The sequence below is a fragment of the Xanthomonas pisi DSM 18956 genome (genome assembly GCF_001010415.1).
Classification (GTDB): domain Bacteria; phylum Pseudomonadota; class Gammaproteobacteria; order Xanthomonadales; family Xanthomonadaceae; genus Xanthomonas; species Xanthomonas pisi.
Genome location: NZ_JPLE01000016.1, coordinates 1 through 115,343, shown reverse-complemented (window position 1 = coordinate 115,343; position 115,343 = coordinate 1). Strand labels below are relative to the sequence as shown.

Sequence of the window (115,343 nt, the reverse complement as noted above, 5' to 3'; positions counted from 1 at the left end):
ACTCCAGCTGGAGCGATATCCCCAATGAGCACCATCGAAGAACGCGTCAAGAAAATCGTCGTCGAACAACTCGGCGTCAAGGAAGAGGAAGTCACCACCAGCGCATCGTTCGTCGATGACCTGGGTGCCGACTCGCTGGACACCGTCGAGCTGGTGATGGCGCTGGAAGAAGAGTTCGAGTGCGAGATCCCGGACGAAGAGGCCGAGAAGATCACCTCGGTTCAGCAGGCGATCGACTACGTCAAGGCTCACGTCAAGAGCTGATGCGTTGTTCCTGACTGCGGTGGCGTGCATTGCGCCGCTGCTGCGTCAGACATTCCATGGGGCCGCTGATGCGGCCCTGTGTTTTTCAAGCGTCACCCGCAAACCGCAAGCACCGTCCGTTCCGTGGTGAGGAGATCTGCAATGAGTCGTCGTGTTGTCGTTACCGGCATGGGCATGGTGTCGCCGCTGGGCAATGATCTGGCCAGCAGCTGGGATGGGATCATCCACGGGCGCTCAGGCATTGGCCCGATCACGCAGATCGATGCCTCGCAGTTCACCACCAAGATCGCCGGCGAAATCAAGAATTTCGATCCCGCGCTTTTTGTGTCCGCCAAGGACGTCAAGAAGATGGATTCGTTCATCCACTACGGTGTCGGCGCCTCGTTCATGGCGCTGGACGATTCCGGGCTGGTGATCGACGAAAGCAATGCCGAACGCATTGGCGCCATTCTTGGCTCCGGCATCGGCGGGCTGCTCGGCATCGAAGAGCAGACCATCAAATTCCACGAGGGCGGCGCGCGCAAGATTTCGCCGTTCTATGTGCCCAGCACCATCATCAACATGCTGCCTGGCCAGGTCAGCCTGATCAAAGGCCTGAAGGGCCCGACGTTCTCCGCAGTCTCCGCGTGCGCCACGTCCAATCACTCGATTGGCACGGCGATGCGCATGATCCAGTACGGCGATGCCGACGTGATGCTGGCCGGTGGCGCAGAGCGCGGTTCCTCGCCGAGCTCGGTCGGCGGCTTCTGCGCAATGAAGGCGATGTCCACCCGTAACGACGACCCCACCGCTGCCTCGCGTCCGTGGGACAAGCAGCGCGACGGCTTCGTGCTGGGCGACGGCGCCGGCGTGCTGGTGCTGGAAGAGTACGAACACGCCAAGGCGCGTGGCGCGCGCATCTATGCCGAGCTGGTCGGCTTCGGCGCCAGCTCCGATGCGTTCCACATGACCGCCCCCAGCGAAGACGGCGAAGGCGCGGCGCGCAGCATGGTCGCGGCCATGCGCGATGCCAAGCTCAACCCCGAACAGATCGGCTACCTCAACGCACACGGCACCTCCACGCCGCTGGGCGATCTGGCCGAGACGATGGCAATGAAGCGCGCGCTGGGCGACCACGCCTACAAGACCATGGTCAGCTCGACCAAGTCGATGACCGGCCATCTGCTCGGTGCTGCCGGCGGTGTGGAAGCGATCTTCTCGGTGATGGCGCTGCACACCGGCATCATCCCGCCGACGATCAACCTGGAAGAAGCCAGTGAAGGTTGCGACCTGGATTACGTGCCGAACGTGGCGCGCGAGGTCCAGGTGGATGCGGTGATGTCCAACGGCTTCGGCTTCGGCGGCACCAACGGCACGCTGGTGTTCAAGCGCGTCTGAGTCGGCGCGTCTGCGCTGTCGCACGGCGCGTCATGCAACAGTCCCTGTCCGCCCGCATGCACTGCGTGCGTGCGGCCAGCCGATGGTGTCGGCTCGACCGATTCCTGATCAAGTCATTGCGCGCGCTGCCTTTCTCAAGGGCGGCGCGCTTTCGTATCCCACGCTACCCCGGACCGATGACGCTCACCCGATCACTGCACGCGGACATCGACTTGCTGGCGCTGCACCGGCTGGCGCCGCAGCGCTATCCGGCGCTGCTGGAATCCACCGCCTCCGGCACCGAGCACGGGCGCTGGGACGTACTGTTGCTTGCAGACGGCGCCAGCCTGCGGCTGGATCCGGACGGGCGCACGCGCGATGGCGATGGGCGGGTGATCGACGGCAATTTCTTGGATGCGCTGGATGCCGCCTGGCACGCCGAACGGGTGCCGCGCGATCCGAGCGGCGCATGGCCGTTTCGTGGCGGGTGGGCGGTGTTGCTGGATTACGAACTGGCCACGCAGGTCGAACCCATCCTGCAACTGCCTGTGCGCGCCGACCGCCTGCCGAGCGCGCTGGCCCTGCGTGCGCCGGCAGCGGTATTGCGTGACCGCGTGGAAGGACGCTGCATCGCGCTGGCCGAACCGGGTCGCGACGATCTGCTGGCCCGTATCGTCGAGGACATCGCCGCTTGCGCCGCGCTGCCGCCGTTGCCGGCCTGGGTCGGGCCGGTGGCGGTGGAGGAGGACGCACCCGAGCGCTTTACCGATGCGGTGCGGCGGGTGCTCGATTACCTGCATGCCGGCGATGTCTTTCAGGCCAATATCTCGCGCGCCTGGAATGCGCGGTTTGCCGCTGCGGTGGATCCGGCGGCGCTGCACGCCCGGTTGCGTTCGGCCAACCCGGCGCCGTTCGCCGGCGTGTTCGAGGCGGCCGGTCGCGCGGTGGTGAGTTCCTCGCCCGAGCGGCTGGTGTCGGTGCATGGCGATGTGGTGCAGACCCGCCCGATCGCCGGCACGCGGGCGCGCTTTGCCGGCGACGACGACGCGGCGCGCATCCGCGAGCTGGTCGGCCACCCGAAAGAACGCGCCGAGCACGTCATGCTGATCGACCTGGAACGCAACGACCTGGGCCGGATCTGCGCGCCGGGCACGGTCGAGGTGGACGAGCTGATGGCGGTGGAAAGCTATGCGCATGTGCACCACATCGTCAGCAACGTACGCGGTCGCCTGCGTGCCGGCGTCACCCCGGGCGAGGCGATTGCGGCGGTGTTCCCGGGCGGCACCATCACCGGTTGCCCGAAGGTGCGCTGCATGCAGATCATCGCCGAGCTGGAGCAGACCGCGCGGGGCGCCTACACCGGCGCGTTCGGCTGGCTCAATCGCGATGGCGACATGGACCTGAACATCCTGATCCGCACCGCCGAGGTGGCCGGCAACCAGGTCTGCTTCCGCACCGGGGCCGGCATCGTCGTGGACTCGGACCCGCAACGCGAGCTGGACGAAACCCGCGCCAAGGCGCGTGGCGTGCTGCGCGCGATCGAGCAGACATGAGCGCTTCAACGGGACATCACTGGTGCGCGGTATCCTGCGCGGCGATGGAGCAATGACGAGGTGGGTGTGGCGGTGACTGGCAAACGCGGATGTCTGGCCGTGCTGGGCACGGCATTGCTGCTCGCAGCGTTACTGGCGATTGCCGCGCTGGTGGCATGGCGGCATTACCTGCACTTCGCGCAGACGCCGCTGAGCGCCACCGCGCCCAGCGTGGTGATTGCGCCCGGCGATTCGCTCAAGGCCACCTTGCGCAAATTGCGCGAGGCCGGCATCGCGCAGGGCACCGATCTGGAATGGCAGCTGCTGGCGCGTCAGGTCGATGCGGCCGGCAAACTCAAGGTGGGCGAATACGCACTGGCGCCGGCCCTGTCGCCGCGCGAATTGCTCGGCCGCATGCGCCAGGGGCGGGTGATCCAGTACCGCTTCACCATCGTGGAAGGCTGGAATTTCCGTCAGCTGCGTGCCGCACTGGCCACCGCCACGCCGTTGCAGCAGACCCTGGGCACGCTGGATGACGCCGCGTTGATGGCGCGGCTGGGGGTTGCCAACCAGCATCCGGAAGGCCGCTTCCTGCCGGAGACTTATCTGTATCAACGCGGCGACAGCGATCTGGATGTGCTCAAGCGCGCGCACGCGGCAATGGACAAGGCGCTGGCGCAGGCCTGGGAGCAGCGTGCGCCCAACCTGCCGCTGACCTCGCCGGAGCAGGCGCTGATCCTGGCCTCCATCATCGAAAAGGAAACCGCGCTGGGCAGCGAGCGGCCGTTGATCGCCGGGGTGTTCCTGCGTCGTCTGCAGATGGGCATGAAGCTGCAAACCGACCCCACCGTGATCTACGGCATCGGCAGCAGTTACGACGGCAATATCCGCCGTCGCGACCTGACCACCGATACGCCCTACAACACCTATACCCGCACCGGCCTGACACCGACGCCGATCGCCATGCCTGGCCGCGAGGCATTGCTGGCGGCGGTGCGCCCGGCCGCGGGCGATGCGCTGTACTTCGTGGCGGTGGGCGACGGTACCGGCGCTCACGCCTTCTCGGCCACATTGGCCGAACATAACGCCGCGGTGGCGCGGTATCTGCAGCGTCGCCGCCAGCCGAACATGCCGCAACCGGAGCCCACGCCATGACCGCCGCATTTTCGCCCTGGCAGCAGCGCGCCTTCGACCAGACCGTGGCGGCGCTGGATGCCGGCCGGCTTGGACACGGGTTGCTGATCTGCGGCCCAGAAGGGCTGGGCAAGCGCGAAGTCGCGCTTGCCCTGGCCGAGCACGTGCTGGCCAGCTCGCCGGACCCGGCGCTGGCGCAGCGCACCCGGCAATTGATCGTCGCCGGCACCCATCCGGACCTGCAACTGATTTCGTTCATTCCCAACCGCACCGGCGACAAGCTGCGTACGGAAATCGTCATCGAACAGGTACGCGAGATTTCGCAGAAGCTGTCGCTGACGCCGCAGTACGGCATCGCCCAGGTGGTGATCGTCGACCCGGCCGATGCGATCAATCGCGCGGCTTGCAATGCCTTGCTCAAGACCTTGGAAGAACCCTCGCCGGGGCGCTACCTGTGGTTGATCAGTGCGCAGCCGGCGCGGCTGCCTGCCACCATCCGCAGCCGCTGCCAGCGTCTGGAATTCAAGCTGCCGCCTGCGCACGAAGCGCTGGCCTGGCTGTTGGCGCAAGGCGTCAGCGAGCGCGCCGCGCAGGACGCACTGGAGGCTGCGCGCGGCCATCCCGGTCTTGCCGCACAGTGGTTGCGCGAGGGTGGCCTGGCGGTACGTCGCGCAGTGGCGCAGGACCTGGAGCAGATCGCCAGCGGCCGCGCCGGTGCGGTGGAGGTTGCGCAGCGCTGGACCAACGACGGCCAGGCCGATCAGCGTTTGCGGCATGCCGCCGACCTGGCATTGGCGCAGGCCTCGGCCGGCTTGACCGATCCGTCGCGGTTGCACAAGCTGGCGACCTGGTTCGACGCCGCCAATCGCACACGCGATCTGCTGCGCACCACCGTCCGCGCCGACCTGGCAGTGACGGAATTGTTGCTGGCCTGGCGCGAGGGAGAGCGCCAGCCACGTTCTAGGGGAACTCGATGAGTGCAATGAATGCACGCCAAGGCATTTTGTCGCTGGCGTTGAAAGACAAGCCGGCGCTCTACAGCGCGTACATGCCGTTCGTCAAAGGCGGCGGCATCTTCGTGCCCACGCCCAAGCGCTACATGCTGGGCGACGAAGTCTTCCTGCTGCTGACCCTGCCCGATTCCAGCGAGCGCCTGCCGGTGGCCGGCAAGGTGATCTGGACCACGCCTGCGGGCGCGCAGGGCAACCGCGCCGCCGGCATCGGCGTGCAGTTTCCGGACGGCCCGGAAGGCGAGGCGGTGCGCAACAAGATCGAAACCCTGCTGGCTGGCCTGACCACCTCGGACAAGCCCACCCATACGATGTGACCCAGGCTGTTGCCACAGCGGATCCGGCGGGCCGGCGGATGTGTGGTGGTGCGGCCGTACCCGCTGCAGACGCCTGCGCAGCAAGGGGGATGGAGGTGCTGTGCGGGCGTGCGACATGCCTGGGTAAAGACCTGTTGACGATTGTCGCAGCTGCCCTATAATGTGCGGCTCGCGTCACCGGGCGGTTAGCTCAGCGGTAGAGCATTGCCTTCACACGGCAAGGGTCACAGGTTCGAACCCTGTACCGCCCACCATATATTCAGCGTCAGATGAAAAACCGGCGACAGCCGGTTTTTTTGTGGGCGCCAGGTAGGTGTAGCCGTAGGAGGGCGTTGATACGGCAGCGCGCCAGTCCTCTTGGATGTGATGCTCGGCAGTCACTGCCGCGAATTCAGCGGCATGCTGTTCAGTGGAGCACCTTGGCTGAGGGCATGGCGATGTTCGCGTTTTGCGCGTTCGATCAGAGTCTGCGATCTGCAGGGCGTGGTGCTGCGTTTTATCGATTGCACCGATCATGAATTCTTGGAAGGTGTCTGTGGTGAAGCGTGCGCTGCGCTTCGAAAGGCGCTGTAGGTAAGCACTTTTCGCTAGGGTCGATGCCTTGCGAGCTCGACAGGGGCTTGCCATCCTGCAAGCCCCGGGTCGAGATGGAGTGGCGATGAAGACGCTGCTTGGAAGTGCGCTGGTTGCGATGTTGCTGTTGGCCGGGTGCGCGCGCGATGTTGGCGAGCAGTACGTGGGCAAGTGGGTGAATGTGAAGTCGCAGAAGAATGTGCTGAGCATCGAGCACAATGGCGAGAGCTTCATCATTCGCGATACCACGCCGGAGCTGTTCGGCAGCGGGGTCCGGACCCGAAATTACCCGGCGCTGCTGACCAAGGGAGTGCTGCAGGTGTCCAGTGGTAGCGGCACGCTCAACTATGCGATCGACGAGGCGACGGGTCGTCTGAGCACGGGCGATACCGAATACACGCGGATCAAGTAATCACTGCATCGACGCGCGCCGATTCTCGCGCGCGTACACGCTCAGCGGTGTGCAGCAGTGAATCAATCGCTGGATATCAGCGCTCATGGCTTCCCTCGAGCGGAAGCCGAGCTGAGGTGCAGTATTCAGCGCTGTGGCGCCATCGCTTGTGCCTGCATCCAGCGCCACAAGGTGGTGCGCGAAACGCCGAGCGTCTGGGCGGCGAGGGCGCGGTTGCCGTTGGCGCGCTCCAGTGCCGTGCGCACCGCTGTGGCGGTGAGCTGCAGGCGGGATGCTGCGAGCCCGGTGTTGGCCTGCGGTGCAGGGCCGGTATATGCGTCGAACAGCTCAGGCGCCCATCGCTGGAGTTGTTCCAGGCTCAGATGGTCCTGCGCTTGCGCCTTCCAGTGAATGCATAAGCGTTCGACCAGGTTGCGCAATTCGCGCACATTGCCCGGCCATGCATGTTGCTGCATCCGCTGCAGCGCGGCGGGTGACAAGGGCGATGCAATGCTGCCCAGTTGCTGAAAATAATGCGTCAGCAACAGCGCGATGTCGTTGGAGCGATAGCGCAACGGCGGCAGGGCGATGCGTAGTGCGGTCAAGCGGTAGAACAAGTCGCGACGAAAACGCCCTTGCTCGACCAGGGACTGCAGATCCTGGAGGCTGGCGGCGATCACGCGCACATCCACGGCAATTGGCCTCGTTGCACCGACGCGCAGCACTTCACGTTCTTCCAGGACGCGTAACAGCCGTGTCTGTAGCGGCATCGGCAATTCGCCGATTTCGTCGAGGAACAGCGTGCCGCCCTGTGCTGCTTCGATCAGGCCGGTGTGGCCGCCGCGGCGTGCGCCGGTGAAGGCGCCATCGCTGTAGCCGAACAGTTCCGCTTCCAGCAGCGATTCGCTAATGGCGCCGCAATTGATCGCGACAAAGCGGCCACGCCGGCGACTGCCTGCATGCAGTTGTTGCGCGACCAACTCCTTGCCGGTACCGGTCTGGCCGCTGATCAACACGGTGCCCGTGTGCGGCGCGTACAACTGCACCAGCTCGCGGACGTGCACCATTGCCGCGTCGTCGCCGAGCAGCATGTCGCTGCGCCGTATCCGGCGTGCGTTGCTGCGGGCGGCCGGGCGTTCCTGGCTGGAGGCGGTGCCCAGTGCGATGGCGTTTTCCAGCGCGTGACGAACCGAATCTGCCGAATACAGCAGTACGCCCGGCAGGCCGGCCTGCTCGGCGAAATCGATCGCCATGCCGGTGCCGACGATGACCTGGATGCCGCTGGCGCGCAGGTCGGCAATGCAGTCGCGCGCGTCTTCGGCGGTGACGAAGCGGCGGTGCTCGATGTCGAGGTCGAAGCTGTCCTGAAAGGCCCGGAACGAGGGCACGTCGGTGGCATGGGTGACCACGCCGATGCGCGGTGCGATGCGGCGTGCGCGCGCCAGCGCTTCCATCAGGTCGAACCCGGTGGCCTGGATCGGCGCCAGTGGCAGCGCGAGCCGGCTACGCAGATAGGCGGCATTGGAGCCGCCGGCGACCAGGACGTCGCAGCGCTCGCGGCGCAGGCGCTGGCCGATGACCTCCACCGCCTCGGCAAAACCGAGGTTGACCTGCTCGATGCGTGCGCGCTGGTCGAATTCGGGGATGACATCGGCGAGCAGGCCGGTCAGCCGCGACACGCTGACGGTCCAGATCACCGGCGGCGCTGCGTCGGCCAGATCTACAGGGGAGGGGCTACGCATGGACGTTGGCGTGTTGCATGGATGTTTCATGTTGCGCCAGTTGTTGCATATCTGCAACGATTGCCGGACATGCCGTAATGCAATCAAGCACTTACGATTGGCATGGTGTCTGCGCCCGTCCCGACATCCCATCCCAGGAATCGCCATGACGTCCTCGCCCATTTCCTCCGCCGGTACCCGCTTCCGCGCGGCGCTGGCTGCCGAGTCGCCGCTACAGGTCATCGGCGCGATCAATGCCAATCATGCGCTGCTGGCGCAGCGTGCCGGATATCAGGCCATTTATCTGTCGGGCGGCGGCGTGGCGGCGGGTTCGCTGGGACTGCCGGACCTGGGCATCAATACCTTGGAAGACGTGCTGATCGATGTGCGCCGCATCACCGATGTGTGCGCGTTGCCGCTGCTGGTGGACGTGGACACCGGCTTCGGGCCGAGCGCGTTCAACATCGAGCGCACCATCAAGTCGCTGATCAAGGCGGGCGCGGCCGGCTGCCATATCGAAGACCAGGTCGGCGCCAAGCGCTGCGGGCATCGGCCGGGCAAGGAGATCGTCAGTCAGGGCGAGATGGTGGACCGGGTCAAGGCGGCGGCCGATGCCAAGATCGATCCGGCGTTCTTTTTGATCGCGCGGACCGATGCCATCCAGATGGAAGGCGTAGATGCGGCGATCGAGCGCGCCATCGCGTGCGTGGAAGCGGGCGCCGACGGCATCTTTGCCGAGGCTGCCTACGACCTGGAGACCTACAAGCGTTTTGTCGATGCGGTGGACGTGCCGGTGCTGGCCAACATCACCGAGTTCGGCAAGACGCCGCTGTTTACGCGCGACCAACTGGCCGCTGCCGGTGTGGCGATCCAGTTGTTTCCGCTGTCGGCATTTCGCGCGGCAAACAAGGCCGCTGAGGCCGTCTACACCGCCATCCGGCGCGACGGCCATCAACAAGCGGTGCTGGAAACGATGCAGACGCGCGAAGAGCTGTACGAGCGCATCGGCTACCACGACTACGAACAACGCCTGGATGCACTGTTTGCGCGCAAAGGCGCATGATCGCCGCTTGCTGCGTCCACCTGGTCAATCCTCAGTGACACCGCAACACGCCACCGCTTGGGAGCTCATCGCATGAACGACACCACCATCCCCGGTTTCAAGCCGAAAAAATCCGTTGCCCTGTCCGGCACTGCCGCAGGCAACACCGCGCTGTGCACCGTGGGCCGCAGCGGCAACGATCTGCACTATCGCGGTTACGACATCCTGGATCTGGCAACCACCAGCGAGTTCGAAGAGATCGCCTACCTGCTGGTGCACGGCAAGCTGCCCAACAGCGGCGAACTGCGCGGTTACAAGGCCAAGCTGCGTTCGCTGCGCGGTGTGCCGGCGGCAGTGAAAACTGCGCTGGAACAATTGCCGCCGTCGGCACATCCGATGGATGTGATGCGCACCGGTGTCTCGGTGCTGGGCTGCCTGCAGCCGGAAAAGGACGACCACAACCATCCTGGCGCGCGCGACATCGCCGACAAGCTGATGGCCTCGCTGGGCTCGATGCTGCTGTACTGGTACCACTACAGTCACAACGGCAAGCGCATCGAACTGGAGACCGACGACGACTCGATCGGCGGGCATTTCCTGCATCTGCTGCACGGGTTTGCGCCGAAGGAGTCGTGGGTGCGTGCAATGCACACCAGCCTGATCCTGTATGCCGAGCACGAGTTCAACGCCTCCACGTTTGCATGCCGCGTAATCGCCGGCACCGGCAGCGATATGTACAGCGCCATTGCCGGTGGCATCGGCGCATTGCGTGGGCCCAAGCATGGCGGGGCCAACGAAGTGGCCTTCGAGGTGCAGAAGCGCTACGACACCCCGGACGAGGCCGAGGCCGACATCAAGGCGCGTGTGGAACGCAAGGAAGTGGTGATCGGCTTCGGTCACCCGGTGTATACGGTGTCCGACCCGCGCAACAAGGTGATCAAGAACGTGGCGCGTGAGCTGTCCGATGCGCAGGGCAGCCGCAAGATGTACGACATCGCCGAACGTCTGGAGACGGTGATGTGGGACATCAAGAAAATGTTCCCGAACCTGGATTGGTTCAGTGCGGTGAGCTACCACATGATGGGCGTGCCGACGGCGATGTTTACGCCGCTGTTCGTCCTGGCACGCACCGCCGGTTGGAGCGCGCACATCATCGAGCAGCGCGTGGACGGCAAAATCATTCGCCCGTCGGCCAACTACACCGGTCCGGAAGATCAGGTATTCGTGCCGTTGGATCAGCGTCCCTGAGAGAGTGTGGGGGAGTGAGCCCTCATCCGCCCTTCGGGCACCTTCTCCCGCTTGCGGGAGAAGGGCGCTGCAGTCGCAGCGGTGCTACTGCAGCGCCGCAACCGCAAAAAACCTCGCCCGCTTCGATATCGCCAGCCATGAACAGCCAGTACCGCAAGCCCTTGCCGGGCACCTCGTTGGATTATTTCGATGCACGCGCCGCAGTGGATGCGCTGCAGCCCGGCGCTTATGCAACGCTGCCGTACACCGCGCGCGTGCACGCCGAGAACCTGGTGCGGCGCGCCGAGCCGCAACTGCTGGAGGCCTACCTGCGTCAGTTGATCGGGCGCAAGCGCGATCTGGATTTTCCGTGGTTTCCCGCGCGTGTGGTCTGTCACGACATCCTGGGCCAGACCGCGCTGGTGGATCTGGCCGGCCTGCGCGACGCCATTGCCGAGCAGGGTGGGGACCCGGCACAGGTCAACCCGGTGGTGCCGGTGCAGCTGATCGTCGATCACTCGCTGGCGGTGGAGTACGCCGGGTTCGACAAGCAGGCCTTTGAAAAAAATCGCAGCGTGGAAGACCGCCGCAATGCCGATCGCTTTCATTTCATCGAATGGACCAAGCGTGCGTTCGAGAACATGGAAGTGATTCCGCCAGGCAACGGGATCATGCATCAGATCAATCTGGAGAAGATGTCGCCGGTGATCTACACCCTGGACGGCGTGGCGTTTCCGGATACCTGCGTGGGCACCGACAGCCATACCCCGCACGTGGATGCGCTGGGCGTGATCGCCGTGGGTGTGGGCGGGCTGGAAGCGGAGAACGTGATGCTGGGGCGTGCCTCGTGGATGCGGCTGCCGGACATCATTGGCGTGGAATTGACCGGCCGGCCGTTACCGGGTATCACTGCCACCGACATCGTGCTGGCCTTGACCGAATTTCTGCGGCAGCAGCGCGTGGTGGGTGCGTATCTTGAGTTTTACGGTGCCGGCGCCAGCGCGCTGACCATCGGCGACCGCGCCACCATCTCCAATATGACGCCGGAATTCGGTGCGACGGCGGCGATGTTCTATATCGACCAGCAGACCATCGACTACCTGCGGCTGACCGGTCGCGAAGACGCGCAGATTGCGCTGGTGGAAACCTATGCGCGGCACACCGGCTTGTGGGCCGACGATCTGGTCACCGCGCAGTACGAACGCGTGCTGCAGTTCGATCTGTCGAGCGTGGTACGCAACATGGCCGGCCCGTCCAACCCGCACAAGCGGGTGGCCACCAGCGAGCTGGCCGAGCGCGGCATCGCTGGCGTCTGGGACGCCGTGCCGGGCCAGATGCCTGATGGCGCAGTGATCATTGCCGCGATTACCTCGTGCACCAATACCTCCAACCCGCGCAATGTCATTGCCGCGGGCTTGCTGGCGCGCAATGCCAATGCACGCGGATTGACGCGCAAACCCTGGGTGAAAAGTTCGCTGGCGCCCGGTTCCAAGGCGGTGCAGCTGTATCTGGAAGAGGCCGGCCTGCTGGGCGAGCTGGAGCAGCTGGGCTTCGGCATCGTGGCCTTCGCCTGCACTACCTGCAATGGCATGAGCGGCGCGCTGGACCCGGTGATCCAACAGGAGATCATCGATCGCGACTTGTATGCCACGGCGGTGTTGTCGGGTAACCGCAATTTCGACGGGCGCATCCATCCGTACGCCAAGCAGGCGTTTCTCGCTTCGCCGCCGTTGGTGATTGCGTATGCGATTGCCGGCACGGTGCGCTTCGACATCGAAAAAGACGTGCTGGGCATTGATGCCGATGGCGTCGCGGTGACGCTCAAGGACCTGTGGCCGAGCGATGCGGAGATCGATGCGGTGGTGGCGCGCAGCGTCAAGCCGGAGCATTTCCGCAGCGTCTACGACCCGATGTTCAAGCGCAGCGTCGGGCAGGGCGCGCGCGTGAGCCCGCTGTACGACTGGCGCCCGACCAGTACGTATATTCGACGCCCCCCGTATTGGGAGGGCGCGCTGGCCGGTGCACGCACATTGCAGGGCATGCGTGCGCTGGCGGTGCTGGGCGACAACATCACCACCGACCACCTGTCGCCCTCCAATGCCATCCTGGCCAGCAGTGCGGCGGGCGAATATCTGGCGCAGATGGGTGTGCCGGAGGAAGACTTCAATTCCTATGCCACCCATCGCGGCGATCACCTCACCGCGCAACGCGCCACCTTCGCCAACCCGAAGCTGGTCAACGAAATGGCCGTGGTCGATGGGCAGGTCACCGCCGGCTCGCTGGCGCGTCTGGAGCCTGAAGGACAGGTCGTGCGGATGTGGGAGGCGATCGAAACCTACATGACGCGCAAGCAACCCTTGATCATCATTGCCGGCGCCGACTACGGGCAGGGCTCCTCGCGCGACTGGGCGGCCAAGGGCGTGCGGCTGGCAGGCGTGGAAGCGATCGTGGCCGAAGGCTTCGAGCGGATTCACCGCACCAACCTGATCGGCATGGGCGTGCTGCCGCTGGAGTTCAAACCAGGGATCGATCGCAAGACCCTGGGCATCGACGGCAGCGAAACATTCGATGTCATGGGTGAGCGCACGCCGGGCGCGACGCTGACGCTCTCGATCCATCGGCGCAACGGCGAGCAGGTGCAGGTGCCGGTGACCTGCCGTCTGGATACTGCCGAAGAAGTGTCGATCTACGAGGCGGGCGGCGTGCTGCAGCGGTTTGCGCAGGATTTCCTGGAAGCGAGCAAGGTGGCTTGAGGACTTGCGGCTTATCGGATTTGGCGGCCGCTTGAGGGCCGCCTGGCCAGCAGGCACATTTTGGGCAAGCTATGCCATTGCAAAGCGAGAGTGGCCACAATGAAAATTTCACTGCCTGACGAGCTCCAGGCAGTTGTCGATCAGCAGGTCCCTGAACACGCGTCTGGCTCAGGCAGCGAGTGCCTGCAAGCGCTGATCCGCAGGCAGCGCGATGTGCAGCTGTTACGCGGTGTGCTCATGGATGGCGCCAATTCGGGGCCTGCGATTGCGATGGGCGCCGAGGTGTTCCAGACACTGCGGGCACGTGCCCACGCATGGGCTGCGGACGTGTGAGCCCGGCGCGTTGGCGCTTGCGTAACTGGATGAGTTGACTCAAGAGCAACGGGTTTGGATTTTTCTCTATTTCGAGTGATGGTTGCCGGCTCCATGGTCGGCCCCTAGCAATTCATTCAGACCGAACGCTTGGCGGGTCGGCTTGATTCAGGCATTGGATGGATATGACAGCTCTTGCACTAACACGTGGGAAGACGTACTACCGGCTTACATTTGCCGATGGTGATATGACGATGCCGCATGTCGAGCCGCTGGTTTACATTGGCGACGGTGAGGACGCTAGTGGGGAGCGTTTCTGTGCGTTCCAAGATGCGGTCTCTTACGTCACGCACGGATCGCGCCTTGCCCAAGGCAATCGCGATCAAGATGACTCACCCCTGTACTTCATTTCGCCTTTGGAGATTGGAGAGTCGGTCGTTGATTTGGATCAGGTTGCAGCGCAAGTTCAGCACTGTCTATCCAAGGCAGAAGCGCTTGGTTGGCCAGTGCTTCCGGTTCTTGTGCGCGGGTGGCAATCGGTTGAGAGCTGAGGCACTTTTTCGGGCCACACCGTTTATTTTCTCGATGAGTGATGAAGATCAGATCCATATTCGCTTCGAAAAATCGCCTTGAGCAGGCGTTAGGCGCAAATACCACCATGGCGGGAAGCTTGGAGACTTTACAAACGGTGTGTTCACTGGTCAGTCTGATGCCCGGCGTCACCATGCTTGGCAGCGAGATAGTTGATACAGGGGCACGTCTTCGCTTTTTTGCTTCTGAACGCTATGCCATCTCAGCGGTCCAAACATGTGCTGAGGCTGCAAACGCGACGGTTGAGCCATGGCTCTACGACGGTTCGGAAAGTAATCCCCGGGAGCAGGCAATTTCTGTGGCGACTCAGGCCCGAGACGGCCTGGAGCACGGTGAGTTACAAATGCTAGGCATTCATCTCGTATGGCACCTTCATGGCCTCGACCTACTTCCCACTGCAGAGGCTAACTCACTGCTGGAAAAATGGGGCGCTGCCGAGTTGGCGCCTAACAACTCAGTAAAGCCTAACCCGCTTGACGGGTCGGCTTGATTCAGGCGTTGGATGCCAGTGCAATGACAATTGAGATCGTTGAATTTCGACGAATGCTTGAGGCAGGTCAACGCTACCTAAGTGGTACGTGCTCTATCCAGGAGCTCAATGGTCATGTGAGTTGTTGTGCGGACGCTATAAAATTCTGGCGTGGGCACGGTGCAATTGCTCAAGTACTTGTGGACTGGGGCGCGATGATTGACCGACGCTGGAACGAGCGGGGCCACTCGCCTAATCCGCTGTCAGAGCAGGACTTCAGGGCATGGCTTGGGCAACAACTCATGTTGCTCGTGCAGATGCCTGATACTTCAATCAAATAGAACCCTCTTGGCGTTCCTAACAGGCGCCCTACGCTGCGCGTGCAACCAATCTCCTAGTCTGGCGCCTCATGCACATGATCAAAAAAATGACCCATCTTCCCCAACTCCGCATCCCTGCCACCTACATGCGTGGCGGCACCAGCAAGGGCGTGTTCTTCCGCTTGCAGGATCTGCCGCTTGCCGCACAACAGCCGGGGCCGGCGCGCGATGCCTTCTTGTTGCGGGTGATCGGCAGCCCCGATCCGTATGCCAAGCAGATCGATGGCATGGGTGGGGCGACGTCCAGTACCAGCAAGAGCGTGATCGTGTCGGCCAGTCGGCGCGACGGGCACGATGTGGACTATCTGTTCGGGCAGGTGTCCATCGATCGTGCGTTTGTGGATTGGAGCGGCAACTGCGGCAATCTGTCGGCGGCGGTGGGGCCGTTTGCGATCGCCAATGGCCTGGTCGATGCCGCACGCGTGCCCCGCGATGGGATCGCGACGGTGCGGATCTGGCAGGCCAATATCGGCAAGACCATCGTGGCGCACGTACCGATGACCGATGGGCACGTGCAGGAAACCGGCGACTTCGAGCTGGATGGAGTGACCTTTCCCGCCGCCGAAGTGCAGCTGGAATTTCTCGACCCCGCCGATGCGACCGAGGGCGAGGGCGGGGCGATGTTTCCCACCGGCAATCTGGTCGACCAGCTGGAGATTCCCGGTCTGGGTACGATCGCCGCCACGCTGATCAATGCCGGTATCCCGACCATCTTCGTCAATGCGCACGAGCTGGGTTACACCGGCACCGAATTGCAGGAGGCGATCAACGGCGATGCGCGCGCGCTGCGCATGTTCGAAACATTGCGCGCGCATGGCGCCGTGCGGATGGGGTTGATTGCCAGCGTCGAGGACGCCGTTACGCGTCAGCACACGCCCAAGGTCGCCGTTGTCGCGCCGCCGGCCGACTACACCGCGTCCAGCGGCAAGCCGGTGCATGCGGACGAGATCGATCTGCTGGTGCGTGCGATGTCGATGGGCAAGTTGCACCACGCGATGATGGGCACTGCCGCCGTCGCCATCGGAACCGCCGCTGCCGTTCCCGGCACCCTGGTCAATCTGGCCGCCGGTGGCGCGACGCGGACGGCGGTGCGCTTCGGCCATCCGTCCGGCAGCTTGCGCGTCGGTGCGGAGGCGACACTGGTCGATGGGCAGTGGCAGGTGACCAAGGCGCTGATGAGTCGTAGTGCGCGGGTGTTGATGGAAGGCTGGGTGCGGGTTCCGGGCGATGTTGCCGGGCTCGGGTAATCGACGCAGCGAAACAGGCGCGCTTGGCGTCTGCACGCCGATTCGAGGATGAGATTGCCGTGGCGCGTCGCTGAGACCGGCGGGGCTCCAGCGCACAAATTGCATGGCCCTGTTGCATTAATTAGAACGCTCTTGCGAATTCCGAAAACTTTTTCGCACGCGCTCTGCCATATTTGTGTAAATCGTGTTAATTCTGTTGCACCGCGGCATGCAGGCCAGGCAGCCGCCCCGCCACCAGAATTCGGAGTCTTCCCATGTCAGCCAGCCGGTCGCTCAAGATCAGCGCGCTTGCCGTTGCCGTCGTTTCGCTTCTCCCGTTCCACGCTGCTGCACAGCAGGCCTCTGGCGATGACGGTGTCGTGCGTCTGGATGCGGTCAAGGTCACGGTCGAGCGTCGCTCGGAAGATTCCAAGGATGTGCCGGTGTCTGCCAGCGTGTTGCGCCCGGAATTTCTGGACGCCATTTCCACCAGCGGCTCGGACATCCGCGTGCTGGCCGGCAAGGCGCCCAGCCTCAATATCGAATCCTCCAACGGCCGTGTGTTCCCGCGCGTGTATATCCGCGGTTACGGCAACACCGACTTCAATACCTATGCCTCGCAGCCGGTGTCGTTGATCTATGACGACGTGGTGCAGGAAAACGCGTTCCTGAAGGGCTTCCCGATCTTCGATCTGGAAGGCCTGGAAGTGCTGCGCGGCCCGCAGGGCACGCTATTCGGCCGCAATACCCCGGCCGGCGTAGTCAAGTTCAACTCGGTCAAGCCGACCATCGGCGCCAATGACGGCTACGCGAGCCTGTCCTATGGCACCTACGGCACCATGACCCTGGAAAGCGGCCTGAGCATCGCCATGGGCGAGCATTGGGCGGCGCGTCTGTCCACGCTGGGCCAGCGCCGCGACGACTGGGTGGAAAACCGCGACGGCCGCGATCTGGAAGGCTATACCGACTCGGCGGTGCGCCTGCAGTTGCTGTACCAGGCCAGCGACGATTTCAGCGCCTTGTTCAATGCGCACGCGCGCCATCTGGACGGCACCGCGCGCCTGTTCCGCGCCAACATCATCCGGCCCGGTACCAACCAGCTGGTGGATGGCTTCGAGGCCGAAAAATCCTTTATCGACGGCGCCAACACCCAGGAACTGCAGACCTATGGCGGCAGCGCCAATCTGACCTGGGACCTGGGCGACATCGCGCTGCACTCGATCACCGCGTATGAGGGCATCGGCAAGTACTACAGCCGTGGCGACATCGACGGCGGCTTCGGCGCGGTGTTCGCACCGCCGTCCGGTCCGGGCGCGATTCCGTTCCCGGTGGAAACCGCCGGCGGCATCAAGAGCCTGGACCAATACAGCCAGGAAGTGCGGGCCGAATCGCAGTACGAAGGCCCGCTCAACTGGCAAGCCGGCCTGTACTACTTCCACGACGATGTGGAAGGCGAAAACTACACCTACAACACCTTCAGCGGCGGCGACCTGGCCAGCTACCAGCTGACCCGCCAGCGCAATACCTCGTGGGCGGCGTTCGGTTCGTTGAACTACGCGGCGACCGACCGCCTGAACCTGCGCGCCGGCATCCGCTACACCTACGACAAGAAGACCTTCGACGTGCTGGCGCTGGACCGCGTCACCCTGGTCCAGCCGTCCAGTGGCGAGACCGACAACTCCAAGGTCACTGGCGATCTGGCGGCCACGTTCTCCATCAACGACGATGTCAACGTGTATGCGCGTGCCGCACGCGGCTTCCGCGGCGCCAGCTTCGGCGTGCCCTCGGGCACTGCGCCGCTGACCGTGGCCGAGCCGGAGACCGTGGATTCGTTCGAGGTCGGCATCAAGTCGGACCTGTTCGACAACCGCGCGCGCCTGAGCTTCGACATCTACGATTTCCGGGTCAAGAATCAACAGCTCACTGCGGTGGGCGGCACCTCCAACGACGTGCGTCTGCTCAACGCCGACAAGACCAAGGCACGCGGCGCCGAGTTCGATTTCGAAGCGCTGCTGACCCAGAACCTGCGCGTCACCGCCGGCGGCGCCTACAACTGGACCCGCATCGACGACCCGGCCCTGTCGGTAGGCGTGTGCCGCACCTGCACCGTGACCGACCCGCTCAATGCGGCCGGCCGCGCGCTGATCGACGGTAACGACCTGCCGCAGGCATCCAAGTGGATGGCCAACGCCACGCTGCGTTATGGCATCCCGATGGGCAACGATGGCGAGCTGTTCTTCTACACCGACTGGTCCTACCGCAGCGAAGTGAACTTCTTCCTGTACGACTCCAAGGAATTCACCGGCCAGCCGCTGGTCGAAGGTGGTGCCAAGATCGGCTACAACTGGGGCGCCGGTGCATACGAGCTGTCGGTGTTCTGCCGCAACTGCACCAACCAGATTCGCGTCACCGGTGCGATCGACTTCAACAATCTCACCGGCTTCATCAACGACCCGCGCATCGTGGGCGCGCAGTTCCGCGCCAATTTCTGATCGGTGTCGTGATGTAGCGGTATCGAACCGCCGGCTATCATGCCGGCGGTTTTTTTATGGCGGCAGGAGCAGCGACATGCAACGAACATGGCACAGGATCGGGTTGATGGTGGTGTTGTCGTGCATCTCCGCCATGGGCTACGCACAGGCACCCACGCCCATCGCGGGCGGCGCGCAGACAGGTGCACCGACACCTGCATCGACCGAGTTGCTGGTGGTCTCCACCGATATCGGCGACGACATCGACGATGCGTTTGCGCTCGGGTTGCTGCTGCGTAGCCCGCAACTGCGTGTGCTGGGCATCGCATCGGCCTGGGGCGACACCAGTCTGCGTGTGCAACTGTTGCAGCGTCTGTTGCAACAGGCAGGGCGCAGCGACATTGCGTTGGCAGTAGGCAAGCGCACTACCAGCACGATTCCCTTCAGCCAGGCGCGCTGGGCCGCGAAAGGGCAGCTGCCGAGCGGCTTGCCCGATGCGGCGGCGATGATCCTGCAGCAGGCGCATCGCCACCCGGGCGAGGTGACCTTGCTGGTGCTGGGCCCGATGACCGATGCCGCACTGGCGCAGCAGCGCGACCCGGCCGGTTTCGCCAAGCTCAAGCGTATCGTGGCGATGGGTGGGTCGGTGCGGGTGGGCTACGGCAAGTCTGCGTATCGGCCGGCCAGCGCGCCGGCTGCCGAGTACAACATCGTGTCCGATGTGGCTGCCGCGCAGCGCGTGTTTGCGGCCGGTGTGCCGATCGTGCTGCTGCCGCTGGATGCCACCCAGCTCAGCCTGGAAGAGCCCGAGCGCGTCGCACTGTTTGCGCACGGCGACGGCCTGACCGACGCACTCACCCAGCTCTACTACCAGTGGCGCAATACCGACCAGCCCTGGGCCAGTGCAACACCCACCTTGTTCGATGCCGTGCCGGTGGCCTGGCTGCTGCGTCCCGCACTGTGTCCGACCACGCCGTTGCATCTGGACGTCGATGCGCAGGGTTATACGCGCGAGGGGCCGGGCACGCCGAACGTGCAGGCCTGCCTGCGCGTGGACAAGCCGGCATGGACGGCGTTGTACATGCAGCAACTGCTGCGCTGAGCGAGCTTGTAGAAGGCGTTTCCTGGACAGCCTTCTCCCGCAAGCGGGAGAAGGTGGCGCGCAGCGCGGGATGAGGGTGGGTTAGTTTGAAATGCCCCCATCCGCCCTTAGGGCACCTTCCCCCGCAGGCGGGGGAAGGCGGCATTGGCAAGCGGGGGAGAGGGCGGCATTGGCAGGCGGGAAGACAGCGCTGGCAGCGTGGAGGTGGGCGCAGCATCGCTCTTGCCTTCTCCCGCAAGCGGGAGAAGGTGGCGCGCAGCGCCGATGAGGGCGGGGCTGGCGTGCGCGGTCTCCGCAGGATGCGCGCCGCTATACTGGCCGTCTCAGTCATGGGATAGCGCGAATGGACAGGCAGCAATCAGGGACGAACTGGCGTGGTACGCGGCGCATGCTGCTGTGGGTGGTGCTGCTGGTCGTGGCGATCGGCGCGGTGGCCTGCAAACGCAACGAAAGCGGGCAGCTGCCTGTCGCCAGCGGCGAGGCGATCAAGGCCGACAAGCAGGCCATCACCGGATTCGGGTTGGTGCGTGCCTATCCCGACCAGACCGGCGACGGTTTGTCGCTGGCGCTGGAATTTTCGCGTCCGCTGGTGGGGACGCAGGATTTCGATGCGCTGGTGCGTTTCGAAGAAAAGGTCGGCACCGGCGACAGCAGCTGGTCGCTGTCCGATGACGGCAAGACGCTGCGCTACCCGTATGTGGAAGCGGCCAAGGACTACACCGTGCTGGTCGACGCCAACCTGCTGGCCGCCGATGGCAGCCGCCTGGGCAAGCCGTTCAAACAGAAGGTCTACACCGGCGCGCTCAAGCCGGTGGTCGGGTTCGCTTCGCAAGGCAGCGTGCTGCCGGCGCGCGAAAGCCGCGGCCTGCCGGTGGTGTCGGTCAATGTGCCGGAAGTGGACGTGGAGTTCCTGCGCGTGCGCGAGAAGTCGCTGCCGGCGTTCTTCCAGCAGTTCCAGCGCGGCGGCCGTCGCGGCAGTTGGGAGCTCGAGAGCGAATACAGCGGCAAACAACCGCTGTCCAAGCTGGCCGACCCGGTGTACGTCAACCGTTTCATCCTGGGCGGCAAGCAGAACGAGCGCGTGCTGACCTACCTGCCGACGCAGGACATCAAGGAACTGCAGGAGCCTGGCCTGTATTTTGCGGTGATGAAGCGCGCCGGTAGTTTCGAGAGCGAGCAGGAGACCGCGTTCTTCACCGTCAGCGACATCGGCCTGCACACGCGCGCCTACAAGGACAAGCTGTTCGTGCACACCGCCTCGCTGCAGAGCGGCGAGCCGATCAAGAACGTGGAAGTGCGCATCCTCGATGCCAAGGGCGAGCTGTTCCTCAAGGGCGCCACCGACGGCAACGGCAATGCGCTGCTCAACTACACGCTTGATGCCGGCCACGTGCTGGTGGCGCGCAGCAAGACCGATGTCTCGTTGCTGCCGTTCAACCAACCGGCGCTGGACCTGAGCGAGTTCGCGGTGGCCGGTCGCCAGAGTGCGTGGTTCGATGTGTTCGCCTGGGCTGGCCGCGATCTGTATCGCCCCGGCGAGACCATGCGCGTCTCGGCGATCCTGCGCGACAACGATGGCAAGCCCACCAAGCCGCAACCGGTGTTCCTGCGCCTGAAGCAGCCGGACGGCAAGACCTTCCGCGAAACCAAGCTGCAACCCGGCCAACAGGGCTACTTCGAATTCGCCCAGCAGATTCCTGCCGATGCGCCCACCGGCCGCTGGCAGGTGGAGTTCCGTACCGACCCTGCCAGCAAGGATGCCGTGCAGGGCATGACGGTGCGCGTGGAAGAGTTCCTCCCCGAGCGCATGAAGCTGGATCTGGATGCCGCGCAAAAGACCTTGAGCGCCGGCCAGCCGTTCACGCTGGTCGCCAATGCCGCGTATCTGTATGGCGCGCCGGCCGATGGCAACCGCTTCACCGCCAAGCTTGCGGTGAGCGTCGAGCAGCATCCGCTGGAGGCGTTGCCGGGCTGGTTCTTCGGCGACCCCACCTTGGAACTGCCGCGCGAAGCCAAGGACGTGATCGATACCACGTTCGGCAGCGACGGCATCCTGCGCGAAGACATCGCGCTGCCGGCCGAAGCCAAGCCGGTCAGCACGATCGCCGCGGTGGTCTCCGGCAGCGTCTACGAAACCGGCGGGCGCACGGTCACGCGCACGGTCAAGCGCGTGCTGTGGCCGGCCAAGGCGCTGGTCGGCGTGCGTCCGTTGTTCGACGACGCCGATGGCGCCGATGCCAATGGCAACGCACGCTTCGAACTCACCCGCGTGGATGCCGACGGCAAGCCGCAGCCGGCCAAGGGCCTGAAGGCCACCCTGGTGCGCGAGCTGCGTGACTATCACTGGAACTACACCGACGACCATTGGGACTACGACTTCACCCGCCGCTTCGAGAACAAGGACACCCGCACGCTCGATGTGGGCAGCGGCAATGCCAAGCTCGATTTCCCGGTGGAATGGGGCGAGTACCGCCTGGACGTGTTCGACCCGGCCACCGGGCTGACCACGCGCTACCCGTTCCGTGCCGGCTGGAGCTGGAACGACGAAAACCGCGGCCTGGATGCGCGCCCGGACAAGGTCAAGCTGGCGCTGGACAAGACCGGCTACCGCGCCGGCGATACGCTCAAGGTCACGCTGACCCCGCCGCATGCCGGCAAGGGCGTGCTGCTGGTGGAAAGCGACAAGCTGCTGTACGTGCAGGACATCGACGTCAAGCCGGGCAGCAGCTTCGAAATTCCGGTGACCGACGCGTGGGAACGCCACGGTGTCTACGTCACCGCGTTGGTGTTCCGCGGCGGCAGTGCGCCGAGCAAGATCACCCCGGCGCGCGCGGTGGGCGTGGCGTATGTACCGATGGACCGCAAGGCGCGACGCGTGGCGGTGGGCCTGGCCGCGCCCAAGCAGATGCGCCCCGAGCAGGCGTTGCCGGTGACGGTGAGCGTGCCCGAGCTGGCCGGCAAGGCGGCGCACGTGACCATCTCGGCGGTGGACGTGGGCATCCTCAACATCACCCGCTTCCCGGTGCCCGATGCCAACGCGCAGTTCTTCGCGCAGCGTCGTCTGGGCACCGATGCCTACGACATCTATGGCCGCGTGATCGAGAGCTTCGAAGGCGCCAGCGGCAAGCTCAAGTTCGGCGGCGACATGGCGCTGGAAGCCTTGCCGCAGGCCAAGCGCCCGACCGCGCGCGTGCAGACCGTGGATCTGTTCTCCGGGGCGGTGACGCTCGATGCCCGTGGCAATGCGCGCGTGCAACTGCCGGTGCCGGATTTCAACGGCACCTTGCGGGTGTCGGCGCTGGTGTATTCGGACACGCGTTATGGCAACCGCGACATGGAAACCATCGTGCGTGCGCCGATCCTGGCCGAAGCCAGCATGCCGCGCGTGATGGCGCCGGGCGACCGCAGCACGGTGACGCTGGACGTGCAGAATTTCACTGGCAAGCCGGGCGAGTTCAACGTGCGTGTGGACGGCATCGGCCCGCTGTCGATTGCCGAGGCTTCGCGCAGCATCAAGCTGGGCACCGATGCCAAGCAGACGCTGAGCTTCCCGCTGACAGCCACCGAAGGCTATAGCGTGGCCAAGGTGCGCGTGCGTGTGGACGGCAATGGGTTCAAGGCCGACCGCAACTACGAGCTGCCGGTACGTGCCGGCTGGCCGCAGGTACTGCGCACGCAGACGCGCGTGCTCGACCCGCTGGCACCGGTCGCCCTGGACAGCGCCAATGCCGATGGCCTGATGGCCGGTTCGGTCACCGCGCGCATGCTGGTCAGCCCGCTACCGCCGATTCCGTTCGCCAGCGCCATGCAGGGCGCGCTTGACTACCCTTACGGCTGCGCCGAGCAGACCACCAGCAAGGGGTATGCCGCGCTGTTGCTCGACGAGGCCATTGCCAAGGCGCTGGGTACCAAGGGGCTGGATGCAGCCACGCGCCGCGAGCGCATGGAAGGCGCGTTCGGCCGCCTGGCGTCGATGCAGATCGCCAGCGGGCATTTTTCGATGTGGGGCGACGATGGCTACGTCAATCCGGGCCTGACGCCGTACATCGCCGAGTTCCTGCTCGATGCCAAGGACGCCGGCTTTGCGGTGCCCGACAACGTGCTGCAGAAGGCGCTCAATCGCCTGAGCGAAGACCTGCTGTCCGGCGGCAACGAGTTCTATGGGCAGGACCGTCGCGAAAACCTGAAGTTCGCCAATCAGGCGTGGTCCGGTTACGTGCTGGCACGCGTCAACCGCGCTCCGCTGGGCACGCTGCGCGCGCTGTACGACAACCAGCGCAGCAAGGCGCTGACTGGCCTGTCGCTGGTGCATCTGGGTGCGGCATTGTCGTTGCAGGGCGATAGCAAGCGTGGCGAGGCAGCAATCAAGGCCGGGTTTGCCAAGGACAGCGCCGAGCGTCCGCGCTATCTCGGCGATTACGGCAGTGCGGTGCGCGACGATGCCTTGATGATGGCATTGCTGCACGAGCGCGGACTGTCCAGGCCCGAGTACGACACCCGCGTGGTGGCCCTGGGGCAGGCACTGGATGCACGCCGCGCCGGCGGTGTGTTGTGGCTGAGCACGCAGGAGCAGATCGCACTGGCGCGGCTGGGCAAGGCGTTGATGGTGGGGCAGGGCAAGCAGGTCTCTGGCAGTTTGACGGTCGGCGGTGAGGTGCAGCAGATCGCACCAGCCCGCGTGTTCGCACGCAGCTTCGACAGTGCGGCGCTGGCCCGTGGCGTGCAGTTCGCGCCGCAGGGCGAGGCGCCGATGTATGCCAGCATTGAAGTGGCCGGCATCCCGCGTACCGCACCGGAGGCGGACACGCGCCACCTCAGCGTGGAGCGCAGCTGGTACACCACCGACGGCAAGCCGTGGACGCCGCGCGCGTTGAAGGAAGGCGAGGCGCTGATCGTGCGCGTCACCATTACCGCCAACGAATCGATGCCCGATGCCTTGCTCACCGATCTCTTGCCGGCAGGCCTGGAAATCGAGAATTTCAATCTTGGCGATGCCAAGCAATGGGCCGACGTGGTGGTGGACGGCATCGGCATCAGCGAGCGCTCCAGTGCCGCCGACGTCAAGCACGAAGAGTTCCGCGACGACCGTTATGTGGCGGCGCTGGCGCTGTCGTCGGGCAGCAAGGCGCAGGTGTATTACCTGGTACGCGCGGTGACGCCGGGCACCTACACCGTGCCGCCGTCGCTGGTGGAAGACATGTATCGGCCGGAGCTGCGTGGCGTGGGTCGCACTACCCCGGCAACGATCACGGTGGTGCAGCCGTAAGGCGACAAGGTAGGAGCGCGCTCGCGCGCNNGCGCGCGAGCGCGCTCCTACGTTCGGGGTTTTCTCACCGAAGCAAGCGTCCGATTCCGATGCAAGTGCTTGCATAGGCGGGCCAGCATGCGTCGATGATCAACTCTATTTCCGCAGGACATCGTGCGCTTCGTCGTGGCCAGCGCTCGCTGGCAAATTGCTGCTATCTCCTCACCGTTACCACCTGCCAGCGGCGACGTGTTTTCGACGATTTTCAGCTGGCCGCGTCAGCGTGCCGCGCGTTCATCGCCGCGCTGCCAGAAGATGCCACGTTACTTGCCTGGGTGCTGATGCCGGACCATGTCCACTGGCTGGTGCAGTTAGGGGATGTCACTCCGCTCGCGCGGACGGTGTCATGCATGAAGGCAGCAAGCACGCGTGCAGTCAACAAGCAACGTGGGGTGCCCGCCGCAGTTTGGGCGCAGGCTTACCACGATAGCTGCCTGCGCAAGGACGACGATCTGCGCACCGTGGCTCGTTACCTTATCGCCAATCCGCTACGCGCCGGACTGGTCGAGCGGGTCGGCGCTTATCCATTCTGGGATGCAATCTGGCTGTCGTAGGAGCGCGCTTGCGCGCGATTGGGCGTCACCGGGAAAGCCCCATCGCGCGCAAGCGCGCTCCTACGTCAGCGCTTCTTCGCTTACGGCGACATCGTTGCGCACTGTCTTTTCGATGCGATGCGCGCGACACGCAAGGGTCATTTTCAGTGGCTACGGTGGGGTGCTTTCTCACAGGCGTGGCGCCCTTGCTGCGCGATCTCGGGATTCCATGCAGCGCTCCGATGTATACCGTTTGCACCTGTCTGTTCTTGCCATCGCCATCACCGCCTGTTGTTCGGGCGTGCAGGCGCATGCCTTCGACTCTTCCAACGCGGTAGCGCAGACCTCGTCGGCTGCAATGCCTGCAGACGCAGTGGGGACCATATCCACTGCGGTAACGCCCGCCGCAGCATCCAATTCGTCGTCGCCAGTCGCCGAAGCCTCGACTGATGCCGCATCCTCCAGCTCCGGCGTGCAGACATTGGACGCCATGCAGGTTACCGGCGTGCGGCGTGCCAATGCCGCTGCGGTGGAAAGCAAGCGCGCGGCAACCAACATCACCGATGTGATCAGCGCCACCGATGTGCGCGCCTTGCCCGACAGCACCATCGTCGAAGCGCTGCGCCGCGTGCCCGGCCTGTCGGTATTGCCGGCCACCGACAACGAGCATCCGCGCGACGAGGCCGCCACCCCGGTCTTGCGCGGCCTCGGCCCGTCCTACAACAACGTCACCATCGATGGGCTGACCATTGCCTCGCCCGGCACGCCGAACGGCACGCTCGGCTCGATCACCCGCGGCGTGCGTCTGGACCTGCTGCCGGCGTCGATGGTCAGTGAGTTGCAGGTGGTCAAGACCTTCACGCCTGACCTGGATCCCAACGCAACGGGCGGGGCGATCAACCTCAAGACGCGCAGCGCATTCGAAAACGGCGGCAAGCCCTTCTTCAGTGCCGAAGCCGCGCTCGGTCACGCCAACAATGTCGGCAAGCCGCGCGATCAGGACGACCCCGGCTATCGTTTGAACGCCACCGGCAGCCGCACCTTCGGCAGCGAGCAGCAGTACGGGGTCACCCTGTCGGCCAACTACCAGACGCTGAGCAGCTACACCGAAACCCATATGACCACCGACACGGTGCATTACGGGTTCTACGACAACAACGGCGCGCTGCAGACCGGCGCCAATCTCGGCAATGGCTGGGCGGTGCCGCAGCAGGACAAGTACTGGTACGTGCAGAACCAGCGCGACCGCTATGGCGTCACCGGCAAGTTCGAAGTGCATCCCAGTGCCGCGCTGGAAGCCTATGCAACGGCCGGTTACTACTATTTCAAGGACAACATGGAGCGCAACGAGGTCATCATCGACCCGCGCAACCGTGGCCAGGTGTTCAATCAGACTGCCAGCTCCGGCAGCTATCCCGGCGGCGACATCGAGGTGGGTTACTCGAACCAGATCGTCACCACGCGCACCAAGGTCGCGCAGCTGGGCACGATCTGGCGGCCCACCGATCGGCAACAGTTCTCCGCGCGCGGCGCGTGGTCGGATGCGACCTACGACGAGCCGATCCGCATGATCAAGTACGCCACCGGCATCACCCGCGCCGCACCGGTACAGGTGGGCCAGACCGGCAGCGGTGTGACCATCAATGCCACGCCCAATTACGCATTCAACTACGACACCTCCGGCTTCGATCAGCGCTTCGGGGTGTCGCCGCAGGCCTACAACGATCTGGGCAACTACAGCCTGTCGTACTGGCGCCCGGACTACAAACGCACTGCCGCCGATCGCATCCTCACCGGCCGGCTGGATTACGGTTTCAACCAGGGCGAGAGCGATCAGGGCATCGGCTTTGCCGCGGGCGTGTCGTACACCACCGACAAACCGTCCTACGACATCTATCGCGTCGAATATCAGCCCAATACCAGTGCGCCGGCGTTTGGCCTGGCCGATGTGGCGGGTACCGGCCTGGCGCCGATGCGCTACGCCGGCCTGAACCTGATCACCATCGATCCAGACAAGGCCAATCGCGCATTGGCTGCAACGCCGTTGAGCGCGTTCAACAGCACCGACCAGCAGGCCTTCAGCAATCAGGACAACTTCACCCATACCGAAAAGACCTTCGGCAGCTATGGCCTGATCAGCTATCGCAGCGAGCGTTTCAATGTGCAGGGCGGTCTGCATTTCGACAGCACCAGGCTCGATACGGTCGGCCGCCAGCGGCAGCTGGATGCCGCGACCAACCGCTATGTGTATGTCGATAACCCGACCAGTGCCGATTACCACTATCTGCTGCCCTCGGCCATCATGACCTACCACCTGACCGATGCATTGGACCTGCGCGCCGGCGCAAGCCGTACGCTCGGCCGCCCGCCATACGATGCGTACGCGGCGCGCACCTCGATCGGCTTCGTCAACACGGCCGATGCCGGCAACCCGAATGCGCAAGGCGTCACCGTCACCATCGGCAACCCGGACATCAAGCCGCGCGTGTCCAATAACCTGGATCTGTCGCTGGAATGGCGCCTGCCTGGCGACTTCGATGCGTTCGCGTCCACGGCCGTGTTCGACAAGCGCATCCAGGACGAGATCTTTACGCTTTCGCGCACCGACAGCTTCACGTTCGACGGCACCACCTACGCCAACGCGCTGATCAGCACGCCGGCCAATGCCGCCAAGGCGCGTATCCGCGGGGTGGAGTTCAATGGCATCGTCAACACCCTGGCGCCGATCGCACCGTGGCTGAGTGGGGTCGGTTTCAGCGCAAACTTTGCGGTGCTCGATGGCAGCCTGGATGTGCCCTACAGCGTTGGCAGCGGCAGCAATGTGAGCCAGCGCGAGCGCAAGCTCGACAACCTGGTCGGGCAGCCCGACTACACCGCCAACGCCACGCTGTTCTACAACAGCGGCGGGCTGGAGCTGCGCGCGGCCTACAATCGTCAGGGCAAGGCCTTGCGTGCCATCGTCAGCAATATCGACTGGCAGGACCTGTATTGGTCGCCGCGTTCGCAGCTGGATTTCACCGCGACCTATGCGATCAGCAAGCAGCTCAGCCTGATCGGCCAGGTCAGCAACCTTACCCACAGCCGCATCACCAGCGTGACCGGCCCCGGGCAGAACCTGCTCAAGGACAGTTATTCGGTACCCACGACATATTGGTTCGGCTTGCGCTTTACGCCGACGTTCTAGGCGTGGCGAAGCTGGCATGGCGAGCAGAGCCCAGGTAGGTGCGTGCAGTGCGTGGAAATCAAGATGTGCACCTGGCAGAGGCCATGCCGCGTGCCGACCGCGCTCACCTGACGGTAGCGCAGTGGTTTTGTTAATTCCTTCATAGTGGAGTTGTTCGATGAGCTTACGTACTGCCGCCACCGTCGCGGCCATGCTGTGCGCGGCACTGGCCACCCATGCGAGCGCGGCGCCCACCGGCGTGGCCGCAATCCAGGCCCGGCTGACCAATCCTGACGGCGGCATCGTGGTGGTGGCTCATCGCGGTTGCCATGCGCCGGCGCCTGATCATGGTTTCAAGGACAGCGCACCGGAGAACTCGCTGGCCGCGCTGGAGCGCTGCATCGCCATCGGTGCCGACGTGATGGAGACCGATGTGCGGCGTGCCGCCGACGGCACCCTGGTGATGCTGCACGACGCCACCGTGGACCGCACCACCGACGGCACCGGCAAGCTGTCCGAGCTGACCTTGGCCGACCTGCAAAAATTGCGGCTGCGCAGCGACGAAGGTGGCACGCAGGCGCCGCTGACCGACCAACGCGTGGTCACGCTCGAGCAGATGCTGGCCAGGTCCAAGGGCCACATCCTGCTCAACCTGGACGTCAAGGATGCGATCTACGTGCAGGTGGTCGATGCGGTTGCCCGTGCCGGCATGCAGCACCAGGTGATCGTCAAGGCCGAAGCCGGCATCGCCACGCCGCCCCTGGCGGCGATGCTGCCGTTCGACGAGGTGTATTTCTTCCCGATCCTGATCAACGCCCATGGCACTGCCGACCTGGCCGCGATCGCCACTGCGCAGACACGCAACGCGCATCCGGTCGCGTTCGAGCTGCCCAAGATGTCGGCAGCGCGATTGCCGGCGTTGGTTGCAGTGAGCAAGGCACATAACGTGCGGCTGATGGTCAACTCGCTGTGGGACGGCTTCATCGCCGGCTACGGCGGCGACGCCGATGCCGAGCGCGATCCTGACAAGGTGTGGGGCCGCCTGTACCGCGAAGGCGTGTCGATCATCCAGACCGATGCGCCGGAAGCCTTGCTGCGCTATCGCGCGTCGCTGGAGCAGCGGTGAGCGTCGCGTTGCATCACCGCATGCAGCTGGCCTGCGACGGGAGCGGATGTCGCCGCGCAATGTGATCCGTGGAACTGCGGCGGCGATGTTGCCGTTATAGTCAGCGTTCGTTTGCACGCAAGGACGTCTGCATGCCGCTCGATACATCCCTGCGCCGACTCACGCCGCATGTCGTCTGGTTGTTGGTGCTGCTGGTCGCGCTGCAGGTGCGTGATGTGGCCAAGGCCCTTGGTTTTCCAATCCCGAAAATTCCGGTGCCTTACGGCGGTGGGATTCTCGACAATCTGCTCAGCGTAGTGGTCGTGCTCGTCGCAGCGGCGTTGCTGCGTCCTGGCATGCCAGGCGAGCTCGCGGCGCGTCTGGGGTTGCGTTGGAACGGCTTACGCGGTCCGGCGCTGACCTTGCTGGCCACACTGCCGTGTTGGCTGGGGCTGTGGACGCAGTCCAGTTCGGTCGGCACCGACGATCTGCTTGGCCTGCTCTGGTTGGCGCTGCTGTTTCCGCTAGCGGAAGAAATCGTGTTTCGCGGTTTCGGCTTCGTCTTTGCCTGCCGTGCGCTGGCCTGGCGTCCTGCAATCGCCGCGCTGGTGCAGGCGCTTGTGTTTGGCGGTGTGCATTGGCTCGGTGCGGGCGGCGGAGGTGGCGAGGCGTTGCTGATCTTCGCCATCACCGGTCTCGGCGCACTGCTGTTTGCCATCGTGGACGCGCAGGATGGCTACACGATCTGGAGCGGCTGGGTGTTGCATGTCTCGCTCAACGCGGCCTGGACGGTCTTTGCGGTCTCCGATTCGGCCGCCAGCGGCTGGCTCGGCATTGCGTTGCGCCTGTCTGCGGTATTCCTGGCGATGGGGCTGCTGCGGCTGTTCGTAAGGCCGCGTCGCTCGCCGCACGCGGACGTGGTGGGCTAGCGCACCTGTCGTCGCGCAAGCAGGAGCGTACAGTCACGTTCATCGCTCAACGCCGCAGCTTGCCGCGCGCGATGGTGGCCGAAATGCGTTTTGCCCTGCATCCTTGGCAGGATGGATGAGCAGCAGCACGCGCAGGCAAGGATCGACCAGACGCAGGAACGCGTCGCTGGCAAGGAGGGCGTTGCCCGGCGTGGCCGGCGCTGGTTGACGGGGCTACGCTGGAGCGCCGTGGCACTGTTGTCTGCGGTGTTGCTGCTGGACCTGGCCTTCCCACTGCCACTACCCAAATCACGGGACACCTCAACGCTGGTGGTGGCCCGCGATGGCACGCCACTGCGCGCGTTCGCCGACCGCAACGGGGTGTGGCGTTATCCGGCCAGCCCGCAGAGTGTGTCGCCGCTGTATCTGCAGGCGCTGCTCAATTACGAGGACCGCTGGTTCTGGCGCCATCCCGGAGTCAACCCGTGGGGCCTGTTGCGTGCCGGCGGGCAATGGATGGGGCAGGGGCGCATCGTCTCCGGCGGTTCGACCTTGACCATGCAGGTGGCGCGCATCCTCGACCCGCATACGCGCACGCCGTGGGGCAAGGCCAAGCAGCTGCTGCGCGCGCTGCAGCTGGAAGCGCACCTGAGCAAGCGCGAGATTCTGACGCTGTATCTGGAGCGCGCGCCCTATGGCGGCACCATCGAAGGCGTGGAAGCGGCCAGCTGGGCGTACCTGGGCAAGCCGGCCAAGGCCTTGTCGCAGGCCGAAGCTGCGTTGCTGGCGGTGTTGCCGCAATCGCCCAGCCGCCTGCGCCCGGATCGCCATCCCGAAGCAGCGCAACGCGCGCGCGACAAGGTGCTCGATCGCATGGTGGAGCTGGGCGTGTGGTCGCGCGCGCAGGTGGACGATGCGCGGATCGAGTCGGTGGTGACGCGTTCGCTCAAACCGCCGTTGCATGCGGCGCTGCTCGCGCAGCGGTTGCACAGCGCGCAACCGCGCGCGCCACGCATCGTGACCACGCTGGATGTGGAGCTGCAGCGCACCCTGGAAGAACGCGTCACCACATACTTTTCGCAGCTGCCCGAGCGCACCTCTGCGGCATTGCTGGTGGTGGACAACACCACCATGGAAGCGCGCGCGTATGTGGGCTCGGCCAGCTTCGGCGATCGCAAGCGGCTGGGGCATGTGGACATGGTGCAGGCCTGGCGCTCGCCCGGTTCCACACTCAAGCCGTTCCTGTACGGCATGGCGTTGGACGATGGGTTGATCCACTCCGAAAGCCTGTTGGTGGATGCGCCGCAGAGTTTTGGCAGCTACCGGCCCGGCAATTTCGATGCGGCCTTCAATGGGCCGGTGAGCGCGGCGACGGCGTTGCGGTTGTCGCTGAACGTGCCGGCGGTGGACCTGCTCGACCGGATCGGCCCGGCGCGGTTTGCTGCGCGGCTGTCCAATGCCGGGATCGAGCTGCGCTTTGCGCACGGCAGCGTGCCCAATCTGGCGTTGATCCTGGGTGGCACAGGCGCGCAATTGCAGGAACTGGTCGGTGCATTTGCGGCGCTCAATCGCGGCGGCATCGCCGGGCGCGTGCGCTATACGCCGGACGATCCGCGCATCGAGCGCCGGCTGATGTCGCCGGGCGCGGCCTGGATCGTGCGCGAGATCCTGCAAAGCAATCCGCGCCCCGGGTACGGCAGCGGCACCTTCGACACCGCCACGCGCCCGGGCGTGGCCTGGAAGACCGGCACCAGTTATGGCTATCGCGATGCCTGGGCCATCGGCGGCACGCGGCGCTATACCGTTGGCGTGTGGGTTGGCCGCCCGGATGGCACGCCATTGCCGGGCCAGTACGGTGCGGTGACCGCATTGCCGTTGATGTTCGAAGTCATCGATGCATTACCGCGCAACGCCGGCGACAGTGCGCCGCTGCCGATGCCGGCCACGGTGCAGGCGAGGGAGATCTGCTGGCCGCTGGGTGGCGCACTGGAGCAGACGCCGCCGAAACTGTGCGCACGTCGTGCCGAGGCTTACGCACTGGACGGCGCGTTGCCGCCCACCTTCGCCGAACGCGATGCGCGCCTGTGGCAAAGCGGGCGGCTGCAGTTCGAAGTGGACGCGCGCAGCGGCCAGCGCCTGTCGCAGGAGTGCACGCAGCCGCACGTACGCACGTCGCGTGCATTGGCGCGCTGGCCGGCGCTGGTATCGCCCTGGCTCAGTGCGGCAGAACGCACGGCCGCACAGTTGCCGCCATTGGCACCGGACTGCCTGCCGGACGGGCGCATGACCGGCGGCGGCGTGCTGCGCATCGACGGGCTGAGCGACCGCGCCACCTTGGCCCGCGCAAACGACACCGCACGCCCGGTGCGCCTGCAGTTGCGCGCGCTCGGCAGCGAGGCGCGCATCGACTGGCTGTTGGACGGCCGATGGATTGCCCAGACCGACGGACGCCAGGGATTTCAGCGCGACTTTGCCGAAGTGGGTGCGCACACGCTCACCGCCATGGCCAGCGACGGCGCCTGGACGCAGGTGCGGTTCCGCGTCTTGCGTTGAGTGGGGCAGTCGCCGCGCACGTTGGCGCGCAGTTGGGCGCGATTGGGCGTTATCGGTCAGGCTCGTCACGCCCAGGTGCGCTCCTACGGTGGGGCGTGGTTGGCACCTGCCGCCAACAAAACAGGGCGCCGATGGCGCCCTGTTTTGTTGCATCTTCGACAGCACGATCGCATCGGCACGATCCGCACCGATGCAACACACTCACTCGCCGATCCAGCCTTCCAGCATGTCGGCAAATTCGTCGGCGTGCTCTTCTTCCTGGGCCAGGATGCTCTCCAGGATGCGCTTGGTGGTGGTGTCCTTGTCGCCGATGAAGTCGATCATCTCGCGATAGCTGTCGATGGCGATGCGCTCGGCGATCAGGTTCTCCTTGACCATGTCGCGCAGATCGGTGCCTTCCTTGTATTCGGCGTGCGAGCGCTTGGTGAGCGTGTCCGGATTGAGGTCCGGCTCGCCACCCAGCTGCACGATGCGCTCTGCCAGCTTGTGCGCGTGCGCCTGTTCCTGCTGCGCATGTTCCAGGAACTCGCCCTTGACCGCATCGGCAAGCATGCCCTTGGCCATGAAGTAGTGGCGGTAGTAGCGCAGCGTGCACACGTACTCGGTCGCGAGCGCGGTGTTGAGCAGCTCGATCACTTTTTCGCGATCGGCATGGTAGCTCTCGGTGATGGCGCCGTCTTCGATGCTCTGGCGTGCGCGTGCGCGCAAGGTGGCGGTATCGGTGATACCGGCGGAGGTTTTGCTGGCTGGCTGATCAGACATGGCTGGCCGTTTTCCTTCTGAGTGGACGGGGGAATCGCTCTTTCAATCGGGTAGATGCTGCAGCACGTAATCGGCCGCAGACACCTTGAACTCGCCGGGCTCTTCGACGAACAAGGCCTTGACCACGCCGTCATCGGCATACAAGGCATAGCGGCGCGAACGCAGGCCCATGCCCGAACCGCTCGCATCGATCTCCAGGCCAAGCGCGCGTACCAGTTCGGCGTTGCCGTCAGGCAACAGGTGCAGGCCATCGGGAACCAGCTGGCTGCGGCCCCAGGCCTGCATCACGAACGGGTCGTTGACGGCGGTGCACAACACTTCGATACCGCGTTTGCGGAACTCCTCGAAGTGCTCCACATACCCCGGCAAGTGCTTGGCCGAGCAGGTTGGCGTGAAGGCGCCCGGGACTGCGAACAGCAGCACCTTGCGACCGGCGAACAGGCTATGGGTGTCGACCGCTTCGATGCCTTCGCGCATGCGCTTGAGCACCACTTCGGGAATGCTGTCACCAACGGCGATGGTCATGGTGCTGGGCTCCTATGGCTGAACGAATTCTAGAAAAGGGCAGGGGAAAAGCGCGTCAACGCGCTTGAAATCCGCACGGCCACGCCTATCTGACGCACATGGCCGGCGCGATGGTGCATGCCGCAGCTGCCGGCCCTTCACCCAACCTTTTGGAGGCTTGCAATGAACATCGTTCGTTATCCCCAGTGGCCCACGCACGCCCTGCAAAACGAGATCAAGCACGTGTTCGATCGTTTCTTCGAACAGAACAGCGATACCGACGAATCGGCCGTGGTCACCGCCCAGTGGGTGCCGCGTGTGGACATCAAGGAGGAGCCCAACCACTTCGTGCTCTATGCCGACCTGCCGGGCATCGACCCCAGCCAGATCGAGGTGCAGATGGACAAGGGCATCCTGTCGATCAAGGGCGAGCGCAAGAGCGAGTCCAGCACCGAAACCGAGCGCTTCTCGCGCATCGAACGCCGCTACGGCAGTTTCCACCGCCGCTTTGCGCTGCCCGATAGCGCCGATGCCGACGGCATCACGGCGGCCGGTCATAACGGTGTGCTGGAAATCCGCATTCCCAAGCGCCCGGCAGCGACCCCGCGTCGTATTCAGGTGGGCAACGGGCATGACACCAGCGGCAGCACGGTGCAGTAAGCGCCAGCATGCGCAGCGGCGGCTGGAGGGCTTGGGCGTTTGGGTGTGCATGACGCCCGGGCCCGGTTCGCCAGTTGCAGGCGCCCGGCATCGCAGCGCGCTGCCGGGCACGCGCTGCCAGGCAAAGGACCTGGAGCGGAGTCGCCGACTTCGCTCCCCGGCGACGGCCGCGCCGTAGAATAGGCGCGGTCGCCCGCCCGGCTGCGAAGAGATCGGCCAGCAACCCAGTTGCGTGACCGCCCCGCGGGCGCGGTGGGTGTCTGGAATCGTCAGGTACGGCACGTATCTGCGGCTCCCACCCCCGCGCCACGCATGGCCGTCCCAACCCGGTGTCTGCCTCTCGAACTGGCTCGTGGCCCTGGCTGCGGGCCGTTTTTTTTCCAGAGGTGAATAGATGGAATTCAAGGATTACTACGCAACGCTGGGCGTTGAACCCAGCGCAGGCGACGCGGAGATCAAGACCGCCTACCGTCGATTGGCGCGCAAGTACCACCCCGACGTCAGCAAGGAAGCCGGCGCCGAAGACAAGTTCAAGGCGATCAACGAAGCCTACGAGGCGCTGCGCGACCCGCAAAAGCGCAAGGCCTACGACCAGTTGAAGGCGCAGGGCTATCGTCCGGGCGACGAGTTCCAGGCACCGCCCAGCTACGGCGGCGGGCAGGGCTTCGACTATGAAGAAGTGTTCGGCAACGGTGGCGCCGGTGGCGGCTTCAGCGACTTTTTCGAAAGCCTGTTCGCCGGCCAGCGCGGCGGCCGTCCGCGCGGACCCGGTGCCGGTCCTGGTGCAGGCGCCGGTCCGCAGGCGCGTGGCGACACCCGCGCCAAGCTGGCGGTACCGCTGGAAGCGGTGCATTCCGGCGACAGCGTGCGCATCACCATCAACGGCAAGCAGCTGGACGTGCGCGTGCCCAAGGGCGTGCAGCCCGGCCAGGTGATCCGCCTGAGCGGGCAGGGCAACGGCGGCGGCAATCTGCTGCTGGAGATCGAATACGCCGCGCACCCGCAGTTCGAGGTGGACGGGCGCAACATCCTCTACACCCTGCAGGTCATGCCCTGGCAGGCGGCGCTGGGCACCAGCATCAGCGTGCCCACCCTGGGCGGCTCGGTGGAATTGAAGGTGCCCGCCGACTCGGATGCCGGCCGCAAGCTGCGCCTGCGCGGCCGCGGTTTGCCGGGTACCACCCCGGGCGATCAGATCGTGGAACTGGAAATCCTGGCCCCGGCGCCCACCGACGACGCCCAGAAGAAGGCCTATCGCAACCTGGCCAAGGCCTTCGGCGAGACGGTGGGCTGAGCCGATCAAGCCAAGCCGATCAAGCCAAGCCATAGGCGTCGCTTGCCATGCGGCAAAGCAGGCCGATGCCCTGCTGGCGAAGGAACCAGCCAGATAAGCCCCTCTCCCGGCGGAAGAGGGGTGAGGGCACGGAGCGAACGGAGCGAACGGGAGAACGATGACGCGCCGCCGCCTCGCACGCGTCGGCGCATCCACTGCCCCTCTCCCTGCGGAAGAGGAGTTGGGGTGAGGGAACGGGGGGCAGTCGTGCAGCCGTTGACGTCCAGCTGCGCCATCGCAGCGTGGCCGTACCCTCATCCGGCGCTGGGCGGCACCGTCTCCCCATGAGAGAAGGCAATCGAAGTCGCCGTCCGGTGCCTCCTGCGTTGAATCCAGTGTGTGCCGTCCGACGTACTACTTCCGGCAACTCGAAGAGACAGCGCGTCAGTCCATCGTGGATCGCGACATTCGCCGGTCACCAATCGCAAATCGCCAAGCAGTTGGCCAGGCCCAGCTACCGCAAGCGCAGCCTTGGCACTACACTCGCCGCGCACACTAGGGGAAACACATGGCACGCATCTTGATCGTCGACGACTCGCCGTCGCAGCTGCTGGGGATTCAGCGCATCGTCGAGAAGTTGGGACACGAAACCATCACCGCCACCGATGGCGCCGCCGGCGTGGAAGCGGCCAAGGAGTCGCTGCCGGATCTGGTGCTGATGGACGTGGTCATGCCCAACCTCAACGGCTTCCAGGCCACGCGCACGCTCAAGCGCGAGCCCACCACCCAGCACATCCCGGTGATCCTGGTGACCACCAAGGATCAGGACACCGACCGCATGTGGGGCATGCGTCAAGGCGCGCGCGCCTACATCACCAAGCCGTTTTCCGAAGACGAACTGCTGGAAGTGATGGAGCGGGTGTTCAACCAGAAGGACGAACCACCGAAGGCGTGATCGCTGCCATCGGCAGCGACTGAGCTGAAAGTCTCCGGCGGGCAGGCGATGGCTTCTGGCGTCATCGCCGCACCGACTGGCACGCGTCTGGATGCCAACGGCCACACCCACTGCCCACTGTGGCTTCTCCGCGCCTGCCATGGGGGCGCGTTCGGTACGGCGTGGTGCGTCGGCAACGGGTGGCGTGCTCGAGCGAACCTCCCGCCAGCGGAGCGGCCGACTCCGCGCCTTCGCGTTTGGCGCCGGTCTCGCGCATCGCGGGCTCCTGCCGAGCGATCACCTGGCCGCGCTACCTGGTCTCCAACCCGGCAACGCCGGCCGACCCCTCGATTCCCCCCGCCGGCTAAACCGCCGATGCACCAATCAGGGCCTTTCAAAACGGCCAGTCTGCCCCATCTAGTAGAATCGGCGAATCAAACAACACGGCGGCACTGCGGGACTGGCCCGCACAGCCCCTCGATCATGGAGCGTGCATGGCCTGGAACACACCCGGCAACAAGGGCGGAGACGGCCCGGATCCCAACCGTCGCAGGTCCTGGGACCCGCGCGGTGGTGGCGGCAACGGTGGTGGCTGGGGCAATCTGCCCGCGTCGTTGAAGGAGCTGTTCGACGGCGGCGTTGGGCGCTGGATCCTGGTCGCGGTGGTGCTGATGGTGCTGTTCTCCAGCTTCCAGCTCATCGGCGAGCAGCAGCGTGGTGTGGTGCTGCGCTTCGGCCAGTTCTCGCGCATCCTGCAACCCGGCCCCAACTTCAAGTTGCCCTGGCCGATCGAATCGGTGCGCAAGGTCAATGCGACCGAGATCAAGACCTTCAGCAATCAGGTGCCGGTGCTGACGCGCGACGAGAACATCGTCAACGTCTCGCTCAACGTGCAGTACCAGATCAGCGACCCGCGCAAGTACCTGTTCGGCTCGCGGAATGCCGATCTGGTGCTGGAGCAGGCCGCGCAAAGCGCCGTGCGTGAGCAGGTGGGTCGCTCGGACCTCAATACCGTGCTCAACAATCGCGGCCCGTTGGCGATCGCCTCCAAGGATCGCCTGCAGCTGGCGCTGGATGCCTACAACACCGGCCTGGCCGTGACCGGCGTGACCTTGCCGGACGCGCGTCCGCCGGAAGAAGTGAAGCCGGCCTTCGACGAGGTCAACGGTGCCCAGCAGGTGCGCGAGCGCCTGATCAACGAAGCCCAGGCCTACGCCGCCAAGGTGGTGCCCGAGGCACGCGGCCAGGGCGCGCGTACCCGGACCGGCGCCGAAGGCTACAAGCAGGCAGTGATCTCCAAGGCCGAGGGCGACGCCGACCGCTTCACCCTGTTGCAGGAGCAGTACGCCGGTGCCCCCGAGGTCACGCGCAAGCGCCTGTGGCTGGAAACCGTGCAGAAGGTGTTGTCGGAGAACCGCAAGGTGATCGGCAGCGACGGCCGCCAGGTCATCTATGTGCCGCTGCCGGCCGATGCCGGCAGGGCTGCCAATGCCGGCGGCAACGCGGGCACGGGCGCGATGCCGTCGATGGTGCCGCAGGACGTGCTGTTGAATCCGCCGCAAAGCGCCACCAGCGAGGCCATCCGCAACCCGGAACGCGGCCCGCGTCCGACTGGCCGTGAGGGAACCGAACAATGAAGAATTCGCTAGTCATCGGCCTGATCGTCGCCGTGTTGCTGACCCTGATGGGCTCGGTGTTCGTGGTGCGCGAGGACCAGACCGCCATGGTGCTCAACCTGGGCCGGGTGGTACGTGCCGACCTCAAGCCCGGCCTGCACTTCAAGATTCCGGTGGTGGAATCGGTGCGCGTGTTCGACCGCCGCTTCCAGGTGCTCGATACCGCCCCGGCGCGCTACTTCACCGCCGAGCAGAAGGACGTGAGCGTGGACTTCTTCGCCATCGGCTACATCTCCGATGTGCGTGCGTTCTATCGCGCCACCGGGGGTGAAGAGTCGGTGGCAAATTCGCGCCTGGCACCGATCATCACCGACTCGCTGCGTAACCAGATCAACTCGCGCACCCTGCAGCAGCTGGTCTCCGGCGACCGCAGCGAATTGATCGCCAGCCAACTCAAGGGCATCAATGGCGCCATCAAGGGCCTGGGAATGCAGATCACCGACCTGCGCATCAAGCAGATCGACCTGCCGACCGACAGCCAGGTGATCACCGACGTCTACGAGCGCATGCGCGCCCAGCGCAAGCAGGAAGCCAGCAAGCTGCGCGCCGAAGGCGAAGAGCAGGCGCTGACCATCCGTGCGCAAGCCGACCGCGAAAGCACGGTGATCAAGGCCGACGCCGAACGCGATGCGCAGAAGCTGCGGGGCGAAGGCGATGCCGACGCAGCCCGCATCTACGGCCAGGCCGGCGCCAAGGACCCCGCGTTCTATGCCTTCTACCGCAGCCTGGAGGCCTATCGCGAATCCATGACCGACGGCAACGGCGTGATCGTGCTCGACAAGAACGACCCGTTCCTGCAGTACCTCAAGAGCGATCGCTGATTTCGGTAAACACGTGGAAGTAAAAACGCCCGCAGATGCGGGCGTTTTTATTTATGGCGATCAACAGGACCTCTGTCTCTGGCAGCGACGCGCTTCTGCGGCCATTGCGCATAGATGGCGCCGAGTCAGCACGCGGCCGGTGGATGAGAACGGTGGACTTTTGGTCCTAGCCGTTTACCCCAGCCAATCGCGGGCGCCTCGATAAAGCGATAAGTCAGCGCCGCCAGCGGCAAGGTGACCAGCAGGGTGATCGAGGCACACAGCAGGTACGATAGCGTCTGGTCGTGGCTCCTATGACGAATGAAACCGAACACCGGTCCCATCAAGGCGATGACGACCGGATGCCCCAGGTAGATCGAGTAGCTGATCTTGCCGAGGTAGGCCGTGAATCGATTGACGATCACGGTTGGCGGGACTTGCGACATGCCGACCAAGAGCAGTGCGTAGACCACGCCGCTGCAGATCCAGAAAGCCACCGGACCGATGATGCCGTTTGCGCTGGCTGCGATGCATGCGACCAGGCTGATGCTGCCGGTTCCGATCAACAACTTCCCCCAGCGTGTTGCGGTTGCGGTTGGACTTTTCTTCAGCTCGGTATATGCGAAGAAGGTGCACAGCCCGATGGCGAACACCGGGAGGTGTCGAAGCAAGCCATAATCACGCGTAGTCGCCATTGCGGCCTCTCCCAGCAACCCTGAGGCCGCCAGCGCCGATGCCAGGACGGTACATAGCGCGAAGACTACCGCGCTGGTCAAGTTCCTGATCGACAGGAATAGCAACGGGAACACTGCGTAGAACAGCATTTCCACGCCGATTGCCCAGCTGGCCCAGACGATGCCTGCTTCCCAGCCGGGCACCAGATTGAACGTAAACGTCAGATTTGTGGCGATTTCGACCCAAGGATGGCCGGGGTGCGCACCACGGCCGTCGCGGTACGCCGAAAAAGCCAGCCAGACATAAAACAACGGCGCAATGCGAAAGAACCGATGCAGGTAGAAGCTGCGTAATGGCTGTCCCGTCGCCGCGTGGCGCGGCATGGTGTAGCACAGCGAGAATGCGCTGATGACAAAGAACAGCGCCACCCCCGTCGCCCCGGCGTCCAGTACAGGGGCCAACAACGGGTTGGGCGTCAGCGCTGGCGTGGGCATCGCCATGACGTGGAAAAGCACGACATAAAGTGCTGCCAACCCACGCAGTGCATCGAGAAATACCAGGCGATCGGTCTTGATCATGCATCCCTGCCAGAAATGACAAAGGCGCAACCATAGACGGTGCCGATCTGCAGCTCAATGCGTGAAGCGAGGCGATGTCTGCAAAGACGTGTGCATCGCGCCCTGTGCACGAGCGACGTCAATGCAGGCACACTTCATGTTCTCCCCGGACATGCCGTTCTCCCATGCAAGAGTTCTTGTCCGCCCTGTGCCTGATCGTTGTCATTGAGGGGCTACTGCTGTTTGCCATGCCCACCGCCTGGAAACGGATGGTGGAGCAGTTGTTCAGCCTGCCCACCGCGCAATTGCGTGCCATCGGCGGCGTCACGCTGCTGCTGGGCGTGATCGCGTTGTGGGTCGTGCGTCACTGAGTGAGTAGTCTATTCCGACCGCAACAGGCAGCCCAGAAGCGCACCTGGGCGCGACAGGCATTGCGCAGAGAGCCTGTCGCGCCAGGGTGCGCTCCGGCCCGGAGGGTGTTGGATTGCCGCGGTGCCGCTGATACGACCAGGGTAGAGGCCGGCACCTGGCAGCACTGCGCAACCCCCGGCCCGCCGCAATCTGACCAGCCCCTGCTCCTCAGCCCCGGCAGGGGTAGTGCACGTCACCCGAAACCCGGATAATGCACAAAAGCCGGACGGGCACGCTCCAACCAGAGCACCCCGTTCGGCTTTTTCCGTGTCCGGGCTGGTCGCCGCTGCAACGCTCCCCGATGGAGCCGCGCGCAAGGTGGCGCCGTCGGCCCCGAACCGGTCCCATCCCGCGGCCCCGATGGCCGCAGCAAAACTCAGGAGTCCACCCGTCATGGGTCAGTCAGTTGTCGTGCTCGGTGCCCAGTGGGGCGATGAAGGCAAAGGCAAGATCGTCGATCTGCTTACCGAAGAGATCGGTGCGGTCGTCCGCTTCCAGGGCGGCCATAACGCCGGCCATACGCTGGTCATCAACGGCAAGAAGACCGTCTTGCATCTGATCCCGTCCGGCATCCTGCGCGACGACGCGCTGTGCCTGATCGGCAATGGCGTGGTGATCTCCCCGGCCGCGCTGATCAAGGAAATCAGCGAGCTGGAAGGCGCCGGCGTGGAAGTGCGTTCGCGCCTGAAGATTTCCCCGGCTGCCCCGCTGATCATGCCGTACCACATCGCCCTGGATCAGGCGCGCGAGAAGGCCGCCGGCGGCAAGGCCATCGGCACCACCGGCCGCGGCATCGGCCCGGCGTACGAAGACAAGGTGGCGCGTCGCGGGATCCGCATCGCCGACCTGCATTACCCGCCGCAGCTGGAAGAGCTGCTGCGCACCGCGCTGGATTACCACAACTTCGTGCTGACCAAGTACCTGGGCGTGGAAGCGGTCGATTTCCAGAAGACCTACGACGAAGCGCTGGCGTTCGGCGACTACGTGCAGCCGATGAAGTACGACGTGGCCGGCATCCTGCACGACCTGCGCAAGCAGGGTAAGCGCGTGCTGTTCGAAGGCGCGCAGGGCGCATTGCTGGACATCGACCACGGCACCTATCCGTACGTCACCAGCTCCAATACCACCGTGGGCGGCGCACTCGCCGGTACCGGCGTGGGCGCTGACGCCATCGACTACGTGCTGGGCATCGCCAAGGCCTATGCCACGCGCGTGGGCGGCGGCCCGTTCCCGACCGAGCTGGACGACGAAGTGGGCCAGGGCATCCGCGATCGCGGTGCCGAGTACGGCGCTTCCACCGGCCGCCCGCGTCGTTGCGGCTGGATGGACATCGTCGCGCTCAAGCGTGCGGTGGCCATCAACGGCATCTCCGGCCTGTGCATCACCAAGCTCGACGTGCTGGACGGCATGGAAAAGCTCAAGGTCTGCATCGCGTACGAATACCGCGGCAAGCGCACCGAATACGCTCCGCTGGACGCGCAGGGCTGGGAAGAGTGCACGCCGGTGTACCTGGAGTTCCCGGGCTGGACCGAGAACACCCACGGCATTACCGTGTGGGACGAGTTGCCGCCTGCCGCACGCGCCTACCTGCGCGCGCTGGAAGAACTGGCCGGCTGCCCGATCAGCATCGTCTCCACCGGCCCGGACCGCGACCACACCATGGTGCTGCAGGACCCGTTCGCCTGATCGGCTGACGCACAACGTGGCATCCTCCAACGGCCCGGCTTGTCCGGGCCGTTGGCGTTTGAGGATTACTGAGATTTGGCATGACTTCCGGCGGTGTCTGCGCGCATTGTTCCGGCGGATCATCCGTGGTTTGGCGCCGCCTACGTGCCCACTTCGCCTTCATCGAGAATTTCCCATGCGTCTTCCCCTGGTGACCGCCATCGCACTGGCCCTGGTCGGTACAAGTCCGGCCGCCTCCGTATGCGCCGCCGCGCCCGCGCCGACGAGCGTGGCCGCCTCGTCGATCACCACCCAACTGCCGCGCACCGCCAGGCCGACGCATTACGCGGTGGAGATCACCCCGCATGCCGATACGATGACCTTCGACGGCAAGGTGCGCATCGATGTCCAGGTGCTCACCGCCACCGATGCCATCGTCTTGCAGGCAGCCGATCTGCGCGTTTCCAAGGCCACGCTCGCACCGGCGGGCGGCAAGCCGGTGGCTACCAAGATCGTCACCGACGCCGATGCGCAGACCGCGCGCTTCGCGACCGGGAAGCCGCTGGCGCCGGGCAACTACGTGTTGTCCATCGACTACAGCGGCATCATCAACACGCAGGCCAATGGTCTGTTCGCGCTGGATTATCCCACCCCGAAGGGCCAGCGCCGCGCGCTGTTCACCCAGTTCGAAAACTCCGATGCGCGCCGCTTCATCCCGTCCTGGGACGAGCCCAACTTCAAGGCCACCTTCGACCTGGCGATCAATGCGCCGGCCGGTCAGATGGCGGTGAGCAACATGCCGGTGGCCTCCTCCAAGCCGGGCGCAAACGGGCGCACCCGCATCGCGTTCCAGACCTCGCCCAAGATGTCCACGTACCTGCTGTTCGTCAGCGTGGGCGATTTCGAGCGTGCCACCGTCACCGCCGACAACGGCACCGAGATCGGCGTGATCGCGCAGAAGGGCAAGGTGGACCAGGCGCAGTTCGCGCTGGAATCCGGCCGCGACGTGCTGCACGAATACAATGCCTACTTCGGCATCCCGTACCCGCTACCCAAGCTGGACAACATCGCCGCGCCCGGGCGCAGCCAGTTCTTCAGCGCCATGGAAAACTGGGGCGCGATCTTCACCTTCGAATACTCGTTGTTGCTGGATCCGGCGGTGGCCAACATCGACACCAAGCAAGGCGTGTTCACCGTCGCCGCGCATGAGATCGCGCACCAGTGGTTCGGCAACCTGGTGACCATGGCGTGGTGGGACGACCTGTGGCTCAACGAAGGCTTCGCCAACTGGATGGAGGCGCGCACCACGGCAAAACTGCATCCGGAATGGGATATCGACAAGACCGGCCCGGCGCTGAAAAGCCGCGCGGCGATGCGGCGCGATGCATATGCGACCACCCACCCGGTGGTGCAGCACGTGGCCACCGTGGAGCAGGCCAGCCAGGCCTTCGACGCCATCACCTACCAGAAGGGCGAGGCGGTGATTGCCATGCTGGAAGACTACGTCGGCTCCGATCGCTGGCGCACCGGCGTGCGCAGCTACATCAAGCAACACCAGTACGGCAACGCGGTGACCGACCAGTTGTGGCAGCAGATCGACGCGGTAGCCCCGGGCAAGCAATTCACCCAGGTGGCGCACGACTTCACCCTGCAGCCGGGCGTGCCGTTGATCAAGGCCAGCAGCCGCTGCGTCGGCGGCCAGACCGCGGTGACGCTGGAGCAGGGCGAGTTCACGCTGGACCGCCCCGACAAGCAGCCGTTGCGCTGGCATGTGCCGGTCGTCCTGCGCAGCGGCAATGGCGCGCCGCTGCGCGTGCTGGTAGACGGCACGGCCCAGGTGCAGGTGCCCGGCTGCGACGCACCGGTGGTGGTCAATGCCGGGCAAAAGGGCTACTTCCGCACCTGGTATGCGCCCGCGCAGTTCAAGGCGCTGACCACCAGGTTTGCCGCGCTACCGGTGGTGGACCAGGTGGGCGTGTTGAACGACACCAACGCACTGGCCGGTGCCGGCGTGCAGGCGCAGGCCGATGTGCTGGATCTCACCGCCCAGGTGGCGGCAGGCGCATCGCCCGATGTCTGGGACATGGTGGCCAGCCTCTATGACGATGTGGATGGCAGCTTCGAGCGCGACCCGGCTGCGCGTACGGCGTGGCGTGCCTATGCCGTGCCGCGGCTGGCGGCCGAATTCGCAACGCTGGGCTGGGACAAGCGCGATGGCGATTCGGCGCAGATCCAGCAGTTGCGTACCCGCCTGATCGCCACCCTCAGCGACATGGGCGATGCCGCCGTGATCGCCGAGGCACGCAGGCGCTTTGCCGCCTTCCAGGCCAACCCCGCTTCGCTGTCGCCGGAGCTGCGCGACAGCGTGCTGGGCGCGGTTGCGCACAATGCCGATGCCGCCACCTGGGACGCCTTGCATGCCTTGGCCAGGCAGGAAACCTCGTCGATGGTGCGCGACACCTATTACGACTTCCTCTCCATGCCCAACGACGAGGCGCTGGCCAGGCGCGCGCTGGCACTGGCGTTGACAGCCGAGCCGGGCGCCACCACCGGTGCGAGCATGATCGACCGGGTCGCTTCCCGGCACCCGGAGCTTGCCTTCGACTTCGCGGTGGCGCATCGCACGCAGGTGGACACCCTGGTGGACTCCACCTCGCGCGCCCGCTACTACCCCAGCCTGGGAATGGACTCGGCCGAGCTTGCCACCGCCGACCGGATCAAGGCCTATGCCGAGCAGTACATCGCACCCACCTCGCGGCAGGCCGCAGACAACGCCGTCAACACGATCCAGACGCGGGTGAAGCTGCGGGCGGCCTCGCTGCCGCAGATCAAGGCATGGTTGAAGGCACGCAAGCGCTGAGCGTTGCGGTCATCGCAGCACAGGGAACAGCCCGGCCTTGCCGGGCTTTTCTTTGCCGCGCTGCCGGCCACCGGGAGGTTGGTGAGGCAAGGCGTGCCTGCAAAAGCAGAAGGGAGTGAGGGGACCCTGACTCGCACGCATGGGTGCGGTGCTTGCGGTGCTCCACGCTGTCAGTGGGTGCCCCGGTCCGCCCTGGGAGAGGCGCGTAGGCGCCCGCCCGGACGCGGTCGCTTTCGAGCAGGCCGGCAGCCGGCATGCGGTGTAGATGCAGGGTGTTGTGACACAGCTGTGCTACATTCGCGCGTACGAAATGCACGAGCTCGAGGATTTCATGAGCACCACAACCATCCGTCTTCCAGACGAACTCAAGCTGCGCGTTGCTGCAGCAGCGAAGCGGGGCGGCACGACGTCACATAGTTTCATCCTGGAAGCGATCGCCGAAAAGGCGGAATCGGTCGAGCGTCGTGCCGATTTCGATGCGGTTGCCGAGCAGCGTTATGCCGGTATCGTGGCGTCCGGGAAGACCATCGCCTGGGACGACATGCGTGGCTATCTGGAAAAGCGCATGGCCGGCGAGCCGGCAAAGCGCCCCACGGCCCGCAAACTAGCCCGGTAGCATGGCGCGTATCGAGCTGGCATCGGAGGTTGCACAGGATCTTGAGCGGATCTTCGACCACCTCCAGCGCCATGAGGCCGCACATGTCGCAGCACGCCTGCACGAGATCATTGCGGCAATCGATGTGCTGGAAACCAATCCGCTGATCGGCCGGCCGGCCGGCGGCGACAAGCGCGAACTGGTGATCGGTCGCGGCGCGCAAGGCTATCTGGCGCTGTACTGCCATGTCGCGCAGATCGACACGGTGTTTGTGCTGGCCGTTCGCTCGCAACGTGAGGCGGGCTTTGCGGGGCCGTGATGTTCGCAGTTCTCTGATCGCTGTAGCCCGGTGTCCCTGTTATTCGATTTCGCGTTGGCAAAGTGAGAGCCGTTATCGTGCTGTGTCCTGGCATAATTCTGTGCGTAACTATTTGCAACCTGACCGGGCAAGCTATCGTTACGCACCACGCCCAGCGCCAGCGTCCCGTAGCCATCTGCACCATCTAGCTGCGAAAGATAATTCCAGTACAGCTCGCGTTGCCCGCGTCCGCATAGCTGGAAAGAATCTTGAGGTCCTGCTCATTCAATCCGCTCATGTCCTGCTCCTTATCACCGCGCCGATCACCTGACTTTGGTGCGGGCCAGTACGGTCTTTACCGCGTCTTCCATGCGTTTCCAGTCCTTCAAGAATACGCGCTTATAGTTCAGGGTGATAGAAAGCTTGTTCTCGATATCAGAGAAGTAGTGGACACAACCTGCAGCAACAGCGCCTTTTTCGTGTACTACTTCAGCTCCCTCCAGCCGCACACCGTCTCCACGAAATTTGGTGCTGTCGCACTTGATGAAGGTGATGAGGCCGCCGCTTGAGTCGCGGGCGACGTACCAGTCATCTTCGTAGGCAGGGTTGCGAATCGGCGGTTTCCCGTAGCGGTCTTCGTACTCTTTCGAACACGCCAGCATTTTCGCTTCGTCGATTGCGTAGGGCGTTAGGCCCAACGTGTCTTGCTGGGCAAGGCGGAGATCGAGGCGCTGCCTCGGATCTCGACGTTGCACTGAATTGGCCTCGGTAACCGCATCATTGGAAGAATGTCGCTCTAATGATGTCTCGATAGGAGCCCGGTCGATGTAATTGATTCGAACTGAGATCTCCTTTCGGAAATCATTCGTACGCGGGTTGGCCCGTGCCCCGGGCGGGGTCGGGGTCATGTCCGGCCATTCGATGACCAGCGTCACGCCTTCGCCAGGCCACGGTGCGATCTGGCTATCCAGATAGTTGGCGGGAATGCGGAAGGTGTTCGGCCCTAGCTTTACGTCAACCGGAGCATCCGAATAGGTGTGGCCGTTAATGGTGCGGCCTGTGGTAACGGTGCCTGACATGGGGGAAGCCCTTTTTTGTTCGGGCGATGGCGTCCGTGCACAGGCACTGCCGGTCACGGCGACGGCGAGTGCAAGGGCCAGGCACCGGCCGGATGACATCATGTGCATTGGTCAATCCATTGCAGGGTTCGCCGGAAACTATAGGCAAATGAGCATCAACGCGACAGCCAAGGCCCAGCCAGCGATCGCATAGGAAATGCGCCGCATGACATGGGAATACGACCACTCGGCCGGCAGGACAATGCGCGTGGATCACGATGCTGGCAGTGCAATGGCAGCTCGTCAGGTGGTTGACGGAGGGCGTTTGCCGCCATCGGTCACGCTACGTATCCAGCTGCAGTGCCATCAACGCAGACGTCGCCGCGTCATGCCCCAAATGCACCATCGATCGTATGCATCGCCCCGGTGACAAAGCTCGCTTCCGGGCCGGCGAGCCAGGCCACCATGCCGGCCACTTCGTCGGCGCGGCCGTGGCGTTTGATCGCCATGAAGCTGTGCATCAGGTCTTTCATCGGCCCGTTTTCCGGGTTGGCGTCGGTATCGATCGGGCCCGGTTGCACCACGTTGATGGTGATGCCACGCGGCCCGAAGTCGCGGGCCAGCCCGCGTGCCAGCCCTTGCAGCGCGGATTTGCTCAGCGCGTAGGACGCCATGCCGGGCAGCGGCATGCGGTCGCCGTTGACCGAGCCGATCACGATGATGCGCCCGCCGGGCGGCATCTGCCGCGCGGCCTCCACGGCGGCGTGGTAGGGCGCGTGCACGTTGATGCGGAACAGCCGGTCCACCGCGTCCGGATCCTGGTCCAGCGCATCGCCGAACAGCGCGATGCCGGAGTTGACCACCAGCACATCCAGCGGCCCGCTGCCGCGCACCGTGTCGATGACCGCATCGCGGTCGGCGCTGTCGGCCAGCACCGCGGTGCTGCCGGTGTCACCGGCCAGGCGCTGCGCCGCCTCGGCAGAGCCGGCATAGGTAAACGTCACCCGCGCGCCCTCGGCCACAAAGCGCCGCACGATGGCGGCCCCAATGCCCCGGCTGCCACCGAGCACCAATACCGACTTGTCTTTGAATGCTGACATGCATCACCTCGCAATTAATGTAGCGAGTAATACATAATAGATTTCGCCTGCCGTCAAGGATTTTGTAACTATGACTACAGAAACCCCCCGGGCCCGCGGCCGGCCACGCGCGTTCGACCCGGACCAAGCGGTCGCCACTGCGCAGCAGCTGTTTCATGCGCGCGGCTACGACGCACTGAGCGTGGCCGACCTCACCCAGGCACTGGGCATCAACCCGCCCAGTTTCTACGCCGCCTTCGGCAGCAAGGCCGGCCTGTATGCGCGCATCCTCGACCGCTATGCGCAGACCGGGGCCATTCCGTTGCCCCAGATCCTGGACACCGCCCGCCCGCTGGCCGACGCGCTGGCCGACGTACTGGAGCAGGCCGCGCGCTGCTACGCCGCAGACCCCGCCGCCACCGGCTGCCTGGTGCTGGAAGGCACGCGCAGCAACGACGCGCAAGCGCGCGAGGCGGCGTGCGGTTTTCATGTCGCAGCCCAGGAGTTGATTCGCTCCCACATCGCCAAGCAGCGCCCGCACGACGCCGACCGGCTGGCGGACTTCGTCAGCACCACCATGGCCGGGCTGTCCGCCAGCGCCCGGCATGGGCAGAGCCTGGAGCGTCTGCTGGCGAGTGCGCGCTTGGCGGGGGAGGGGATTCGGGCGGCGCTGCGGGGAATTGGGTGAGCGTGTCTGGCTTTCGCCGTTGAGCGTTAGACCCTCGTTTAGTCAGAGCGCTTAGCGAAGACTGCTTGCAAAAACAGCTCGCTCGCTGGATATTCCATATTCCGGAATATGGAATAAGGTGGGCTTGGCCGTGGAACTGAAGCCCCAGGATCTGGTGGTGCTGTACAAGCAGGTCGCGCAGGCCAGCCAGGCCTGGACCTACGCCTCTCTTGGAGAAGCACTGGGCATGAGCGCCTCTCAGGTGCATCGCAGCGTCAAGCGCGCGGTGGCATCCGGCTTGGCGCTGGAAAAAGGCCGCGGCGAGTGGGAGACGGTACGCACGGCGCTGCACGAATTTGCGGTCCACGGCGTGCGTTACGCCTTTCCTGCCGTCATCGGGCCGCTAAGGCGTGGCATTCCTACGGCCTTCGGCGTGCCCCCACTGTCCATTGCCATTTCCAGCTCCCCAGGAGATGCACCGGTGTGGCCAAGCGCGCAGGGCACGGCCAAAGGCCCCAGCTTGTCGCCGTTGTCGACCGGTGTGCCCAACGCTGCGCTGGCCGACCCTGCCTTGCACCAACTGCTGGCGCTGCAGGACGCCCTACGCAGCGGGCGTGCCCGCGAGCGCACGCTGGCAGCAAGCTATCTCAAACAATTGCTGAGGCTTGGCGATGCGCTCTGACGATCCTAATTTGCCGCACCTGCTTGTGATTGCGAATGCATTGGGCGAGCTTTGCGAACACGTAGTCTTCCTCGGCGGAGCAGTTGTTGGCCTGCTGGTATCCGATCCATTGGCTGAAAACGTCCGCGCCACCTATGACGTCGATGTGGTGGTCAATCTTGATTGGTCCCGGTTCCGCGGTATCGAGGCGCGCGTGGAGTCGCAGGGCTTTGCGCGCGAGATGCAGAGCGGTGTCGTCTGCCGCTGGGTACACCAAGCGTCGGGCGTCCTCTTCGACCTGATGCCGGTGGATGCCGGCGTGCTTGGCTTCTCCAACCGCTGGTACGCCCATGCTGTAGAGACGGCCCAAGTGGTGGCCTTGAGCGATCGCCTGTCCATCCGCTTGGTGACAGCGACAGCATTCGTGGCGACCAAGCTCGAAGCCTTCGTTACCCGAGGCAACAGCGACTTTCTTTCCAGTCACGACCTGGAGGACGTCCTCAATGTCGTCGATGGCCGGGCCGAGCTGGTGGAAGAGTTTGCCGTGGAGCATGCAGACCTTCGGCATTGGGTCGCTGATGTATTTGTGGGGCTAGTCGATAACCCGACTTTCGTGAACGCGTTGCCGGGATTGGTTGCCGAACCGGAGCGCGCAAGCGTCGTGCTTCAGCGCCTACGCACCATCGCGTCAGCGTAGCTGTGACATCGTCGGCTTAGGTCTGCAAAGAAAACCTTGAAGCACCGGCGCTCGCTTGCGATGATGCATCGCAATTGCAACGCACTGGGTCTGCCATGAAATCCGCATCTCTTCCATCGCTCCGGGTAGATCCCGCCCTGCGCGAAGCGGCCGAAGCCGTGTTGCAGGAGGGCGAGACGCTTTCCAGCTTCGTCGAGCACTCCGTGCGTGCCCAGGTGCAACAGCGCCAGCAGCAGGAAGCCTTCGTTGCACGCGGGCTGGCTTCGCGTGACAGCGCCAAGGCGTCGGGCCGGTACATCAACGCGAAGGATGTGCTGGCCGGGCTGCAGTCCCAACTGGACAAGGCGCGCAAGGGTTAAGCCAACGTGGGATTTTCCGTCCGCTTCACTCGGCAGGCGCGCGAGGATCTCGCGCGTCTTTACGACTGGCTGCTACAGCGTGCCGAAGGCGACTTCACGGTGGCCGAGCGCGCGCTGCAGGCCATCGGCGATGGCGTCACCGTACTTGAACTGGCGCCGTTGAGCTGCCGCAAGGCGGGGGTGGCAGATCCGTTCTTGCGCGAGCTGGTGATCGGCTTCGGTGCCAGCGGCTACGTCCTGCTGTTTGAGGTGGAAAGCGATCAGGTCGTCACCGTTTTGGCAATCAGGCATCAGCGTGAAGACGACTATCATTAAGCACGGCGTTAGCGCCAACGTCGTGCCACAGGGGAAGTAGATGGCCAATATCAGCAGGCGCCGCACGGGCGAATTGACCCGTGCGTTGTTCCATATCCTCAAGACCCAGCCGGAGGGCATGCGCGCCGCAGACGCGCTGGCCGCACTGGAAAAGCAGGTCGTGCTTACCGAGTACGAAGCGGGCGACTACGAAACCGGCGGCCGTCGCTTCGAGAAGATCGTGCGCTTCAGCACCGTGGCGCCGGTCAAGGCCGGCTGGCTGGTCAAGGACAAAGGCATCTGGACCCTCACGCCAGAGGGTGAAGCAGCGTTGCATGCCTACCCGGATCCGGAGCAGTTCATCCGCGCGGTGGGGCAGCTGTACAAGAAGTGGAAGAGCGCCCAGCCCGTTGCCGACGAGGTCGACGATCCCGAAGGCGAGCTCACCGAGGAATCGGCCAGCATCACGCTGGAAGAAGCCGAAGAAATGGCATGGGCCGAGATCGAGGCTTACCTCGCCGCGATGCCGCCCTACGACTTCCAAGAACTCGTGGCGTCGCTGCTACGGGCGATGGGCTACACGTCGCCTGGGTCGCACCGCCCGGCAAGGACGGTGGCACCGACATCATTGCCTACAACGACCCGCTCGGCACCCGCCCGCCGCGCATCAAGGTGCAGGTCAAGCGCAATGCCAACTCGCCGCGGATCGATGTCACCGGCCTGCGCAGCTTTATGGCGGTTCTGGGGGATGGGGACGTCGGCCTGTTCGTCGCGCTGTCTGGCTTCACCAAGGACGCGGACTACGAGGCGCGCCAGTCGCATCGGCGGATCAGCCTGATCGATGCGCGCCGGTTGGTTGAGCTGTGGACTACGCACTATGGTCAGCTTGACGATGTGGCGCGCGTCCGTCTTCCGCTCAAACCCGTGTGGTTTCTGGCCGGTGAGCGCTAATTTCTGATTTTGAATGAATGATGCATTGGGAACTCTCTCTAGAATGAAACAGATCGAACACCAGTTTTTCAACGAGCTCGAAAAGAAGCTCTGGACCGCCGCCGATCAGCTGCGCTCTGCGCTGGATGCCTCTGTCTACAAGCATGTCGTGTTGGGCCTGATCTTCCTTAAGTACGTCTCGGATGCCTTTGAGGAACGGCAGCACGAATTGCGTGAGCAGTTTGAAAACCCTGAGCACGACTATTACATGGACCCGGCTCACTATCCGGAAGATTACGAAGCCGATATCGCCGCCGAGTTGGAAGTTCGGGACTACTACACCGAAAAGAACGTCTTCTGGGTGCCGTTGGAAGCCCGTTGGGAAACGCTGCGCGATCTGGCCAAGTTGCCGCCAGGTAGCGAATTGCCATGGCAGGTACCCAAGCGCGACAGTGACGGCCGCTATATGCGCAACGAAGCTGGCAAGCTGGAAATGGCACCGGACAAGATGCGCACCGTCGGCTGGCTGATCGACAACGCGATGGAGGCCGTGGAGCGCGAAAACCCCGAGCTCAAGAACGTGTTGAACAAGGACTTCGCACGTACTCAGATCGACAGTGACAAACTCGCCGGCTTGATCGGTCATTTCTCTAGTACCAACTTCAGCCGGCCCGCCTACGATGGGCAAGTGCTGGACTTGAAGAGCAAGGATATCCTCGGCCACGTCTACGAATACTTCCTGGGCAAGTTCGCTCTGGCCGAAGGCAAGAAGGGTGGGCAGTACTACACGCCCAAGAGCATTGTCACACTGATCGTGGAGATGCTGCAGCCCTTCAAGGGCCGGGTGTACGACCCGGCCATGGGTTCGGGCGGCTTCTTCGTACAGAGCGAGGAATTCATCGCCCAGCACGGCGGCACAGTGGCTAACGGCAAGACGGGACAGATCAGCGTCTACGGCCAGGAGAGCAATCCCACTACCTGGAAACTGGCGGCCATGAACATGGTCATCCGGGGCCTGGACTTCAACTTCGGCGGCCAACCCGGCGACACATTGCTCAACGACTTGCACCCGGACCTGCGCGCCGACTATGTGATGGCCAATCCGCCTTTCAACATGAAGGAATGGTGGAGCGCCAAGTTGGAAAACGATCCTCGCTGGATCGCAGGCACCCCGCCGCATGGCAATGCCAACTTCGCTTGGCTGCAGCACATGCTCTACCATTTGGCTCCTACCGGCAGCATGGCGCTGCTACTGGCCAATGGCTCGATGAGCAGTAATACCAACAACGAGGGCGAGATTCGTAAGCAATTGGTGGAGCGCGACTATGTGGAGTGCATGGTCGCCCTGCCGGGGCAGTTGTTCACCAACACGCAGATTCCGGCTTGTATCTGGTTCCTTACTCGCGACAAGGCCAACGGCTTTAACTTAGACAAGAAAAAGCGCGACCGCCGCGGACAATTTCTGTTCATCGACGCTCGTAAGCTCGGCTATATGAAGGACCGCGTGCTGCGCGATTTCACCCTGGACGACATTAAGAGGATCGCCAATACCTTCCACGTCTGGCAGCAGGGTGAGGGCTACCAAAACACGCTCGGCTTCTGCTACTCAGCGTCGCTGGCCGACATCCGCAAGCACGAACATGTGCTCACGCCAGGGCGCTATGTAGGTGCTGAAGAGCAGGAAGACGATAGTGAGGTCTTTGCGGACAAGATGACGCGGCTGACGACGCAGTTGGCGGGGCAGTTTGAAGAGAGCACCAAGCTGGAGGGGGAAATTAAGAAGAATTTGGCGGGGCTGGGTTATGCCTTTTAATAAATTGCGGGGTTGCCTTTCGTCTTGGCCCCGGGTAAGGATTGGCGATGTTGCAGAAGTCTTTGACGGCCCTCATGCAACCCCGAAAAAAACAGCTTTAGGGCCAATTTTTTTAGGGATAAGTTCACTCAATCAGGGGCGCCTCGATCTCTCCAATACTGAGCATTTGTCTGAGGAGGAATTCGTCAAATGGACTCGCAGGATCACTCCTGCAGCTGGCGATGTCGTCTTTTCCTACGAAACCAGAATCGGCGAGGCGGCTATCATTCCTGCTGGACTTCGCTGCTGCCTCGGGCGAAGGATGGGGCTGGTTAGGACGGATGCGTTGAAGCTCGACCCGCACTTCTTCTTGTATCAGTACCTTTCCCCCGCATTCCAGGAGTTCCTGACGTCCCGCACTATCCACGGTAGTACTGTGGATCGGATAGCGTTGAAGGAATTTCCCGATTTTGAAATTGAATTGCCGCCGCTGGATGTGCAGCAGAAGATTGCAAAGATTATGTTGGATATGGATAAAAAAATCGATGTAAACCATCGAATTAGTCAGGCCCTTGAGGCAATGGTGAAAGCCATATTTAAATCGTGGTTTGTCGATTTCGATCCGGTCAAAGCCAAGATCGCCGCCAAGGCGGAAGGTCGCGACCCTCTGCGCGCTGCCATGGCAGCCATCAGCGGCAAGTCCGATGCCGAATTCGATTCTCTGCCGCCCGGGCAATACACCCAACTTGCCGATGTTGCCGGGTTGTTTCCTGATGAGATGGAGGATTCGGAGTTGGGCGAAATTCCGAAGGGATGGAAACTCCTAGCAATGCCGGATTGTATAGCTATTAATCCGCCAAGGCCTCTCAAAAAAGGAGTCGTAGCACAGTATTTAGATATGGCCAATGTGCCCACTAATTCCTTCCGAGCACTGAACGTCGTGTCAAGGGAGTTCTCGTCTGGGTCAAAGTTCAAAAATGGGGATACGCTGCTGGCTCGCATTACGCCATGCCTCGAGAACGGAAAAACAGCATTTGTTGATTTCTTGGAGGGAAGCGAGGTGGGCTGGGGCTCCACTGAATTTATCGTGCTCCGGCCGAAGAGTGGATTGCCTGCCTCGTTTGCTTATTTCCTCTGTCGCGACCCTGCCTTTAGAGCCTTCGCAATTGCGCAGATGGCCGGCACGTCCGGCAGGCAGCGTGTTCCCAATGATTGTTTTGGCGGCTATAAGCTGGTTAAGCCCGCTGAGTCGGTTGCAATCGAATTTGGCCGGCTTGCGGGTGCTGCGCTGGATCAAATCAGAGCTGTGGATGTGGAGGCGAAGACGCTCGCGTCTCTCCGTGATACCTTGCTACCGAAATTGCTCGCGGGCGAATTGCCGGTTGATAAATTTTTCAAAGCTACCGGGGTCGCATGATGGACATCAAGCAACTCCGCGAAAACAAACTCATCGTCGATAAGGTCGAAGAGGCGTTGCAGGCAGCGTACTTGTCGAATGAGGAGTTCAATGCGTTGCTGGATGAGGCTGCGCCCCTGTCATTCAAGAGCCTGCACGACCCGGAGCATGAATACCTGGTCAAGGTCAGCGATGCCCTCTACTGGGTGGAGCGCGATGCCTACCTGGACGAGCTGGATCACTGGGAAGGTCGACGCCAGATCGACCAGCATGAAGCCGCGACGGCGTTCATCAAAGAATCGGATCAGCAAGCCGTCTTCCTTGACTTGGTGGATGCGGTTCGCTTTGGGCGAATCGCACCGTTTGTCGGTGCCGGCCTCTCCAAGCCCTGCGGTTATCCGATGTGGGGCGAGGCGCTGCGCAAGATTGCGAAAAGGCTTGATGGTCTGGAGCTACAGAACATCGAGTCCTTGCTCGCGGAGTACCAGTATCTGCAGGCGGCACAAGTCATTCATGATGCTGCCGCACCACAATTGGCACATTTCATACAAACCGAATTTCGCCAACGCGGCGCGATCGGCGGTCCTGCCAGGTTACTGCCCGAACTTGCCAATGGGTGCATCGTCACCACCAATTTCGATACCGTCATTGAGGACCTGTTTCGCGAGGGAGGGCATCCCCTGGATGGCTATATGCACGGCACGCAGGCCGGCAACAACTTCGTACAGCGGCTCTTGCGTGGCGAACGTTGCATTCTGAAGCTGCACGGGGACGCTGGGCAGGCCAACACCCATGTGTTCACCCAGGTGCAGTATCAGGCAGCCTACGGCCTGGCCGGGGAGGAGTCTTTTGCATTTCAGAATCAATTGCCAAGGGCGTTGCGGCAAATCTTCATCAGCCACTCGCTGCTATTCTTAGGTTGCAGTCTTGAGCAAGACAAGACGCTTGATCTGTTCAAATCCGTCGTCGATGAAGCGGCGTTTGAAATTCCGGATCACTTTGCGCTGCTGAATGAACCCGCTACCCCGCAAGAGCGCGCCCGCAAGGAGGCAAGGCTGTTGCAACTGAAGATCCGGCCACTGTGGTACGCAACGCCTGTAGATGCCGATGGCAAGCCGGATCACAGCCTGCTGGAGCAGATTCTCAAGCTCGCCATTGCGGTGGCGCGCAAACAGGTGGTTTTTGGATGACTGTTTCACCCGAACTCATCGACCTGTGGCGTAGCGGCGCTTCCGAAACCCAGACCCTAGCGACGTTATGCGCGCACATCCCAGCGTGTGCATAGCCGCCATTTCATCGCAAACCAGGTTGGCCTTTAATGGTCAAGCAAGTAATTGTTTTTTTAATAGTCTTCTTATTTCATCGCAAGCCGGGTTGCTCGCCAGAGGGCCTTGGAGTGGCGCAGAGGTTCCAACATGCTGAATGAACAACAACTCGAAGACCTCTGCCTGGGCTGGTTCCAGGAGTCCGGTTGGCAGTTCGCCCATGGTCCGGATATCGCGCCTGACAGCAACGTGCCCGAGCGCATGGACTACCGCCAAGTGGTGCTGCGCGGGAGGCTGCTTGCCTCGCTTGCACGCATCAACCCGATGATCCCGTCCGCGGTACTGGAGCTGGCCGCGGATGCGTTGACTATCGCGAGCGAACCGCAGCTGGTGGCGCGCAATCGCAAGATGCATGGCCTTCTTTTGAATGGCATGACAGTCGAGTTTGTACAGGGCGATGAGAAGAAAACCGACCTTGTGCGGTTCATCGACTTTGCGCAAGCCAGCAACAACGATTTTATGGTGGTGAGCCAGTTCGCCATTGCTGGCAGCAAAAAGCCGCGTCGCCCCGATGTGGTTGCCTTCGTCAACGGCTTGCCGCTAGCCGTGGTGGAGCTGAAGAATCCCGCCAATGCGCAAACAGATGTGTGGGATGCCTTCAACCAGTTGCAGACCTACAAGGACGAGATCGGCGACCTGTTCAACAGTAACGTCGCCCTGGTGGTAAGCGATGGTTGGACGGCCCGGGTGGGCTCGCTGACCGCGAACGCCGAGCGCATGCTGCCGTGGCGCACCATCGGCAACGAAGACGACCGGCCGCGCCTGCAGATGGAGCTGGAGACCGTGGTGCGGGGCTTTTTCAGGCCGGAATTGTTTCTGGACTACGTGCAGCACTTCGTGCTGTTTGAGCAGGATGGGGACAGCCTTACCAAGAAGATTGCCGGTTACCACCAGTTCCACGCGGTGCGTGAGGCGGTGCGCGTCACGGTGATTGCGGCTCAAGACGCTGGCGGAGGCATGCTGAAGGTGCATGAAGAGCGTGCCAGCTATGGCAAAGAGGTCAGGCCTGGTTCGCGCAAGGCGGGCGTCGTTTGGCATACGCAAGGCTCGGGCAAGAGCATCACCATGGTGTGCTATGCCGGCAAGTTGCTGCAGCAGCCCGAGATGAAGAACCCCACCCTGGTGGTGGTGACCGATCGCAACGACCTGGATGGCCAGCTATTCGCCACCTTCAGTGCCGCCAGTGATCTACTCAAGACCACTCCTGTGCAGGCCGGCGACCGCGACGAGTTGCGCGAGATGCTGGCCACGCGCGAGGCGGGCGGCATCATCTTTACCACGGTGCAGAAGTTCGCTTTGCAGGAGGGGGAGCAGGCTCACCCGCTGCTTTCTGACCGCTCCAACATCGTGGTGATATCGGATGAAGCGCATCGCAGCCAGTACGGGATCAACGGGCGCCTGGATACCAAAACCGGCAAGTATGTGTACGGTTACGCCAAGCACCTGCGCGATGCGCTGAAGAATGCCACATTCATCGGTTTCACCGGGACGCCGATTGCGTTAGAGGATAAAAACACCCGCGCGGTGTTTGGCGATTACGTCAGCATCTACGACATCCAGGATGCCGTGGACGATGGTGCGACGGTGCCTATCTTCTATGAGAGCCGCCTGGCCAAGCTGGACGTGAACCAGACAGAGATAGATGAGCTCAACGCGCAGGTTGACGAGGTCGTCGAGGAAGAAGAAGACATTGCCAGTCGCGAGAAGACCAAGAGCGAATGGGCGACGCTGGAAAAGCTGGTGGGCGCCGAGCCGCGTCTGCAGCAAGTGGCTAAAGACTTGGTGCAGCATTTCGACGCGCGCATCAGCACCATTGACGGCAAGGCCATGATCGTCTGTATGAGCCGCGAGATTTGCGTGCAGCTCTACAATGCCATCTGCGTGGGTGACGAAAACAACCCGCCCTTGCGCCCCGACTGGCACAGCACCGATCCGGAGCTGGGGGCCATTAAAATCGTGATGACCGGCTCAGCTGCCGACAAGGCGTCTTTGCAGCCGCACATCTACACCAACAAAGTGAAGAAGCGCCTGGAGAAGCGCTTCAAGGATCCGGCTGACACGCTGAAGCTGGTGATCGTACGCGATATGTGGCTGACGGGATTTGACGCGCCATGCTGCCATACCATGTATATCGACAAGCCCATGAAGGGGCACAACCTGATGCAGGCCATTGCCCGCGTCAACCGCGTGTTCAAGAACAAGCCCGGTGGACTGGTGGTGGATTACATCGGGATTGCCAATGAGCTGAAGTCCGCGCTCAAGACCTATACCGATGCCAAGGGCAAGGGTGATCCGACTCACAACACGGCCGAAGCGCTGGCGGTGCTGCTGGAAAAGATGGACATCGTGCGCGGCATGATGCATGGGTTCGACTACAGCGCCTTTGAGACGCAAGCTGTGCAACTGCTGGTGCCGGCTGCCAACCATATCCTGGGGTTGAAGGACGGCAAGACCCGCTTCCTCGACACGATGCTGGCCGTTGCCAAAGCATTTTCGCTGTGTGGAACGCTGGACGAGGCGGGTGCGCTGCGCAAGGAAATCGCTTTCTTCTCTGCCATCAAGGCAGCTATCGCGAAGTTCACCACTGTGGACAAGAAGCGCACCGATGCCGAGAAAAACAGTGCTCTCAAGCAGATTTTGGATAACGCCATCTTCTCGGACGGTGTGGCGGACGTGTTTGCGTTGGCGGGGCTGGATAAGCCGAACATCGGCCTGCTCTCAGACGAGTTCCTGGACGACGTACGCCGGATGGAGAGCCGCAATCTGGCTGTGGAGTTGCTGGAGAAGCTACTGCGCGACGAGATCAGGGCGCGGGCCAGCAACAACGTGGTGCAGGAGAAGAAGTACGGTGATCGCTTGCTCGAGGCTCTGCGTAAGTACCACAACCGCGCGATTGAAACCGCCCAAGTCATCGAAGAGTTGATCCAGATGGCCAAGGAGTTTCAGGCCGCCTTGGCACGAGACGCGTCACTTGGGCTGGCGCCGGATGAGATCGCCTTCTACGACGCGCTGGCCGACAACGAAAGCGCGGTACGGGAGCTTGGCGATGGGGTGCTGAAGAAAATCGCCATCGAGATCACCGAGAAGCTGCGCGCCAGCACCACTGTGGATTGGCAGGTGCGCGAGAGCGTTCGTGCACGATTGCGCATTCTGGTGCGGCGATGCCTGCAGAAGTGGAAGTATCCTCCAGATAGGCAATTAGAAGCCGTAGAGCTTGTACTGCGTCAAGCCGAAAAGTTATCGGGTGCGTGGTCAAAGTAGGGAAATGACCACGTAACCCTTTTGGCCAGCTGCAGGTTTGAACCGGCGGAGCAGTGGTTACAACGAGACTTCTTTCTTCGCGGTAGGCAAAGGGGGGGATTTCTAGCGCTAATCAGGTAGGTCGTAGGCTGTTGACTAGCGCCGCGTTAGGTAGCACGATTACTTCACGGAGCCTCGGAACTCCTCGTACAGCGGCTCGCCACCTCCGACAACGGTGGTTTCGCTCGATTGGTACCTGCGAGAATCAAATGACCGAGGCTCATCATCACTTAGATGCGAACGCTGGCTACTACCTGCCAGAACACGCGCAATACCGCCTGCAGCAACTACGCGACCACATGCGCTTTCTGGCGCGCCTTGCGCAGCCTCGGTCAAGGGCCGAAGAACAGGCGAGGCAGCCGGCCATTTGCATGGATGAGTTGGCGTTTTGCCTGCAGCTGCTGGCCGAACAGGTGAATCAGGTGCTGAGCGGTGTGGAGTGCCCCTCCATGCCCGGTTCCCAGCCATCACTGTGAGGCGTGGCTGCCACGTGGTTGAATGAGCCGATTCGATGTGCTGCTCGGGCAGGTATGCCCTGTAACTGCAACGTCCGGCAACTCCGTGGGCCAGGCCGTACGCGTCGATAGCTTTGGCGCAAAGGCCTCATTTGTCTGCGGTGACGTAGCGATCTTCCTTATTGCATTCCGACGGTCTGTCCGTACATGGCCATAGGCGTGCAGGCACGGTGTCGCGGTTCTCGAAGTGGTCACCGTTCCAGAGGAAAAAGCCGGCATGCACCAGCATGCCGCGATCGAAGGCGCGGGGCGCATCTTCGGCTAGCGGTTGCTCGGGGTCGAGCTCCATGATCCAACGACCGACGGGGACTTGATCCAGGCGGGAGTCGTCCAGAAACGCGTCGCCTGCCCCTGCTGCTTGATAGCGGTCATAGAGTTCGGAGCCTAGCGCTTCTTTGGGCTGTCGAATGGATGCGGTCACGTCTTCCACCTTGCCGTCCACGATACGATAGGCGCGCAATCCAGTGCCTAGTCCCTTTCTGCCTGGCTTTGCGCACTCCCGCTTTGCCGCCTCTGTCGTGTCATCAGACGGGAGGCCTACAAGTTGGCTGCAGGCCGCGCTGATATGGACGAGATAGCCTGCAATATCTGGAGATTGGCCCCGAAATGTCCGCACCCATAAGGCGTAGTCTGCCCCGGAGCTGCGGACACTGGTAATCCGGAATTCAGTCGGCGAGGAACCGCGCGAGACTTCGACCACATAGCCTTCGCGCTCCAATATTTGCTTCAGCAATGGTCGCGGTACCTGGAGTGGTGCCATTGGCAACGATAGCAGCGCAGTCACCACCTCTGCGGGGATGGCGCGATAACGTCCGTTGGGTGCCTCTCGATTGTTGAGGTCTCCGACGCCTGGCAACCCCGGCGCCAGTTCAATGGTAGTGCCCGCCGTTTTGTTCTGATCTGCAGGTGTCGCCTCAAGCGGTGGCGCTTCTTTGGGCGTCGTCGCAGGTGCTTGCTGAGAACAGCCAGCCAGTGTGAAAAATGCGAGAGCTGCGAGTATTGGAAGGCAAAGGTTGCTTTGCATTTTTATCTACCTCCCATTGTCGGTTGTTGATGTTGCTCTTGTTGTTGCTGCCCCTGAACCTGGGCCTCGGCCGCAGTTTGCTGTTGCTGGTGAAGACGCTGCAGGCTTGTCTCAACTGGCGTTGCTGCAATGGTTGCCGCCTCGCTAGCGACCCGCAACGCAGCTGGATCGTTATTTTGTCCCTGAACCAAAAAAATCCTTGCGCCTTCTGCCTGGGTTCCGATTGCGTTGCTAGGAACAACATTATCAACGCGTGTCATGCCATTTGCTTTGGCTTCGTAGAGCAAGGCCAAGCTGTAGCTATCCGCATGTTGTGCATAGCGCCCGCCGAGTGCAGTCAAATGGCCGCTGATCTGCTGTTGTAGCGCATGGTCCGGGTGGCCAGGCACTCGCGGGTCCGAGATGGTAGCGGTTGATAAATTCTCCTGCTCTTGATTCTGCTGCAATGTTTGCGTCGGGGTGACTGACGTCAACACATACTGCCAGCGGTCTTGACCAGGCGTTCCACGCACCGTGCTCACGAAGGTGTCGTACTCGTTGCCTCCGATCGTCTGGCAGCCAGCTGAGTCAGTATTGCGTCCGCTCCCGCGATGAATTTTGAATGTGTTATTGAGGTCTTGCACGCCGTGGGTGTCACGAGCATCGAACCACCCGTCGCCATTGCTATCGCGTTCAACCCGGTGCTGCCCGTTTGCTACTGCTGCATCGGTTGGGCGCAATGCAAATTCATCTGGGTGGTTACGAAGTGGATGCGTTGTTCGTCCCATCTCCGTTGTGCCTTCCGCCAGGCGGCCCAGGTCGCGGACGTTGTCGCGGTTGACATCCTCGCCTTCAGTTTTTTGCCTGATGGCCACCTGAGCAAATCCTTCGCTGCGTGGGGTCGTCTTGGCATGGCCATCATATTGCGCTGTGGGCTCGGTTGTTGCCTGGTTGAATTCCCGAGCATGGCGTGCACCGTCCGCAGCTCTCCACAGCACCACGATGCGGTCGTCGTAGACGCCAGTGCCTCTGTTGTCGGCTTCCCTGGTCACTGGATCCCTACCTTGCGTTGTCCGATTTTCGTTGCGCAGCCCAAGAATGACCCTATCTTGCGTCGCTAGGGCTTGGTGTGCGGCATCGCTGCCACGTGTTTCGACAATACTGGCGTAGATGTCGTGTTGCTGCGCCTGAGAAAGATCGCGCGTTTCCTCAGCACCAGGGAAACGGGGTGCATTACGCGCTGCTTCCAGTCGAGTAATAACTGGCCCTACCGTCGAAGCATCTGTTGCCGGGAGCCCGCCGGGGCGCTGAAGTGCATCAATTCGCTCCGCTGCACGCGAGGCGACTGAGCGGTCCAACGCTTCTTGCACCAGTAGTGATTGGTCTTGGCGCAACGCGTCCAGCCGCATGGCCGCCTCGCGGGCCTGGCCTTGGTTGAATAGGCGTGCGACTTCGTCTGCAGATGCGTTGATATCGAGTTCCGGCATGTCTCTCTCCTTGAGGTCCTTGGACGGCGATCAGCGAACTGAACAAGTTGCCGATTTACCACCAAAGTAGCGATGATTCAATCGCTCTGCAGTTGCTGATCTGTCTGGATAGCAGTCTTGCCCGTAACGGTAAGGAATGTCTCTTCGATCTGCTGCTGACGCAGGCTTCAGATGTCGGGCAAATTTGGTTGAAGATTGAACGCTTGGTATCTCAGTCACTACACCGGCGCAGACTTCAAAATCCCCGACAAACTCTCCCGCAAAATCAACTGCAGATGCATGCGGTTGAGCTCCATGCCGCTGGTCATCACGTTGTGCAGGCCGCCGCACATGGCGGCGACGGCGAAGACGCGGGCCTGGAATTCCTGTTCGCTGCTGGCCGGGTCGGCGTGGCCGCGCAGCAGGCGCTTGAGCAGGGCGCTGAGGTGTTCGATCAGCGATGCGCTCTGCCGGCGCATGAAGGCGGCCAGCACCGGGTCGCGCAGGGTGGCCAGGTGCAGCTCCAGGTCGATGCGGGTGCGCTTGATGTTGATTTCCTGCAGCAGCCATTCTTCGAGCAGGCCGGCGATGAAATCCACCACGTGCACGTTGGCCGGGCGTTCCACCAGCCACATCTGGCGGATGGCGCGCATGTAGTTGCGCTCCAGCAAGGCGCGCACCAGCGCGTCCTTGTCTTCGAAGCGTTGCAGCAGGCTGCCGCAGCTGACCTTGGCGCGCTCGGCAATCAGTTCGAAGCTGGTGGCACTCAGGCCGATGACGTCGATGCACTGCTCGGTGGCGTCCAGCACCTCTTCCAGCAGCAGTTCTTCGCGCTCTTTTGCCGTGCGCAGCAACAGGACGTTGGACATGGGCAGCAGGGTGTCGGGGGGCTGCAGTATACCGGCGCGGCGTTACCCATCCATTGCGTTCGCTTGTTGCCGTGCCATCAGTCATGGATGCGCGTGCGTATTGAAACATCGGTCACAGATGCGCTGGTCGACCATGTTTTCACGGCGGCTGTGCGACACGTGAGGTCGACGTTGTGCAGGAGAAGCATGTGAGTGAGAACAGTGCGGTAGCCGGTGTCTCGGCGCAGTGGCCGGCGCGGTTGTGGGTGGTGCGGCATGGGCAAAGTGCGGGCAATGTGGCGCGCGATGTGGCCGAGTCCAACGGCTCGGCCTTGATCGACCTGGAGCACCGCGATGCGGATGTGCCGTTGTCGGCGCTGGGCGAGCGCCAGGCCGAGGCGTTGGGGGCATGGATGGCCGGTTTGCCCGAGCACGAGCGCCCAACCTTGATCCTGAGTTCCACCTACGTGCGTGCGCGCCAGACCGCCGCTGCGGTGGCGCGTGCGCTGGGGCAGCCGGCCGAGTCGGTCAGCGTAGACGAGCGGCTGCGTGAGAAGGAATTCGGCGTGCTCGATCGCTACACCACGGCCGGCATTCTTGCGACCTTTCCGGAGCTGGCCGAGCAGCGCAAGCTGGTGGGCAAGTTCTACTTTCGCCCGCCCGGTGGCGAGAGCTGGTGCGATGTGATCTTCCGCCTGCGCGGGGTGGTGGGCGACCTGCAGCGCAACCATGTGGGCGCGCGGGTGCTGATCGTGGGGCATCAGGTGATCGTCAATTGCTTCCGCTACCTGATCGAGCGGATGGACGAGGCCACCATCCTGGGCATCGACCGCGAGGGCGATGTGCCCAATTGCGGCGTCACCGAATACGCGGCTGCGGCCGATGGGCAATCGCTGGAATTGCTGCGCACCAAGTTCGTGCCGCCAGAGCTGGCCGACGAGCCGGTGACCACCGAGTCCGACCGCCCGGCCGGGGCGCGCTGATGGCCACCTCGCGCGTGCGCACGCTCAACGCCGCCGCCTTGCGGGCGATGCCGTTGCCGGCCCCGGGTGGCGACAAGGAGCAGCGTGGGCGCGTGTTGATCGTGGGCGGCTCGATGCGCGTGCCCGGTGCGGTGCTGCTGGCCGGCGAGGCGGCGCTGCGTACCGGTGCGGGCAAGCTGCAGATCGCCACCGCCGCCAGTGTGGCGCCGGGCATGGCCTTGGCGGTACCGGAGGCGCTGGTGCTGGGGTTGGCGCAGAACCGGCAGGGCGAGATCGTGCGCGGACACCGCGCGCTGGACGGGGCGATGGCGGCTTGCGATGCGGCAGTGATCGGGCCGGGCATGGCGTCGTCGGCCACCACCACGGCGATGGTCAGGCGCGCCGCCGAGCAGGCGGTGTGCACCTTGGTGCTGGATGCCGGTGCGTTGTCGCGTGGCCTGCGGGCGCCGATCGGGCGGCCCTTCGTATTGACGCCGCATGCGGGCGAGATGGCAACCCTGGCGGGCGACGACAAGGCGGCGGTGGAAGCGGCACCGAGCGCGTACGCGCTGAAGTTTGCGCAGAAGCTGCGCAGCGTGGTGATCGTCAAGGGTGCGGACAGTTTTATTGCCGGGCCGGATGGGGTGGTGTGGATGCATCGCGGGGGTGCGTCCGGGTTGGGCACGTCCGGGTCTGGCGATGTGCTGGCCGGGTTGATTGCCGGGTTTGCCGCGCGCGGCTGCGATGCGTTGACCGCTGCGTTATGGGGCGTGTTTGTGCATGCGGCGGCGGGCAGGCAGTTGGCCAAGCGGATTGGGCCGGTGGGGTTTTTGGCGCGCGAGCTTGGACTGGAAGTGCCTGGGATTCTGGATCGGTTGGCACGCCGCTGATCAATGCTCGTCGCGTTGATGCCGCGCGCAAACCAAGCCCCTCTCCAGCGGGAGAGGAGTTGGGGTGAGGATGCGTCTGCTGGAGTCGTGGGGCTGTCTTTCCAGTTGGGGTTGAGGTTGTTGCCTTGATTGCAGGGAGCGGGTTGCACTCTTGGCAGACTTGCCTTCATCCAGCCCTTCGGGCCACCTTCTCCCGAGGGGAGAAGAGAAAGTCTGGCGATGGAAGGGTGCATGGTTGCGCTCGTTTGTTGCGCGATGTTGCGCCGCGTTGGTCGGTTAGGCTTGGTCACCAACCTGGGAGGGTGCACGGTGAAGCGAACGATTGCGTGGTCGATGGTGGGGGTTCTGGGGGTTTGGGGTGCTGCGACTGAAACGGTGTTGGCATCTGCAACAGCGACAGCGATAGGAACAGCGACAGCGATAGGAACAGCGACAGGAACAGCCGCAACGCCGGTTCCGATGCTGGCATCGACGGCATCGACGGCATCTGCATCCACGCCCGCATCGAAGGCGGTAGAAGCTGCGGTTGCGGATGCTGCTGTTCCGCCAGCCGCCGCCGGTGCACTACGCGTTTACACCTCCGCCCAAGGCGCAACGCAGCAGATGCGTGTCAGCACTGTCGATGCGCCCAGGGCAGGACATGCGTTGACCGAGAAAGAGAACTCCATCTTCGTCAATCCGCAGCGGCGCTTCCAGGAGGTGCTGGGCATCGGCGGGGCAATCACCGATGCCAGTGCCGAGACCTTCGCCAGGCTGCCCAAGCCTGCTCAGCGCGCCTTGCTCACTGCTTATTACGACCCGGAAAAGGGCATCGGCTATACGCTGGCGCGCACCACCATCCACAGCTCGGATTTCAGCAGCGGCAGCTACACCTACATCAAGGAAGGCGATGCGGCGCTGAAGAGTTTTTCGGTCAGGCACGATCAGCGCTATCGCATCCCGATGCTGCGCCAGGCCATCGCAGCGGCGGGAGGCAAGTTGACGACCTTCGCCAGCCCCTGGAGTGCGCCGGCCTTCATGAAAGACAGCAAGAACATGCTCAAGGGTGGCAAGTTGTTGCCTGAGTATGCGCAGGCCTGGGCGACCTACTACACACGCTTCATCGCGGCCTACGAAAAAGCCGGTATCCCGATCTGGGGCATCAGCTTGCAGAACGAGCCGATGGCAGTACAGACCTGGGAGTCGATGGTGTTTTCCGCCGAGGAAGAGCGCGACTTTTTGAAGAACCACCTCGGTCCGACGATGGAGCACGCCGGCTATGGTGACCGCAAGATCATCGTGTGGGACCACAATCGCGACATGATGCTGCACCGTGCGCATGTGATCTTCGACGATCCGGACGCGGCCAGGTATGCCTGGGGCATGGGCTTCCACTGGTACGAAACCTGGGCCGGGTTCGCGCCGATGGTGGAGAACGTGGCGGCGGTGGCACAGGCGTACCCGGACAAGCCGCTGCTGCTGACCGAAGCGGCGGTGGAAAAGTTCGACCCGGCAAAGCTGCAGTACTGGCCCAACGGTGAGCGCTATGGCACCGCCATCATCAACGATCTCAATCATGGTGCGGTGGGCTGGACCGACTGGAACATCCTGCTCGATCAAAATGGCGGGCCGAACCACGTGGGCAATTACTGCTTTGCGCCGGTGCATGCCGACACGCGCACCGGCGAGGTGATCTATACGCCGAGCTATTGGTATATCGGCCACTTTTCCAAGTTCATCCGCCCCGGCGCACGGCGGGTGGGTGCAGCCAGCAGCCGCAGCAATCTGGCAACGACGTCCTTTCTCAACACCGATGGCAGCCTGGCGACGGTGGTGATGAATGCCAGCGATGTGGCGATCCGTTACAACCTGTACGTGGGCGAGGCATCGAGTGAGCTGGAGATCCCGGCGCATGCAATCCAGACGGTGGTGATGACGCAGTAAGCGCGGGCCGTGGGCGGAGCGTTGGTGGGTTGCGTACCCTCATCCGCCCTTCGGGCACCTTCTCCCGGTGGGAGAAGGGAACCTTCGTGCAGTGAAAGCCGGCGGCGATTCACCGGTCGATCTACGTTGCGCATCCGTCTTCTGGACACATCATCAATTGATGCAGTCGCCAGCAACAGAATTCAACTAGACAGGGCTTGCCGATCGCTGCGCATAGCAATCGGCAAGATCCTGGTGCCGCGATGGCAGAAGCTCGCTTTCTGTTGGCTCAAGACAGCCTGTTGGCTCAGGACAGCAACAACCCGCCGGTGGCACCAAACACTTCGCCAGTGACGTAGCTGGACTCTTGCGAAGCCAGGATCACATACAACGGCGCCATCTCCACCGGCTGGCCGGCACGCTTGAGCGGGGTCTCCGAGCCGAACTCGGGAATCTTTTCCGGCGGCTGGCCACCGCTGGGTTGCAGCGGGGTCCATACCGGGCCGGGGGCGACGGCGTTGACGCGGATGCCCTTCTCGGCGACCTGCTGAGCCAGGCCTTTGGTGAAGTTGACGATGGCCGCCTTGGTGGACGCGTAGTCCAGCAGCGTCGGCGAGGGCTGGTAGGACTGGATCGAGCCGGTGTTGATGATGGATGCGCCCGGCGGCAGGTGCGGGATGGCCGCCTTGCACAGCCAGAACATCGCGTACACGTTGGTCTTGTAGGTGGCGTCGAACTGCTCGGTGGTGATGTCGGCGATGTCTTTCATCGCGGTCTGCTTGCCGGCGATATTGACCAGCAGATCCAGCCCGCCAAGCTCCTTGACCGCGCGTGCGACCAACTGGTTGCAGAAAGCCTCATCCTTGAGATCACCGGGGATGCTGATCGCCTTGCGGCCTTCGGCCTCGATCAACTTCACCACTTCCGCAGCGTCCTGCTCTTCTTCCGGCAGGTAGTTCAGCACGATGTCGGCGCCTTCGCGTGCGTAAGCGATTGCAGTAGCACGACCAATGCCCGAATCGGCGCCGGTGATCAGCGCCTTGCGGCCCTTCAGGCGGCCGAAGCCCTGGTAGCTCTGCTCGCCGTGGTCGGCCTTGGGCTGCAATGCATGGATGCTGCCCGGCGCTTCCTGGGTCTGCTCGGGGAACTTGGGCTGCGGAAACTGGGTGAGCGGGTTCTGCATTTCGTACTGGTTCTTGGTGCTGGACATGCGCTGGCTCCTGCAGTGGGGGATGGCAGGGCCGCAGCGTGCTGCGGCCGATGCAGTGCAGTCTGGAAACCGCGGCGATGCGTGCGGGTGAACGAATGTTGTGCATGATGTGAACGCGCCACGCAGATGGCGTGCGTGCGGTGCTGCTGCGCCGTGCACGCAGGCCACGACCGGGAGGACCGCAATGCAGTGTGTAGGGATCGATGGCGCCGGCAGCGGCTGGCTGGCGGTGTGGCAGGCCGGCGATGGATTGCAGTTTGCCGGCTACCCCACGGTGGCCGCGGTGGCGAGCGCATTGGGGGACGTCGCTGTGCTGGGCGTGGATATCCCGATCGGTCTGAGCGAGCACGCGCCCCGCGCCGCGGATGTGCAGGCGCGGCGCTTTGTGGGTGGGCGCCGCGCATCCAGCATCTTTGCCGCGCCATTGCGCGGCATGCTGCATGCACCCACGCAGGTGGAGGCCTCTGCGTTGCATCGGGTGCTGGACCACGACGGGCAGCGTGGCTTTGGCGTGCAGTCGTTTGCGCTGCTGTCGAAGATTCGCGCCTGGGACGATGCCTTGCGTGCCGATCCGGCGTGGGCGGAGCGCGTGTTCGAAGTGCACCCGGAGGTGTCGTTCGCCGTGCTCGCCGGCGGGTACGGCCTGGCGGCGGGCAAAAAGAGTAGTGCGGGCCACCAACAGCGCGCCGCCTCGCTGGGCCAGTGCTATGGCACCAAACAAGTGGCTGCGTTGCTGGAGCGCGTGCCGCGTGCGCTGGCCAAGCCGGATGATGTGCTCGATGCCCTGGTTGCCTGCTGGAGCGCGCAGCGCATTGCCGCGGGCACCGCCGGCAGCCTGCCGGCGGTGGTGGAGCGCGACGCCTGCGGGCGACGCATGGGCATCCACTACTGACTCAGCGCGTCTGCGTCGACATCGAATACGGCCGCTGCGCCGGATCGGTGGCCCATTGCGTATTCGGCGTGGCCTGCATGCGGAAGCGCAACTCGCCGCCGGCCTGGATTTCTTCATGCGTGAGGTAGGCACGAGTCAGCTGCTGGCCGTTGAGGCTGGCGCTGCCGATGTAGCTGCGCGCCTTGCTCAGGCCATCGGCGATCACGCTGAAATGCTTGCTGTTGGGGAGATTGAGCGTGGCGCGCGGCAGGAACGGGCGGCCGATGATGTATTGGTTGCTGCCCGGTGCCACCGGATAAAAGCCCAGCGTGGTGAACACGTACCAGGCCGACATCTGGCCGAGGTCGTCGTTGCCGGCCAGGCCTTCGGGGCCGGCGTGGTACTGGGTGTCCATGATCTGGGTCAGCCGCGCCTGGGTGCGCCAGGGCTGGCCGGCGTAGGCGTAGAGATAGGCGACATGGTGGCTGGGTTCGTTGCCGTGCGCGTACCAGCCGATCAGGCCGGTGATGTCTTCCATGTGCGCGAACACCTTGGGGTCGACCTTGGCGTCGAACACCGCATCCAGGCGCGCGAGCAGTTTGTCGTCGCCGCCATGCGCGGCGGCAAGCCCGGCGACGTCCTGCGGCACATACCAGGAGTATTGCCAGGCATTGCCTTCGGTGTAGTCGCTGCCGTAGCCGCTGGCCGCGGGGTCGAACGGCGCGCGGAAGTTGCCGGCGCGGGTGCGCGCCCGCATGTAGCCGGTGGCCGGGTCGAAGGCGTGCTTCCAGTTGCTAGCGCGCTTGCTGAAGTCTGCAGCGATGGCGGGCTTGCCGAGCTTGTCGGCCATGCGCGCGATGGTCCAGTCGTCGAAGGCATATTCCAGCGTCTTGGACGCGGCTTCGCCTTCTTCGTCGATGGGCACGTAGCCCAGCTCGCGGTATTGCGCGATGCCGTCGTACGGGCCGTAGTTGGCGCTGGCGACCATGGCATCGAGCGCTTCGTCGGCATCGAATCCGCCGATGCCTTTCATGTAGGCGTCGGCAATCACCGGCACGGCGTGGTAGCCGATCATGCACCAGGTTTCCAGGCCATGGAATGCCCACACCGGCAGGATGCCGTAGGCGCTGTCGCGGCGCGACGCGAGCAGCGAGTTGACGATGTCGCTGGTGCGCTGGGCTGGCTGCACCAGCGTGAGTAAGGGGTGCAGTGCGCGATAGGTGTCCCACAGCGAGAAGGTGGAATAGTTGGTCCAGCCAGTGGCCTGATGCACTGCGTTGTCCGGCCCGCGATAGCGACCATCGCTGTCCATGAACAGGGTGGGCCCGAGCAAGGTGTGGTACAGCGCGGTGTAGAGCTGGGTGCGTTGCTGCGGCGTGCCCTGCGCATCGATCGCCGACAGCGCCCGGGCCCAGTGCGCGCGGGCATCGGCGCGCACGCGGTCGAAATCGAAACCGGGTACCTCCGCATCGAGATTGGCGATGGCGCCGTCTTCGCTGACCGGCGACAGCGCCACGGTGACCACCAGCGGCGTGCCATCGTTGGCGACATCGAATACGCCGACCAGCTGCCGGCCTTCGATCTGTGCGCGCTGCGCGGGATGCTTCTCGCCCGGCGGCGGAAAGCCCTTGTACGGAATGTCCTGCTCGGTGTCGTGCAGCTGCGTGGCACTGAGCGGGCGCGAGAAGCGCATGGCGAAATACAACTGCCGGCCCGGCGCCCAGCCGCGCGTTTCGCGAAAGCCGGTCACGGTGCCATCGCCGCGTACGCGCAGCCGCGACCACTGCACCTTGCCCGGGTAGTCGTACAGGCTGGTGCGCAGGTCCACCAGTACATGCGCTGGCGTGCCCTTGGGGAAGGTGTAGCGATGCACACCCACGCGCGCACTGGCGGTGAGTTCGGCGCGGACATTGCTGTCTTTCAAGGTCACCGCGTAATAGCCGGGTTGTGCCTGCTCGCTGGCATGGTCGAACTGCGCGGTATAGCCGCTGCCGGGCTTGCTGGCATCGCCGCGCTCCAGCTTGACCTCGCCGACTTGCGGCATCAGCAGGATGTCGCCCAGATCCGAATGCCCGGAGCCTGAGAAATGCGTATGCGAAAACCCGACGATGGTGGTGTCGCCATGCCGGTAACCGGCGGCCCAGCCGTAGGCTTCCTTGCGCGGTTTGATCTGCGTATCCGGGCTCAATTGCACCATTCCGAACGGCAGTGTGGCGCCAGGATAGGTGTGGCCCTCGCCACCGGTGCCAATGAACGGATCCACCGCGTCGAAGGCAGACTCGGCCGCGCGTGGCGCTGCGCTGCCGGCAGTGACAGCAAGGCCGGCAAGCAGCACCAGCCAGCGCAGGCGGGAGGTTGCGATCGATCGGTGCGGCATGCGGAACGTCTCCGGGCGGATGCAGCGCCGGACCGTAGCACAGGGGCTTAGCCGGCCATAGGCGTTGCGCCGTGCACCACGAGTTGGTCCGTTGTCGGGGCCGCTAGGTGCGCACGGGGTGACGATGCGTTGCCAGGCAAGCACGCAGGTAGCCGCGCAGCCTCTACGCCTTGCAGCGTGGACGTGCGGCGCGTAGCTGCCGCGCTGATGGCGATGCGTCGGGATGCTTCAACGCGTTGTCCTTGCCGCATCACTCGCTGTCGATCCACCCACAGTGCAATGCCGCGATCGTCATTCGACATGTGCGCGAAGAAGCCTTGCGCACTGCTCGCCTGCACTTTGATCCACTCGGCATGCCTGTCATTGAGATGCACGACAAGCACTTCATGACGCGTGGCCCAGAGGCGACGCTGCAACCGGCAATGGCGTGCACCGCCGCCTCGCTTCGCAGGGCCAACCCGATGCGTGCGAGTGCCCGGCAACGGCTTTGGCAGCAGCCTGGTCACCCGGGCTGGACGCGCAGCAAACGACGGCCTGGGCAGGAGACCTGCGATGCACCGAACGACGCTGCGACTTCCAGGCAACGCGTCGTAGCCAGTGAAGCGAACGGCATTCGGCATGCGTGTATCGCAGCATGAAACTGAACTGGTCGGCTTGGTGCACTGGGTGACCTCATCGCGCAGCTGAAATCTCGGGCATGCGCCCGCATATGGCGCAGATGGATTTGTTCGACACCCCCGTCGCGCCCCTGCAGGTACTGGACGATGCCGAAGGCGGCGTGCGCTATTGGCCGCAGCTGTTGACGCCTGCACTGGCGCTGGCGTGCTTTGCGGCACTGCGCGAGCGCGCCGACTGGCACAGTCAGCGGCGTGAGATGTACGACCGCGTGGTGGAGGTGCCGCGTTTGCTGGCCTCCTACCGCTTGGACGACGCTTTGCCATCCGGCTTGCCGCTGCAGCGCCTGCTGGAGACGGTGCAGGCGGTATTGCCTGCCCCGTACAACGCGGTGGGATTGAATCTGTACCGCGATGGGCGCGACAGCGTGGCGATGCATCATGACGCGCTGCACACGCTGGTGGCGCCGTATCCCATTGCGCTGCTGTCGCTGGGGGCGGCAAGGCGCATGAATCTGCGGGCAAACGATGGCCGTGGCCGCGCCCTTGGCGTGGAGCTGGCATCGGGCAGCCTGTTGGCGATGAGCCATGCCTCGCAGCTGACGCATACGCATGGCATTCCCAAGACCAGCCGGGCCGTGGGCGAACGCATGAGCGTGGTGTTTCGCGTGCGCCCGGCCGAGCGCATGGCGGCAGGCCAGCACGGCCCGCATTGGCTGCCGGCGCAGCGGTAACGCGCACGCTTGTGTCCGTTTGCCTGCTGGCGCCCGGCCGAGCGCTGGCCGGTGCAGGGCGACAAACATGCTGCTTCGGCGGCGGCAGCCGCTTGCGTGCGCTTGCCTCCATGTTGCGTCCGTCATCGCTGACATTGCCCATTTCGGGTGATTGCCATTGCCGTCACCACTGGCCATGCTTGCATGCAATCCCCCCTTCAAACGCTGCCGATCCATGCCTCTGGACGCTACCCGTCACCATCAGATGTTTCCCGAGCTGGATGCGGGCCAATTGGCGATCACGCGGCGCTTCGCCAGCGGGCCGGCGCAGCGGTTCGGCGCCGGCGAGATCGTGTTCGAGGTCGGCGATGCGCACGCCCCGGTCTGGGTGGTGCTGGAGGGCGCCATCGAGGTGGTGCGCCGCGACGGGCTGGGCAACGAAAAGCCGATTACCCGGCACACGCCCGGCCAGTTCACCGGTGAGGTGAGTCAGCTGGCGGGGCGCGCATCGCTGGCGGCTGGACGTGCCGGCCAGGAAGGCTGCCTGGCGCTGCCGTTCGACACGGCGCATCTGCGTGCGCTGATGATCAGTTCGGCCGAGGTGGGCGAAGTGGTGATGCGTGCGCTGATCCTGCGCCGGGTCGGCCTGATCGAAGGCGATGCCTCGGGATCGGTGTTGATCGGCGAGCCGGACGACCGGCATCTGACCCGTTTGCAGGGGTTCTTGACCCGTAACGGCTATCCCAACACGGTGATGGATGTGTCCGATGCCGAGGGCCGCGCCCTGGTCGAGCGGCTGGGCATCCAGGAGCAGGATCTGCCGGTGATGGTGTGCCCCAGCGGCCGCGTGTTGCGCCAGCCCAGCGATGCCGAAGCTGCGCATTGCCTGGGCATGACGCCGGACATCGACCCGAACAAGCGCTACGACGTGGCGATTGTGGGCGCCGGCCCTGCGGGTCTGGCGACGGCGGTGTATGCCGCCTCCGAAGGGTTGTCGGTGCTGGTGATGGATCAGCGCGCCATCGGCGGCCAGGCCGGCGCCTCGGCACGCATCGAAAATTATCTGGGCTTTCCGACCGGCATTTCCGGCCAGGCGCTGGCCGGCCGCGCCTACAACCAGGCGCTGAAGTTCGGTGCCGAGCTGGCCATCCCGATCGAGGCGGCAATGCTGGAGTGCAGCCGCGACGATGGCGCGTTGCGTCTGGACATGGCCGACGGCAAGCAGCTGCTGGCCAGCACCGTGGTGATCGCCTCGGGTGCGCGTTATCGCCGCCCGCAGATCGAGGGGCTGGATCGCTTCGAAGGCCACGGCGTGTCGTACTGGGCCTCGCCGGTGGAAGCGCGCCTGTGCGAGGGCGGCGTGGTGGCCCTGGTGGGCGGCGGCAATTCGGCAGGGCAGGCGGTGGCGTTTCTGGCGCCGCGCGTGAAGGAGCTGCATCTGATCATTCGCGGCACCGGGCTGGAAGCGTCGATGTCGCAATACCTGATCGAGCGCATTGCCGCGTTGCCCAACGTGCAGTTGCATACAGGCACCGAAGTGACCGCGCTGGAAGGCGACCACGATCGCGGCCTGCAGGCCGCCGTGCTGCGTACGCGCGGTGACGGCGCAACCACGCGGGTGGAGTTGCGGCACCTGTTCCTGTTTGTCGGCGCCGATCCCAATACTGCCTGGGTGCAGCAATGCGTGGACACCGATGCGCGCGGCTTCGTGATCACCGGCACCGCGCGCGGCGACGGCGTGCCGGCGTGTCTGCCGCTGGAGACCAATCGCCCCGGCGTGTTCGCCATCGGCGATGTGCGTGCCGGCTCGGTCAAGCGCGTGGCTGCCGCAGTGGGCGAGGGTGCCGCGGTGGTCGCGCAGATCCATCAATACCTGGCCCATCAGGCCAACCCGGTACCGGCCTCCGAACTTGCCAGCGCCAATCAGGAGTCGACCACCGCATGAGCCACCACTGCACCCACGCCACCCAGATCGAAGACGTTACGCCCAGTGCGCGCGGCTGCGAGGCGTGTCTTGCCATCGAAAGCGCCTGGGTGCATCTGCGCCTGTGCCGCAGTTGCGGCCATGTCGGTTGCTGCGATGATTCGCCGCACAGGCACGCCACCGCGCATTACCACGCCACCGGCCATCCCATCATCGAAGGCTACGACCCACCCGAAGGCTGGGGCTGGTGTTATGTGGACGAAGTGGAAGTGGAGCTACCGAACCAGACGCCGCAGCTGGGGCCGATACCGCGGTATGTGTGAGCGGCGCGGTTGGTTGGCGGGGTGTGGATGGGGGGCTGGGGCGCCGCTGGGAATCGGGATTGGGGAATCGGGAATCGTAAAAGCGGCTTGCGTGCTGTTTTGATTTGGTCGGGTGGGGATGTTGTGTTGGGCGATTGCAAGTCTGCTGAGGGGGCGGTTCGCTTGCTTCGCGGCGCCCACTTACTCCGGCCAGTGCACCTGCGGTAGTTCGCCGATTGTTGGGCGGGCGAACAGATAGCCTTGCTGCAGATGGATGCCCATGTCGCGCAGGGTGCGGTATTGGTCGGGGTGTTCGATACCTTCGGCGATCACGGCGATGCCGAGTTCCTCGCACATGCGGGTGACGTGGCGCACGATGGCCTGGCGGCTGCGGTCGGTGTCGATGCCGCGGATCAGTGCGATGTCCAGCTTGAGCAGGTCCGGCTGGAAGTCGGCCAGCAGGCCGAGCCCGGCATAGCCGGCGCCGAAGTCGTCGATGGCAGTCTTCAGCCCGCGCGCCTGGTAGGCGCGCAGGATCTCCAGCAGATGCGCGGGATCGGCGAGGTGTTCCTGCTCGCTGACCTCGAAGATGATCGCGTCCAGCGGCCAGCCATGTTGCGCAGTGGTCGAAAGCGTGGCGCGCAGGCAGTGCTCGGGGTTGTAGACCGCATTGGGCATGAAGTTGATCGACAGCAATGCCGGCAGCGCGATCTGCGCGGCGCATTCGATCGCCTTGATGCGGCAGGCCTGGTCGAAGGCATACCGGTTGCGCTCATCCACGGCGGCCAGGATGCTGCCGGCAGATTCGCCGTTGATGCCGCGCACCAGTGCCTCGCCGGCATAGATGCTGCGCTTGACGACATCGACGATCGGCTGGAAGGCCATGGTGATGGCGGTGGGAAATGCTTGGCCATCGCGGCAGGCGTTGCAAACAGGAATTTGGGTCATGAGGTAGACATCATCGTGCGGCGTGGATCGAGCCTAAGAGTGTCTAACAAAACTACTGCGCAGCCGCCAGGCGGGCGCGGCCGGTGCTCGGAATCCTCATGTACCACTCGTACACTGCGGTTCCTCCGCGCCGTCCACACCCGCCTGACGACTGCTCGCTACGTTTTGTTAGCCACTCTAAACCTATCGGCCGCAGTGGCGTGTCATTGAGCCCGGATTGCGCAGCGCAGCATCCTCACCCTGCGTGTGGCCGGGCTCGGCGATAATGCGCCATCGCTCGCATCGGACGCCCCATGACCGCTCTCACCGAACGTTACGCCCAGGCCGTGGATTACGCGCGCATCGCCCATGCCGGACAGGTGCGCAAGGGCACGCAGATTCCGTACCTGAGCCATTTACTCGGCGTGTCCACGCTGGTGCTGGAATGCGGCGGCGATGAAGAGCAGGCCATTGCCGGCTTGCTGCACGATGTGGTGGAAGATTGCGGCGGCGGGCACGAGGCCTCGATCCGTGCGCAGTTCGGCGACACCGTGGCCGATATCGTGATGGCGTGCACCGATGCCACCGCCGAAGACAAGGCCGAGGTGGACAACAGCGCGCGTGCGCGCAAGCACGATTGGCGCGAACGCAAGCTGGCCTACCTGGAGCATCTGCGCAAGACGCCGGAGCGCGCATTGCTGGTGTCCGGCTGCGACAAGCTCTATAACGCGCGCAGCATCGTGCAGGACCTGGAAAACCCCGCCGTGGGCCAGGACATCTTCAATGTGTTCACTGCCGGCCGCGAAGGCACGCTGTGGTACTACGGCGAGCTGGAAGCCATCTTCCGCACGCGCAGTGCCGCCACCGCGCGGCTGTTCAGTGGCGTTGTCATGCGCATGCAGGCCCTTGCCGATACCGGCGAGCAGCCGGTGCCGGCGCATGCGCTGGGATGAGCGCGCTGTAGAGCAGCTGGCAACACGACTGCGCTCACCTGCAGGTGCGCGCGGCCGGGGTGTGGTTTCCATCGAGAGACGACCAGGTTGCCGGGCGCGATGCCACGGTGTGGATGCGTCGGTGGTGCGCTGTAGAGCGGCCGATCTGCGGCTTGGCTGCAGGGCCCTAGCGCCCACCCACCACGCAGGAAACGCTGCAGGTACGTCCTTGTACGCGTTTACGCGGTAACCATGCCGCGTACGGTCCTGCGACGGTGGGCGGACAAGGATCAGTCGGATGGTCGGTGTTGAGGGTGCAAGCACTGTGGGACGTGTTGCTAGCGCGCCAGCTCTCGTACAGTTGCAGCCCGCCCCGGCAATCAAGGCACCCGTGAGATTGCCTGCTTTTGACAAGCGACCGAGCAACTCTCTGCTGCGCTGTCCTCGCCGCTTGCGGGACCGTGTGGCGACATGGATGCCGCCACACGGTCCCCAGGGACGGGTTTATGGCGTGTCCCGCGAGCGGTGAGGGCACCGCGCCCTCGACCGGCCAGGCGGCTGACCTAACGCGCTCGGCTGTACCTGAAGGACGCGACGACGACATCGGCTGCATGCGCGCCGCGCTAGGCTACTGCGTTGTCGAATGTCGGTCTGGTGGTCATGTCCAACGCAATCCCCTCGTCCTCCGGCCTGGTGCGCGTGCGCGGTGCGCGCGAGCACAACCTCAAGAATGTGGACGTGGACATCCCGCGCGATGCGCTGGTGGTGTTCACCGGCGTGTCCGGCTCGGGCAAGTCGTCGCTGGCGTTCGGCACCATTTTCGCCGAGGCGCAACGCCGCTATCTGGATTCGATCTCGCCCTATGCGCGGCGCCTGATCGACCAGGTGGGCGTGCCGGAAGTGGATGCCATCGATGGGTTGCCGCCGGCGGTGGCCTTGCAGCAGGCACGCGGCGCGCCGAGCGCGCGCTCGTCGGTAGGCAGCGTCACCACCATCTCCAACTCGCTGCGCATGCTGTATTCGCGTGCGGGCAGTTATCCGCCCGGGCAGGACATCATCTATGCCGACGGGTTTTCGCCCAATACGCCGGCCGGCGCCTGCCCTGCCTGTCACGGCCTGGGCCGCATCTACGACGCCACCGAAGCCACCATGGTGCTGGACCGCAACCTGAGCATCCGCGACCGTGCCGTGGCAGCCTGGCCGGGCGCCTGGCATGGTCAAAACCAGCGCGACATCCTGACCACGCTGGGCATCGATGTGGACCTGCCGTGGCACAAGCTACCCAAGAAGACCCGCGACTGGATTCTGTACACCGACGAGCAACCGGTGGTGCCGGTGTACGCCGGCTATGGCCTGGACGAGGTCAAGCGCGCACTCAAACGCAAGGAAGAGCCCAGCTACATGGGCACCTTTACCAGTGCACGTCGTTATGTGCTGCACACCTTTGCCACCACGCAGAGCGCGCAGATGAAAAAGCGCGTGGCGCCGTATCTGGTCAGCACGCTGTGCCCGCAGTGCGATGGCAAGCGGCTGCGACGCGAGGCGCTGTCGGTGACCTTTGCCGGGCTGGATATCGGCGAGCTGTCGCGCAGGCCGCTGGATGAGGTGGCCGAGCTGTTGCGCCCGGCCGCCGATGCCGATGTGCGGCCACAGGCAAAGAAGAAGGGCGTAGCGCAGCACCCGGAACAGGTGATCGCCGCGCAACGGATCGCGGCAGACCTGCGCGCGCGGATCGCCGTGGTGCAGGCACTGGGCCTGGGCTATCTCAGCCTGGAGCGCAGCACGCCCACGCTGTCGCCGGGCGAGCTGCAACGTCTGCGGCTTGCCACGCAGATCCGCTCGCAATTGTTCGGCGTGGTGTATGTGATGGACGAGCCATCGGCGGGCTTGCACCCGGCCGATGCGCAGGCGTTGCTCGGCGCGCTGGACCAGTTGAAGGCTGCGGGTAATTCGGTGTTCGTGGTCGAGCACGAGGTGGATGTGATCCGCCACGCCGACTGGATCGTCGACGTGGGCCCTGCGGCGGGTCTGCATGGCGGGCAGGTGCTCTACAGCGGCCCGCCAGCGGGACTGGAGGCGGTGCAGGCATCGTCCACGCGACGTTATCTGTTCGGCGCGCCACCGGCGGTGCAGCGCCGTGCGCGCACTGCGACCGGCTGGCTGCAGCTGCGCGGCATCACCCGCAACAACGTGCGCGCGCTGGATGTGGACCTGCCGCTGGGTGTGTTTAGCACGGTGACCGGCGTGTCCGGCTCGGGCAAATCGTCGCTGGTGAGCCAGGCGCTGGTGGAATTGCTGGCCGCGCAGTTGGGCCACACCGGCTCTGAAGACGACGACGCACTGGACCCGTTGGAGCGCGGCACGCAGGTGCCGCCGGGTGGGGCGATCGTCGGCGGGCTCGATCAGGTGCGTCGGCTGGTGCGGGTGGATCAAAAGCCGATCGGCCGCACGCCGCGCTCCAACCTGGCTACCTACACCGGGTTGTTCGATCCGGTGCGCAAGCTGTTTGCGGCCACCCCCACCGCGCGTCGTCGCCGCTACGACCCGGGGCAGTTCTCCTTCAACGTGGCCAAGGGCCGCTGCGCGACCTGCGAAGGCGAGGGCTCGGTATCGGTGGAACTGCTGTTCATGCCCAGCGTGTACGCGCCATGCCCCAGCTGTCACGGCGCGCGCTATAACGCCAGAACGCTGGAAATCGAACTGCGCGGGCACACCATCGCGCAGGTGCTGGCGATGACGGTGGATCAGGCGGCGGCTTTTTTTGCCGACGACGCCAGCGTGTTGCGGCCGCTGCAGGTCTTGCGCGAAGTGGGGCTGGGCTACCTGCGCCTTGGACAACCGGCCACCGAGTTGTCCGGGGGCGAAGCGCAGCGCATCAAGCTGGCCACCGAGCTGCAGCGCGCCCAGCGGCGCGACACCGTGTACGTGCTGGACGAGCCCACCACCGGCCTGCATCCGGCCGACGTGGATACCTTGATGACCCAGCTGCAGGGGCTGGTGGATGCCGGCAATACGGTGATCGTGGTGGAGCACGACATGCGCGTGGCCGCCAGCAGCGATTGGGTGCTGGACATGGGACCGGGCGCGGGCGGTGCGGGCGGCAATGTGGTGGTTGCCGGTACGCCGGATGTGGTCGCGCAACAGCGCGCCAGCCGCACGGCGCCGTTCCTGGCCCAGGCGCTGGCCGGGGAGTAGCACGTAGCGACAGCCGATGCGCGGCGGTTGTCGTACATTTGCAACATTCAGCCAGGCCGGCCGCACTATCCCGCAGCGACTCGCCTGGTACAACGCATCGAGTCACTGCGTCGTGCGGCCGCTGCCCGGCCTTGTCATGTCACTGGCGTAGCGCCGCTGCGCCTGCGTGTCGTCCGTGCCCCAGTGGCAGCGGCCCGCTCGGTTTTGTCGTCCACTCAGCCCAACCATTCGCATTGCGCATGCACGCCACCGGCTTGCGCGGACGGCGCGAGCCAGAGATCGAACAGGCCCGGCTCCACGATCGGGGTCATCGCCTGTCCGACAAACGTCAGATGCGCGCGACGCAGCTCGAACTGCGCGGTGACGCTGCCGCCGGCCGGCACCCTGCGCTTGCGGAAGTCCTTGAGCTCGCGCACCGGGCGCACGACGCTGGCAGTGCGGTCGCGCCTCGTCGCAGCTGACGTCGAGTGGTGCACGCAGGCAGACAGAGCGTTGCTGGTCGGAAGATGCGCTCACGCTACATCGGCGCGGTGCCTGGCATGCGGGTCCGGTTCGCATGCGAGGTGGTGGCTTCGGCAGGGCGTGGCGCATGCATCGGGCAGAGGTGGCAACGCACGGATGCAATGCCGACACGCGCACAGGCCGCGCCGGCATCGCAGCGAGGCCGGCTACAAGGCCGATGCCTGCATATCGATCACAAAGCGGTAGTGCGCCTCGTTGGTGTGGACCCGCGCGAAGGCAGCGTTGATGTCCTGCAGCTTGATCAATTCGATATCGGCCACGATGCCGTGCTGTTGGCAGAACGCGAGCATGGTGTGGGTGTCGGTGCCGCCGGTGCCGGAGCTGGTGACCTTGCGGCGGCCCATGGCCAGCAGCACCGGGCGGAAATCCAGCTGGTCGGGCAGGCCCAGCGTGCACAGGGTGCCGTCGAGCGTGAGCGCCTTGAGCATGTCGTTCATGGGGTAGCTGCGCGAGACGGTGTCCAGGATGAAATCGAAGCGGTAGGCCTGTGCCTGCATCTGCGCCGCATCGGTGGAGACCACCACGTCGTGCGCGCCCAGGCGATGCGCTTCGGCGGCCTTCCTGGGCGAGGTGGTGAAGGCGACGACATGCGCACCCATGGCACGGGCGAACTTGATGCCCAGATGGCCAAGCCCGCCGATGCCGACCACGCCCACGGTATGGCCAGGGCCGATGCCGTAGCGGTGCAGTGGCGCAAAGCAGGTGATGCCGGCGCAGAGCAGTGGCGCGGCAGCGGCCGGGTCCAGGCCGTCGGGCAATGGATAGACGAAACGCGCGTCGGACACGTAGTACTGCGAATAGCCACCGCGCGTGCGGCTGCCGTCCACGCGATCCACGCCATCGAAGGTCAGGGTAGGGAACGCATGGCAATACACTTCGTCGTGCGCCTGGCATGGCGCGCAGTGCCGGCAGGAATCGACGATGGTGCCGATCATCACGCGCTGGCCCAGCGTGAAACCTTCGATATCCGCGCCCAGCTCGATCACTTCGCCAACGATTTCGTGGCCGGGCACCAACGGGTATTCGCTGGCCCACTTGTTTACCGAGTGCAGGTCCGAATGGCAGACCCCGCAGAACAGCACCTTGATTGCGACATCGTTGGCGCGCACCGCGCGGCGTTCGAACTGCCATGGCACCATGGCGCCTTCTTTCTCGAGCGCCGCATAGGCGCGGGTGGCGCGGCTGGCGCCGCCGGAGTGCGGATTGGCAGAGGTCATGGCAGTCGCTGTGCTTTACAATTGGCGGAACCTGTAAGGTTTACTCATTTACAAATAATGTCAAGTGTAAAGTCGTCGAAAGTGGCTGCTGCGCCTGTCGCCGCGCCCGCCGAACCCAAGCAGACGCGCGTCATGGAGACCGCGCTGCAGCTGTTCTTGCGGCATGGCTATCGCAAGGTGAGCATGAGCGACATCGCCCAGGCTGCGCAGATGTCGCGGCCGTCGCTGTATGCCGCGTTCCCCAACAAGGAAGCGATCTTTGCCGCCCAGGTAGTGCGTCAGCGCGACATTTGCATGGCTGCAACCGCGCTGCGCGTGCGCGACACCCAGGATCTGCAGACCCAGCTACGGCATCTGTTCGATATCTGGGTGCTGGAGCCGGTGGCGGCGGTGATCGATTCCGAAAACGGGCTGGATCTGCTCGCCAACTGCGGTGTGTACGCGCCCGACGCGCTGGATGCGCTGTACCAGCAGATGGAAGGCACGCTGGTGCAGATGCTGCGCCCGCATGTGGGCGACGACAGCGCGATGTCGGCAGCCGATCTTGCTTACATCCTGCGGCTTGCCACCACCAGCCTCAAGGCCTCGGCGGAGAACGAAGCGGTGCTGCGCCGTTTGATCGCCGGTCTGATCACCATGGCCTTGGCCACGGTGCAGGCGGGGAGTGCGCAGACGCCGGGCAAGAAGAAGTCCTTGCGAGGACGCTGATGCCTGGTATGTGTAGGTGAGTGGTTGCACGCGTCTGCGGTGCGGTGGTGTGGTGCAGTGATGATGTCTGAAAGGCAGTGGCCAGGCGCCGCCGTTGCGCGTGATCAAACGCAAGGCCGGTGATGTCACGCGCCGGATGTCGGCAAGCTGGACCGCCTATCTCCCCCAACCGGTCCGGCCGCAATGGTTTTCGGCCCGACATCGTGCGATGCCGGGCCGCTCACCAGATGCCATTGCATCGCACTGCGGGATCCGCCGATCCCGCCGTCGCGCGCTCAGTCCGCCATCACCTTGTCCGGCGACATCGGCGTGCTGCGGATGCGCTTGCCGGTAGCGTGGAAGATGGCGTTGCAGATGGCTGCCGACACGCCCACCTGGCCGATCTCGCCCACACCTTTGGCCCCCAGGCTGCTGACCACGCGGTCGTCTTCGTCGGCAAAGATCACGTCGATGTCATGGATGTCGGCATTGGCGCAGACGTGGTACTGCGCCAGATCGTGATTCATGAAGCGGCCGAAGCGGTGATCGGCCTGGGTGTGTTCGTGCAGGGCCTGGCCGATACCCCAGACCACACCGCCCACGATCTGGCTGCGCGCAGTGGTCGGATTGAGGATGCGCCCTGCGGCAATCGCACTGACCACCCGCATCACTCGCACGGTGCCCAGTTCTTCGTCCACGCGAACCTCCACAAACACCGCCCCGTGCGTGGCGCGGGTGTATTTGCGCTGCTTGAGCACATTGGGCAGCAGCAGGAACTTGTCTTCGATCTGCTCCAGTTCAGCCGCGCGCAGCAACTCAGGCAATGCAACCGCGCTGCTGGCATCGGCACGCAGCGCAAGCGTGCCGTCGGCAAAGACCACATCGTCCAGTTTGACCCGGGCAAAGCGCGAATCGGGCAAGGCCTGGGCCAGGCGCAGCAGCCGCGTGCGCAATTTGCCGCACACCCCATCCACCGCCGAGCCGATCGTGGCGACATGCGAGGAGCCGCCTTCGATGGGCGCGACAGGCAAGGTGGAGTCGCCGAGCTGGAAGGTCACCTGTTCCAGTGGCAGGCCCAGCGCTTCGGCAGCGATCATCGCCATCACTGTGTAGGTGCCGGTGCCGATGTCGCTGGCGGCACTGCTCACCACCAGTCGACCATCGGCATGCAATACCGCATGGGCGCGCGCAAACATCTGCATCGCATCCCATTGACCGGTGGCCATGCCCCAGCCGACCCACTCGCGGCCTTCCTTGCGCGCGCGCGGCTGCGGCGGGCGGTTTGCCCAGCCAAAGCGCTCTGCACCTTGCTGGTAACACGCGCGCAAGGCCTTGCTGGAAAACGGCTTGTCGTCGGCAGGATTGACCTCGGCGTAATTCTTCAAGCGCAGCGCCAGCGGATCGATGCCCACCTCGTAGGCCAACTCGTCCATCGCCACTTCCAGCGCATGCATGCCATGGGTCGCGCCGGGCGCGCGCATGTCCATCGGGCTGTACTGGTCCAGGCTGACCAGGTTGTAGCCCAAATGCACGTTGTCGCAGGCATATAGCTGCCCGCTCCAGTTGACCACGACCTCGACGTAGTCCTCGATGCGCGAGGTTTCGGCGATGGCCTCGTGCCAGATGGCACGCAAGCTGCCATCGCGGTCGGCGCCGAGCTTGAGCCGCTGCACGGTTTCCGGGCGGTGGCCGAAGGTGAACATCTGTTGCCGTGTCAGCACCACGCGCACCGAACGGTCCAGCAGGATCGAAGCCATCACCGCCAGCGGCAACTGATACTGCGGTCGCAGCCCGGAGCCGAAGGCACCGCCCACGTATGGATTGCGCACGGTGACCTTGCGCTTGCTCAGGCCGAATACATGCGAGACGTACCAACGGCTGTTCTGAGAGCCCTGGGTCTTGTCGTAGATGGTGAAGTGGCCGTCTTCCTCGCGGATCACGGTCGAGGCGAACAACTCCATCGGATTGTGGTGTTCCACGCCGCTGTAGTAGTCGGCCTGCACCTGGACAGCGGCATTGGCAAAGGCGGTGTCCGGCTCGCCCTTGTCCTTGGGCGGCGGCGAGAAACCGGCCTTCATGGCCTTGGGCTTGTGCGCACGGTCCAGGTTGGTCATCAGGTTGGTGTCGTGCGGATCCTGCAGCAGTTCCACTTCCACCAGGTGGGCCGCGTGGCGCGCCGCTTCAAAAGTGTCGGCCACCACCAGGGCGATCGGCTGGCCGCTGTACAGGATCTTGTTGTCGTACAGGGGCCGGAACGGCGAGCCGGCCGGTGCGGTCATGTCCTTGTAGAACACGTCCATGCCGCGCATATGCGGGCGGTTTTCATGGGTGACGATCTCCAGCACGCCGGGCACCGCACGCGCGGCAGCAAGATGGAAGGCGACGATCTCGCCCTTGGCGATGCTGCTGTTGACCACCACGCCATAGGCGAGGTCCGGCACCGGCCACTCGGCGGCATAGCGCGCCTGGCCGGTGACTTTCGCACGTCCGTCGATACGCGGCACAGCGGTGCCGGTAGGGCGAAAGCCGGTGCCTGGATCGGCGACCGGTGGCGTCAATTGGCGGTTGGATAGATCCGTGCTGCGTGCGTTCATGGGGATTCCTCCAGCGCAGTGGTGCGCCCGCGGTTGTCGGTGGTGCCCTCGCGCGCGACCTCCAGTGCGCGCACGATGGCGCGGCGTGCCAACGGCAGCTTGAAGGCGTTTTCGCCCTGCGCCTGTGCGCCTTGCAGCAGGGCGTCTGCCAGACGCGCAAAAGTGTCCGCAGTGGCGGGCGACCCCACCAGCTGCGCTTCTGCGTCGGGATTGCGCCACGGCTTGTGCGCCCCCCCGCCGAGGGCAACGCGCACCTCGCCGATGCTGCCGTCGTCCTTCAGGTCGAGCGCGGCAGCCACCGACACCAGCGCAAACGCATACGACAGACGCTCGCGGATCTTCAGATAAGCGCTGTGCGCGACAAACCGCTGCGCGTCGGGCAGATCGATATGCACGATCAGTTCGTCCGGCGCCAGCGTGCTGTCCAGTTCCGGATGATCGCCAGGCAACCGATGAAAATCGGCAAATGCAATGTCGCGCTCGCCTTGCGGGCCCTGCACATGCACCACCGCGTCCAGCGCCGCCAGGGCCACGCACATATCCGACGGATGCGTGGCGATGCAGTGTGCGCTGGTGCCGAGGATGGCGTTGTATTTGGTCAACCCGCCAATGGCCGAACACCCGCTGCCCGGTGCACGCTTGTTGCAAGGTGTGGCGTGGTCGTAGAAGTACATGCAGCGCGTGCGTTGCAACAGGTTGCCGCCGTTGCTGGCCATGTTGCGGATCTGCGGCGAGGCGCCGGCCAGGATCGCCGCGCTCAGCAACGGGTAGCGCGTTTCGACGTCCGGGTGATACGCAGTGTCGGCGTTGCGCGCGAGCGCGCCCAGGCGCACGCCGCCCTCCGGCAACGCGCTGATGCTGTCCAGCGGCAGGCGATTGATGTCGACTAGGCTGCTGGGTCGCATCAGTTGCAGCTTCATCAAATCGGTGAGGTTGGTGCCGCCGGCGATCAGCCGCACGGGCGCATCCGACGGTACCGGATGCGGGTCGTCGCCGCGCGATGCAATGGCAGCGAGCGCGGCATCCACGCTGTCCGGGCGTGCGTAGCTGAGCGGGATCATGCCGGCACCGTCCCGGGCGTCCACGGCGTGGCAGCGCTGTCGCTGCTGTCGCCGCGCTTGCCCATCACCTCCATCACCGCATCGGTGATCTGCGGATACGCACCGCAGCGGCACAGATTGCCGCTCATCAGTTCACGCACCTGGTCGCGGTCGTGCGCCTTGCCTTCCTTGAGCAGACCGACCGCCGAACACAACTGGCCCGGCGTGCAGTATCCGCACTGGAATGCATCGTGCGCGATGAAGGCGCGCTGCAGGGGATGCAGTTGCTCACCATCGGCCAGGCCTTCGACGGTGGTGATGTCGGCGCCGTCCTGCATGACCGCAAGCGTCAGGCAGCTATTGATGCGGCGGCCGTCGACCAGCACCGTGCATGCACCGCACTGGCCGTGATCGCAGCCCTTCTTGCTGCCGGTGAGATCGAGCCGGTCGCGCAGCAGATCGAGCAGGCTGACCCAGGCTTCCAGTTGCAACTGATAAGGCTGACCGTTGATGCGCAGGTTGACCGGGTAGGTCGGCGCAGCGGCGGCGGCCGGCGCCGTGTGATCGGCAATGGCGGGCGTGGCATTCATGCGAACCCCGTGGCGATGGCTGGGAGGAGGACCCTCACCTTGACCCTCGCAGGGTCAAGGTGCGGTGTAGGGACGGTGTAGATGTAGCGATGCTGCGATCGCGCTTGCGCGGACAAACAGCAGCGCTGTGGCGTTCGCTTGAGCGCATTGCAGTGTCGCGCGATGGGCGATCGGTTGCGCAACGCAGCGGCCTGCAGTGCAGGCAGGCATGCGTCGTGCGTCATCGTGGTGTCACCTGAATTGGCCAGGCTAGCCCGCCCAGCGCAAGGGGAGCGCGCACGATGAAAGCCACTGCCACCCGCGCGTGGACCCAGGTGTTCACGCAGCACGGATCGGTGCTGCGCGGTTTCTTTGTGCGCCGCGGCGCCAAGGAAGACGCCGAGGACCTGGTGCAGGAAACCTATCTCCGCCTGTTGCGTGCGCAGCAGGACCAGGGCGAGGGAATCGCCAACCCGGAAGCCTATCTGTACACGGTGGCGCTGAATCTTGCGCGCGAGCAGGCGGTGCGTCGCAAGCAGGCGCCGTTGCAGATCGAAGAAATGGAACAGTTTTCGCAGTTGCTGGCCGCCGGCGAGGATGTGGAAGATGCCGCGCACCGTCAGCAGCGCCAGCAACGTCTGCAGGCCTTGCTGGCGACCTTGCCGCAGCGCACCTGCGCGGTGCTGGTGATGCAGTACCGCGATGGACTCAGCTATAAGCAGATCGCCGAGCGCATGGGCGTGTCTGCGCACATGGTCAAAAAACATGTGGTGCGTGGGTTGTCGGCTTGCAGGCAGGCAGTTGCCGACAGCGGGGAGAGCTGGTGAGCACGCGCATTCTGGCCACCCGCAGCGCTGCCGGCGAAGCCGCGCACTGGCATGCACTGCACCGCATGCAGGCGCTGGATGCGCAGCAGCAAGCCAGCTTCATGCAATGGCTGACCGCATCGCCGCTGCATGTGCGCGAGTACATGGCCGTGCTGCGCGTCGCCGGCGAGCTGGGCGATGTCTTGCGTGGCATGGAGCTGGATGTGGAGGCCTTGCTCGAGGGCGATCGCCGCACGCGTGCGGCTGCAGCCTCGCCCAATGTGATCGCGTTGCCGTTGCCGTCCCGATTGCCGCAACCACGACCGCCTCGGCACGTGGCGCCTGCGGGCCGTCACGATGGCCAGCGCGGCGTGCGTGGACGTGGCTGGAGCCTGGGCCTGGCTGCGGCGTTGTGCGGCGTGGCGGTCTTGACCGGCTGGGCCTGGCCGCGCACCCAGACCTATGCCACCGCGCATGGCGAGCAGCGCCGTGTGCAACTGGCCGACCGCAGCGTGGTGCATCTGAATGCGCTCAGCAGCGTGCGTGCGACCATGACGCCGTGGAGCCGTCGCCTGCAATTGCTGCAGGGTCAGGCCAGCTTCGAAGTGGCCCGGGACCGCCGTCGGTTGCAGGTGTATGCCGGTTGCCTGCGTGTGGAAGATATCGGCACCACCTTCGATATCGCGTTGTATCGGCAGCAGGCACGCATCGAGGTCACCGAGGGGCGCGTGCACGTGTGGCGCGAAGACCGCAAGCGGCAGCCGATGCTGGCAAACCTGGGTGCCGGGCAGAGCGCACGGATCGACGCGGTGTCCGGCCGGGTCGAAGTGTCCAGCGAGGATGTCGCCGCGATGCATGCGTGGTGGCAGCGGCGCATCGTGTTCCGCGATGTGCCGCTGGCCACCGTGGCCGAGGATTTCAATCGGCTCAATCGCACCCGCCTGCTCATCGACGATGCCGCCGCCGGCGCGTTGCGGCTCACCGGCAACCTGCGCGGCGACGATGTCGCCTCGCTGCGCGCGTTTCTCGACGATCAACCCGACCTGCGCGTGGTCGATGCGCCGGGCGTTCTGCGCGTGAGCAGCACGCCAGCGCAGGGCGCCGCCGCGCGCTGACGACCGTAGCGTGAATGACACCTTCACTGCCAGGTGACGTCTCCGACATGGGCAGTGACGGTGGGCGGCATCGTGTGCGTGCCGCGCTCTGACATCAGCCATGACCCTTTGGCGACCGGCCGGCGTGCGCACGCGTGCAGATGCACCCGCATCGTGCAGGCAGCATGGTACGCCCGCTTGCATGTGCGCTACCGGCGCCCACGTGTCACAGAAAATTCATCAAAAAGCGGTGCCCGATCGTCGCTGTCGTCCCTCGTAGTCCGGGTACAACGCAGCATTCCCGCCTGTGCGTGGCGCTGCGCATTGCTTCCTCCCCTACTGGATTCCACGATGCGTCGTACGTTGGTTCTTTCGATTGCTCTCGCGTTGCATGCCGGTACTGCCGGTGCCCAGACCACGCCTGCGGCGGTGTCGGTCGATGCGATTCCCGCACAACCCCTGGCACGGGCACTCAATGCCTTGTCGCGTCAGACCGGCCTGCAATTCGTGTATGCGGCAGGCGTTGCGGGCAACCCGCAGACCCGTGCCACCACTGCCGGCATCGCACCAGAACAGGCGTTGCAGCAGTTGCTTGCCGGTACCGGCCTGCGCTATCGCTATCTGAACCCGACCACGGTGACCATCGAAACGGCGCAGGACCCGGCTGGCGCGCAGGCCCAGCTGTCCGCGACGTCGGCGGCCGTGGCGAATGCGCCAGTACCGCGCGCAGACGCACCGGTGCAGGAGCTGGACAGCATCCAGGTACTCGGCAGTTACGCCGGCAGCCTCAGCGCTGCGTTGCGCCAGAAACGCTACGCCGACAGCGTGGTGGATGTGATTGCCGCAGAAGACATCGGCAAGTTGCCGGCACAGAACGTGGCCGAGGCGCTGCAGCGCGTGCCCGGCGTGTCGATCGTGCGCGACCGCGGCGAAGGCGTGTACGTGCGCGTGCGCGGCCTGGGCCCGAATTTCCAGGTCACCACGCTCAACGGCCAGACCATGGCGGTCAACGAGAACGTGCGCACCTCCGGCCAGACCGGGCGGCAGTTCCGCTACGACACGCTGCCGGCCGAACTGGTCTCCGGGCTGGACGTGATCAAGAGCCCCACCGCCGACCTGGACGAAGGCGCCATCGGCGGCATCGTCAACGTGCGTACATTCCGCCCGCTGGAGCTGGGCAAGACACTGACCAACGTATCGCTGGAATCCAGCCAGGCCCAGCGCACCCAGGCTAACGATCCGCGCGTCTCCGGGCTGTTCAACTGGGTCAATGCCGAAGGCACCTTCGGCATGCTGATTTCCGGCGCGTATGCGCAACGTACGCTGCGCCAGGACCGCGTCAACGAGGTGAGCTGGGACTATTACCTCAACGGCGTGCCGGGTGTGCCCGGTGCCAATTATGTGCCGACCGGCCTGCGCCCGACGCTGGAACTGGAAGAGCGCGAGCGCACCGGCGTGGCGGCCTCGCTGCAATGGAAGCCCAGCGAGGCGTGGGAGACCAACCTGGATCTGCTCTACGCCAGGCAGACCGTGCATTACGACGAATACAGCATGGGCGTGGGCTTCGACAGCCTGGCCAAGCTGAGCAATCTGCGGGTGCAAAACGGCGGTATCACCGGCTTCGATTATCGCAACGGCCAGGTGCAGATCTCGCGCGAGACCTCCGGCATCACCGACGACAATCGCAGCGCACGCCTGTCCAGCACCTGGAGCGGCGACCAGTGGACGCTTGGCGCAGTGGCGTTCCACTCGCAGGCGCACAGCTACGACTCCGATCCGATCCGGCGCACCCGTCTGCGCAGCGGCACCAACCTGTCGATGCGCGTGGACATGCCGCAAGCCGACGGCGACAACGTACCGGACTGGAGCTTCACCAACGGCTTCGATCCGAGCAACCCGGCCACCGTGGCAGGGCGCCGGCTGGAATGGCGCGAGATCGATGCGCGCGACAAGGAAGACGCGCTGCAGTTCGATGCCAGGCGCACACTCGACGGCAGCTTCTTTCGCGACTTCAAGGTGGGCGCCAAGTACCGCCAGCGCTCGCGCACCTACGATCGCGCCGACCTGCTGCTCAACAGCATTGCCGGGGTACGTTTCCCGGGCAGCTATTTCACCGCGTTGCCGGTGGGCGACATGCTGTCGGACGCCAACGGCAAACTGCCGCGGCAATGGCTGGCGCCGATCGAATCCGCGTTCTGGGGCAATTGGCCGACCAGCGCCGATCTAAGCAACACGCCCAACAGCGCCGACCTGCAGAATTCCTACGAGGTGCAGGAAAAGATTGCCTCGGCGTACGCGATGAGCAACTTCGCCACCCAGCTGGCGGGCCGGGAACTGCGCGGTAATGTCGGCGCGCGCGTGGTGCGCACCGAGCAGGCCACCGATGGCCATGCCGATGTCAACGGCAGCGCACAGCCGGTGCATTTCGAGCGCAGCTATACCAATGTGCTGCCGTCGTTCAACGCGGCCTGGGATGTGCGCGAGGACATGGTGCTGCGGACTTCCGCGGCCAAGGTGATCACGCGCCCGGACCTCACCGATCTGTCGTCCAAGCTGACCTTCAATTCCAGTGGCGAACGCCTCACCGCCAGCGGCGGCAACCCTGCGCTGCAGCCGTTCGAGGCATGGCAGTACGACCTGACCTTCGAGTGGTACATCGACGGCACCTCGGCACTGACCGGAGGTCTGTTCTACAAGGATATCTCCAGCTTCATCCAGACCCAGATGTCCAACCTGGTCTACCAGGGCCAGACCTATCTGCTGTCGTCCAAGACCAACGGCAGCAAGGCGATGGTGCAAGGCGCGGAAGTGGCGTATCAGCAGGTCTTCAGCGGCCTGCCGTCGCCGCTGGACGGCCTGGGCATGCAGCTCAACTACACCTGGACCGACAGCAAGGCGACCTATCACGACGGCACCAGCAGCTTCACCGACAGCCTGGAAGGCGTGGCCAGGAACACCTACAACGCCGTGCTGTTCTACGAGAAGGGGCCGTTGATGGCGCGCGTCAGCTACAGCTGGAGCGACGACATCCTCAACGCGGTGGGCACCGCCAATGTGGCCACGCTCAACAGCGACCAGTTCGGCAGCCTGGATGCCAATGTCGCCTACAAGGTCAACGACACGCTGTCGGTGTTCGTCAACGCGATCAACCTCACTGGCGAAGTGCAGCGCCAGTTCGTTGGCGATCACCTGTTCGGCGGCTATACCGACTACGGCCGCACCTGGTCGCTGGGGTTACGCGCGCGGTTTTGAAAAGGGCTGGAGAGCTGACGAGCAGTTGTCAGCGACGTGCGGCGTGCATCGGAGGCGCTGCGCTTGCGGGTGACATGCCGCCACGGAGGCCTTGCGACGAGCGCAGCCGTCGTGATCGCCGATCCAGTTTGTTGGCGGCAGCCAATGCCGCCACCGGGCGCCTTGCCGCAAGGCGCCATCTGCAAGGGCCATGGCTTCGGCTATGGCGCTGTTGCCAGCCGCACATCGCTTCGTATCGCGGTGTGCAGCACCTGCATCACGTGTTGAGATCACTCATGTCATTACTGCTTCGTAGCTGTATCGGTTTTTTTGTCTTGATCGTGGCTGGCCTGGCTACGCCGGTCGCGCCTGCCGCCACCACGTCGGAGACGCTTGAGAAAGTCGTCATCCTCAAACGCCACGGCGTGCGTGCGGCGATGTCCAGCCCGGAGCAACTGGGTCGCTATTCCGCACGTCCCTGGCCACGCTTCGATGTGCCGGCCGGCCACCTGACCGCAAACGGTGCGCGTCTGGAGGCATTATTCGGTGCCTATTACCGCGCCCGTTATACGCCGTTGGGTCTGTTCGATGACGATGGCTGCGCCAATGTCTACTACTGGGCCAATCGCACCCAGCGCACCATCGCCTCGGCGCGTGCGTTGGCAAGTACGCTCACCCCGGGGTGCACGAACACGGTGCACCACGTGGCCGATGACGCGTCCGATCCACTGTTCGACGGCGCGCCGGCATTGCGACAACCCGCTGCGGCGGCATTGATGCGCGCGGCCATCGCCGGCCGCGTCGGCGGCGATGTGGTCGCCTGGAATGCGGCGCAACGCGATGCGATCGACAGCTTGCAGCAACTGTTGCTGCAATGCGCGCAGCGGCCGTGCCCGACCCAGGCCGGTGCCGGCAAGCAACGCCTGGATGCGGTGCCCGCAGGCATGGGCGCTGCCCACGACGGAATCGCCGGTGTCGAAGGCCCGGCACCGGCAGCTTCCGGCATCAGCGAAAGCCTGTTGATGGGCTGGGCCGACGGCCAGGACTTTGCCGCGTTGGGATGGCAAGGCGTGGACGAAGCCAGTCTGCTGCGCGCGTTCGCCCCGCATCAGGCCGAGTTCGCGCTGCGCCTGCGTGCGCCGACGGTTGCGCGCATGGCCAGTACGCCGTTGGCGGCGCGGCTGCTGGCGACGCTGCAGCAAGGCAGTGTTACCAGTGGCAATCGCAATCCACCGCAGGCCACGCCGATCGGTGGCGATGCACGGCTGGTGGTGCTGTCCGGTCACGACGGCACGCTGACCTTGCTGGCCGGCATGTTCGATCTGCATTGGCAATTGCCCGGTTACCAACCCGACCAGACCGTGCCTGGCGGCGCCTTGGTATTCGAGCGCTGGCGGCGTGCCGATGGGCTGCGCGTGATCCGCCTGCGCTACACCGCGCAGACGCTGGCGCAACTGCGCGAACGCCGTGCACTGACACCGCAGGCGCCGCCGCCGTCATCGCCAGTGTTCATTCCCGGCTGCAGCAGCGCCACCCCGGAGTACGACTGCCCGCTGCCAACCTTGGCGACATTGATCTACGCCGCGATCGACCCGCATTACCTGAGCGAATGACGCCGCGCGCGCCGGCCGCGACCGGCGCGTGTGGTTGCATCGGCGCATCGGCGCCGTTTCCCTGGCCACCGTGCCAGCCGCTGTTTCTCATCACTGCAAGAGGCGATTTATGCTCCACCAGCGACGTACTCTCGTCAGTCTCGCAATCACTCTGAGAGCAACTACCAAAACTACTGCGCGTTCGCCAGGCGGGCGCGGCCGGTGCTCGGAATCCTCATGTACCACTCGTACACTGCGGTTCCTCCGCGCCGTCCGCACCCACCTGACAACCGCTCGCTACGTTTTGTTAGCTGCTCTCACACTTGCCTGCGCAGGCGTCGCCCAGGCGCAAACGGACGTCGGCGTACTCAACGTACTGACCTACAACGTCGCCGGCCTGCCCGAAGGCCTGTCCAGCGGAACGCCGGCCACCAACACCGCACTGCTCGCACCGAAACTGGCGCCTTACGGGCTGGTCAACGTGCAGGAAGACTTCAACTACCACGCCACGCTGTACGCCGGCGACGCGCATCCCTACCGCACTGCCACCAGTGGCGGTGCCGCGTTCGGCGACGGGCTCAACACGCTCAGCAACTATCCCTTCAACGACTTCACCCGGGTCAAGTGGAACCAGTGCAACGGCACCGACTGCCTGACCCCGAAGGGTTTCAGTTACATGCGCGTGCGCCTGGCCGACGGCGTGTTGCTGGACGTCTACAACGCGCACCCCAATGCCGGGGTCGAAGCGGGCGACCTGTCTGCACGTCGCGCCAATATCGGCCAGCTCTCGCAGTTCATCCAGACCTGGTCGGCCGGCAATGCGGTGCTGGTGATGATGGATTCCAATACGCGCTACACCCGCAGCGACGACAACATCCGCGAGTTGATCGCCTCCAACGGTTTGACCGATCCGTGGGTGGAGCTGATCAAGGGCGCAGCACCGGCGGCCGGCGCCGCACCGCTGTTGTGCGGCACGCCGCCGACCAATAGCTGCGAAGTGGTCGACAAGATCCTGTACCGCGACGCGCCGCAATTGACCCTGGTGGCCAACCGTTACCAGCTCGATGGCGGCGGCTTCTATGACAGCGCCGGCAAGCCGCTGTCCGACCACTACCCGCTGCATGCGCAATTCGGATGGGCCGTGGGCGACCGATTGCGCACCAGCGACCAGTTCGGTGGTCCGCATGGCGTTCCGTTCAACGATCTGGCCGGCGACCCTGGCGTGCGTCCGCTCAGTGGCGTGACCCTGCGCGGCGGTGCGCGCCTGGATGGCGTCGGCGTGATCCTGGACAGCGGCAAGCTGCTCGCGCATGGCGGCAGCGGCGGGCAGGCGACCACACTGTCGCTGGGGGCCAACGAAACGCTGTCCTCGGCCACCTTCACCGTGGGCAAGTACAACGACCGCACCCGCCTGTTCTCGCTGAGCCTGCGCACCAACAAAGGCCGCAGCGTGCAGGTGGGCAGCCCGACCAGCGAGAGCTACACGCTGACCGCTCCCAGCGGCTGGCATATCGCCGGTTTCACCGGCCGCGCGGGTGAGGAGATCGACAAGCTGGGGGTGGTGTATGCGAAGGACTGAGGGCATTGCGGACTAGCAGCCACTCAGACCCCTCGCAGTCTGCGGCGTGAGTTGCAAAGCAGCGACGCACGGCCATGGATGGCCTCTCTGCTAAAACGGCAATCCACGCAGCATTGAATCTGGCGGCGCGTTGAAACATCCGTGCAGCCGCCACGTTGTGCGGATCAGAACGTAGGTATCCTGCGCAATTGCTGATGCTCCGCGATAATTCGTCGGCGGGGCGACGCAATGCATCAACCGTAATGCCCGCGGGGTTCGTGCACATGCGTATCGGCACGCAAGCGCACCCGTGGACGCAACCATTGGGCAAACTCCGCTTCGCTCCATGCGCCATCGGCCAATCCCATCATGGCGACATACTTCTCTTCCTGCGAGGCCATGAGCTCGGCACCATTGAGCACGAGAAAAACGCGGTAGCAGACATGGGCGGTACGCTTGTTGCCATCTACAAACGGGTGATTGCGTGCCAGCCCGTAGGCAAGGCTGGCAGTCAACTGCACCAGATCGGGCGGGGGATCGCCATAAGAAAACAGCTGCTGTGGACGGGCCAGCGCCGAGTCCAGCAAGGCCTCATCGCGGATGCCAGCAGCGCCACCGTGTTCGCTCAATTGACGTTCGTGGATGGCCAGAGCAAGCACGCGCGTGATCCACACGACCATGCGCGTGTTCATTTGGCCAGCTTGTTCAGCACCTGACGGTCCTCGCGCATCACCTGCTCGGCCACATCCATCTGCGCGGCCAGGGTCGGGTCGAATGCGGTCAGCTTGATGCCGTCGGGCGTTTCCAGTGCATAGAGTTCGTCGCCCTTGCCCAGGCGCAGGCGGGCGAGCAGTTCCTTGGGCAGGATGACGCCAGCGGAATTGCCGATGGAGGTGATCTTGAGCTTCATGGTCGACGCCTTCGTTAGTACGTAAGTTATAACTCCGTCTCCAGCCGATCACAAGCCCGTCCTGGCTGAAGCGGCTCAGCAACCTGCATGGGCCGATCTCGCCTGCTGCGACCGACAGGTGTACAAATGTACACCTTGTCCCGGCCGGCCGTTGCACTCCCATGGAATCTCTCTCCCCCAAGCGTCAGGCGGTGCTGGCTTTCCTGCAGGAACAGGCCCGTGCAGGGGTATCTCCCAGCCTGGCCGAGATTGCGCAGGCGTTCGGGTTCGCCTCGCGCAATGCCGCGCAGAAGCACGTGCAGGGGCTGGCCGAGGCCGGGTTGATCGAGCTGCTGCCCAATCAGAAGCGTGGCATCCGCATGCCGGGCGGGGCCGCGCGCGATGCCTTGCTGGCCTTGCCGGTGCTGGGCCGGGTGGCGGCCGGTGTGCCGATCGGGGCGGATATCGGCCTGGACCGGCAGTTGTGGCTGGACCGTACGCTGTTCTCGTTGCGCCCGGACTATCTGCTGCAGGTGCAAGGCGATTCGATGATCGACGACGGCATCCTGGACGGCGATCTGGTCGGCGTGCATCGAAGCAGCGAGGCGCGCGATGGGCAGATCGTGGTGGCGCGGGTGGATGGCGAAATCACCATCAAGCGGCTGGAGCGCGGTGCCGAACGCATCCGCCTGTTGCCGCGCAACCGCGCGCACGCGCCGATCGTAGTGGCGGCCGATGCCGACTTCGCGATCGAAGGACTGTACTGCGGTCTGATCCGGCAGGGTTGAGATGAGCCAGGAGCCCGCGCGCATCAGGCAGGACGGCAACGCGGCAGTCGCCCTGCCGCTGGACGCCCTGCTGGCCGCACGCACGGTGTGGCGCGCGGGTCGTGGCACCGCCATCGCCCATGGCGGCGAATCCACCGGGCATGCGGCACTGGATGCGCTGCTGCCCGATGCCGGCTGGCCGCGGCGTGCGCTCACCGAGTTGCTGTTGCCCGCCCATGGCATCGGCGAAATCGCCTTGTTGCTGCCCACGTTGGCGCGGATGACCGGCGCCAGCAGCCGGGTGGTGCTGGTGGCACCGCCCTTCATCCCGTACGCACCGGCCTGGCAGGCGGGCGGGGTGGTGCTGGAACATCTGGAAGTGGTGCAGTCCGAGCCGCGCGACGCCCTGTGGGCATTCGAACAGTGCCTGCGCAGCGGCGCCTGCGCCGCAGTGCTGGGGTGGCCGCAAACCGGCGATGCGCGCGCCTTGCGGCGGCTGCAGGTGGCGGCCGACAGCGGCAATTGCTGCGCGTTCGCGTTGCGCGATCGTCGGCATGCGGTCAATGCATCGCCGGCGGCCTTGCGGCTGGAATTCCTGCCCGAGCGCGATGCATGGCAGGTGCGCAAGTGCCGCGGCGGCCAGGTGCCTTCGCAGCCGTTGCGGCTGGCGCATTGAGCCGCGCGCATGTTGTGGGCCTGCATCTTATTGCCGCAGCTGGCACTGGACGCCGTTCTACGGCGGCTTGAAGAGCCGGACGCGCCGCTGGTGCTGGTGCAGGGGCCGGCGCAACTGCGCAGCCTGCACTCGGCCAATCCTGCCGCTGCCGCTGCGGGCTTGAAACCGGGCATGCGCCTGTCTGCGGCGCACGCCCTGATGGCACAGGTGCGCACGGTCGATTACGACGCGCAGAACGAAGCGCGTACCCAACGATTTCTTGCGGCCTGGGCGTACCGGCACAGTTCGTTGGTGAGCCAGCAATGGTCGCGCGCCATCGTGCTGGAGGCCGGTGCGAGTTTTCGTCTGTTCGGTCCGTGGCCGCGTTTCGAGCGACGCCTGCGCGACGAGTTGCAGTCATTGGGTTTCCAGCACCGGCTTGCACTGGCGCCCACCCCACGCGCGGCGCGCGTATTGGCCGGGCTGCGCGATGGCATGGTGCTGACCCAGATGCCGGCCTTGCACAGCACCCTGGACAAGGTGCCGGTGCGCCGGGCCGCCTTGCCGGGCGATGCCGGCGAGCGTCTGCAGCACATGGGCGTGCGCACGCTTGCTGCGGTACGCGGCTTGCCGCGCGACGGGCTGCAGCGGCGCTTCGGTGCGGGCCTGCTCGATCATCTGGACCGCCTCTACGGCAGCGTCGATGACACGCTGGAGTGCTACGCACCCCCGGACCACTTCGACCAACGCGTGGAGCTGGGCTACGAGGTGGAAACCCATCCGGCCCTGCTGTTCCCGCTGCGCCGGTTGATCGGCGATCTGTGCACGTATCTGTCCATCCGCGATGGCGGCGTGCAACGTTTTTTGCTGCGTCTGGAGCACGAACAAGGCGTCACCGATGTCGAGATCGGCCTGCTGACGCCGGAGCGTGCGCCCACGTTGTTGTTCGAGCTGGCCCGTAACCGGCTGGAGCGGGCGGAAATTCCGCGGCCGGTGGTGGCGATGCGGCTGTTGGCGCGCCAGCTGCCACCGTTCGTGCCGGCGATGCGCGACTTGTTCGACCAGCGTGCGCAGCAGTCGGTGGACTGGCCGCAACTGCGCGAGCGGCTGCGTGCGCGCCTGGGCGATGAGGCGGTGTACCGCGTGCTGCCGGCCGACGACCCGCGCCCGGAACGCGCCTGGCGTCGCGCCATCGGCGATGCAGTGCGCGAAGCCGCAGCGCCGCCACGCCCGCCGCGGCCCACCTGGTTGCTGCCGCAGCCGGTGCCTTTGCACGATCCGCATCTGCGCATCGTCTCCGGTCCCGAACGGCTGGAAAGCGGTTGGTGGGACGACGACGAGGCGCGACGCGATTACTACGTGGTGGAAACCGCACGCGGCCGGCGCGGCTGGGCGTTCGCCGCCCCCGGCCGTGTGGATGGCTGGATGCTGCATGGGTGGTTTGCGTGATCCGGCGGATGCCACTGCCGGAGTGGGGCGTGGGGTGCCTGGCCGGTCATCGCAGCGCTGCCGCAAGCGGCCGATGCCATGATGCGAAGGGGCTGCTGCAACCGGGCGATCTGCCGCGCATTGCAAAGACGGCGCGGTGGCAGCGCGTTGTTGCAGGGATGCGCCCATGAGCTGGGACGACGCTGTCGATGGCGTGGACCGCGACACGCCGGGCGGGCGCATGCCGCGCGGCTGGAATGTGGCGGCACGGCTGCGCGCGGCCAACGACGACATCGTCCATGCGCAGCACGCCGGCGGCCTGCCTGGCTATGCCGAGCTGCATTGCCTGTCGGACTTTTCGTTTCTGCGTGGCGCCTCCAGTGCCGAGCAGTTGTTCGCGCGCGCGCAACACTGCGGCTACAGCGCCCTGGCGATCACTGACGAGTGCTCGCTGGCCGGCATCGTGCGTGGCCTGGAAGCCTCCCGCGCCACCGGCGTGCGGCTGATCGTCGGCAGTGAATTCACCCTCGTCGACGGCACCCGCTTTGTGCTGCTGGTGGAAAACGCGCACGGCTATCCGCAGTTGTGCGCGCTGATCACCACCGCGCGGCGTGCGGCAGGCAAGGGCGCGTATCGGCTCGGGCGTGCCGAGGTCCAGGCGCAGTTTCGCGATGTCGTCCCCGGTGTGTTCGCGCTGTGGTTGCCCGGTGCGCAGCCGCAGGCCGAGCAGGGCGCCTGGCTGCAGCAGGTGTTCGGCGAGCGTGCATTCCTGGCGGTGGAACTGCATCGCGAACAGGACGACGCAGCGCGTCTGCTTGCCTTGCAACTGTTGGCGCAGCAACTGGGCATGACCGCTCTGGCCAGTGGCGATGTGCACATGGCGCAGCGTCGCGAGCGCATCGTGCAGGACACCTTGACCGCCATCCGCCACACCACCCCGCTGGCCGAGTGCGGCGCGCATCTGTTCCGCAATGGCGAGCGCCACCTGCGCACGCGACGCGCCCTGGGCAATATCTATCCGCAGGCGCTGCTGCAGGCCACGGTGGACCTGGCGCAGCGCTGCAGCTTCGATATTTCCAGGCTTGAATACACCTATCCGCGCGAACTGGTGCCGGAAGGGCATACGCCGGCAAGTTATCTGCGAGAACTCACCGAGGAGGGGATGCGTGAGCGGTGGCCGGATGGAACGCCGGCAAAGGTGCGCGCCGACATCGAGAAGGAATTGGCGCTGATTGCGCATAAGAACTACGAAGCCTTCTTTCTCACCGTGCAGGACGTGGTGCGGTTCGCAAAGTCGAAGGAAATCCTCTGCCAGGGCCGTGGCTCATCGGCCAACTCGGCGGTGTGTTATGCGTTGGGCATCACCGCGGTCAACCCGGATGAAACGCGTCTGTTGATGGCACGCTTCCTGTCCGAAAAACGCGACGAGCCCCCGGACATCGACGTCGATTTCGAACACGAACGCCGCGAGGAAGTGCTGCAGTACGTCTACAACAAGTACGGCCGCGAACGCGCTGCATTGGCGGCCACCGTGATCTGCTACCGCGGCAAGAGTGCCGTGCGCGATGTGGCCAAGGCGTTCGGCCTGCCGCCGGACCAGATCGCGTTGCTGGCCAATTGCTACGGCTGGGGCAATGGCGACACCCCGATGGAGCAGCGTATCGAAGAAGCCGGGTTCGATCTGACAAACCCGCTGATCAACAAGATTCTTGCGGTCACCGAGCACCTGCGCGATCACCCGCGCCATCTGTCGCAGCATGTCGGCGGTTTCGTCATCTCCGACGAACCCTTGTCGCTGCTGGTGCCGGTGGAAAACGCCGCCATGGCCGACCGCACCATCATCCAGTGGGACAAGGACGATCTGGAAACGATGAAGCTGCTCAAGGTCGATTGCCTGGCACTGGGCATGCTGACCTGCATCCGCAAGACGCTGGAGCTGGTGCGCGGCCACCGCGGGCGCGATTACAGCATTGCCACGCTGCCAGGCAATGACGAGCCGACCTACAAGATGATCCAGCGCGCCGACACGGTCGGCGTGTTCCAGATTGAATCGCGCGCGCAGATGGCGATGTTGCCGCGGCTCAAGCCTGCGGTGTTCTACGACCTGGTGATCGAAGTGGCGATCGTGCGCCCCGGCCCGATCCAGGGCGATATGGTGCACCCGTATCTGCGCCGGCGGCAGGGGCGCGAGGACGTGAACTATCCCTCACCGGAGGTGGAGGACATTCTCAAGCCGACGCTTGGAGTTCCGCTATTCCAGGAACAGGTGATGGAGCTGCTGATGCACGCTGCCGATTACACCGAGAGCGAAGCGGACAATCTGCGCCGCTCGATGGCCGCCTGGCGGCGCGGCGGCGACATGGAACAGCACCGCGCGCGGGTGCGCGAGCGCATGCAGGGCAAAGGCTACGCCTCCACCTTCATCGACCAGATCTTCGAACAGATCAAGGGCTTCGGTTCCTACGGGTTTCCGCAGAGCCATGCCGCCTCGTTCGCCAAGCTCGTCTATGCCAGCTGCTGGCTCAAGCGCCACGAGCCGGCTGCTTTCGCCTGCGGGTTGCTCAATGCGCAGCCGATGGGGTTCTACTCGGCCAGCCAGATCGTGCAGGACGCGCGTCGCGGCAGCCCCGAGCGCGCGCGCGTGGAGGTGTTGCCGGTGGATGTGTTGCACAGCGCATGGGACAACACCCTGGTCGGTGGACGGCCGTGGTGTAGCGAGGCAGACCCTGGCGAACAACCGGCAATCCGGCTGGGCATGCGCCAGATCAGTGGCTTGTCGAAAACGATGGCCATCCGCATCGTCGCCGCCCGCACGCAACGCGCCTTCACCGACATCGGCGACCTGTGCCTGCGCGCCGCACTCGACGAAAAGGCGCGCCTGGCCTTGGCCGAGGCCGGCGCCTTGCAAGGCCTGGTCGGCAACCGCAATGCCGCGCGCTGGGCGATGGCCGGCGTGGAAGCGCGCCGGCCCTTGTTGCCCGGTAGCCCGGAAGAGCGTGCGGTGGAATTCGAGGCGCCGCGGATGGGCGAAGAGATCCTGGCCGACTATCGGTCGGTGGGGCTGAGCCTGCGCCAGCATCCGATGGCGCTGCTGCGCCCGCAGATGCGCCAGCGACGCATCCTGGGCCTGCGCGACCTGCAGGGCCGCCGCCACGGCAGCGGCGTGCATGTGGCCGGGCTGGTCACCCAGCGCCAGCGCCCGGCCACTGCCAAGGGCACCATCTTCGTCACCCTGGAGGACGAACACGGCATGATCAACGTCATCGTCTGGTCGCATCTGGTGCTGCGCCGACGCCGCGCATTGCTCGAATCGCGCCTGCTCGCCGTACGTGGCCGCTGGGAGCGTGTGGACGACGTGGAGCATCTGATCGCCGGCGACGTGTACGACCTCAGCGATCTGCTCGGCGAGATGCAGCTGCCGTCGCGCGACTTCCATTGAGGCAGGGCGGTGGAGGCCGCATGTGGCGTGACCACGGCCGACGCTGTTCGCTGCAAGCGCCGCAACGTGCAGGTGGTGCGATGTGTTCCAGTTGCTCGCCCATCCGAGCTGACCGCCAGGTGGTGCCAGGGCCGAACGAGGTGGGCGCCGGCGCGCAATCGCAGTACCTGCGCCGCTCGGTCGGGTGTCGCCGCCTGCCAGCGACACGTCGCAAGCGCCGGTAACGCCGGGCAGGAGTGGCGAGGTTGCCGTAGACACTGCTCCGGGCTCGGCCCGGCAGCGGTCATCGCCGCGGAACCGGCCCGTGTTACACCAGGGAGAACGGGCCGCCTGGCCGGACCGAAACCGGTGGCAACCGACTGTGCGCCGGCGGCAGGCGCAGTGTTCGGGATCGGCGGCATCGGACGTACACTTCGTGGCTTGCGCGCCGTCCGCACCCGGCCGACCCGCACTGCCGTTGTCAGCCACACTCATCACCATTGACCTGCGAGGCGATCATGAAGTTGGAGGCGTTGTTCGACCAGTTGCACACCTTGCCCACCGTGCCCAAGGTGGCGCAGGAACTGATTGCCCAGTTCGACAATCCCGATACCAACATCGATGTGTTGGCGCACACCATCGAGCGCGATCCGGTGATCGCTGCCAAGGTGTTGCGCCTGGCCAATTCGGCGCGTTTCCACGGCTTGCGCGATTCCACCAGTGTGGAAGACGCCGCGATGCGCCTGGGCTTCAACACGCTGCGCACCCTGGTGCTGGCTTCGGCAATGACCGGTGCGTTCCGCGCCGGCCCCGGCTTCGATCTGAAGTCCTTCTGGCGCCATAGTTTCGAGGTGGCCGGCATCTGCCGCCTGCTGGCGCGCCAGCACGGCCTGGATCCGGAAACCGCCTTCACCTGCGGCATGATGCACAACATCGGCGAGCTGCTGATCCAGTCCGGCGCACCGGATTACGCCAGCCGCATCAATCACGACACTTCATCGGCCGGCCACGCCGCCGAGGAAACCCTGCAACTGGGATTCGGTTACCCCGAAGTTGGCGCCGAGCTGGCGCGGCGCTGGCAACTGCCGGCGGTGATCCAGGAAGCCATCGCCTACCAGGTTCGCCCGGCCGCCGCGCCCGACGGTGCACGGATGCCGCTGCTGGTCGCCCAGGCAGTGCAGGTCTCCGATGCGCTGCACGCGCACGGCGGTGCCACCCCGCAGGCATTGGACGCGCTGCGCGGACCGCTGATGGACGGCGTCGACCTGGAGGGTTTGTTCGCAACCTTGCCCGACGTCATCGAGGCCGATCGCGCGTTTGCCGAACTGCTGCACTGAGGTCTGGGCCTTGCTGATCAACCCACGCACCGCGTCGCATCGGCCGGTGCCGTGCCTAGCTGGTTATCCAGCCTGATTCCGGTGCAGGTGCATCGGATCTTCAGTTCGCTGTCGCGCGCACCGCAGGCCTGACGGTTCTTTTGCCAGGTGAGATGTCGCCAGAACTTTCTGTGGCTACAACTTGCTGCTAATTTTGCGATCTGACCATCGTGAACATGGATAACGTAATGCGGACATGGATCGTTTCTGTCGCCCTGGCGCTTGTATTGTCGACGGGCAACGCTGCTGCGCAGGTGGATGTTGGCGCCTTCATTAAGAAGGACAAGTTCACCGAGATCAAAATCTCGCCCGGCGGCGAGTATTTCGCTGCAACCGTACCGATGGACGACAAGACCGCGCTTGCCATCATGCGCCGTGCGGACAATGGGCTCAGTGCGACCTTCATGCTGGGCAAGAACACCTATGTGAGCGAATTCGCATGGGTCAGCGATACCCGCGTGGTGATCGGCATTGCCGAAAAGTTCGGTCTGCTCGACAAACCACAGCCGACCGGTGAGCTCTACGCCATCAATGCCGATGGCTCCGGCGTCGAACTCCTGGTGGGCTATCGCGCCAAGGGCAGCGGTCTGGGCACAAACATCAAGGTCAAGAAGACAGAGGCAGTGGCAGCGTATCTGACCGATACGTTGCCGAACGACGACCGCAACGTCGTCGTGAGTATCTGGCCGTTCTCCAGCAACGAGCCGTATACCCGCGCGGAGAAGCTGGATGTCCTCAGCGGCCACCGCCTCCCACTGGCGCGGGCGCCGGTCCAGCGCGCCACCTTCACCACCGATCACCAGGGAGAAGTGCGTTTTGCGTTGGGTGCAGGCGCCGACAATGTCAACAAGCTCTACCACCGCAGCGGCGCGGGTACCAACTGGACCCTGATCAACGATGAGGGCGCCAGCGGACATATCGAAACGCCCATCGGGTTTTCGCAGGACGACCGGATCGCCTATCTGCGTGTGCAAAGCACCGCCGGGCCGGATGCGATCGTGGCCTGGGATATCGCAGCCAATCGTCGCGAGCAGGTGCTTCGCGATGCGGTCGCCGATCCGTTGGAGATCATCTATCGCAACGGGACCTCGGTGCCGGTGGGAGCGATCTTCATGGCGGATCGGCCACGCAGCCGCTTCTTTGACGAGCAAGGCAGCGAAGCACGCATCTACCACAGCCTGGAAGCGGCGTTTGCAGGCAACGCAGTGCGTGTGAACTCCGGTACCCGTGATGGCCGCTACATCATGCTGCAAACCTATGCCGGCAATAATCCCGGCGACTTCTATGTGTTCGACACCCAGGAGAAGAAGGCGCAGCACATCATCAGTCGCCGTGAGTGGTTCGACCCCGATCGTATGGCCGATGTGCAGCCGATTGCATTGCAGGCCCGCGACGGGTTGCCGCTACACGGTTATCTCACCGTTCCACGCGGCAGCGCTGGCAAGAACCTGCCGATGGTCGTCCTGCCGCATGGCGGGCCGTTCGGCATCTTCGATGCGTGGCAGTTCGATGACGATGCGCAATTGCTGGCGCAGGCCGGGTACGCGGTGTTGCAGGTCAACTTCCGCGGCTCCGGAAACTATGGGCGCGCCTTTGAGCAAGCTGGCATTCGCCAGTGGGGCGGCACCATGCAGGACGATGTCACCGACGCCACGCGCTGGGCAATTGCGCAGGGCTATGCCGACGCACGCCGCATCTGCATTTTCGGTGCAAGTTACGGCGCCTATGCAGCCTTGATGGGAGCGGCCAAGGAGCCGGATCTGTATGCGTGCGCAGCCGGTTATGTGGGTGTCTACGATCTGCCGATGATGTACAGCCGCGGCGACATTCAGCAAGCCCGCTCCGGTGAGCATTTTCTGAAGGAGTGGCTGGGTGATCCGGCATCGCTGGCGGCACGCTCACCGGTCAACCTGGCCGGGAAGATCAAGGTGCCTGTGTTTCTGGCCGCCGGCGGAGAGGATCAGCGGGCGCCGATCCAGCACAGCAAGCGGATGCAGGCCGCCCTTGCAGCGGCTGGGGTACCGGTGCAGACGCTCTACTACGACACCGAGGGCCACGGTTTCTACACCGAACCGCATCGGCGTGCCTTCTACACCCAATTGCTGGATTTTCTCTCGACCACGCTGGGTGGCGCCAAAGCCAAGTAACCTGACAGCGCCACTCTCACGGTGTCAGCGGGCTTGGTGCCAACCCACCCGCCATAGTGGGCACACTGTCACGCCGCGCCGCAGCTGGACTCGGGTCGGCCCAGGCGCTAGCGTGGTACGGATTTTTTGCCCACAGGGGAATGCCCAATGAGCCATGACGCGCAACCGCGCCAGCTCACCTTCCGCGCCGTCGTGCTGGCCATCGTGCTGGCGGTGGTGCTTTCGGCCGCCAACGCTTACCTCGGCCTGTTCGCCGGTTTGACCATCGCCACCGCCATCCCGGCGGCAGTGGTGTCGATGGGGGTGCTGCGCCTGCTCGGCGGCGGCACCATCCTGGAGAACAACATCGTCCAGACCGGCGCCTCGGCCGGTTCGTCGATCGCAGCCGGGGTGATCTTCACCATCCCCGCGTTGGTGATCATGGGCTACTGGCCGGACTTCAAATACTGGTGGGTGCTGGGCATCGCCGGCATGGGTGGCTTGCTCGGGGTGCTGTTCTCGGTGCCGTTGCGGCGTTCGATGATCGTCGAAGACCCGCTGCCCTTCCCCGAAGGCAAGGCGGCGGCCGAGGTGCTCAAGGCCGGTGAAAACCCCGGCCCGGGCCTGAAGATCCTGGCCGCCTCCGGCGCCATCGGCGCGCTGGTCAAGCTCGCCGCCGCCAGCGGTTTGCGCGTGATTCCGGACACCTGGGCGCAGGCCACCTACCTGGGCAGCAGCCGTCTGGTCGGCTACATCGGCACCAACCTGTCGCCGGCGTTGCTGGGGGTGGGCTACATCGTCGGCTTGAACGTCGGCATCGTGGTGTTGTCCGGTTCCATCCTGTCCTGGCATATCGCCATCCCGCTGTACCAGCAGTTCTTCATGGGCTCGGACCCGGCGCTGGCGCAGAGCCTGGTCGGTGCGCCGGCAGCCGATGCGGCCTTCGGCATCTGGGGCGCGAAGATCCGTTACCTGGGGGTCGGCGCGATGCTGATCGGCGGCGTATGGACCTTGTTCTCGCTGCGCAAATCGCTGTTCTCCGGCGTCAGGAGCGGCTTTGCCGCCGCGCGCAAGAGCGGTGGCGGTGTGGTCGCCGAGACCGAGCGCGACCTGCCGATGAAGTGGATGCTGGTGGCGCTGGTGCTGTGCACCTTGCCGCTGCTGGGCCTGTATCAAGCCATCGTGCAGCAGTGGCACGTGTCGATCCCGATGACCATCATCATGATCGTGGCCGGCTTTCTGTTCGTGTCGGTGTCCGGCTATCTGGCCGGCTTGATCGGTTCGTCCAACAACCCGGTGTCGGGCATCACCATCTCCACCATCTTGTTCGCCTCGGCGGTGCTGGTGTTGCTGCTGGGTAAGGACGGTCTGGTGCCGGTCGGCATCGGCGCGGCGCCGTTGGGTGCGGTGGCGGCGATCATGATCGGCGCGGTGGTGTGCTGCGCGGCGGCGGTGGGCGGCGACAACCTGCAGGATCTCAAGGCCGGTTATCTGGTCGGCGCCACGCCGTGGAAGCAGCAGCTGATGCTGGGTATCGGCGCGTTCTCGTGCGCGTTGATCATGGCGCCGGTGTTGAACCTGCTGGCCCAGGCCTACGGCATCGGCCCGGCCACCCCGCAGCATCCCAACTCGCTGGGCGCGCCGCAGGCCACCTTGATGGCGTCGGTGGCCAAGGGCCTGTTCGGCGGCCAGCTGCCGTGGACCATGATCGCCATCGGGGCGGTGGTGGGTGCGGCGATCATCGCGCTGGACGAATGGCTGAAGGCCACCGGCAAGCGCTTCCGCGTGCCGGTGCTGGCCGCGGCGATCGGTATCTACCTGCCGCTGGAGCTGATGGTGCCGATCTTCCTCGGCGGCCTGATCGCGCACCTGGTGGAGCGCTTCCACAACATCCGCGCCGACGACGAAGATGGCCGCGACCGTGTGCATCGCCCGGGCGTGCTGTTCGCCGCCGGCCTGATCACCGGCGAGGCGTTGATGGGGATCGCCATCGCGGTGCCGATCGTGCTGTCCAGCCGCGCCGATGTGCTGGCGTTGCCGGCTGCGCTGCAGCTCAATCAGTGGGTTGGCCTGGCCATCCTCGCCGTGGTCGGCTGGCTGCTGTATCGGGTCGGCAAGCGCGGCGAACAGGCTGCCTGAGCCTGAGACAGACACGGCGCATGCGATGCATGCGCCGTCCTGGCAGGCGCGCAAGGCGACCTGCCCGCAGCGCCCGACGCTGCCATCTGCAACATGGCCACGCACCGCCGCGGCAGATCCCGGCGACCATCCGTGATGGCACGTCTGCGTCTGTAGCTGTCTTTGCGCCGGCTTTATGCCAACTCCGGCGCTCATGCATAGCGCCTTTATGCCGCCGCTCCGTATCGTGCCGTCTCCCGCACGGATGATGCGTTACGGCTGCCGCATGCCTCGATCGACCCCGCTGATCTCCGCGCCGTAGGCCATCGCGCCGCCGCTGCCGCCGACAAAACCGTTAGTCCGATCACACTGCGCCTCTTTCAGCGTGCGGTTGCGGCCGCTTTTTGTCTGGCGGGCTCGACAGTTCGATAGGATCGAGCAGACGCCGCCACTGCGGCGTCGTGCAGTCGATCCACCTCTCCACGCGCATTCCCCTCACTCACTGCTGGTCTGTCGTGTCATCGATCCAGCGCTCTGCCATGGAGTTACTGCAATGCTGACTGTTATTCCCCGTTCCTCGTCCCGCGTCCGGCGCACCCCTCTGCTGGCCATCGCCGTGGCCGGCGTGCTGTGCGGCCTGGCCACTCAAGCGCAGGCGCAAGACGCCACCGATGCGCCGCTGTGCACCGATCGGCCCACCAAGGCCAATTCCACCTGTACCGTGCCAACCGGCGCCTGGCAGCTGGAAACCGACATCGGCAGCTACACCCGCGACAGCCAGCCCGGCACGCGCATCGAAACCTCGGTGTTCACCAATCCCACGCTCAAGTACGGCGTCAGCGACCGCATCGATCTGCAGCTCAACTGGGCGCCGCAGTTGCAGGTCAAGACCACCGACCGCGCCACCGGCGCACGCAGCAGCCTGAGCGGCGGCGGCGACATCTATCTGCGCATGAAGGCGCGTTTCTACGAAAGCGATACCGCCACCGTCGCGGTGCTGCCGTTCGTCAAGGCGCCGACCGCGCGCACCGGCCTGGGCAACGACGAATGGGAAGGCGGCGTCGCCCTGCCGATCAACTTCGCCTTGCCCAACAGCTTCTCGTTGACCTTCGGCCCGGAGGTCGACTGGCTGGCCGACAGCGATGGCAGCGGCAAGCACGTTGCGGTGATCAATGCGATCAACCTGGCGCGCCCGTTGACGCCGAAGCTGTCGATGGCGGTGGAAGTGTGGTCCTCGATCAATCGCGACCCGGCCGAAACCATCGAGCAGTATTCGGCCGACATCGCCGCTGCGTATCTGATCAACCCGCTGTTGCAACTGGACGTGGGCGCCAACTTCGGCCTCAACGACCGCACTCCGGACGCGCAGGTGTACGTGGGGTTGGCGCACCGCTTCTAGGAGCGGCCAACAACACGTAGCGAGCAGGTCTCAGGTGGTGTGGACGGCGCGCAGGAACCGGCGTGTACGCGTGGTCCATGCCGCCCCGAGCACTGGCCACGCACGCCTGGCGGTGAGCACAGTCGTCTTGTCAGCTGCCCTTGGCCGCGGGACGGGCCAAGGGCAGGGTGGGCTGCCGTCCATGCACACCCTCTCGCAGTGCATGGCCAAGGGTGCGAGGCGCCAGATCGACCGGCGCCTCGCAACCTCCGTCCACGTCACGCCAGGCGTTGCCGATCGTCGAGCAATGCGGCAGTGCCCTGCCGCAGCGGAAGCCTTTCTCTGCGCAGCCACCGCCCGTGCGCCCACCGCGGCAATCACCTGTCCAACGCAGCGCGCAGGGGGCAAGCGGACCTGGGCGGCGTGACCGGCCTCGCTGCCCGCATGACCCATGTCGTCATGCGCGCCGGCCATCCGCATTTGACGGCACGTGCCTTGGCGTCTGGTCGTCGCGCCCAGGCGCGCAATCCCAAGCACGAGGCGATGCCCACGCGACCGTACAGGCAGACGCAAGCGCAAGCCTTTGCGCGTGCGCTGCAGCAACGCCTACCATCGACGTTTTGCCGTTGCAGGAATTTTCGATGAAGCTGCGTCACGCCGTGCTGCCTGTGTGCCTGTTGGCCGCCTTGCCAACCCTTGCCGCCGCGCGCGGTTTCGATGTGCGCGACATGGTCGCGCTGGATCGGGTGTCCTCGCCCACGCTCAGCCCCGATGGCAGCGTGGTGCTGTTCGCCAAACGCCAGGCCAAGACCGCCAATGGCAAGCCGGCCACCAGCCTGTGGGTGCGCAATCTGCGCACCCGCGATCTGTCGCCGCCCAAGCGGCTCACCCCGGAAGGCTGGAACGTCAACAGCCCGGCGCTGTCGCCCGATGGCAAGACGGTGTACTTCCTCAGCAGCAAGTCCGGCAGCCAGCAGCTGTACGCGCAACCGCTGGCCGGCGGCACCCCGCAGCAGCTCACCGCGTTTGCGGTGGATGTGGACAGCTACAAGCTCTCGCCGGACGGCAAGCGCATCGCCTTCAGTGCGGGCGTGTTTCAGGACTGCGGGTCCGACCTGGATTGCACCAAGAAAAAGCTCGCGCGCGTGAAGGATGCCAAGGCCAGCGGCGTGGTGTACGACCAGCTGTTCGTGCGCCATTGGGACACCTGGAACGATGGCCGTCGCAACACCTTGTTCGTCTCCGAGCTGCCCGCAACCGGCGCCAAACCGGTGGTTGGCGCCTCGGCGATCAGCGCCACGTTGGCGGGCGACGCGCCGTCCAAGCCGTTCGGCGGCAATGACGACTACACCTGGTCGCCCGATGGCAGCAGCGTGGTGGCCAGCATGCGCATCCCGCAGCCGCATGGCCCGGAGGCCAGCAAGAATGCCAAGGCCCCCGCCAAGCCCACCGGCAACGACGAGCCGTGGCAGACCAACTTCGACCTGTATCGCCTGGATACGGCCGGCAAGTCCGCGCCGGTCAATCTGACCGCCGCCAACCCGGCCTGGGATGCCGGCCCGGTGTTCAGTGCCGATGGCAAGACGCTGTACTACCGCGCGATGAAGCGCCCGGGCTTCGAGGCCGACCGTTTCGGCCTGATGGCGATGGATGTGGCCAGCGGCAAGACGCGCGAGATCGCGCCGAAGTGGGATCGCTCGGCCGGCGAAATCGTCCTTGCCGATGACGGCAGCAGCATCTACACCAGTGCCGACGACCTGGGCGAACATCCGCTGTTCAAGATCGACATCGCCAGCGGCGAAGCGACCAAAGTGGTGGGCGAGGGCAGCGTGCATGCGCCGACCCTGGCCGGTAGCACGCTGGCATTCACCCGCAGCTCGCTCAAGAGCGGCGACCAGGTCTTCGTCAGCGACACGCAAGGCCAGGGTCTGCGCGCGATCAGCCAGAGCGCTGGCGAACTGCTGCCGGAGGTGCAGTTCGGCGACTACGAGCAGTTCCAGTTCAAGGGCTGGAACAACGACACCGTGCACGGCTACGTGGTCAAGCCTTACAACTACCAGGAAGGCAAGACCTACCCGGTGGCGTTCCTGATCCACGGCGGGCCGCAGGGCAGCTTCGGCAATGGCTGGAGCAACCGCTGGAATCCACAGACCTACGCCGGCCAGGGCTATGCGGCGGTGATGATCGACTTCCACGGCTCCACCGGCTACGGCCAGGAATTCACCGATGCGATCAGCCAGCATTGGGGCGACCGCCCGCTGGAAGACCTGCAAAAGGGCTGGGCTGCCGCACAGAAGCAGTACGGCTTCCTCAACGGCGACAAGGCCTGCGCATTGGGCGCCAGCTATGGCGGCTACATGGTCTATTGGATGGCGGGCAACTGGAATCAGCCGTGGAAGTGCCTGGTCGATCACGACGGCGTGTTCGACAACCGCACCATGGGCTACGCCACCGAGGAACTGTGGTTCAGCGAGTGGGAAAACGGCGGCACCCCGTGGCAGAACCCGGCCGGCTACGAGAAGTTCAACCCGGTGCTGCACGTGGACAAGTGGAAGGTGCCGATGCTGGTCATCCACGGCCAGCAGGATTTCCGCATCCCGGTCGAGCAGGGCCTGGCCGCGTTCACCGCGCTGCAGCGCAAGGGCATCGATTCCAAGTTCCTGTACTTCCCGGACGAGAACCATTGGGTGCTCAAGCCGGACAACAGCGTCCTGTGGCACGACACGGTCAATGCCTGGTTGAAGCAGCATATCGGCCAGTAAGCACTGCCTTGCCAAGAACCGGCACGCCGCCATCCAGCGGCGTGCCGGTGGATCTGGCAATTGTCGACCTGCAGCAGGCAAAAGCTGCTGGCGACCGCCCACTCTTCGAATCCACGTCACACGTCATTGCCTGGGGCCAGCTCGTCAGCGGGACATGCGCATTGCCGTAGTGCTCGCTCGCAAGAGGGAGTGCCGCCGAAGAACGTATTGTCGAGTGCGCTTGCGGCCCGTCGTTCGGTAACCGGCGATGAAATGGCCGCTGATCGTCCGCGGGCAGCATCGCCCTGTCGTCATGTCGGCGTGTCAAAATAGCGCTTCTTTAACTTTCCCCATCCCTGCCAGGATCGCAAGGGTCTTCGCATGCGCACGTTCGTCCGCCCAGCCTTCCTCGGGCTCGCCCTGATCTTCAGCCCTGCCTGGAGCGCCGCACCGCGGCCTGCGGCGGCGGTGCCTGCACGTGCGCCGGTGACCGCTGCGCCCGCCGTTGCCAATGCGACGGACGCCGACAACGGCGAGCTGCTGGTGCCGTTGCCGACGACCCTCAAGCCGGGCATGAGCTATCGCGCGTTCGCGCAGGCGATTGCCGCGCAGGGCTGGCAGCCGGTCGACCCGCTGGCGGCGGATAGCTGCATGGCCGCGGGCGATTGCGCAATCGAATTCGTAGCGCCCACTGCCGGTGCGCGTCTGCGCGTGCAGGTGGGCTCGCAATCGGGTGCGGCAGTGGTGCAGGCCTGGACAGCGCGGCGGACGCCGGCCGATCGCATGGGCGCCACCAGCGCGTCCATCGATGCTCCAAAGGGCGCCCCGGCTGCAGTCAGCGGCGCTGTGGCCGAACAGCCGCGCTGAGCGTCTGCAAGCCGAGCGACAGGCGCGGCGTATCATGAGATTGCATACCGGTGGTGCGTGCCGACGCCGGTGCGTCACGGCACCGCAGCGCCTCTCCTGGCCCCGAGTCCTTCGTACCGCATGAATCCTCCCGCATGAAGAGCATCGATCCTGCCGATCTGGAAGCGCTGTTCGATGCCGTGCCGGACGTGTTGTTCTTCGTCAAGGACCGCGAGGGTCGCTACACCCACGTCAACCAGACCATGTTGCGGCGCCTGGGGCTGAAGTCGCGCAAGGAATTGATCGGCAAGCGCGTTGCCGAGGTCTACCCGAGCGGGCTGGGCGCCAACTACGCCAATCAGGACGAGCAGGTGCTGGCCGGTGAGGTGATCGACAACCTGCTGGAACTGCATCTGTTCGCCAATCGCGAGCCGGGTTGGTGCCTCACCTGCAAACGTCCGCTGCTGGTCGACGGCACGGTGCAGGGCATCATCGGCATCTCGCGCGATCTCGGGCCGCAGGATGGACACGAATCGCAATACGAAAAACTGCGCCTTGCCTTGGCGTATCTCAATGCCAATTACGCGCAAAACGTGCGCATGCAGGCATTGGTGGAGATCACCGGGTTTTCGATGTCCAAGCTGCAACGCTCGTTCCGCAAGGTGTTCCAGCTCACGCCGCAGCAGGTGCTGGCCAAGTTGCGCCTGCAGATGGCCATGCATTTGCTGCACGGAAGCAAGAGCCTGACCGAAATCGGCCATGCCTGCGGTTTCAGCGATCAGAGCGCGTTTGCCCGGCAGTTCAAGCAAGCAGTGGGCATGACGCCGCGCGAGTACCGCGCGCTGGCGAATGCGCAGCAGTTTCCTGCAGAACCGGCTTAGCTTGTCTGACAAGACGACTGCTCAGCAACTGAGTTAGTACAGCACGCGGTCCTCTTGCCGCTTGCCGAGCACTGGGTGAATGCATCGAGATTCCAGGTTGCACTCTCGTTGTGTGGATGCAGCCAAAAGCCTGGTTCGTCGAGTGTGCGGTGCCCTCACCGCCTGCGGGACACGCCGTGAATCCGTCCGTGGAGGCTCGGTGGCGGCATCCATGCCGCCACACGGTCCCGCAAGCGGCGAGGACACCGCACCAGACAGTTTGTCGGCTGTCTTCTGGAAAGCTTATTGCTGAGCCTGGCAGATGAAAAGTTGGGAGGTCACGTGTTGAAAGCCTGTGGGCTATTCCGCTGCAAAGGGAAGGCAGTAAGGAGCCAGTCGGCCCAGAGTGATCCGCCCAGCGCTCCTCATGCTCTTGCTTGCAACCGTGCAAACAGACCATCTTGACTGGTCCTTGCTCGCCCACCGACGCGGGACCTTACGCGGCATGGATGCC

Annotated in this window: 87 protein-coding genes, 1 tRNA gene, 3 other RNA genes and 2 pseudogenes; 72 read left to right on the top strand and 21 right to left on the bottom strand. The window is 64.6% G+C overall.

What is annotated here, in order from left to right; translation table 11 throughout:
- Nucleotides 1–24 precede the first annotated feature (24 nt).
- From acpP to Y887_RS04275, 8 genes are all read left to right on the top strand, one after another.
- A complete protein-coding gene (acpP, locus tag Y887_RS04310) occupies nt 25–264 on the top strand; it encodes an acyl carrier protein (RefSeq protein ID WP_002814322.1) in 240 nt (79 codons plus the stop codon).
- Nucleotides 265–405: 141 nt separating this feature from the next.
- Nucleotides 406–1,641, top strand: coding sequence for a beta-ketoacyl-ACP synthase II (gene fabF, locus Y887_RS04305; protein WP_046963169.1), 1,236 nt, complete (start codon nt 406–408; stop codon nt 1,639–1,641).
- A 176-nt stretch (nt 1,642–1,817) separates the two neighbouring features.
- Nucleotides 1,818–3,173 carry an aminodeoxychorismate synthase component I gene (locus tag Y887_RS04300; protein ID WP_046963168.1) on the top strand — a complete coding sequence of 452 codons (1,356 nt, stop codon included), beginning with the start codon at nt 1,818–1,820 and terminating at the stop codon, nt 3,171–3,173.
- A 60-nt stretch (nt 3,174–3,233) separates the two neighbouring features.
- The gene (gene mltG / locus Y887_RS04295) at nt 3,234–4,307 is read left to right on the top strand and encodes an endolytic transglycosylase MltG (RefSeq protein WP_046963167.1); all 1,074 of its coding nucleotides are present in this window, start codon (nt 3,234–3,236) and stop codon (nt 4,305–4,307) included.
- Nucleotides 4,304–5,263: a DNA polymerase III subunit delta' gene (locus tag Y887_RS04290; protein ID WP_046963166.1), complete on the top strand. Its 960-nt coding sequence runs from the start codon at nt 4,304–4,306 to the stop codon at nt 5,261–5,263. The genes mltG and Y887_RS04290 overlap by 4 nt, the downstream gene beginning before the upstream one ends.
- Nucleotides 5,260–5,613, top strand: a complete 354-nt coding sequence (locus Y887_RS04285; protein WP_003483889.1) for a PilZ domain-containing protein — start codon at nt 5,260–5,262, stop codon at nt 5,611–5,613. The genes Y887_RS04290 and Y887_RS04285 overlap by 4 nt, the downstream gene beginning before the upstream one ends.
- 179 nt (nt 5,614–5,792) lie before the next feature.
- Nucleotides 5,793–5,867, top strand: a tRNA-Val gene (locus Y887_RS04280).
- Between the two features lie 404 nt (nt 5,868–6,271).
- Nucleotides 6,272–6,598, top strand: coding sequence for a hypothetical protein (locus Y887_RS04275; RefSeq protein WP_046963165.1), 327 nt, complete (start codon nt 6,272–6,274; stop codon nt 6,596–6,598).
- Between the two features lie 125 nt (nt 6,599–6,723).
- Here Y887_RS04275 and prpR read toward each other — a convergent pair whose 3' ends face one another.
- A complete protein-coding gene (gene prpR, locus Y887_RS04270; RefSeq protein ID WP_046963164.1) occupies nt 6,724–8,319 on the bottom strand; it encodes a propionate catabolism operon regulatory protein PrpR in 1,596 nt (531 codons plus the stop codon).
- A gap of 145 nt (nt 8,320–8,464) precedes the next feature.
- On the opposite strand from prpR, the gene prpB reads away from it, so the two are divergent.
- From prpB to pbpC, 15 genes are all read left to right on the top strand, one after another.
- On the top strand, nt 8,465–9,361 hold the full coding sequence (gene prpB, locus Y887_RS04265) for a methylisocitrate lyase (RefSeq protein WP_046963163.1): 897 nt from the start codon (nt 8,465–8,467) through the stop codon (nt 9,359–9,361).
- Nucleotides 9,362–9,433: 72 nt separating this feature from the next.
- On the top strand, nt 9,434–10,588 hold the full coding sequence (gene prpC, locus Y887_RS04260) for a bifunctional 2-methylcitrate synthase/citrate synthase (RefSeq protein WP_046963162.1): 1,155 nt from the start codon (nt 9,434–9,436) through the stop codon (nt 10,586–10,588).
- 137 nt (nt 10,589–10,725) lie between these two features.
- Nucleotides 10,726–13,320 carry a Fe/S-dependent 2-methylisocitrate dehydratase AcnD gene (gene acnD / locus Y887_RS04255; RefSeq protein WP_046963161.1) on the top strand — a complete coding sequence of 865 codons (2,595 nt, stop codon included), beginning with the start codon at nt 10,726–10,728 and terminating at the stop codon, nt 13,318–13,320.
- Between the two features lie 497 nt (nt 13,321–13,817).
- Nucleotides 13,818–14,183 (top strand): hypothetical protein, encoded by a 366-nt coding sequence (locus Y887_RS04245; protein WP_146093324.1) that lies wholly within the window; start codon nt 13,818–13,820, stop codon nt 14,181–14,183.
- A gap of 41 nt (nt 14,184–14,224) precedes the next feature.
- A complete protein-coding gene (locus Y887_RS20100) occupies nt 14,225–14,713 on the top strand; it encodes a hypothetical protein (protein WP_146093323.1) in 489 nt (162 codons plus the stop codon).
- Nucleotides 14,714–14,736: 23 nt separating this feature from the next.
- Complete coding sequence (locus Y887_RS20645) at nt 14,737–15,033, top strand: hypothetical protein (RefSeq protein ID WP_162199150.1); 297 nt, start codon at nt 14,737–14,739, stop codon at nt 15,031–15,033.
- An 86-nt stretch (nt 15,034–15,119) separates the two neighbouring features.
- Entirely contained in the window at nt 15,120–16,319 is a 1,200-nt protein-coding gene (prpF, locus tag Y887_RS04240) for a 2-methylaconitate cis-trans isomerase PrpF (protein WP_046963236.1), read from the top strand.
- Between the two features lie 254 nt (nt 16,320–16,573).
- Complete coding sequence (locus tag Y887_RS04235; protein WP_046963158.1) at nt 16,574–18,790, top strand: TonB-dependent receptor; 2,217 nt, start codon at nt 16,574–16,576, stop codon at nt 18,788–18,790.
- A gap of 106 nt (nt 18,791–18,896) precedes the next feature.
- Entirely contained in the window at nt 18,897–19,871 is a 975-nt protein-coding gene (locus tag Y887_RS04230; RefSeq protein ID WP_046963157.1) for a nucleoside hydrolase, read from the top strand.
- A gap of 388 nt (nt 19,872–20,259) precedes the next feature.
- Nucleotides 20,260–25,137, top strand: a complete 4,878-nt coding sequence (locus Y887_RS04225) for an alpha-2-macroglobulin family protein (RefSeq protein ID WP_162199149.1) — start codon at nt 20,260–20,262, stop codon at nt 25,135–25,137.
- 125 nt (nt 25,138–25,262) lie between these two features.
- Complete coding sequence (locus tag Y887_RS04220; protein ID WP_046963155.1) at nt 25,263–25,730, top strand: REP-associated tyrosine transposase; 468 nt, start codon at nt 25,263–25,265, stop codon at nt 25,728–25,730.
- Nucleotides 25,731–26,199: 469 nt separating this feature from the next.
- Nucleotides 26,200–28,893: a TonB-dependent receptor gene (locus Y887_RS04215; protein ID WP_425445603.1), complete on the top strand. Its 2,694-nt coding sequence runs from the start codon at nt 26,200–26,202 to the stop codon at nt 28,891–28,893.
- Nucleotides 28,894–29,050: 157 nt separating this feature from the next.
- A complete protein-coding gene (locus tag Y887_RS04210; RefSeq protein WP_046963153.1) occupies nt 29,051–29,998 on the top strand; it encodes a glycerophosphodiester phosphodiesterase family protein in 948 nt (315 codons plus the stop codon).
- Nucleotides 29,999–30,129: 131 nt separating this feature from the next.
- Nucleotides 30,130–30,906 carry a CPBP family glutamic-type intramembrane protease gene (locus Y887_RS04205; RefSeq protein ID WP_181112809.1) on the top strand — a complete coding sequence of 259 codons (777 nt, stop codon included), beginning with the start codon at nt 30,130–30,132 and terminating at the stop codon, nt 30,904–30,906.
- 111 nt (nt 30,907–31,017) lie between these two features.
- Entirely contained in the window at nt 31,018–33,438 is a 2,421-nt protein-coding gene (gene pbpC / locus Y887_RS04200) for a penicillin-binding protein 1C (protein ID WP_046963151.1), read from the top strand.
- Nucleotides 33,439–33,639: 201 nt separating this feature from the next.
- Here pbpC and Y887_RS04195 read toward each other — a convergent pair whose 3' ends face one another.
- Entirely contained in the window at nt 33,640–34,200 is a 561-nt protein-coding gene (locus Y887_RS04195; RefSeq protein ID WP_046963150.1) for a ferritin-like domain-containing protein, read from the bottom strand.
- Nucleotides 34,201–34,242: 42 nt separating this feature from the next.
- A complete protein-coding gene (locus tag Y887_RS04190; RefSeq protein ID WP_046963149.1) occupies nt 34,243–34,725 on the bottom strand; it encodes a peroxiredoxin in 483 nt (160 codons plus the stop codon).
- Between the two features lie 162 nt (nt 34,726–34,887).
- Between Y887_RS04190 and Y887_RS04185 the strand changes: the two genes are divergently transcribed.
- The 5 genes from Y887_RS04185 to hflC all read left to right on the top strand — a co-directional run bounded on the left by Y887_RS04185 (nt 34,888) and on the right by hflC (nt 40,068).
- Nucleotides 34,888–35,364: an Hsp20/alpha crystallin family protein gene (locus Y887_RS04185; RefSeq protein WP_046963148.1), complete on the top strand. Its 477-nt coding sequence runs from the start codon at nt 34,888–34,890 to the stop codon at nt 35,362–35,364.
- 394 nt (nt 35,365–35,758) lie between these two features.
- Nucleotides 35,759–36,658 (top strand): DnaJ C-terminal domain-containing protein, encoded by a 900-nt coding sequence (locus Y887_RS04180; RefSeq protein WP_046963147.1) that lies wholly within the window; start codon nt 35,759–35,761, stop codon nt 36,656–36,658.
- A gap of 547 nt (nt 36,659–37,205) precedes the next feature.
- Nucleotides 37,206–37,592 (top strand): twitching motility response regulator PilH, encoded by a 387-nt coding sequence (pilH, locus tag Y887_RS04175; protein WP_008578169.1) that lies wholly within the window; start codon nt 37,206–37,208, stop codon nt 37,590–37,592.
- 473 nt (nt 37,593–38,065) lie between these two features.
- On the top strand, nt 38,066–39,208 hold the full coding sequence (hflK, locus tag Y887_RS04165; RefSeq protein WP_046963145.1) for an FtsH protease activity modulator HflK: 1,143 nt from the start codon (nt 38,066–38,068) through the stop codon (nt 39,206–39,208).
- Complete coding sequence (gene hflC / locus Y887_RS04160) at nt 39,205–40,068, top strand: protease modulator HflC (protein ID WP_046963144.1); 864 nt, start codon at nt 39,205–39,207, stop codon at nt 40,066–40,068. Before hflK ends, hflC begins: the two co-directional genes overlap by 4 nt.
- Nucleotides 40,069–40,193: 125 nt before the next feature.
- Here the strand turns inward: hflC and Y887_RS04155 are convergent, their stop codons facing one another.
- Nucleotides 40,194–41,300: an acyltransferase family protein gene (locus Y887_RS04155; protein WP_046963143.1), complete on the bottom strand. Its 1,107-nt coding sequence runs from the start codon at nt 41,298–41,300 to the stop codon at nt 40,194–40,196.
- Between the two features lie 164 nt (nt 41,301–41,464).
- Between Y887_RS04155 and Y887_RS04150 the strand changes: the two genes are divergently transcribed.
- The 5 genes from Y887_RS04150 to Y887_RS04130 all read left to right on the top strand — a co-directional run bounded on the left by Y887_RS04150 (nt 41,465) and on the right by Y887_RS04130 (nt 47,129).
- Nucleotides 41,465–41,650, top strand: a complete 186-nt coding sequence (locus tag Y887_RS04150) for a DUF2065 domain-containing protein (protein ID WP_046963142.1) — start codon at nt 41,465–41,467, stop codon at nt 41,648–41,650.
- A gap of 433 nt (nt 41,651–42,083) precedes the next feature.
- Nucleotides 42,084–43,376 carry an adenylosuccinate synthase gene (locus Y887_RS04145; RefSeq protein WP_046963141.1) on the top strand — a complete coding sequence of 431 codons (1,293 nt, stop codon included), beginning with the start codon at nt 42,084–42,086 and terminating at the stop codon, nt 43,374–43,376.
- 175 nt (nt 43,377–43,551) lie between these two features.
- Nucleotides 43,552–46,215: a M1 family metallopeptidase gene (locus Y887_RS04140; RefSeq protein ID WP_046963140.1), complete on the top strand. Its 2,664-nt coding sequence runs from the start codon at nt 43,552–43,554 to the stop codon at nt 46,213–46,215.
- A gap of 310 nt (nt 46,216–46,525) precedes the next feature.
- Entirely contained in the window at nt 46,526–46,831 is a 306-nt protein-coding gene (locus Y887_RS04135) for a YlcI/YnfO family protein (RefSeq protein WP_425445602.1), read from the top strand.
- 1 nt (nt 46,832) lies between these two features.
- Nucleotides 46,833–47,129, top strand: a complete 297-nt coding sequence (locus tag Y887_RS04130) for a type II toxin-antitoxin system RelE/ParE family toxin (protein WP_046963139.1) — start codon at nt 46,833–46,835, stop codon at nt 47,127–47,129.
- Nucleotides 47,130–47,164: 35 nt separating this feature from the next.
- On the opposite strand, the pseudogene Y887_RS21285 reads toward Y887_RS04130, so the two are convergent.
- From Y887_RS21285 to bdcA, 3 genes and pseudogenes are all read right to left on the bottom strand, one after another.
- Nucleotides 47,165–47,406 (bottom strand): annotated as a pseudogene (locus Y887_RS21285) (Smlt3024 family type IV secretion system effector); the annotation flags it as partial.
- A gap of 25 nt (nt 47,407–47,431) precedes the next feature.
- A complete protein-coding gene (locus Y887_RS04125) occupies nt 47,432–48,295 on the bottom strand; it encodes a Smlt3025 familytype IV secretion system inhibitor (protein ID WP_046963138.1) in 864 nt (287 codons plus the stop codon).
- 257 nt (nt 48,296–48,552) lie between these two features.
- Complete coding sequence (gene bdcA, locus Y887_RS04120) at nt 48,553–49,266, bottom strand: SDR family oxidoreductase (RefSeq protein WP_039407217.1); 714 nt, start codon at nt 49,264–49,266, stop codon at nt 48,553–48,555.
- Nucleotides 49,267–49,336: 70 nt separating this feature from the next.
- Between bdcA and Y887_RS04115 the strand changes: the two genes are divergently transcribed.
- The 11 genes and pseudogenes from Y887_RS04115 to Y887_RS04065 all read left to right on the top strand — a co-directional run bounded on the left by Y887_RS04115 (nt 49,337) and on the right by Y887_RS04065 (nt 61,142).
- Nucleotides 49,337–49,933 (top strand): TetR/AcrR family transcriptional regulator, encoded by a 597-nt coding sequence (locus Y887_RS04115; protein WP_046963137.1) that lies wholly within the window; start codon nt 49,337–49,339, stop codon nt 49,931–49,933.
- A 130-nt stretch (nt 49,934–50,063) separates the two neighbouring features.
- A complete protein-coding gene (locus Y887_RS04110; protein WP_046963234.1) occupies nt 50,064–50,594 on the top strand; it encodes a hypothetical protein in 531 nt (176 codons plus the stop codon).
- Nucleotides 50,584–51,270, top strand: coding sequence for a hypothetical protein (locus tag Y887_RS04105; RefSeq protein ID WP_046963136.1), 687 nt, complete (start codon nt 50,584–50,586; stop codon nt 51,268–51,270). Before Y887_RS04110 ends, Y887_RS04105 begins: the two co-directional genes overlap by 11 nt.
- A 95-nt stretch (nt 51,271–51,365) precedes the next feature.
- Nucleotides 51,366–51,629 (top strand): YlcI/YnfO family protein, encoded by a 264-nt coding sequence (locus Y887_RS04100; RefSeq protein WP_046963135.1) that lies wholly within the window; start codon nt 51,366–51,368, stop codon nt 51,627–51,629.
- Between the two features lie 6 nt (nt 51,630–51,635).
- A complete protein-coding gene (locus Y887_RS04095) occupies nt 51,636–51,944 on the top strand; it encodes a type II toxin-antitoxin system RelE/ParE family toxin (RefSeq protein ID WP_046963134.1) in 309 nt (102 codons plus the stop codon).
- Nucleotides 51,945–51,984: 40 nt separating this feature from the next.
- A pseudogene (locus Y887_RS21465) lies at nt 51,985–52,874 on the top strand (restriction endonuclease).
- Between the two features lie 43 nt (nt 52,875–52,917).
- Nucleotides 52,918–54,666, top strand: a complete 1,749-nt coding sequence (locus tag Y887_RS04085; RefSeq protein ID WP_046963133.1) for a class I SAM-dependent DNA methyltransferase — start codon at nt 52,918–52,920, stop codon at nt 54,664–54,666.
- Nucleotides 54,656–56,062, top strand: a complete 1,407-nt coding sequence (locus Y887_RS04080; RefSeq protein WP_084725923.1) for a restriction endonuclease subunit S — start codon at nt 54,656–54,658, stop codon at nt 56,060–56,062. Before Y887_RS04085 ends, Y887_RS04080 begins: the two co-directional genes overlap by 11 nt.
- The gene (locus Y887_RS04075; protein ID WP_211256973.1) at nt 56,059–57,231 is read left to right on the top strand and encodes an SIR2 family NAD-dependent protein deacylase; all 1,173 of its coding nucleotides are present in this window, start codon (nt 56,059–56,061) and stop codon (nt 57,229–57,231) included. The genes Y887_RS04080 and Y887_RS04075 overlap by 4 nt, the downstream gene beginning before the upstream one ends.
- Before the next feature lie 225 nt (nt 57,232–57,456).
- Nucleotides 57,457–60,627, top strand: coding sequence for a type I restriction endonuclease subunit R (locus Y887_RS04070; RefSeq protein WP_046963132.1), 3,171 nt, complete (start codon nt 57,457–57,459; stop codon nt 60,625–60,627).
- A 248-nt stretch (nt 60,628–60,875) separates the two neighbouring features.
- Entirely contained in the window at nt 60,876–61,142 is a 267-nt protein-coding gene (locus tag Y887_RS04065; protein ID WP_046963131.1) for an XAC0095 family protein, read from the top strand.
- A gap of 127 nt (nt 61,143–61,269) precedes the next feature.
- Here the strand turns inward: Y887_RS04065 and Y887_RS20095 are convergent, their stop codons facing one another.
- The 3 genes from Y887_RS20095 to Y887_RS04045 all read right to left on the bottom strand — a co-directional run bounded on the left by Y887_RS20095 (nt 61,270) and on the right by Y887_RS04045 (nt 64,519).
- A complete protein-coding gene (locus Y887_RS20095) occupies nt 61,270–62,205 on the bottom strand; it encodes a hypothetical protein (RefSeq protein WP_146093322.1) in 936 nt (311 codons plus the stop codon).
- Nucleotides 62,206–62,207: 2 nt separating this feature from the next.
- Entirely contained in the window at nt 62,208–63,671 is a 1,464-nt protein-coding gene (locus Y887_RS18605) for an XVIPCD domain-containing protein (RefSeq protein WP_084725922.1), read from the bottom strand.
- Between the two features lie 218 nt (nt 63,672–63,889).
- The gene (locus Y887_RS04045; RefSeq protein WP_046963128.1) at nt 63,890–64,519 is read right to left on the bottom strand and encodes a TetR/AcrR family transcriptional regulator; all 630 of its coding nucleotides are present in this window, start codon (nt 64,517–64,519) and stop codon (nt 63,890–63,892) included.
- A gap of 173 nt (nt 64,520–64,692) precedes the next feature.
- Between Y887_RS04045 and Y887_RS04040 the strand changes: the two genes are divergently transcribed.
- The 3 genes from Y887_RS04040 (at nt 64,693) to Y887_RS04030 (ending at nt 68,273) form a co-directional block, all read left to right on the top strand.
- Entirely contained in the window at nt 64,693–65,481 is a 789-nt protein-coding gene (locus Y887_RS04040; protein WP_026064525.1) for a histidine phosphatase family protein, read from the top strand.
- Nucleotides 65,481–66,350, top strand: coding sequence for an NAD(P)H-hydrate dehydratase (locus tag Y887_RS04035; protein ID WP_046963127.1), 870 nt, complete (start codon nt 65,481–65,483; stop codon nt 66,348–66,350). The genes Y887_RS04040 and Y887_RS04035 overlap by 1 nt, the downstream gene beginning before the upstream one ends.
- Nucleotides 66,351–66,809: 459 nt before the next feature.
- Entirely contained in the window at nt 66,810–68,273 is a 1,464-nt protein-coding gene (locus Y887_RS04030) for a glycoside hydrolase family 30 protein (RefSeq protein WP_046963126.1), read from the top strand.
- A 286-nt stretch (nt 68,274–68,559) separates the two neighbouring features.
- On the opposite strand, the gene Y887_RS04025 is transcribed toward Y887_RS04030, so the two are convergent.
- The gene (locus tag Y887_RS04025; protein WP_046963125.1) at nt 68,560–69,462 is read right to left on the bottom strand and encodes an SDR family oxidoreductase; all 903 of its coding nucleotides are present in this window, start codon (nt 69,460–69,462) and stop codon (nt 68,560–68,562) included.
- A gap of 184 nt (nt 69,463–69,646) precedes the next feature.
- On the opposite strand from Y887_RS04025, the gene Y887_RS04020 reads away from it, so the two are divergent.
- Complete coding sequence (locus Y887_RS04020; protein ID WP_046963124.1) at nt 69,647–70,354, top strand: DUF429 domain-containing protein; 708 nt, start codon at nt 69,647–69,649, stop codon at nt 70,352–70,354.
- A 1-nt stretch (nt 70,355) separates the two neighbouring features.
- On the opposite strand, the gene Y887_RS04015 is transcribed toward Y887_RS04020, so the two are convergent.
- On the bottom strand, nt 70,356–72,710 hold the full coding sequence (locus Y887_RS04015) for a GH92 family glycosyl hydrolase (RefSeq protein WP_046963123.1): 2,355 nt from the start codon (nt 72,708–72,710) through the stop codon (nt 70,356–70,358).
- Nucleotides 72,711–73,428: 718 nt separating this feature from the next.
- Here Y887_RS04015 and Y887_RS04010 point away from each other — a divergent pair.
- The 3 genes from Y887_RS04010 to Y887_RS04000 all read left to right on the top strand — a co-directional run bounded on the left by Y887_RS04010 (nt 73,429) and on the right by Y887_RS04000 (nt 76,284).
- On the top strand, nt 73,429–74,058 hold the full coding sequence (locus Y887_RS04010) for an alpha-ketoglutarate-dependent dioxygenase AlkB (protein WP_046963230.1): 630 nt from the start codon (nt 73,429–73,431) through the stop codon (nt 74,056–74,058).
- Between the two features lie 214 nt (nt 74,059–74,272).
- Complete coding sequence (locus Y887_RS04005; RefSeq protein WP_046963122.1) at nt 74,273–75,982, top strand: FAD-dependent oxidoreductase; 1,710 nt, start codon at nt 74,273–74,275, stop codon at nt 75,980–75,982.
- On the top strand, nt 75,979–76,284 hold the full coding sequence (locus Y887_RS04000) for a UBP-type zinc finger domain-containing protein (protein ID WP_046963121.1): 306 nt from the start codon (nt 75,979–75,981) through the stop codon (nt 76,282–76,284). Before Y887_RS04005 ends, Y887_RS04000 begins: the two co-directional genes overlap by 4 nt.
- Nucleotides 76,285–76,464: 180 nt before the next feature.
- Here Y887_RS04000 and Y887_RS03995 read toward each other — a convergent pair whose 3' ends face one another.
- Nucleotides 76,465–77,211 carry an EAL domain-containing protein gene (locus Y887_RS03995; RefSeq protein ID WP_046963120.1) on the bottom strand — a complete coding sequence of 249 codons (747 nt, stop codon included), beginning with the start codon at nt 77,209–77,211 and terminating at the stop codon, nt 76,465–76,467.
- 98 nt (nt 77,212–77,309) lie between these two features.
- Here Y887_RS03995 and Y887_RS18230 point away from each other — a divergent pair.
- The 3 genes from Y887_RS18230 (at nt 77,310) to Y887_RS03985 (ending at nt 81,317) form a co-directional block, all read left to right on the top strand.
- Nucleotides 77,310–77,385: non-coding RNA, sX9 sRNA (locus tag Y887_RS18230), on the top strand.
- Nucleotides 77,386–77,504: 119 nt separating this feature from the next.
- Nucleotides 77,505–78,143, top strand: a complete 639-nt coding sequence (locus Y887_RS03990) for an HD domain-containing protein (protein WP_046963119.1) — start codon at nt 77,505–77,507, stop codon at nt 78,141–78,143.
- Nucleotides 78,144–78,782: 639 nt separating this feature from the next.
- Nucleotides 78,783–81,317 carry an excinuclease ABC subunit UvrA gene (locus tag Y887_RS03985; protein WP_046963229.1) on the top strand — a complete coding sequence of 845 codons (2,535 nt, stop codon included), beginning with the start codon at nt 78,783–78,785 and terminating at the stop codon, nt 81,315–81,317.
- A gap of 215 nt (nt 81,318–81,532) precedes the next feature.
- Here Y887_RS03985 and Y887_RS03980 read toward each other — a convergent pair whose 3' ends face one another.
- Nucleotides 81,533–81,793 carry a fibronectin type III-like domain-contianing protein gene (locus Y887_RS03980; protein WP_281256826.1) on the bottom strand — a complete coding sequence of 87 codons (261 nt, stop codon included), beginning with the start codon at nt 81,791–81,793 and terminating at the stop codon, nt 81,533–81,535.
- Between the two features lie 192 nt (nt 81,794–81,985).
- Nucleotides 81,986–83,056 carry an NAD(P)-dependent alcohol dehydrogenase gene (locus tag Y887_RS03975; protein ID WP_084725919.1) on the bottom strand — a complete coding sequence of 357 codons (1,071 nt, stop codon included), beginning with the start codon at nt 83,054–83,056 and terminating at the stop codon, nt 81,986–81,988.
- Nucleotides 83,057–83,137: 81 nt separating this feature from the next.
- Between Y887_RS03975 and Y887_RS03970 the strand changes: the two genes are divergently transcribed.
- Nucleotides 83,138–83,764, top strand: a complete 627-nt coding sequence (locus Y887_RS03970) for a TetR/AcrR family transcriptional regulator (protein ID WP_245879343.1) — start codon at nt 83,138–83,140, stop codon at nt 83,762–83,764.
- Between the two features lie 275 nt (nt 83,765–84,039).
- Here the strand turns inward: Y887_RS03970 and Y887_RS03965 are convergent, their stop codons facing one another.
- From Y887_RS03965 to Y887_RS03955, 3 genes are read right to left on the bottom strand one after another with little or no spacing between them, the layout of a single operon-like run.
- Nucleotides 84,040–86,337, bottom strand: coding sequence for a xanthine dehydrogenase family protein molybdopterin-binding subunit (locus Y887_RS03965; RefSeq protein WP_046963116.1), 2,298 nt, complete (start codon nt 86,335–86,337; stop codon nt 84,040–84,042).
- A complete protein-coding gene (locus tag Y887_RS03960; protein WP_046963115.1) occupies nt 86,334–87,422 on the bottom strand; it encodes an FAD binding domain-containing protein in 1,089 nt (362 codons plus the stop codon). Before Y887_RS03960 ends, Y887_RS03965 begins: the two co-directional genes overlap by 4 nt.
- On the bottom strand, nt 87,395–87,967 hold the full coding sequence (locus Y887_RS03955) for a (2Fe-2S)-binding protein (RefSeq protein ID WP_046963114.1): 573 nt from the start codon (nt 87,965–87,967) through the stop codon (nt 87,395–87,397). Before Y887_RS03955 ends, Y887_RS03960 begins: the two co-directional genes overlap by 28 nt.
- 281 nt (nt 87,968–88,248) lie before the next feature.
- Between Y887_RS03955 and Y887_RS03950 the strand changes: the two genes are divergently transcribed.
- The 6 genes from Y887_RS03950 (at nt 88,249) to Y887_RS03930 (ending at nt 96,248) form a co-directional block, all read left to right on the top strand.
- The gene (locus Y887_RS03950) at nt 88,249–88,773 is read left to right on the top strand and encodes an RNA polymerase sigma factor (protein WP_046963113.1); all 525 of its coding nucleotides are present in this window, start codon (nt 88,249–88,251) and stop codon (nt 88,771–88,773) included.
- Nucleotides 88,770–89,867 carry a FecR family protein gene (locus tag Y887_RS03945; protein WP_046963112.1) on the top strand — a complete coding sequence of 366 codons (1,098 nt, stop codon included), beginning with the start codon at nt 88,770–88,772 and terminating at the stop codon, nt 89,865–89,867. Before Y887_RS03950 ends, Y887_RS03945 begins: the two co-directional genes overlap by 4 nt.
- Nucleotides 89,868–90,197: 330 nt before the next feature.
- On the top strand, nt 90,198–93,098 hold the full coding sequence (locus Y887_RS03940; protein ID WP_046963111.1) for a TonB-dependent receptor: 2,901 nt from the start codon (nt 90,198–90,200) through the stop codon (nt 93,096–93,098).
- A 275-nt stretch (nt 93,099–93,373) separates the two neighbouring features.
- Nucleotides 93,374–94,690, top strand: coding sequence for a histidine-type phosphatase (locus tag Y887_RS03935; RefSeq protein ID WP_046963110.1), 1,317 nt, complete (start codon nt 93,374–93,376; stop codon nt 94,688–94,690).
- Between the two features lie 216 nt (nt 94,691–94,906).
- Nucleotides 94,907–94,982: non-coding RNA, sX9 sRNA (locus Y887_RS18590), on the top strand.
- A complete protein-coding gene (locus tag Y887_RS03930) occupies nt 94,974–96,248 on the top strand; it encodes a jacalin-like lectin (protein WP_084725918.1) in 1,275 nt (424 codons plus the stop codon). The genes Y887_RS18590 and Y887_RS03930 overlap by 9 nt, the downstream gene beginning before the upstream one ends.
- A 233-nt stretch (nt 96,249–96,481) precedes the next feature.
- On the opposite strand, the gene Y887_RS03925 is transcribed toward Y887_RS03930, so the two are convergent.
- Both Y887_RS03925 and Y887_RS03920 read right to left on the bottom strand, forming a co-directional pair.
- Complete coding sequence (locus Y887_RS03925) at nt 96,482–96,907, bottom strand: type II toxin-antitoxin system death-on-curing family toxin (protein WP_046963226.1); 426 nt, start codon at nt 96,905–96,907, stop codon at nt 96,482–96,484.
- A gap of 8 nt (nt 96,908–96,915) precedes the next feature.
- Nucleotides 96,916–97,137, bottom strand: a complete 222-nt coding sequence (locus Y887_RS03920; protein WP_016849390.1) for an AbrB/MazE/SpoVT family DNA-binding domain-containing protein — start codon at nt 97,135–97,137, stop codon at nt 96,916–96,918.
- Nucleotides 97,138–97,298: 161 nt separating this feature from the next.
- Here Y887_RS03920 and lexA point away from each other — a divergent pair, with 161 nt between their 5' ends.
- The 8 genes from lexA (at nt 97,299) to Y887_RS03880 (ending at nt 110,403) form a co-directional block, all read left to right on the top strand.
- On the top strand, nt 97,299–97,904 hold the full coding sequence (lexA, locus tag Y887_RS03915) for a transcriptional repressor LexA (RefSeq protein WP_046963109.1): 606 nt from the start codon (nt 97,299–97,301) through the stop codon (nt 97,902–97,904).
- Between the two features lies 1 nt (nt 97,905).
- Nucleotides 97,906–98,559, top strand: a complete 654-nt coding sequence (gene imuA / locus Y887_RS03910) for a translesion DNA synthesis-associated protein ImuA (protein WP_046963108.1) — start codon at nt 97,906–97,908, stop codon at nt 98,557–98,559.
- Between the two features lie 9 nt (nt 98,560–98,568).
- Nucleotides 98,569–99,987 carry a Y-family DNA polymerase gene (locus Y887_RS03905; protein WP_046963107.1) on the top strand — a complete coding sequence of 473 codons (1,419 nt, stop codon included), beginning with the start codon at nt 98,569–98,571 and terminating at the stop codon, nt 99,985–99,987.
- A gap of 166 nt (nt 99,988–100,153) precedes the next feature.
- The gene (locus Y887_RS03900; RefSeq protein WP_046963106.1) at nt 100,154–103,405 is read left to right on the top strand and encodes an error-prone DNA polymerase; all 3,252 of its coding nucleotides are present in this window, start codon (nt 100,154–100,156) and stop codon (nt 103,403–103,405) included.
- 497 nt (nt 103,406–103,902) lie between these two features.
- Entirely contained in the window at nt 103,903–104,721 is an 819-nt protein-coding gene (locus Y887_RS03895) for an HDOD domain-containing protein (RefSeq protein WP_046963225.1), read from the top strand.
- A gap of 227 nt (nt 104,722–104,948) precedes the next feature.
- On the top strand, nt 104,949–106,907 hold the full coding sequence (locus tag Y887_RS03890; protein ID WP_169749472.1) for an alpha/beta hydrolase family protein: 1,959 nt from the start codon (nt 104,949–104,951) through the stop codon (nt 106,905–106,907).
- Between the two features lie 147 nt (nt 106,908–107,054).
- Entirely contained in the window at nt 107,055–109,025 is a 1,971-nt protein-coding gene (locus tag Y887_RS03885; protein WP_046963105.1) for an OPT family oligopeptide transporter, read from the top strand.
- Nucleotides 109,026–109,557: 532 nt separating this feature from the next.
- Complete coding sequence (locus Y887_RS03880) at nt 109,558–110,403, top strand: transporter (RefSeq protein ID WP_046963104.1); 846 nt, start codon at nt 109,558–109,560, stop codon at nt 110,401–110,403.
- A gap of 4 nt (nt 110,404–110,407) precedes the next feature.
- Here Y887_RS03880 and Y887_RS18585 read toward each other — a convergent pair.
- A non-coding RNA gene (locus Y887_RS18585) (sX9 sRNA) lies at nt 110,408–110,482 on the bottom strand.
- 541 nt (nt 110,483–111,023) lie between these two features.
- Here Y887_RS18585 and Y887_RS03870 point away from each other — a divergent pair.
- From Y887_RS03870 to Y887_RS03860, 3 genes are all read left to right on the top strand, one after another.
- Nucleotides 111,024–113,144 (top strand): S9 family peptidase, encoded by a 2,121-nt coding sequence (locus Y887_RS03870; RefSeq protein ID WP_046963223.1) that lies wholly within the window; start codon nt 111,024–111,026, stop codon nt 113,142–113,144.
- Between the two features lie 360 nt (nt 113,145–113,504).
- A complete protein-coding gene (locus tag Y887_RS03865) occupies nt 113,505–113,990 on the top strand; it encodes a hypothetical protein (protein ID WP_046963102.1) in 486 nt (161 codons plus the stop codon).
- A 134-nt stretch (nt 113,991–114,124) separates the two neighbouring features.
- Nucleotides 114,125–114,850: an AraC family transcriptional regulator gene (locus Y887_RS03860; protein WP_046963101.1), complete on the top strand. Its 726-nt coding sequence runs from the start codon at nt 114,125–114,127 to the stop codon at nt 114,848–114,850.
- Nucleotides 114,851–115,343 lie beyond the last annotated feature (493 nt).

Excerpts from the sequence above, each read along its gene's own strand:
- Y887_RS03950 (WP_046963113.1), top strand. The coding sequence starts at position 88,249 with ATGAAAGCCACTGCCACCCGCGCGTGGACCCAGGTGTTCACGCAGCAC.
- Y887_RS04285 (WP_003483889.1), top strand. The coding sequence starts at position 5,260 with ATGAGTGCAATGAATGCACGCCAAGGCATTTTGTCGCTGGCGTTGAAA.
- Y887_RS04115 (WP_046963137.1), top strand. The coding sequence starts at position 49,337 with ATGACTACAGAAACCCCCCGGGCCCGCGGCCGGCCACGCGCGTTCGAC.
- Y887_RS04100 (WP_046963135.1), top strand. The coding sequence starts at position 51,366 with ATGAAATCCGCATCTCTTCCATCGCTCCGGGTAGATCCCGCCCTGCGC.
- Y887_RS04145 (WP_046963141.1), top strand. The coding sequence starts at position 42,084 with ATGGGTCAGTCAGTTGTCGTGCTCGGTGCCCAGTGGGGCGATGAAGGC.
- Y887_RS04190 (WP_046963149.1), bottom strand. The coding sequence starts at position 34,725 with ATGACCATCGCCGTTGGTGACAGCATTCCCGAAGTGGTGCTCAAGCGC.
- Y887_RS03890 (WP_169749472.1), top strand. The coding sequence starts at position 104,949 with ATGCGGACATGGATCGTTTCTGTCGCCCTGGCGCTTGTATTGTCGACG.
- Y887_RS04290 (WP_046963166.1), top strand. The coding sequence starts at position 4,304 with ATGACCGCCGCATTTTCGCCCTGGCAGCAGCGCGCCTTCGACCAGACC.
- Y887_RS04150 (WP_046963142.1), top strand. The coding sequence starts at position 41,465 with ATGCAAGAGTTCTTGTCCGCCCTGTGCCTGATCGTTGTCATTGAGGGG.
- Y887_RS04225 (WP_162199149.1), top strand. The coding sequence starts at position 20,260 with ATGCTGCTGTGGGTGGTGCTGCTGGTCGTGGCGATCGGCGCGGTGGCC.
- prpB (WP_046963163.1), top strand. The coding sequence starts at position 8,465 with ATGACGTCCTCGCCCATTTCCTCCGCCGGTACCCGCTTCCGCGCGGCG.
- bdcA (WP_039407217.1), bottom strand. The coding sequence starts at position 49,266 with ATGTCAGCATTCAAAGACAAGTCGGTATTGGTGCTCGGTGGCAGCCGG.
- Y887_RS04080 (WP_084725923.1), top strand. The coding sequence starts at position 54,656 with ATGCCTTTTAATAAATTGCGGGGTTGCCTTTCGTCTTGGCCCCGGGTA.
- acpP (WP_002814322.1), top strand. The coding sequence starts at position 25 with ATGAGCACCATCGAAGAACGCGTCAAGAAAATCGTCGTCGAACAACTC.
- Y887_RS20645 (WP_162199150.1), top strand. The coding sequence starts at position 14,737 with ATGACAATTGAGATCGTTGAATTTCGACGAATGCTTGAGGCAGGTCAA.
- hflK (WP_046963145.1), top strand. The coding sequence starts at position 38,066 with ATGGCCTGGAACACACCCGGCAACAAGGGCGGAGACGGCCCGGATCCC.
- Y887_RS03965 (WP_046963116.1), bottom strand. The coding sequence starts at position 86,337 with ATGAACGCACGCAGCACGGATCTATCCAACCGCCAATTGACGCCACCG.
- prpR (WP_046963164.1), bottom strand. The coding sequence starts at position 8,319 with ATGCGTAGCCCCTCCCCTGTAGATCTGGCCGACGCAGCGCCGCCGGTG.
- lexA (WP_046963109.1), top strand. The coding sequence starts at position 97,299 with ATGGAATCTCTCTCCCCCAAGCGTCAGGCGGTGCTGGCTTTCCTGCAG.
- prpF (WP_046963236.1), top strand. The coding sequence starts at position 15,120 with ATGACCCATCTTCCCCAACTCCGCATCCCTGCCACCTACATGCGTGGC.
- Y887_RS03870 (WP_046963223.1), top strand. The coding sequence starts at position 111,024 with ATGAAGCTGCGTCACGCCGTGCTGCCTGTGTGCCTGTTGGCCGCCTTG.
- Y887_RS04205 (WP_181112809.1), top strand. The coding sequence starts at position 30,130 with ATGCCGCTCGATACATCCCTGCGCCGACTCACGCCGCATGTCGTCTGG.
- Y887_RS20100 (WP_146093323.1), top strand. The coding sequence starts at position 14,225 with ATGAAGATCAGATCCATATTCGCTTCGAAAAATCGCCTTGAGCAGGCG.
- Y887_RS04245 (WP_146093324.1), top strand. The coding sequence starts at position 13,818 with ATGACAGCTCTTGCACTAACACGTGGGAAGACGTACTACCGGCTTACA.
- Y887_RS04195 (WP_046963150.1), bottom strand. The coding sequence starts at position 34,200 with ATGTCTGATCAGCCAGCCAGCAAAACCTCCGCCGGTATCACCGATACC.
- Y887_RS03955 (WP_046963114.1), bottom strand. The coding sequence starts at position 87,967 with ATGAATGCCACGCCCGCCATTGCCGATCACACGGCGCCGGCCGCCGCC.
- Y887_RS04105 (WP_046963136.1), top strand. The coding sequence starts at position 50,584 with ATGCGCTCTGACGATCCTAATTTGCCGCACCTGCTTGTGATTGCGAAT.
- Y887_RS03995 (WP_046963120.1), bottom strand. The coding sequence starts at position 77,211 with ATGACCCAAATTCCTGTTTGCAACGCCTGCCGCGATGGCCAAGCATTT.
- Y887_RS04275 (WP_046963165.1), top strand. The coding sequence starts at position 6,272 with ATGAAGACGCTGCTTGGAAGTGCGCTGGTTGCGATGTTGCTGTTGGCC.
- Y887_RS03880 (WP_046963104.1), top strand. The coding sequence starts at position 109,558 with ATGCTGACTGTTATTCCCCGTTCCTCGTCCCGCGTCCGGCGCACCCCT.
- acnD (WP_046963161.1), top strand. The coding sequence starts at position 10,726 with ATGAACAGCCAGTACCGCAAGCCCTTGCCGGGCACCTCGTTGGATTAT.
- Y887_RS03895 (WP_046963225.1), top strand. The coding sequence starts at position 103,903 with ATGAAGTTGGAGGCGTTGTTCGACCAGTTGCACACCTTGCCCACCGTG.
- Y887_RS03975 (WP_084725919.1), bottom strand. The coding sequence starts at position 83,056 with ATGACCTCTGCCAATCCGCACTCCGGCGGCGCCAGCCGCGCCACCCGC.
- Y887_RS04065 (WP_046963131.1), top strand. The coding sequence starts at position 60,876 with ATGACCGAGGCTCATCATCACTTAGATGCGAACGCTGGCTACTACCTG.
- Y887_RS03905 (WP_046963107.1), top strand. The coding sequence starts at position 98,569 with ATGTTGTGGGCCTGCATCTTATTGCCGCAGCTGGCACTGGACGCCGTT.
- prpC (WP_046963162.1), top strand. The coding sequence starts at position 9,434 with ATGAACGACACCACCATCCCCGGTTTCAAGCCGAAAAAATCCGTTGCC.
- Y887_RS03935 (WP_046963110.1), top strand. The coding sequence starts at position 93,374 with ATGTCATTACTGCTTCGTAGCTGTATCGGTTTTTTTGTCTTGATCGTG.
- pilH (WP_008578169.1), top strand. The coding sequence starts at position 37,206 with ATGGCACGCATCTTGATCGTCGACGACTCGCCGTCGCAGCTGCTGGGG.
- Y887_RS04130 (WP_046963139.1), top strand. The coding sequence starts at position 46,833 with ATGGCGCGTATCGAGCTGGCATCGGAGGTTGCACAGGATCTTGAGCGG.
- Y887_RS03885 (WP_046963105.1), top strand. The coding sequence starts at position 107,055 with ATGAGCCATGACGCGCAACCGCGCCAGCTCACCTTCCGCGCCGTCGTG.
- Y887_RS04070 (WP_046963132.1), top strand. The coding sequence starts at position 57,457 with ATGCTGAATGAACAACAACTCGAAGACCTCTGCCTGGGCTGGTTCCAG.
- Y887_RS04210 (WP_046963153.1), top strand. The coding sequence starts at position 29,051 with ATGAGCTTACGTACTGCCGCCACCGTCGCGGCCATGCTGTGCGCGGCA.
- Y887_RS04085 (WP_046963133.1), top strand. The coding sequence starts at position 52,918 with ATGAAACAGATCGAACACCAGTTTTTCAACGAGCTCGAAAAGAAGCTC.
- Y887_RS04300 (WP_046963168.1), top strand. The coding sequence starts at position 1,818 with ATGACGCTCACCCGATCACTGCACGCGGACATCGACTTGCTGGCGCTG.
- pbpC (WP_046963151.1), top strand. The coding sequence starts at position 31,018 with ATGGATGAGCAGCAGCACGCGCAGGCAAGGATCGACCAGACGCAGGAA.
- Y887_RS04000 (WP_046963121.1), top strand. The coding sequence starts at position 75,979 with ATGAGCCACCACTGCACCCACGCCACCCAGATCGAAGACGTTACGCCC.
- Y887_RS20095 (WP_146093322.1), bottom strand. The coding sequence starts at position 62,205 with ATGCAAAGCAACCTTTGCCTTCCAATACTCGCAGCTCTCGCATTTTTC.
- Y887_RS04220 (WP_046963155.1), top strand. The coding sequence starts at position 25,263 with ATGATCAACTCTATTTCCGCAGGACATCGTGCGCTTCGTCGTGGCCAG.
- Y887_RS04045 (WP_046963128.1), bottom strand. The coding sequence starts at position 64,519 with ATGTCCAACGTCCTGTTGCTGCGCACGGCAAAAGAGCGCGAAGAACTG.
- Y887_RS04235 (WP_046963158.1), top strand. The coding sequence starts at position 16,574 with ATGTCAGCCAGCCGGTCGCTCAAGATCAGCGCGCTTGCCGTTGCCGTC.
- Y887_RS04185 (WP_046963148.1), top strand. The coding sequence starts at position 34,888 with ATGAACATCGTTCGTTATCCCCAGTGGCCCACGCACGCCCTGCAAAAC.
- Y887_RS18605 (WP_084725922.1), bottom strand. The coding sequence starts at position 63,671 with ATGCCGGAACTCGATATCAACGCATCTGCAGACGAAGTCGCACGCCTA.
- Y887_RS04035 (WP_046963127.1), top strand. The coding sequence starts at position 65,481 with ATGGCCACCTCGCGCGTGCGCACGCTCAACGCCGCCGCCTTGCGGGCG.
- imuA (WP_046963108.1), top strand. The coding sequence starts at position 97,906 with ATGAGCCAGGAGCCCGCGCGCATCAGGCAGGACGGCAACGCGGCAGTC.
- Y887_RS04230 (WP_046963157.1), top strand. The coding sequence starts at position 18,897 with ATGGTGGTGTTGTCGTGCATCTCCGCCATGGGCTACGCACAGGCACCC.
- Y887_RS04125 (WP_046963138.1), bottom strand. The coding sequence starts at position 48,295 with ATGCACATGATGTCATCCGGCCGGTGCCTGGCCCTTGCACTCGCCGTC.
- Y887_RS04180 (WP_046963147.1), top strand. The coding sequence starts at position 35,759 with ATGGAATTCAAGGATTACTACGCAACGCTGGGCGTTGAACCCAGCGCA.
- Y887_RS04140 (WP_046963140.1), top strand. The coding sequence starts at position 43,552 with ATGCGTCTTCCCCTGGTGACCGCCATCGCACTGGCCCTGGTCGGTACA.
- Y887_RS04025 (WP_046963125.1), bottom strand. The coding sequence starts at position 69,462 with ATGTCCAGCACCAAGAACCAGTACGAAATGCAGAACCCGCTCACCCAG.
- Y887_RS04010 (WP_046963230.1), top strand. The coding sequence starts at position 73,429 with ATGGATTTGTTCGACACCCCCGTCGCGCCCCTGCAGGTACTGGACGAT.
- Y887_RS03990 (WP_046963119.1), top strand. The coding sequence starts at position 77,505 with ATGACCGCTCTCACCGAACGTTACGCCCAGGCCGTGGATTACGCGCGC.
- Y887_RS04155 (WP_046963143.1), bottom strand. The coding sequence starts at position 41,300 with ATGATCAAGACCGATCGCCTGGTATTTCTCGATGCACTGCGTGGGTTG.
- Y887_RS04215 (WP_425445603.1), top strand. The coding sequence starts at position 26,200 with ATGCAGGTTACCGGCGTGCGGCGTGCCAATGCCGCTGCGGTGGAAAGC.
- Y887_RS03860 (WP_046963101.1), top strand. The coding sequence starts at position 114,125 with ATGAAGAGCATCGATCCTGCCGATCTGGAAGCGCTGTTCGATGCCGTG.
- Y887_RS04015 (WP_046963123.1), bottom strand. The coding sequence starts at position 72,710 with ATGCCGCACCGATCGATCGCAACCTCCCGCCTGCGCTGGCTGGTGCTG.
- Y887_RS04005 (WP_046963122.1), top strand. The coding sequence starts at position 74,273 with ATGCCTCTGGACGCTACCCGTCACCATCAGATGTTTCCCGAGCTGGAT.
- Y887_RS03865 (WP_046963102.1), top strand. The coding sequence starts at position 113,505 with ATGCGCACGTTCGTCCGCCCAGCCTTCCTCGGGCTCGCCCTGATCTTC.
- Y887_RS04020 (WP_046963124.1), top strand. The coding sequence starts at position 69,647 with ATGCAGTGTGTAGGGATCGATGGCGCCGGCAGCGGCTGGCTGGCGGTG.
- Y887_RS03940 (WP_046963111.1), top strand. The coding sequence starts at position 90,198 with ATGCGTCGTACGTTGGTTCTTTCGATTGCTCTCGCGTTGCATGCCGGT.
- Y887_RS04075 (WP_211256973.1), top strand. The coding sequence starts at position 56,059 with ATGATGGACATCAAGCAACTCCGCGAAAACAAACTCATCGTCGATAAG.
- Y887_RS03920 (WP_016849390.1), bottom strand. The coding sequence starts at position 97,137 with ATGAAGCTCAAGATCACCTCCATCGGCAATTCCGCTGGCGTCATCCTG.
- Y887_RS03900 (WP_046963106.1), top strand. The coding sequence starts at position 100,154 with ATGAGCTGGGACGACGCTGTCGATGGCGTGGACCGCGACACGCCGGGC.
- Y887_RS04135 (WP_425445602.1), top strand. The coding sequence starts at position 46,526 with ATGCACGAGCTCGAGGATTTCATGAGCACCACAACCATCCGTCTTCCA.
- Y887_RS03985 (WP_046963229.1), top strand. The coding sequence starts at position 78,783 with ATGTCCAACGCAATCCCCTCGTCCTCCGGCCTGGTGCGCGTGCGCGGT.
- Y887_RS04030 (WP_046963126.1), top strand. The coding sequence starts at position 66,810 with ATGCTGGCATCGACGGCATCGACGGCATCTGCATCCACGCCCGCATCG.
- hflC (WP_046963144.1), top strand. The coding sequence starts at position 39,205 with ATGAAGAATTCGCTAGTCATCGGCCTGATCGTCGCCGTGTTGCTGACC.
- fabF (WP_046963169.1), top strand. The coding sequence starts at position 406 with ATGAGTCGTCGTGTTGTCGTTACCGGCATGGGCATGGTGTCGCCGCTG.
- Y887_RS03925 (WP_046963226.1), bottom strand. The coding sequence starts at position 96,907 with ATGGTCGTGTGGATCACGCGCGTGCTTGCTCTGGCCATCCACGAACGT.